This window comes from Paenibacillus sp. EZ-K15 (assembly GCF_002573715.1).
In the GTDB taxonomy this organism is placed as follows: domain Bacteria; phylum Bacillota; class Bacilli; order Paenibacillales; family Paenibacillaceae; genus Paenibacillus_AQ.
The window spans coordinates 223,320-338,662 of record NZ_PDHM01000016.1; the positions used below are offsets into that span (position 1 = coordinate 223,320).

The 115,343-nt window shown below is 47.9% G+C and carries 95 protein-coding genes (2 of these 95 cut by a window edge); 80 read left to right on the top strand and 15 right to left on the bottom strand.

The annotated features are described in order from the left end of the window. The 4 genes from CRG97_RS13695 to CRG97_RS13710 form a co-directional block, all read left to right on the top strand. Window positions 1-1,458, top strand: partial view of an alkaline phosphatase family protein gene (locus tag CRG97_RS13695; protein ID WP_481856191.1) — the 3' portion only. 129 nt of this gene lie to the left of the window's left edge; only the last 1,458 of its 1,587 coding nucleotides appear in the window; the start codon falls outside the window, past its left edge; the stop codon is at window positions 1,456-1,458. A gap of 164 nt (window positions 1,459-1,622) precedes the next feature. After that, on the top strand, window positions 1,623-1,712 hold the full coding sequence (locus tag CRG97_RS13700; RefSeq protein ID WP_237566442.1) for an antibiotic biosynthesis monooxygenase family protein: 90 nt from the start codon (window positions 1,623-1,625) through the stop codon (window positions 1,710-1,712). Between the two features lie 78 nt (window positions 1,713-1,790). Beyond that, entirely contained in the window at window positions 1,791-2,918 is a 1,128-nt protein-coding gene (gene hisC / locus CRG97_RS13705) for a histidinol-phosphate transaminase (protein WP_098743664.1), read from the top strand. Between the two features lie 234 nt (window positions 2,919-3,152). Continuing rightward, on the top strand, window positions 3,153-3,812 hold the full coding sequence (locus CRG97_RS13710; protein WP_098743667.1) for an FMN-dependent NADH-azoreductase: 660 nt from the start codon (window positions 3,153-3,155) through the stop codon (window positions 3,810-3,812). A gap of 101 nt (window positions 3,813-3,913) precedes the next feature. On the opposite strand, the gene pdxR is transcribed toward CRG97_RS13710, so the two are convergent. Beyond that, on the bottom strand, window positions 3,914-5,308 hold the full coding sequence (gene pdxR / locus CRG97_RS13715) for a MocR-like pyridoxine biosynthesis transcription factor PdxR (RefSeq protein WP_098743669.1): 1,395 nt from the start codon (window positions 5,306-5,308) through the stop codon (window positions 3,914-3,916). A 122-nt stretch (window positions 5,309-5,430) separates the two neighbouring features. Between pdxR and CRG97_RS13720 the strand changes: the two genes are divergently transcribed. After that, complete coding sequence (locus CRG97_RS13720; RefSeq protein ID WP_098743671.1) at window positions 5,431-6,414, top strand: DMT family transporter; 984 nt, start codon at window positions 5,431-5,433, stop codon at window positions 6,412-6,414. A gap of 64 nt (window positions 6,415-6,478) precedes the next feature. Here the strand turns inward: CRG97_RS13720 and CRG97_RS13725 are convergent, their stop codons facing one another. Then, window positions 6,479-6,991, bottom strand: coding sequence for a DUF3231 family protein (locus CRG97_RS13725; protein WP_098743674.1), 513 nt, complete (start codon window positions 6,989-6,991; stop codon window positions 6,479-6,481). Window positions 6,992-7,252: 261 nt separating this feature from the next. Here CRG97_RS13725 and CRG97_RS13730 point away from each other — a divergent pair, with 261 nt between their 5' ends. The 7 genes from CRG97_RS13730 to CRG97_RS13760 all read left to right on the top strand — a co-directional run bounded on the left by CRG97_RS13730 (window position 7,253) and on the right by CRG97_RS13760 (window position 12,376). Then, complete coding sequence (locus CRG97_RS13730; RefSeq protein WP_098743677.1) at window positions 7,253-7,846, top strand: DJ-1/PfpI family protein; 594 nt, start codon at window positions 7,253-7,255, stop codon at window positions 7,844-7,846. Window positions 7,847-8,015: 169 nt separating this feature from the next. Continuing rightward, entirely contained in the window at window positions 8,016-8,999 is a 984-nt protein-coding gene (locus tag CRG97_RS13735) for a phosphotransferase (protein WP_098743680.1), read from the top strand. A 15-nt stretch (window positions 9,000-9,014) separates the two neighbouring features. Continuing rightward, window positions 9,015-9,551, top strand: a complete 537-nt coding sequence (locus CRG97_RS13740; protein ID WP_098743682.1) for a GNAT family N-acetyltransferase — start codon at window positions 9,015-9,017, stop codon at window positions 9,549-9,551. Between the two features lie 192 nt (window positions 9,552-9,743). After that, window positions 9,744-10,304, top strand: coding sequence for an RNA polymerase sigma factor (locus tag CRG97_RS13745; RefSeq protein WP_237566386.1), 561 nt, complete (start codon window positions 9,744-9,746; stop codon window positions 10,302-10,304). After that, window positions 10,265-11,230 (top strand): hypothetical protein, encoded by a 966-nt coding sequence (locus CRG97_RS13750; protein WP_237566387.1) that lies wholly within the window; start codon window positions 10,265-10,267, stop codon window positions 11,228-11,230. The genes CRG97_RS13745 and CRG97_RS13750 overlap by 40 nt, the downstream gene beginning before the upstream one ends. Before the next feature lie 117 nt (window positions 11,231-11,347). Beyond that, window positions 11,348-12,139 (top strand): hypothetical protein, encoded by a 792-nt coding sequence (locus CRG97_RS13755; protein WP_098745085.1) that lies wholly within the window; start codon window positions 11,348-11,350, stop codon window positions 12,137-12,139. Between the two features lie 132 nt (window positions 12,140-12,271). Beyond that, window positions 12,272-12,376 carry a sporulation protein YjcZ gene (locus CRG97_RS13760; RefSeq protein ID WP_098743688.1) on the top strand — a complete coding sequence of 35 codons (105 nt, stop codon included), beginning with the start codon at window positions 12,272-12,274 and terminating at the stop codon, window positions 12,374-12,376. 52 nt (window positions 12,377-12,428) lie between these two features. Here CRG97_RS13760 and CRG97_RS13765 read toward each other — a convergent pair whose 3' ends face one another. After that, window positions 12,429-13,499 carry an anthranilate phosphoribosyltransferase gene (locus CRG97_RS13765; protein ID WP_098743691.1) on the bottom strand — a complete coding sequence of 357 codons (1,071 nt, stop codon included), beginning with the start codon at window positions 13,497-13,499 and terminating at the stop codon, window positions 12,429-12,431. Then, window positions 13,496-14,119, bottom strand: a complete 624-nt coding sequence (locus CRG97_RS13770) for an ANTAR domain-containing response regulator (RefSeq protein ID WP_098743693.1) — start codon at window positions 14,117-14,119, stop codon at window positions 13,496-13,498. The genes CRG97_RS13765 and CRG97_RS13770 overlap by 4 nt, the downstream gene beginning before the upstream one ends. Before the next feature lie 357 nt (window positions 14,120-14,476). On the opposite strand from CRG97_RS13770, the gene nirB reads away from it, so the two are divergent. From nirB to CRG97_RS13800, 6 genes are all read left to right on the top strand, one after another. Further along, on the top strand, window positions 14,477-16,909 hold the full coding sequence (nirB, locus tag CRG97_RS13775) for a nitrite reductase large subunit NirB (protein ID WP_098743695.1): 2,433 nt from the start codon (window positions 14,477-14,479) through the stop codon (window positions 16,907-16,909). 12 nt (window positions 16,910-16,921) lie between these two features. After that, on the top strand, window positions 16,922-17,242 hold the full coding sequence (nirD, locus tag CRG97_RS13780; RefSeq protein WP_098743698.1) for a nitrite reductase small subunit NirD: 321 nt from the start codon (window positions 16,922-16,924) through the stop codon (window positions 17,240-17,242). 24 nt (window positions 17,243-17,266) lie between these two features. Then, entirely contained in the window at window positions 17,267-18,055 is a 789-nt protein-coding gene (locus tag CRG97_RS13785; RefSeq protein ID WP_098743701.1) for a formate/nitrite transporter family protein, read from the top strand. An 8-nt stretch (window positions 18,056-18,063) separates the two neighbouring features. Next, entirely contained in the window at window positions 18,064-18,819 is a 756-nt protein-coding gene (gene cobA / locus CRG97_RS13790) for a uroporphyrinogen-III C-methyltransferase (RefSeq protein ID WP_237566388.1), read from the top strand. Between the two features lie 317 nt (window positions 18,820-19,136). Continuing rightward, entirely contained in the window at window positions 19,137-20,786 is a 1,650-nt protein-coding gene (locus CRG97_RS13795; RefSeq protein ID WP_098743706.1) for an FAD-binding dehydrogenase, read from the top strand. 146 nt (window positions 20,787-20,932) lie between these two features. Next, the gene (locus tag CRG97_RS13800; RefSeq protein ID WP_098743708.1) at window positions 20,933-22,264 is read left to right on the top strand and encodes an MFS transporter; all 1,332 of its coding nucleotides are present in this window, start codon (window positions 20,933-20,935) and stop codon (window positions 22,262-22,264) included. A 49-nt stretch (window positions 22,265-22,313) separates the two neighbouring features. Here CRG97_RS13800 and CRG97_RS13805 read toward each other — a convergent pair whose 3' ends face one another. Continuing rightward, entirely contained in the window at window positions 22,314-23,231 is a 918-nt protein-coding gene (locus CRG97_RS13805) for an aldo/keto reductase (RefSeq protein WP_098743711.1), read from the bottom strand. Between the two features lie 365 nt (window positions 23,232-23,596). Next, the gene (cypC, locus tag CRG97_RS13810) at window positions 23,597-24,853 is read right to left on the bottom strand and encodes a CYP152 family fatty-acid peroxygenase CypC (RefSeq protein ID WP_098743714.1); all 1,257 of its coding nucleotides are present in this window, start codon (window positions 24,851-24,853) and stop codon (window positions 23,597-23,599) included. A gap of 238 nt (window positions 24,854-25,091) precedes the next feature. Between cypC and CRG97_RS13815 the strand changes: the two genes are divergently transcribed. Beyond that, window positions 25,092-25,601, top strand: coding sequence for an AraC family transcriptional regulator (locus CRG97_RS13815; RefSeq protein ID WP_098743716.1), 510 nt, complete (start codon window positions 25,092-25,094; stop codon window positions 25,599-25,601). 462 nt (window positions 25,602-26,063) lie between these two features. Here CRG97_RS13815 and CRG97_RS13820 read toward each other — a convergent pair whose 3' ends face one another. Beyond that, window positions 26,064-26,783 carry a glycosyltransferase family 2 protein gene (locus CRG97_RS13820; RefSeq protein ID WP_098743719.1) on the bottom strand — a complete coding sequence of 240 codons (720 nt, stop codon included), beginning with the start codon at window positions 26,781-26,783 and terminating at the stop codon, window positions 26,064-26,066. Continuing rightward, entirely contained in the window at window positions 26,780-27,520 is a 741-nt protein-coding gene (locus CRG97_RS13825) for a glycosyltransferase family 2 protein (RefSeq protein WP_098743721.1), read from the bottom strand. The genes CRG97_RS13820 and CRG97_RS13825 overlap by 4 nt, the downstream gene beginning before the upstream one ends. Before the next feature lie 124 nt (window positions 27,521-27,644). On the opposite strand from CRG97_RS13825, the gene CRG97_RS13830 reads away from it, so the two are divergent. From CRG97_RS13830 to CRG97_RS13840, 3 genes are all read left to right on the top strand, one after another. Next, a complete protein-coding gene (locus CRG97_RS13830) occupies window positions 27,645-28,628 on the top strand; it encodes a phosphotransferase family protein (RefSeq protein WP_098743724.1) in 984 nt (327 codons plus the stop codon). A 191-nt stretch (window positions 28,629-28,819) separates the two neighbouring features. Further along, window positions 28,820-29,731 carry an NAD(P)/FAD-dependent oxidoreductase gene (locus CRG97_RS13835; RefSeq protein ID WP_098743727.1) on the top strand — a complete coding sequence of 304 codons (912 nt, stop codon included), beginning with the start codon at window positions 28,820-28,822 and terminating at the stop codon, window positions 29,729-29,731. Between the two features lie 238 nt (window positions 29,732-29,969). Further along, complete coding sequence (locus CRG97_RS13840) at window positions 29,970-31,706, top strand: ABC transporter ATP-binding protein (RefSeq protein ID WP_098745089.1); 1,737 nt, start codon at window positions 29,970-29,972, stop codon at window positions 31,704-31,706. Between the two features lie 113 nt (window positions 31,707-31,819). On the opposite strand, the gene CRG97_RS13845 is transcribed toward CRG97_RS13840, so the two are convergent. Together CRG97_RS13845 and CRG97_RS13850 are read right to left on the bottom strand one after the other, a co-directional pair. Continuing rightward, the gene (locus CRG97_RS13845; RefSeq protein WP_098743735.1) at window positions 31,820-32,644 is read right to left on the bottom strand and encodes a TerC family protein; all 825 of its coding nucleotides are present in this window, start codon (window positions 32,642-32,644) and stop codon (window positions 31,820-31,822) included. 276 nt (window positions 32,645-32,920) lie between these two features. Next, window positions 32,921-33,835 (bottom strand): DMT family transporter, encoded by a 915-nt coding sequence (locus CRG97_RS13850; RefSeq protein WP_098743737.1) that lies wholly within the window; start codon window positions 33,833-33,835, stop codon window positions 32,921-32,923. 127 nt (window positions 33,836-33,962) lie between these two features. On the opposite strand from CRG97_RS13850, the gene CRG97_RS13855 reads away from it, so the two are divergent. The 3 genes from CRG97_RS13855 (at window position 33,963) to CRG97_RS13865 (ending at window position 36,749) form a co-directional block, all read left to right on the top strand. Further along, window positions 33,963-34,832 carry a LysR family transcriptional regulator gene (locus CRG97_RS13855; protein WP_098743740.1) on the top strand — a complete coding sequence of 290 codons (870 nt, stop codon included), beginning with the start codon at window positions 33,963-33,965 and terminating at the stop codon, window positions 34,830-34,832. 158 nt (window positions 34,833-34,990) lie between these two features. Next, complete coding sequence (locus CRG97_RS13860; protein WP_098743743.1) at window positions 34,991-35,584, top strand: RNA polymerase sigma factor; 594 nt, start codon at window positions 34,991-34,993, stop codon at window positions 35,582-35,584. Beyond that, on the top strand, window positions 35,550-36,749 hold the full coding sequence (locus tag CRG97_RS13865) for a DUF4179 domain-containing protein (RefSeq protein ID WP_098743746.1): 1,200 nt from the start codon (window positions 35,550-35,552) through the stop codon (window positions 36,747-36,749). Before CRG97_RS13860 ends, CRG97_RS13865 begins: the two co-directional genes overlap by 35 nt. 56 nt (window positions 36,750-36,805) lie before the next feature. Here the strand turns inward: CRG97_RS13865 and CRG97_RS13870 are convergent, their stop codons facing one another. Beyond that, window positions 36,806-37,426 (bottom strand): flavin reductase family protein, encoded by a 621-nt coding sequence (locus CRG97_RS13870; RefSeq protein ID WP_098743749.1) that lies wholly within the window; start codon window positions 37,424-37,426, stop codon window positions 36,806-36,808. Window positions 37,427-37,526: 100 nt separating this feature from the next. Here CRG97_RS13870 and CRG97_RS13875 point away from each other — a divergent pair, with 100 nt between their 5' ends. After that, window positions 37,527-38,216 carry an ArsR/SmtB family transcription factor gene (locus tag CRG97_RS13875; protein ID WP_098743752.1) on the top strand — a complete coding sequence of 230 codons (690 nt, stop codon included), beginning with the start codon at window positions 37,527-37,529 and terminating at the stop codon, window positions 38,214-38,216. 141 nt (window positions 38,217-38,357) lie between these two features. Here the strand turns inward: CRG97_RS13875 and CRG97_RS13880 are convergent, their stop codons facing one another. Beyond that, a complete protein-coding gene (locus CRG97_RS13880) occupies window positions 38,358-38,897 on the bottom strand; it encodes an NADPH-dependent FMN reductase (protein WP_098743754.1) in 540 nt (179 codons plus the stop codon). A gap of 305 nt (window positions 38,898-39,202) precedes the next feature. On the opposite strand from CRG97_RS13880, the gene CRG97_RS13885 reads away from it, so the two are divergent. Continuing rightward, window positions 39,203-40,375, top strand: a complete 1,173-nt coding sequence (locus tag CRG97_RS13885) for a GNAT family N-acetyltransferase (RefSeq protein ID WP_098743757.1) — start codon at window positions 39,203-39,205, stop codon at window positions 40,373-40,375. 17 nt (window positions 40,376-40,392) lie between these two features. After that, window positions 40,393-41,172 carry a GNAT family N-acetyltransferase gene (locus tag CRG97_RS13890; protein ID WP_098743759.1) on the top strand — a complete coding sequence of 260 codons (780 nt, stop codon included), beginning with the start codon at window positions 40,393-40,395 and terminating at the stop codon, window positions 41,170-41,172. A 225-nt stretch (window positions 41,173-41,397) separates the two neighbouring features. Here CRG97_RS13890 and CRG97_RS13895 read toward each other — a convergent pair whose 3' ends face one another. Next, window positions 41,398-42,090 (bottom strand): DUF421 domain-containing protein, encoded by a 693-nt coding sequence (locus CRG97_RS13895; RefSeq protein WP_098743762.1) that lies wholly within the window; start codon window positions 42,088-42,090, stop codon window positions 41,398-41,400. Window positions 42,091-42,309: 219 nt separating this feature from the next. On the opposite strand from CRG97_RS13895, the gene CRG97_RS13900 reads away from it, so the two are divergent. The 22 genes from CRG97_RS13900 (at window position 42,310) to CRG97_RS14005 (ending at window position 76,089) form a co-directional block, all read left to right on the top strand. Further along, a complete protein-coding gene (locus CRG97_RS13900) occupies window positions 42,310-43,023 on the top strand; it encodes a glycosyltransferase family 2 protein (RefSeq protein WP_237566389.1) in 714 nt (237 codons plus the stop codon). A gap of 47 nt (window positions 43,024-43,070) precedes the next feature. Continuing rightward, on the top strand, window positions 43,071-44,036 hold the full coding sequence (locus tag CRG97_RS13905) for a sugar phosphate nucleotidyltransferase (RefSeq protein ID WP_098743767.1): 966 nt from the start codon (window positions 43,071-43,073) through the stop codon (window positions 44,034-44,036). Window positions 44,037-44,422: 386 nt separating this feature from the next. Further along, entirely contained in the window at window positions 44,423-44,569 is a 147-nt protein-coding gene (locus CRG97_RS33265; RefSeq protein WP_202618922.1) for a hypothetical protein, read from the top strand. A gap of 455 nt (window positions 44,570-45,024) precedes the next feature. Continuing rightward, window positions 45,025-46,941, top strand: a complete 1,917-nt coding sequence (gene thrS / locus CRG97_RS13915) for a threonine--tRNA ligase (protein ID WP_098743774.1) — start codon at window positions 45,025-45,027, stop codon at window positions 46,939-46,941. Between the two features lie 67 nt (window positions 46,942-47,008). After that, on the top strand, window positions 47,009-48,049 hold the full coding sequence (locus CRG97_RS13920) for a helix-turn-helix transcriptional regulator (RefSeq protein WP_237566390.1): 1,041 nt from the start codon (window positions 47,009-47,011) through the stop codon (window positions 48,047-48,049). Window positions 48,050-48,319: 270 nt separating this feature from the next. Continuing rightward, entirely contained in the window at window positions 48,320-49,780 is a 1,461-nt protein-coding gene (locus tag CRG97_RS13925; protein ID WP_098743777.1) for an MFS transporter, read from the top strand. Window positions 49,781-49,856: 76 nt separating this feature from the next. Continuing rightward, on the top strand, window positions 49,857-50,387 hold the full coding sequence (locus tag CRG97_RS13930) for a ClbS/DfsB family four-helix bundle protein (RefSeq protein WP_237566391.1): 531 nt from the start codon (window positions 49,857-49,859) through the stop codon (window positions 50,385-50,387). 218 nt (window positions 50,388-50,605) lie between these two features. After that, window positions 50,606-51,727, top strand: coding sequence for a glycoside hydrolase family 88 protein (locus CRG97_RS13935; RefSeq protein WP_098743780.1), 1,122 nt, complete (start codon window positions 50,606-50,608; stop codon window positions 51,725-51,727). Continuing rightward, window positions 51,717-53,885, top strand: coding sequence for an alginate lyase family protein (locus tag CRG97_RS13940; RefSeq protein WP_098743782.1), 2,169 nt, complete (start codon window positions 51,717-51,719; stop codon window positions 53,883-53,885). Before CRG97_RS13935 ends, CRG97_RS13940 begins: the two co-directional genes overlap by 11 nt. Before the next feature lie 68 nt (window positions 53,886-53,953). Further along, a complete protein-coding gene (locus CRG97_RS13945; protein ID WP_098743785.1) occupies window positions 53,954-55,678 on the top strand; it encodes a cache domain-containing sensor histidine kinase in 1,725 nt (574 codons plus the stop codon). Then, entirely contained in the window at window positions 55,675-57,264 is a 1,590-nt protein-coding gene (locus CRG97_RS13950; RefSeq protein ID WP_098743788.1) for a response regulator transcription factor, read from the top strand. The genes CRG97_RS13945 and CRG97_RS13950 overlap by 4 nt, the downstream gene beginning before the upstream one ends. Window positions 57,265-57,531: 267 nt before the next feature. Continuing rightward, on the top strand, window positions 57,532-58,452 hold the full coding sequence (locus tag CRG97_RS13955; RefSeq protein ID WP_076326113.1) for a carbohydrate ABC transporter permease: 921 nt from the start codon (window positions 57,532-57,534) through the stop codon (window positions 58,450-58,452). An 18-nt stretch (window positions 58,453-58,470) separates the two neighbouring features. Beyond that, a complete protein-coding gene (locus tag CRG97_RS13960) occupies window positions 58,471-59,307 on the top strand; it encodes a carbohydrate ABC transporter permease (RefSeq protein ID WP_481856200.1) in 837 nt (278 codons plus the stop codon). Window positions 59,308-59,457: 150 nt separating this feature from the next. Beyond that, complete coding sequence (locus CRG97_RS13965; RefSeq protein WP_098743793.1) at window positions 59,458-60,840, top strand: ABC transporter substrate-binding protein; 1,383 nt, start codon at window positions 59,458-59,460, stop codon at window positions 60,838-60,840. A 120-nt stretch (window positions 60,841-60,960) separates the two neighbouring features. Next, the gene (locus CRG97_RS13970) at window positions 60,961-63,312 is read left to right on the top strand and encodes a glycoside hydrolase family 95 protein (protein ID WP_098743796.1); all 2,352 of its coding nucleotides are present in this window, start codon (window positions 60,961-60,963) and stop codon (window positions 63,310-63,312) included. A 77-nt stretch (window positions 63,313-63,389) separates the two neighbouring features. After that, window positions 63,390-64,649: an alpha-L-fucosidase gene (locus CRG97_RS13975; RefSeq protein ID WP_098743799.1), complete on the top strand. Its 1,260-nt coding sequence runs from the start codon at window positions 63,390-63,392 to the stop codon at window positions 64,647-64,649. Between the two features lie 37 nt (window positions 64,650-64,686). After that, a complete protein-coding gene (locus tag CRG97_RS13980) occupies window positions 64,687-66,546 on the top strand; it encodes a glycoside hydrolase family 35 protein (protein ID WP_098743803.1) in 1,860 nt (619 codons plus the stop codon). A gap of 443 nt (window positions 66,547-66,989) precedes the next feature. After that, a complete protein-coding gene (locus CRG97_RS13985; protein WP_161952932.1) occupies window positions 66,990-71,969 on the top strand; it encodes a polysaccharide lyase family 8 super-sandwich domain-containing protein in 4,980 nt (1,659 codons plus the stop codon). Between the two features lie 191 nt (window positions 71,970-72,160). Continuing rightward, a complete protein-coding gene (locus tag CRG97_RS13990; protein WP_098743809.1) occupies window positions 72,161-73,822 on the top strand; it encodes a hypothetical protein in 1,662 nt (553 codons plus the stop codon). A gap of 26 nt (window positions 73,823-73,848) precedes the next feature. After that, window positions 73,849-74,520 (top strand): bifunctional 2-keto-4-hydroxyglutarate aldolase/2-keto-3-deoxy-6-phosphogluconate aldolase, encoded by a 672-nt coding sequence (locus CRG97_RS13995; RefSeq protein ID WP_098743812.1) that lies wholly within the window; start codon window positions 73,849-73,851, stop codon window positions 74,518-74,520. Window positions 74,521-74,807: 287 nt separating this feature from the next. Then, window positions 74,808-75,551 (top strand): RraA family protein, encoded by a 744-nt coding sequence (locus CRG97_RS14000; RefSeq protein WP_098743815.1) that lies wholly within the window; start codon window positions 74,808-74,810, stop codon window positions 75,549-75,551. 16 nt (window positions 75,552-75,567) lie between these two features. Further along, window positions 75,568-76,089 carry a NanQ anomerase/TabA/YiaL family protein gene (locus CRG97_RS14005; protein WP_098743818.1) on the top strand — a complete coding sequence of 174 codons (522 nt, stop codon included), beginning with the start codon at window positions 75,568-75,570 and terminating at the stop codon, window positions 76,087-76,089. 24 nt (window positions 76,090-76,113) lie between these two features. Here CRG97_RS14005 and CRG97_RS14010 read toward each other — a convergent pair whose 3' ends face one another. Further along, on the bottom strand, window positions 76,114-77,004 hold the full coding sequence (locus CRG97_RS14010) for an AraC family transcriptional regulator (RefSeq protein ID WP_161952933.1): 891 nt from the start codon (window positions 77,002-77,004) through the stop codon (window positions 76,114-76,116). A gap of 128 nt (window positions 77,005-77,132) precedes the next feature. On the opposite strand from CRG97_RS14010, the gene CRG97_RS14015 reads away from it, so the two are divergent. From CRG97_RS14015 to CRG97_RS14085, 15 genes are all read left to right on the top strand, one after another. Beyond that, window positions 77,133-78,095: a D-2-hydroxyacid dehydrogenase gene (locus CRG97_RS14015; protein WP_098743823.1), complete on the top strand. Its 963-nt coding sequence runs from the start codon at window positions 77,133-77,135 to the stop codon at window positions 78,093-78,095. A 52-nt stretch (window positions 78,096-78,147) separates the two neighbouring features. Continuing rightward, window positions 78,148-79,056, top strand: a complete 909-nt coding sequence (locus CRG97_RS14020) for a dihydrodipicolinate synthase family protein (RefSeq protein ID WP_098743825.1) — start codon at window positions 78,148-78,150, stop codon at window positions 79,054-79,056. A 151-nt stretch (window positions 79,057-79,207) separates the two neighbouring features. After that, window positions 79,208-81,436 (top strand): helix-turn-helix domain-containing protein, encoded by a 2,229-nt coding sequence (locus CRG97_RS14025; RefSeq protein WP_098743829.1) that lies wholly within the window; start codon window positions 79,208-79,210, stop codon window positions 81,434-81,436. Between the two features lie 239 nt (window positions 81,437-81,675). Then, on the top strand, window positions 81,676-82,623 hold the full coding sequence (locus tag CRG97_RS14030) for an ABC transporter permease (RefSeq protein WP_237566392.1): 948 nt from the start codon (window positions 81,676-81,678) through the stop codon (window positions 82,621-82,623). Window positions 82,624-82,645: 22 nt separating this feature from the next. Continuing rightward, the gene (locus CRG97_RS14035; RefSeq protein ID WP_098743835.1) at window positions 82,646-83,521 is read left to right on the top strand and encodes a carbohydrate ABC transporter permease; all 876 of its coding nucleotides are present in this window, start codon (window positions 82,646-82,648) and stop codon (window positions 83,519-83,521) included. Window positions 83,522-83,567: 46 nt separating this feature from the next. Then, entirely contained in the window at window positions 83,568-85,196 is a 1,629-nt protein-coding gene (locus CRG97_RS14040) for an extracellular solute-binding protein (protein ID WP_098743837.1), read from the top strand. A 32-nt stretch (window positions 85,197-85,228) separates the two neighbouring features. Beyond that, window positions 85,229-86,392, top strand: a complete 1,164-nt coding sequence (locus tag CRG97_RS14045) for a sialidase family protein (RefSeq protein WP_161952934.1) — start codon at window positions 85,229-85,231, stop codon at window positions 86,390-86,392. Continuing rightward, the gene (locus tag CRG97_RS14050) at window positions 86,389-87,195 is read left to right on the top strand and encodes a polysaccharide deacetylase family protein (RefSeq protein WP_098743842.1); all 807 of its coding nucleotides are present in this window, start codon (window positions 86,389-86,391) and stop codon (window positions 87,193-87,195) included. Before CRG97_RS14045 ends, CRG97_RS14050 begins: the two co-directional genes overlap by 4 nt. 42 nt (window positions 87,196-87,237) lie before the next feature. After that, the gene (locus CRG97_RS14055) at window positions 87,238-90,789 is read left to right on the top strand and encodes a CBM96 family carbohydrate-binding protein (protein ID WP_098743845.1); all 3,552 of its coding nucleotides are present in this window, start codon (window positions 87,238-87,240) and stop codon (window positions 90,787-90,789) included. Window positions 90,790-91,055: 266 nt separating this feature from the next. Next, complete coding sequence (locus tag CRG97_RS14060; RefSeq protein WP_202618941.1) at window positions 91,056-92,525, top strand: spore germination protein; 1,470 nt, start codon at window positions 91,056-91,058, stop codon at window positions 92,523-92,525. Window positions 92,526-92,582: 57 nt separating this feature from the next. Further along, window positions 92,583-93,794, top strand: a complete 1,212-nt coding sequence (locus tag CRG97_RS14065) for a Ger(x)C family spore germination protein (protein ID WP_098743851.1) — start codon at window positions 92,583-92,585, stop codon at window positions 93,792-93,794. Continuing rightward, window positions 93,791-94,012: a hypothetical protein gene (locus CRG97_RS14070; protein WP_098743854.1), complete on the top strand. Its 222-nt coding sequence runs from the start codon at window positions 93,791-93,793 to the stop codon at window positions 94,010-94,012. The genes CRG97_RS14065 and CRG97_RS14070 overlap by 4 nt, the downstream gene beginning before the upstream one ends. Before the next feature lie 21 nt (window positions 94,013-94,033). Further along, window positions 94,034-95,128, top strand: coding sequence for a GerAB/ArcD/ProY family transporter (locus CRG97_RS14075; RefSeq protein WP_098745098.1), 1,095 nt, complete (start codon window positions 94,034-94,036; stop codon window positions 95,126-95,128). Window positions 95,129-95,285: 157 nt separating this feature from the next. Beyond that, on the top strand, window positions 95,286-96,065 hold the full coding sequence (locus CRG97_RS14080; RefSeq protein WP_098743857.1) for a MerR family transcriptional regulator: 780 nt from the start codon (window positions 95,286-95,288) through the stop codon (window positions 96,063-96,065). After that, window positions 96,062-96,718 (top strand): GAP family protein, encoded by a 657-nt coding sequence (locus CRG97_RS14085; protein WP_098743860.1) that lies wholly within the window; start codon window positions 96,062-96,064, stop codon window positions 96,716-96,718. Before CRG97_RS14080 ends, CRG97_RS14085 begins: the two co-directional genes overlap by 4 nt. A 90-nt stretch (window positions 96,719-96,808) precedes the next feature. Here CRG97_RS14085 and CRG97_RS14090 read toward each other — a convergent pair whose 3' ends face one another. Beyond that, entirely contained in the window at window positions 96,809-97,507 is a 699-nt protein-coding gene (locus CRG97_RS14090; protein WP_098743863.1) for an aspartate/glutamate racemase family protein, read from the bottom strand. Between the two features lie 219 nt (window positions 97,508-97,726). Here CRG97_RS14090 and metE point away from each other — a divergent pair, with 219 nt between their 5' ends. The 15 genes from metE to CRG97_RS14165 all read left to right on the top strand — a co-directional run. Next, a complete protein-coding gene (metE, locus tag CRG97_RS14095) occupies window positions 97,727-100,015 on the top strand; it encodes a 5-methyltetrahydropteroyltriglutamate--homocysteine S-methyltransferase (protein WP_098743866.1) in 2,289 nt (762 codons plus the stop codon). A gap of 326 nt (window positions 100,016-100,341) precedes the next feature. After that, window positions 100,342-101,778 carry an N-acetylmuramoyl-L-alanine amidase gene (locus CRG97_RS14100; protein WP_098743868.1) on the top strand — a complete coding sequence of 479 codons (1,437 nt, stop codon included), beginning with the start codon at window positions 100,342-100,344 and terminating at the stop codon, window positions 101,776-101,778. A gap of 92 nt (window positions 101,779-101,870) precedes the next feature. Beyond that, window positions 101,871-102,569, top strand: coding sequence for a response regulator transcription factor (locus CRG97_RS14105; RefSeq protein ID WP_098743871.1), 699 nt, complete (start codon window positions 101,871-101,873; stop codon window positions 102,567-102,569). A 3-nt stretch (window positions 102,570-102,572) separates the two neighbouring features. Next, window positions 102,573-104,027, top strand: a complete 1,455-nt coding sequence (locus tag CRG97_RS14110; RefSeq protein ID WP_098743873.1) for a sensor histidine kinase — start codon at window positions 102,573-102,575, stop codon at window positions 104,025-104,027. Next, window positions 104,024-105,235, top strand: coding sequence for a hypothetical protein (locus tag CRG97_RS14115; protein ID WP_098743876.1), 1,212 nt, complete (start codon window positions 104,024-104,026; stop codon window positions 105,233-105,235). Before CRG97_RS14110 ends, CRG97_RS14115 begins: the two co-directional genes overlap by 4 nt. Window positions 105,236-105,559: 324 nt before the next feature. Further along, window positions 105,560-106,948, top strand: coding sequence for an ABC transporter substrate-binding protein (locus CRG97_RS14120; RefSeq protein ID WP_098743878.1), 1,389 nt, complete (start codon window positions 105,560-105,562; stop codon window positions 106,946-106,948). 21 nt (window positions 106,949-106,969) lie between these two features. Next, window positions 106,970-108,388: an ABC transporter substrate-binding protein gene (locus CRG97_RS14125; RefSeq protein WP_098743881.1), complete on the top strand. Its 1,419-nt coding sequence runs from the start codon at window positions 106,970-106,972 to the stop codon at window positions 108,386-108,388. Then, a complete protein-coding gene (locus CRG97_RS14130) occupies window positions 108,381-109,262 on the top strand; it encodes an ABC transporter permease subunit (protein WP_098743884.1) in 882 nt (293 codons plus the stop codon). The genes CRG97_RS14125 and CRG97_RS14130 overlap by 8 nt, the downstream gene beginning before the upstream one ends. A gap of 15 nt (window positions 109,263-109,277) precedes the next feature. After that, the gene (locus CRG97_RS14135) at window positions 109,278-110,156 is read left to right on the top strand and encodes a carbohydrate ABC transporter permease (protein ID WP_098743887.1); all 879 of its coding nucleotides are present in this window, start codon (window positions 109,278-109,280) and stop codon (window positions 110,154-110,156) included. A gap of 24 nt (window positions 110,157-110,180) precedes the next feature. Continuing rightward, window positions 110,181-111,323, top strand: coding sequence for an efflux RND transporter periplasmic adaptor subunit (locus CRG97_RS14140; protein WP_098743890.1), 1,143 nt, complete (start codon window positions 110,181-110,183; stop codon window positions 111,321-111,323). A 189-nt stretch (window positions 111,324-111,512) separates the two neighbouring features. After that, a complete protein-coding gene (locus CRG97_RS14145) occupies window positions 111,513-111,968 on the top strand; it encodes a hypothetical protein (RefSeq protein WP_098743893.1) in 456 nt (151 codons plus the stop codon). A 76-nt stretch (window positions 111,969-112,044) separates the two neighbouring features. After that, window positions 112,045-112,932 carry a YwqG family protein gene (locus CRG97_RS14150; protein WP_098743896.1) on the top strand — a complete coding sequence of 296 codons (888 nt, stop codon included), beginning with the start codon at window positions 112,045-112,047 and terminating at the stop codon, window positions 112,930-112,932. Between the two features lie 25 nt (window positions 112,933-112,957). Continuing rightward, entirely contained in the window at window positions 112,958-113,686 is a 729-nt protein-coding gene (locus CRG97_RS14155) for a class I SAM-dependent methyltransferase (protein ID WP_098743899.1), read from the top strand. A 238-nt stretch (window positions 113,687-113,924) separates the two neighbouring features. Further along, window positions 113,925-114,437, top strand: coding sequence for an RNA polymerase sigma factor (locus CRG97_RS14160; RefSeq protein ID WP_272914367.1), 513 nt, complete (start codon window positions 113,925-113,927; stop codon window positions 114,435-114,437). Next, window positions 114,404-115,343: the 5' portion of a hypothetical protein gene (locus CRG97_RS14165; RefSeq protein ID WP_098743905.1), read on the top strand. 41 nt of this gene lie beyond the right edge of the window; only the first 940 of its 981 coding nucleotides appear in the window; its start codon is at window positions 114,404-114,406; the stop codon falls past the right edge of the window. Before CRG97_RS14160 ends, CRG97_RS14165 begins: the two co-directional genes overlap by 34 nt.

Sequence of the window (115,343 nt, forward strand, 5' to 3'; positions counted from 1 at the left end):
TTAATGGCACAGGCGATTGATAAGGGTATTTCTCAAAAACAGCTGCCCACCTTTCAATATTTGATCGAACATGGACAATATTACAAGGATCTGGTCAGCTCTTTTCCTACGATGTCTGTCACGATTGACAGCACGATGTTAACGGGTAAATATCCGAATGGCCATGGCGTACCAGGGCTCCTATGGTATTCGTCCGACGATAAGAAGATGATCAACTACGGAACAGGGCCGATGGAAATCCTCAGGCAAGGTATCAATCCGGTCCTGACTGATGCTTTGATCCATTTGAACGGGAAACATTTAAATCCGAATTCACGTACGATCTACGAAGAATTAGCCCGTCTTGGCTTGAAATCAGGATCGATTAACGGCTTAATATATCGGGGACCGATCGAGCATACGCTGACGATCCCGGATTGGATTCAAGGTCCGACTTCCCTGCAGAAACATATAAAAGTCAAAGGTCCGGATTTTTTAGCTCTGGGAGCCTTGTCCAATCCCCTGGAAGGCTCTAAAGATACCAAGAATCTGCCTGACGATCTCACGGATCGGATGGGGCTGAACAATAAGTATGCAATCGAAGCCGTTAACTATCTGATTCAAGCCAACAAGCTGCCAGATTTTTTGTATGTTTATTTACCGGACTTGGACCAGAAGCTTCATAAAAAAGGTCCGTCAGAGCTCGAAGGCGTCAAAAAGGTGGATCAGCAGCTCCGGGCCGTATTAAATGCCTTCGGATCGCCGGAAAAGGCGTTCAACGAAGCGATTTTTGTCATCGCTGGGGACAGCGGAATGACACAGCTTCTTCCAGCAAAGCAACGTTCTGAGATTGATATGCCCGCTATGCTGAAAGGCATCTCTGTTCTAAAGCCGGGCGAAGAGGTGAAAGCGGAAACCGAGGTTGCCCTTGCAGTCAATGAAACGATGGCTTATGTATATAATTTCAAGCCCAGTCGTTCTCTGCGAAGCTTGGCGGATATCCTGAGCAAGGATGACCGCATCGATTTTGTTGCTTGGAAAGAAAACGGATGGATTCATGCCCTTCAAGGATCCACTTCGAAGGAACTCCGATATAAGGCGAATGGTAACCTGATCGATCGCTATAAACAAACGTGGACCGTGAAGCAGGATGCACAGGTGTTGGACCTTAAATTGAATGCCGATCATCGAACCTTGGAATACGGACAGTATCCCGACGTGCTGGAAAGGTTGTCCGGGTCGCTGAACTCTCATAAAGGAGAATTTTTGGTCGTGACGGCTAAACCGGGATACGAATTAGCAGATCGAAGCTCTCCGACGCATGCGGGGGGCGGGGGCCACGGCTCGATTCGCCATACGGAGTCCCTTGTCCCGCTGATCATTGTTGGAACTAACGAAAAGCCTGCAAATCTACGAATGGTTGATCTAAAGGCCTATTTACTTGATCTGTTGACGAATCACGCACAGAAGACAAAATAATTTGCAAAAGTGTGTTACCGTCATGTTCTATGACCACCATGCCAATGTTGTAAATTTGCTGGATATTAGGCACTTTTTTTCGATTTTTATGGAAAAGGGTGCCTTTTTCGTAGCGATTTATTTGAACTTTACCGTTATAATATGATGTAACTTCCTTCTCGATGATGTTTGAGAACGAAGCTGATTACGAAGCCTATAATGTGCATCCGCAGCATGTTGATTTCGTAGAGAACCGCTGGAAGAAGGAAGTGTGAACAGTTTTTGGAGATTTGATTACAGCGAAGGGTAGAAGATGAATACACATAAATACACGGCAACGGAGGGAGAACATATTGAATCAAGCAGGGGAAGATAAAGAGTTGCAAATAACACCGCGGCAGGCATTAGGACGGTTGAAGCCTTACACGGCAGGTAAGCCCATCTGGGAAGTGCAGCAGGAATACGGCTTGGATCGCGTCATCAAATTGGCTTCCAATGAAAATTCACTCGGTCCTTCGCCCAAAGCATTGCAAGCCATTCAGGAGCAGTTGCCTGATTTACACCGTTATCCCGACGAGCGTTCTTCAGGTCTTACGCAAGCGCTTGGCGAGCACTTGGGATTGGCAGCGAATCAATTCATTGTGACAAACGGCGGCGATGAGCTGATCATGCTGATTTCTCGTGCGTACCTTGAGCCTGGTGACGAGATCGTCGTTCCTGATCCGACATTCAGCGAATATGAGTTTGGCGCATTTCTAATGTCCGGTACAGTCATTAAGGTACCGCTGCGTGAGCAATATGCCTTCTGTGCGGAAGATATACTGGACGTGATGACGGAACGAACCAAAATCGTGTATCTGTGTACTCCCAATAATCCAACAGGCACCTACATTCCCGAGCTTGAAATGAAAAAGCTTCTGGACCGTCTTCCTACTCGCGTGCTGGTTGTGATCGATACGGCATATCGTCATTATGCTACAGCTCCTGACTACTCGGACGGGATCGATTTCATCAAGCTGGGATATCCGGTCATCACCCTGAACACCTTCTCCAAAATCTACGGACTTGCGGGTATTCGCGTCGGCTATGGCGCTGCTTCGGAAGGCATCATCCGCACCCTGCTTCAGGTTAAGGAGCCCTTTAATGTCAATGCGCTGGCACAAGCGGCGGCATCGGCCGCACTTGGAGATGAGGAGCACGTCCAGGCATCATGCCGGATGAATGAACAAGGCAGACAGCAAATCTATGAGGGACTGAGTCGGTTAGCGATTCCTTACTACGAGAGCATGAGCAATTTCATTCTGGCGGAGCTTGGAGAACATGCAGACATTATATACCACAAGCTGCTGGAGCAGGGGATTATCGTCAGGTCCGCCAAAGGCTGGGGACTCCCAGGGCATATCCGGATTTCGGTAGGAACAGCGGAAGAAAATCAAGGATTCCTTGATGCTTTAGGCGAAATCTTAGTGCATACAAAGTAACCTTATGGTAAGTATAAAGTAAAAAGTGATGCTGGCATCCTTCAAAAGCACGCAGCAAGAGCAGATATGCGAAAATACGATAAGGACCGCAGGTGCGGTCCTTTTTTTGATGGATTTTAACTATATCATTTCCATCGCGGCCTTCGATTTATGCATAAAATCATAAGTTGATGTCACAATTGGATCGCTTTGTTTGTCTACATTATGAAATAGACGAAAAAGGAGAGATATCAGATGGAGAACATGCTCATTATCAACGCACATCCGAAGGTGGAGTCAGCGACATCGGTCAGCTTGCGGTTGCTTCAGCATTTTTTGGAGGCGTACACGAAATGGAATCCAGCAGGAGCTATAGAACAAATCGATTTATACCGTGATTCTATACCTGCCATAGACCATATGGTGCTAGAGCTATGGAGCCAACAGGGAAGAGAGGAGCCGCTTAACGAAGAGGAGCAACAGATAACGGACCGCATGTCCGCCATTCTGCAGCAATTTAAGGCGGCACGAAAGTATGTCATCGTCATGCCGATGCACAATTTCAACATTCCTTCCAAGCTTAAAGATTATATCGACAATATCCTCATTGCACGCGAGACATTCCAATATACGGAGAATGGATCGGAAGGTTTGCTAACCGATGGCCGCAGTTTGCTGGTCATTCAGGCCAGTGATGCCATTTACACGAATCATGACTGGTATGCCGAGGTGGAATACTCGCATAAATACCTTAAGTCCATGTTTAATTTTATGGGGATAATGGATTATCAGATCATCCGCGCACAGGGAATTGCAATCCTGGATCGAGATCAAATCCTTGCACAGGCCTTTCAGGAAGCCGAAGAAGCTGCGAAACGGCTGGCGAGCATGAAGCCAACGATAAAGATTAAATAGGAATGGATGCATGGAGAACAGAACGGTGACTTAAGCATTAAAAGGCTGCCTGATGGCAGCCTTCACTGTTTGGATGGAAGCTTTAAGGAATCTTGAGGTTGTTATAAGTCCCCTTGATTCTTCAAATAAGCCTGCAGCAGGGAGATGCCACCGTGGATTTCAGCAGGCTCCAGATGACCGTAGCCGAACAATAACTTGTTTGCATGGATCCCTTTCTGAATACAATGGTAGTCCAGCGGTGTGATGCGTATCCGATCCTGCCGGGCTTTCTGCCTGAAAGCCTCGTCAAAGATCGCCCCGGGAAATTCAACAGCCAGATGCAGACCGGCTGTATCTCCCCAGGAACGCCAAGTATCTCCGAAAAACTCATGTAGCGAAGATAACAGGACCTGTCTCCGTTCGCCGTAGATCTTGCGCATTTTCCCGAGATGCCTGTCAAATTTCCGGGTGTGTAAAAACTCGGCTAAGGCAGCTTGCTCAAAAGGGGGATTCTGCACATCGGTATGGGTACGCAGATGCCCCCAACGCTGTTGAAGCTTACGGGGTACAATCGCGTACCCGATCCGAAGGGCCGGGAACAGAACTTTGCTGAAGGTGCCAACATAAATGACCCTATCGGGATCCATGGCATATAAAGGTGTGATCGAATCCCCGCTATATCGGTACTCGCTATCATAATCGTCCTCGATGATATAGCTGCCGTTTTTTCTCGCGTAGCGGATGAGCGCAGCACGACGATCCGCCGGCAGAATCCCTCCAAGCGGAAATTGGTGAGAGGGTGTCACGTACACGGGACATCCAGGCTTGTCGTTCAAGTGTTCGGTCTGAATCCCGTGCTCATCCACGGGGACATGATGAATTCGATACCCTTTGTTTATAAACGTCTGCAGCATCTCGATGTTGCAGGGATCTTCAAACCATATTTCATGATTTTCCTGATAGAGTAAGTCCGCAAGGATATTCAGTGCATGTGTCGCACCTGCCGTTATGAATATATCTTGAGCATCAACCTTGAGGCCTTTACTGCGATAAAGCCACAATGAAATTTCGTCACGAAGTGCGGGCAGGCCCTGAGGACCTGTATAACCTAGCAGAGTGGGACTCATATCGCTGAGCGTTTTCATTGAAATTTGCTGCCATACGTACCGCGGGAATAGCCGGAGTTCAGGCTGTCCTGTCCGGAAATCCACTGCAAAATCAGGAGGAGCTTTTTTCCGCGGCGGCGGATCTACCTCAGCCAGGTTATCCAGTACAATGCCTTTCGAAACCCGTGTCGGAGCCCCTTGTCGGCTAACGACGTAGCCTTCGACGTTCAACATGTCAAACGCTTCATTGACTGTGTTACGAGATACCTTGAGTTCTATCGCTAATTGACGGGATGAGGGCATGGCTTCTCCTGGCTGCAAGATTCCTTGAACAATCCTTTCCCTTATAGCTAAATAAATTTGCCGTTTAAGCGATACTTCGCTGCTTCGGTGCAGTGTGATTCCCCACATGAGGCTCGTCCTCCAACTGGTCTGCATAATTTCACGTTTAACTGGATCTGTAACCATACCAGTCTATTCCCTATGATTGTAGCATAGATACAGTCGCTATCGATCTGTGATATCTGGGGGATGTGATCTTATTGGAACGATGGAAAGGGATGCTTTATTTATACGGGGCGTTCACGCTTGCAGGGACTTCGGTCATCACGGCATGGTTTTTGAACGGGAAATTAGGGACGTTTACGATCACAGGGACCAGCTTGTTATTGGCTCTGCTATGTATGCTTCCTCTATGTAGGAAGGAGCTGGTGAGTACGGTTCGACAATTAACATTTCGGGAGTGGAGAGTTCTCTTCTTTCAGGCGTTACTCGGGATGTTTCTGTTTCGGATGTTACTGCTGCAGGGCCTTCTTCATACCAGCACGGCAGAAGCCGGAATTCTAACAGGCGCAACACCCGCCTTTACTGTCATGCTGGCATTTGGGCTCCTGAAAGAATCGGTGAACGGCATGAAGCTGGCAGGCATTCTTAGCACGGTGGCAGGCATTATGATCATACAAGGAATACTCACGCCGGGCCATGCATTCGAGGTACAACATCTGTACGGTAACCTGCTTGTGCTCTGCGCGGCATGTAGTGAATCCGGCTTTAACCTGCTGTCCCGCATCGGTTCGATGCAGCGCACGGCATCACAAAACAAAGCCATTCATCCTATGGTCCAGACGACGCTGGTCTCGGTGATCGCCTTGATGTTATGCCTGATACCCGCATGGTTCGAGAATCCGCTGGCTTCACTGGCAGCAATAGGTTTGCGGGAATGGCTTGCGCTTGTTTGGTATGGACCGATCGTAACGGCCTTGGCTTTCATCCTGTGGTATGCCGGTATCAAGCGCTGCCATGTATCAACAGCTGCCGCTTTTTCTGGTATGATGCCTTTCACGGCTTTGTTGTTATCGGTCATCGTATTAAAAGAATCCGCAGGATGGGAGCAATGGTGCGGCGGCATCCTGGTCATTCTAGGCATGTTCCTCATAGGCAGGCATCAGGCAGCAATACACCCGTTGCCCCAACAACACCCGCCGGAACATCGAATCATCGCTGGGGTCAAGGAATGAGTTAAAAACAAAAAAAGAAGCAGCGTCAAAGCTGGCTTCTTTTTGTTGTCCATTTTGCTATAAGCTATTTTTCTTCGGGTCTCTTGATTTGAAGCGGCGGCGGAATGAGCCAGCCTTTTTCCTTATTCATTTGAAGGATACGCAAACCTAGCGCCGTCTTGGTGAGATGATATTTAGCAAATAACGCACCAATATCCTCCCGGATGGATTGCCCCATAACTTGACTGCATGATACCAGTCCGAGTGATGTATCAGCAGCGATTTTGGCCGCAATTTCCGGATCCGTGAATCTTGCGCCCGCCGGAATATCCTCAAGTTTGACCGGGGGTCTTTCGGGAAGTACCGGTGCAGGGGCGATTCCGTTTTCGGTAAGCAATTCATCACATTCTTTAATCTCAAGTTTAGCTTGATCCAACAGATCATTGAGGATTTTTTTGAGGTCTTTATCGCCTGCGTGATTCAAATAAGCCTCGTAGCAGGACACCATGCCTTTTGCCAACGTGGATGCTGTCCATACGCTAAATATTTCCCCATAATGCATGGGCTCATTTTTAGGATTACCGCTTAAAATTCCCAATCTTATTCGCTCCTTTAATATTTATTCAAACAGAGTTATTATGCACAGGAGATGGTTGTTTAATTCTTTCGAAGTAAGCAGAATACATTCATTTAGGTATGCAGGTTGGTTATTGAACAAAAAGAGGCAAGTCATCGGGCTGCTTCTTTTTTTTGTTGTCTGTTGAATTTAGAGAGAAGTATAGTAAGATAGAACACAATCCGATAGATCGGGATATCTCTTAAGATCGCATAGTGTGACAAGGACGGGGGAGGATGGCTTATGAAGAAAGTGCTTTTGCTATTGGCGGATGGATTTGAAGCCGTGGAAGCGAGTGTATTTACCGATGTACTGGGGTGGAACAAACTGGAGGGAGACGGGACAACCCAGGTTGTGACTGCGGGACTGCATGACAGGTTGAAATGCACGTGGAACTTTACCGTCATTCCTGAGGTCACGCTGGACTCGGTTAAGGTAGAGGATTACGATGCTCTGGCGATTCCTGGCGGGTTCGAGGAAGCGGGCTTTTATAACGATGCATATGACTCCAGGTTCTCCAAAATCATTCAGGAATTTCATGCGCAGGGCAAGTGGATTGCTACGATTTGCGTTGCAGCCCTTACGCTTGGCAAAGCCGGCGTGCTGGAGGGACGACGAGCCACGACTTATGATCACCCAACCAGCATTAGAAAATCACAGCTGCGGGAATTCGGTGCCCATGTCGTGGAAGAACAGATCGTTGTTGATGGGAACTTGATCACTTCATGTAACCCGGCAACGGCTTTTGATGTGGCGTTCACTTTGCTGGAAAAGCTGACATCCTTGGAAAATACCCTGCATGTGAAAGAGCTTATGGGATTTACAAGCAAATCATGATCGAAGCCAAAATGGATTGAAGCAGTAAGCCTGGAGGAAGACAGCGCTTATTGCTTTTTTTTTGTGTTTACGACATACCGCGGTTTATATAAAAAATAGTTATAATCATACCGCCTCTATGTAAGAGATTGTCGAGGATGATACTCTTGAGTGCAAGGAGGGATTGGAAATGAGTTTATTTCCTGTCACATACTCGCTTCTGTCTAAACAAGCGGTAGGGTTACATATCCAACATCATTATGAGGTCGGTTCCGTTGTGAAAATGCAGTATTTTCTGAGGGGCATGAACGATACATACGAAGTAGAAACGGATGTTGATAAGTATATCTTCCGAATCTATAGGGCTGATCGTAGAAGCCTTTCTGACATCGAGTTTGAAATGGAATTGCTGCAATTTCTAAGTGCGAACGGGATCAGCGTGTCAGAGCCGATTCCTGGAAAAGACGGCGCATACCTTAGAGGGTTTGACGTCATGGAGGGAATTCGATACGGGGTCCTATTTCAATATGCTGAAGGGCACGAAAGGTCGATTCTCGCCGCAGCGGACAGTTACCGATTCGGTGAATCCATTGGCCATATGCATAAGGCGGCGGATCATTTTGAAAGTCGTCATGCAAGGGAACAGCTGGATATGGAGTTTCTTATAGATAGGCCTTTATCCATCATCAGACCCTATATGGAGCATCGGTTGACGGATTACAACTACCTAGGTGAACTGGCAACGCAACTAAAGAAACGAATCTCGGAATTCGAGGTTAAAGGTTTAGATTGGGGCGTATGCCACGGAGATCTTCATGGAAATACGAATGCCGCATTTGCAGAGGACGGAAAGCTGACCCATTATGATTTTGATCTATGCGGTTACGGCTGGAGAGCTTACGATATTGCCGAGTTTAGGCTGGCCAGAGAGATACATAGCGGGCATGATCCGGAGGAAGTGGAAGGATTATGGGAGGCCTTTCTGAGAGGATATGGTAGTGTCGGATCTCTCAGCGAAAATGATCTTGCTGCTGTTCCTTTTTTTGTTGCCATTCGGCAGCTTTGGCTCTTTGGACTATGTTTTCAAGATTCGGAGTTTGTAGGGATTGCCGACTTTGATGAAGGTTTTATAGATAGCAAAATGCAGTATTTCAAGAGTTTGGATTATGTCTAGGACGGAGGAGAACCTATGAAAGTTACCGTGGAGCTAAGCGATATTTCCACCAAATTTATCATTAATAATATATATCCGCTATATTTGCATGATTTATCGGGGATATGGGGGTGGAAACCGAATCGATATGGCGTCTATGAGGATGATGACACAAGAACCTTGAATGACCAGATCCAAGTTTTTGATATATGGTGGGAGAAGCCCTCGATTTTGTTTCCTTACCTGATTCAAGTGGATGGCATCCCGGCAGGATTTGCTCTGGTAGCAACTCCGCCATATACATATGGCAGTGAATTTTACATGAATGAGTTTTTTGTTATGAAACCCTTCCGAGGCAAACATGTTGCGGAGAATGCTGCATCACAAGTGTTCGACAAGCATGCCGGCAGATGGGAAGTCCAGACGAATGCCACGGATCGCAATAAGCGGGCGCAGGCATTCTGGAGAAAGACGATGAACAACTATATTTCGGACTCACGCGTGCAGGAATTTGTTGCTACGAGGGACGACAATGAGAAGTTGATCTTTCAGTTTGAATCATCGCGGGTGTAAAGTCTGTCGCACATATCGTTTTCTGAACAAAAGAAGTGATCGACAATACAGAAAAACAATTCATACTTGAGATATGAGTTGTTTTTTTATTTATGTTACAGGTGTCCCTTTTTTGGCAGAAGAGGTGTTATACAAACGTAAATAAGATTTACGCGGAGGTGCGTCTTCGAATTGGATTCGATAGAGGAGTGCGTGAGGCGCGTTAAGGCCGGTGAGGTGGATTGTTTTGAGCCTATCGTTGAAACGTACAAAAAACAGATCTACATTTATTGCTGCCGGATGCTCGGCTGCAAGCAGGACGCGCAGGATGCCGTCCAGGATATCTTCATCAAAGCGTTCACCAAGCTTCATACCTATGAAGCGAAGGCTTCGTTCTCATCATGGTTATACAAGATTGCCTATCATCATTGTCTCAATCTGCTTCGCAAGAGACAAGTTCGCATGCGAGTGAGCCGACTCATCGGATCGAGAGGGTATGCTGATAGCGTGGAACAGACACTGGAGCGCAGGTGGTTCAGCGAACCGCTGGAATATGCCATGACCAAGCTCTCGGTGGAAGAGCGGAATCTGCTCGTACTGCGGGTGTTCGAAGATAAACCGTTCTCGGAGATCGCGCAGATTCTGGATAAGAATCTCAGTGCAGTGAAGAAAAAGTATGCTCGGATGAAACTGAAAGTCATTAAGCTGATCCAGGAGAAGGAGGGGACGGAGTTATGCGAGATTCGGGACAGCCGGAGCAAGATCGAATTCTGAGAGGCATGGAATTGCACTCCGTGGAAGAAGAGGTGGACGTGACCCCCGCCATCATGCGGAAGGTGAGGCAAATCCACCAGAGTAAACAGGGGAGATATTACGGGAATCGTAAAAAAACCTTTATTGCAGCGACACTCACTGCGGTTTTGATTCTTTCGTCAATTAGCGTTTACGCAAGCCAATACTTGATTCAGATCAAGAACAAGGAAGGCGAAGTCATTCTGTCTACCATGAAGCCATGGAAATACTCCGAATCGGAATATAATGCCAAACGTGTAAAAGAGTCGGAAGAAGAGTTGAGAAAGAAGTTAAAGCCGGGAGAACAGGCGGTATATTATATCAAGGATCTACACATGACTTCACTCGTCAAAGAACAACCACTGAAATATTTTTATATGTTGACTAAGCATTCAAATTATCAGGAACTCGCAAAAGAAATCGAGGAGAAGGGTGCGCCATTGCTTCGAGAACCTGATTATGTACCGGAAGGGTATCAATTTGATTTTGGACAGATTCAAATTAGGAACACGCCCGTATGGAATACGCCGGAGTATAAAATTCTTGTGGATGAACTCAAGGCGCAGGCTGAGAAGTCGGATGAAGAACAGGGACTGTTCTATAAGATTGTTCCTTGGCTCGATATTGCCTCTACAGGAATGGAATATCGTAAAGGCGAAAATCGGATCAAGATTGTTGCTTTTGCACGAGAGAAGGGCTCAAAAGCCGGGGTGCCCACAAACCAAGCCGTAAAAATAAAGGTAAAAGGGAAAGAAATGATTTTGTCAGCAAGTCCATCAAGCCCCTCGCGCAACTTGACTTGGTTAAGCGACAGTGAAGAAGTACTGTATATTATTACGGATGATCCAAAGAATCCGCTGTCCAAGGATGAGTTTGCGAAGATTGCAGCCGGTCTTGTTTCGGAATAAAACGATTTCTACTTTTTTTGGATAAATGTCCCTTTTGTTGTCGGTAAGGTGTTATATGTGATGTATTTAAAAACTAACTTAAAAGGCCTTGACGCCGAAAGGAGCACGAATTTTACCATGATGAAAAACAAAATGAAAGTCGCATTATTTATTGCAGCAACGATGATGGTCGGATCCGCGAATGTTTACGCAGCAAGTAATGCAAGTACATCTGTTCCACAGACGACAGCAGCGGTTTCTTCTGCCATACCGGAGAATACATCCGTTTCGTTTGATGATCGTATCAACGAGTTGAGTGACAAACTTAAGGCAGGACAGATGGTTGCCTATTATGTTGCGGACCAGGAATATAACCGGACAGATCAAATCTATTTTACGTCTAAAGGCTTCGGTTATACTAAGTATACGGACTATGTGGCGAAGGCAAAGGCCATGAACGCTCCAACGCTAACCAAACCTGCTGACTTGCCGAAAAGTTATTCATTCCAGAACGCGATTTTATACTTAAAGAGTCCTGAAAGAACGTCGAGCTTGTACGAGGAGATTGATCAGGAATTAAAGGCAAAGGCCGCAAACGGCGAGAAGTTCGTATACTCCGACATCATGAAGGCGAATGAAGCATCCGCGGCGATCTTGAATTTTGATAAGGGAAAAGTAAAGCTTCAAGTCACAGCAAGTTATATTGTTCCTGAACTGCCAATAGACGGAACACCTGTGCCACAGGAGAAACCGAACGAGAAAAAGGAAACCATCGTAATTAACGGAGTGGAATGTGTCTACACCGCCGACTCCAAGGGAAGGGATCACCTGGATTGGGTGGATGAGGAGCAGCAGATTCGTTACAGCATTTGGGCGGAGAGCGCCAAATCGGATGTGCTGAACTATGCCAAGAAAATGATTGCGAAGTAAGGCTTCGCTTTAAGAATCCAGATTCATGTTGACCCAATTCCTGTCTGTTTTAATTTTTTCCTCTAGAGTCTACGCTCTTTGATATGACGAGCATAGGATGTTGTGTTCGGAAAAGTAAAGGAGGTTGGAACAATGGGTGAAGTAGCTGGATATGGTGGCGGAGGATACGGATCATCTGTTGGAGCAGTACTGGTTCTCTTTATTCTCTTGGTCATCATCGTTTCTGCTTTCGTTTAATAGGTAATCAAAAAGAAACCCGCACCGCTTGCCCGGTGCGGGTTTCTTCTGTTCAATGCAAAACATGTCTGACGGTTGGCAGGGTCCAACCATCATTCGGGATGGGTTCCAAAAGCAAGGTCAGCCACTTCCCATACAGCTCCCACGGTTTACCCGAGTCTAGCAGAGCTTTGCAAGTATAGATCCCTTCCTCGACGGATCTTACCTTATCCGCCAAGTGTAAGCGAACAGCTCCATTCAGCAGAACCTGATAGATACATGCGATGTCCCCCTTACCCTGTAGAACCTGCTCGGTAACGTTAGCTTGTTCGGAGGGGGTCCAGCTTATGTCCGGGACGGTCGTATCGAGTCCATACGTTTCTGGATCGATGACCTGGAGGTTGGCTTCACCGTTCTCAACTCGGTAAGTCCGCGTGGGCCGGTGAATGAACAGTTCATCCGAGCCTTCACAGCCCTGAATGATGATCGCCTTCCGATATCCGAGTTTCGTGATTAACCGGCTTAAACGGTCAAAGACCGTGTTATGGTACACACCGAAGGTAAGGAACGGGGAATGGGAGTAATTCACAAACTTTTCGGCCGTGTTGAGTACGGTCCGCATACCCAGCTCCTCCCGGATCGGGCGAAGATGCTTAAGCGGGGGACACCAGTCTTCAGCATGTACATATAATACGCCCGATTGACGGGCAGCTCGGATGGATGATTCCTTTGCCAGTAACGGTCCGGTTATTCCCTTGGCCGCGAGTATATCCGACAAAGTGATCCCCCATTTCGGGGGCAGTGATGCGGTCCCGTGCAGAGTGACAGGCAGATCAGCAGCAGCCAGCACAAACGAGGTGGCTAACGTAGAGAAAAAGGAGGACTTTCTGCCATCATAAGGTCCTGCGCAGTCTACACCCTCATGTACAAACGAACGGTCCGCATATTCACGGCCAACCTTCACGAATGCCTCCAATTCTTCCACACTTTCCATTTTGATGCGTTCCGCAATGAAAAAGGCACCGATCTGTGCAGGGGTTGCCTGCAATCCGAGAATCGATTCTGCAGCATGCAGCGCTTCCTCGTAAGTCAGGTCACGCGCGCCTCGTTTGCCGCGGCCGACTTCTTTTAATAAGTGGATCATGATTTTTTTGCACCTCCTGAACCGGTCTCCTGCAGCAATTGATACAACTTAACGATCGAGGTTGCGACGTCCACCATTCTTTTTCTTTCATTCATCGCCTGTTTGCGCAGGACATCGTATGCTTCGGATTCCGAAATATTTTTCATCTTGCATAGAATGCCTTTGGCCATATCAATCCATTTTCGCTCTTCAATACGGGCAAGGAGCTGCGTTCTTTCATTATGCCACTGCTCTCGTTCGTAAAAATGCTTGGAACTAAAATGCAGCGTCCAATGCAGCTCATGCTCTTTCATAGTTGGAAATAAAAGTCCATCAACTGTAACATCAACCTCACATGATTCGAGAGATTGCGAAGCGGCATGATCGCTGCACCACCACAGAACCGGAACGCGTTTTTGCTGTTCGAGGGCGCTGGACCACGATTTAATTGCGGCAACCGGGAGGTGGAGAATCGTTCCGTCTGCTTCCATGATTCCGGCCAGCGCTTGCTTCTCACTGCGGGCAAGGTGGACCTTGTAGCCATATGAACGAAGGATAAACTCCGGAAGAAGCGCCTTGGCATCTGTGTCACTTCGCTCTGATGCAGGGATCGGATGGTGAATAACCAGCAATGAACGCATGGATTGACGCTCCTTTCATAAATGATAACCTGTCAGAGTTTAAGCTGATAGCACAAAGTAGTTATTATGTTAAATTATATAACATAAATGACAGGGGAATGTCGATATTTAATTAAATTTCTTTATTCCGTGTCAAATATGTTGACAACTAACTTAAGTGTATTGTATATTTCCCTCAAGAAACTTTATAGTTCGCGGATACAACGGTGTATCCCATTAGCGGCAAAGAAGCCTGCTTTCGTTACTGGTAAGAGTGTGCCTACTCTACCGGAGCGAATGCAGGCTATTTTGGTTTTTAGGGCTTTCGATGAATGAACAAGTATATTCTTAGGTGTTTGATGGAGGGGAGCGCGAACCATGACTAAAAAGAAGTTAGTAATGATCGGCAATGGTATGGCAGGGGTACGGACAATCGAGCATTTGATTAAGCTTGCGCCGGATGCGTATGAGATTACGATATTCGGGCTGGAGCCTCATCCGAACTACAATCGGATCATGCTGTCATCTGTCCTTGCAGGTGGTACCGATATGAAGGAAATCATCATTAATGATTGGGATTGGTATAAGGAGAATCGGATCCAGTTATATGCAGGTCATACGGTGACCCGGATCGACACGCAGATTCGTAAAGTTTTCTCCGATCAAGGGGCTGTCGCTGACTATGATGTTTTGCTTTTAGCCACCGGCTCGAATCCATTTATGCTGCCTTTGCCTGGTACCGACAAGGAAGGTGTTATCGCATTCCGGGATATCCAGGATTGCGAAACGATGGTGAAGACGTCGCAGCAATTCAAGAAAGCGGTGGTTATTGGTGGAGGCCTGCTGGGTCTCGAGGCTGCTAGAGGGCTTCTGCATCTGGGCATGGATGTATCCGTGGTTCACCTTAACCCCTATCTGATGGAACGACAATTGGACGAAACGGCGGCTCGAATGCTGCAGCGTGAACTTGAAACCCAAGGAATGAAATTTCTGCTGAGTAAAAATTCGGAATCCATCTCAGGGCGGAAGCGGGTGAAGGCACTCCATTTTACGGACGGGAGCCGTGTCGATACCGATCTGATCGTAATGGCCGTCGGGATCAAGCCGAACGTTTCCTTGGCACAATCCTTCGGGATTGAAGTCAATCGCGGAATCGTTGTTAACGACTATATGGAGACGAATATCCCCGGCATCTATGCGGTGGGCGAATGCGCAGAGCATCGAGGAATCGCCTATGGTCTTGTGGCACCGCTATATGAACAGGGAGCAGTTCTTGCCAAGCATTTGGCAGGTGTGGAGACGAGCGGATATGCCGGTTCCGTAACGTCAACGAAACTAAAGGTATCCGGCGTGGACGTGTTCTCGGCAGGTCATTTTGCTGACCCGGAAGGAACAAGATCGATGCGATATCAGGATGAAGTTGAAGGAGTATACAAAAAAATCGTGATTCGCGAAGACCGGCTCATCGGAGCCGTGATGTTCGGAGATACGGGGGATGGGCCAAAGCTGTTCTCGCTCATGAAAAGCGGCGAATCCATCAAGGGCCGGGAGAAGGAGCTTCTGTTAGGCTTCACGGGTAATGCCGGTACAGTATCGACGGAACAGCGGCTGGCTCAGCTTGCGGATGATGAGATCATTTGCGGCTGTAACGGTGTATCGAAAGAAGCGATAAAAGATGCCATTCTTACGAAAAATTGCAGCACCGCTGCTTCCGTTAAAGCTTGTACAAAAGCATCGGGATCCTGCGGCGGCTGCAAACCCCTTGTTGAGGGACTCGTTCAGTTATACGCCGGAGAGGCAGCGGGGGAGCCCGTGAAAGAAGGGATTTGCGGGTGTACTTCGCTAGGGCGGGATGAAATTATCACAGAAATTACCCGTCTTGGACTTGGAACCGTCAAAGAAGTGATGAATGTGCTGGGTTGGGACAATCCGGAAGGGTGTTCTAAATGCAGGCCATCGTTGAACTACTATCTGGGCATGCTGTTTCCGGAATCCTACGTGGATGAGAAGGAATCCCGCTTCACGAACGAGCGATACCATGCCAACATTCAGAAGGATGGCACTTATTCGGTCGTTCCCAGAATATATGGCGGGGTGACGTCGCCTTCGGAGCTAAAGAAAATCGCAGAGATTGCGGAAAAATTCGATGTCCCGATGGTTAAGATTACAGGCGGGCAGCGGATCGACCTGCTTGGCGTCAAGAAGGAGGATCTGCCGAAGATGTGGGAGGAGCTGGATATGCCTTCCGGTTATGCTTACGGTAAAGCCCTCCGTACAGTTAAAACTTGCGTGGGGTCCACGTTTTGCCGATTCGGCACCCAGGATTCCATAGGCATGGGTGTGCGCTTGGAGAAAGAGTTTGAGCGGCTGAGCACCCCGGCCAAAGTGAAACTCGCGGTTTCCGGATGTCCTAGAAATTGCGCTGAAGCGACCATCAAGGATTTTGGAGTCGTAGCGATTGATGGCGGATGGGAACTGCACGTCGGCGGCAATGGAGGCGTTCATGTTCGGGCTACGGAGTTATTATGCATCGTGAAGACGGAAGATGAGGTGCTCGAATGGGCCGGGGCATTTATCCAATACTATCGGGAAAACGCACAGTGGAATGAGCGGACATCGGTTTGGATCGAGCGAGTAGGCTTGGACCATGTGAAAAAAGCATTAGAGAAGAAGGAGGACCGCGTCGTGCTTTTCTCGAGAATAAAGCTGGCTTTAAGCAAGCAGAAGGATCCGTGGAAGGAAATTACGTCGGACAGCGGGCTTCGTAAAAACTTCGTGCCTTTGCCTGATGCTGAACCTGTGACGAAATAGGGGGAATCCAAAATGACGAAACTTCATGTAGGATATGTGAACGAAATTGATCATAAGGGCTCAAGGACCATTGAGGTCGGTGGAACGGAAATCGCGCTGTTCCGTTTATCGGATGGGGATGTTCTGGCCGTGGAGAACAAGTGCCCGCATAAAGGAGGCAAGCTTTCGGATGGAATGGTGTGCGGGAAGCAGGTGCATTGTCCGCTGCATGATTGGAAGATCGACTTATGCAGCGGGCAGGTTCAAGAGCCGGATACGGGCAATGTAAACACCTATCCAGTTGAAGTTGATCCGGTAAGCGGCGCGATTTACCTGCAGGATCGTACGGCTTAACGCATAAGAGGGGGTGCACGCGATATGGATTATGTGAAACCGAATCAGGTAATGAATGACATGATCGAGGCCGGTGCTGCGAAAGCCCGGCTGAAGACTTCGCAGATGCTCATCCGCGGCATGTTGTCAGGCGCCATCTTGGCGTGTGCCACCACGCTAGCTTTTACCGCTTCAAACCAAACGAATACCCCGATAGTGGGCGCACTCCTATTTCCGGTTGGCTTTGTGATGATTGTACTGCTGGGCTTAGAGTTGGTAACTGGAAGCTTCGCACTCTTGCCATTAGCCGTCCTGCAAAAGAAGGCTTCAAGTGCCTCCATGCTTGCGAATTACGGATGGGTTATTCTCGGACATGTGATAGGCTGTCTGATTTATGGGGGACTCTATGCACTTACCGCGACCAGGATGGGGACGGATATGAGCCATCCGCTTGTTCAGATGATCATTAATACGAGTGAGACGAAGACTCTCGGCTATAAGGAGCTGGGCATGAGCGGCATGCTGCTGGTGGTGATCAAGGCTATGCTCTGCAATTGGATGGTAACGTTAGGCGTTGTCATGGCGTTTACGTCAAGCTCAACGCTAGGAAAAATCGCTGCGATGTGGCTGCCCATCCTGATCTTCTTCGGTCAAGGATTCGAGCATGCTGTGGTAAATATGTTTGTGATTCCGGTGGGCATGATGCTCGGGGCGATGTTGTACTTATCCCAATATGGATTCGGAAAGCGCAGCGAGGTTAAACCGATAGCGAAGACCCAGCATGGACTCAGGGTTATGGAGGAGACGGCGGTTCCGGTCGATAAAAGACGATGAGGCCGGGCATGGTGTATATTGTTGGCGCAGGTCCGGGAGATCCGGAGCTGATTACGCTGAAAGCCCTCCGGCGTATTCAGGAAGCGGACGTCATTATGTACGATCGACTGGTGAACGATGAGCTGTTGAGTTACGCGAAGAAGGATGCTTTGCTCGTATTCTGCGGTAAGGCACCCGGCAGCCATTCCATTCCGCAGGAGAAAATTAACGAGAACATGGTGACTTATGCCCTTACCGGTCATCATGTCGTAAGGCTCAAGGGAGGCGATCCGCTGATCTTCGGACGAGGTGGCGAAGAGGCGTGCGAATTGGCTGCGCGAGGCATTCCCTTCGAGATCGTGCCCGGCGTTACCTCGGCTTTGGGCGCAGCCTCCTCCACAGGGATACCTCTGACCCACCGTGGAGCCAGCACTTCGGTAGCTTTTGTCAGCGGAACGAGCTGCCATGGAAACGAACGAAGCGTGAGGTGGGACTTGCTGGCTCACAGTGTGGATACGCTTGTGGTGTACATGGGCGTCAGCAGAATGGACGACATCTGCAAGGAGATGCTCGCTCATGGCAAGCCGCTGTCAACTCCCGTTGCTATCGTTGAACAGGGGACACGGGCAGAGGAGCGAACCATAACGGGAACGCTCGGAACCATCCACAAGATTGCCCTTCTTATGAACGTGAAGAATCCGGCGCTTCTGATCATTGGTGAAGTTGTGCGAGTGAGGGATCAGCTCCTCAAACTGGCTGCGGAGGCGGAGGAACGAACAGGATAGAGCTTATGCAGGTGTGAGGACGATGGATGACGAAGCATGAGCATCGTTTAGTACATTGGAACGAAATACAGATACGCTGACAAAAAAAGTGAACCCTTATCCACTCGGGGTTCACTTTTATTTTGGTGTTAAACAAGTTTGTGGCACAGGGAAGGCATACACTATATGAATACGGCATGAGGTTCTGCGATTCCAATTCGCAGCAAGAGGGAAACGCTTCCAATTCGGAGAATATCATGTTTAAACAACCAGACGTGATATTGCCAGAGTGTTACAGGTCCTGCTTGTTTATATATCTGAAAAACGGGGGTGCACGTATGAAATATGACGTAATCGTGGTGGGAGCAGGGTTATCCGGTCTGGTGGCAACCGCGGAGATGGCCGAGGCCGGCAAGCGGGTGCTGCTGCTTGATCAGGAACCGGAAAGCTCGCTGGGCGGGCAGGCATGGTGGTCTTTTGGCGGATTATTCCTTGTTGATTCGCCCGAGCAGAGAAGACTGGGCATCAAGGATTCCCGTGAACTGGCATGGCAGGACTGGCTAGGAGCCGCTGGTTTCGATCGGGAAGCTGACGAGGATCGATGGGGACGAACATGGGCTGAAGCTTATGTTGACTTTGCGGCTGGCGAGAAGCGGGCATGGCTTCATTCGTTAGGGGTTCGATTCTTTCCCGTTGTAGGCTGGGCCGAACGCGGCGGATATCTCGCGGAGGGTCATGGCAATTCTGTGCCACGCTTTCATATTGTGTGGGGAACAGGTCCTGGAGTCGTACAACCATTCGAGTCCAGAGTCAGAGACGCCATACGTTCAGGAATGGTTGATTATCACCCTCGTCACCAAGTGGATGAACTTATTACGCGGGATGGTGCCGTGACAGGCGTAAGGGGTTCAGTCCTTGCTCCAAGCTCGGCTTGTCGTGGCGAAGCAAGCACACGGGAAGTGGTCGGCGACTATGAATTTTTTGCAGCGGCCGTCGTTGTCTCCAGCGGAGGAATCGGCGCCAACCATGAGCTGATCCGGCAGCATTGGCCGTCTCGGCTCGGTAAGCCTCCCCAAGCGATGCTCTCTGGCGTTCCCGCACATGTGGATGGACGGATGCTGGGAATTACGGAGCAAGCAGGCGGGCGGGTCGTCAATAGAGACCGGATGTGGCACTACACGGAAGGGATTAAGAATTGGAGCCCGGTCTGGTCAAAGCACGGCATCCGGATACTGCCGGGTCCTTCTTCTATTTGGCTTGATGCCAAGGGGCAAAGGCTCTCTGCCCCTAATTTCCCGGGCTTCGATACGCTGGGAACCCTGAAAGCCATTCAGGATACAGGCTTTGATTATTCCTGGTTCATTCTCACCAGAAAAGTGATAGAGAAGGAATTCGCCTTGTCCGGATCAGAGCAAAATCCGGATTTGACCGGAAAGAGCATCCGCAAAGTGTTAGGCAGAGCAGGTTCGGGTATCCCGGCGCCGGTGCAAGCATTCCTGGATCATGGGGAGGATTTTGTTGTTGCCGATTCCCTGCCCGAGCTAGTGGACGGCATGAATAAACTGACAGGCAGCGATCTGATCAAGCGGGTGGACATGGAGCGTCAGTTGGCTGCAAGAGACCGTGAGATGGATCATGCATTCACCAAGGATCTGCAGATTACGGCGCTTCGGGGTGCTAGGAATTACATCGGAGATCGGCTGGTACGCGTAGCCAAACCGCATAAATTTCTTGATCCGGCCCATGGTCCTTTGATCGCGGTACGCTTACATATTCTTAGCCGGAAAACGTTGGGCGGGCTGCAGACGGATCTATCTGGGCGGGTACTGAATGCAAACGGCGAGCCGGTTCCCGGACTCTACGCGGTTGGAGAAGCAGCGGGATTCGGAGGGGGAGGCGTTCATGGATACCGTGCATTGGAGGGAACGTTTCTGGGAGGCTGCCTGTTCACGGGGAGACAGGCAGGCCGGAGCATTGCGAAGCTCTGATGATAGGACGTTCACATTTTCGGTTAACGCACGGCAGATTACCGGTTAGTTGGCAAATCCTATATGACCAAGTGAAATGAAAATTTCTTCTTACTGTAAGATAGTCTATGGTACTCTGTTTGGTAGCACATGAAAGGAGAATGTCCATGTCCCATGAACAGGATATTACTGAAACCAACACAAGGCGGCTTTCTCATATTCAATCTTACATAGATTCGCCCGACTTGCAAAACAAGCTGTATAAGAAGACCCTCATCGTTGTGATCCTCTCGCAAATGTTCGGTGGGGCTGGTCTGGCCGCAGGCTTGACGGTCGGTGCGCTTTTGGCACAGGATATGCTCAAGACGGACAGCTATGCAGGAATCCCGGTTGCTCTTATCACGGTCGGTTCCGCACTGGGGGCCTGGTATATTGGCCGGCTTACCCAGCGATATGGAAGAGGGCCGGGTTTGGCTGCCGGATTCCTGGCGGGCGGAATTGCCGCGATCGGAGTCATATTGGCTGCCGTTTATCAAAATATTTATCTGCTGTTCGCTTCGTTGTTGATATACGGTGCAGGTACCGCAACGAATATGCAAGCTCGTTATGCAGGCACGGATTTGGCTAAACCTTCACAGCGGGCAGGAGCGGTCAGCATGGCGATGGTTTCCACCACCTTCGGTGCCGTTGCAGGTCCGAATATGGTGGGGGTTATGGGGAACGTTGCGGAATCCTTCGGGATTCCTGGATTGGCAGGACCGTTTATGTTGGCGGCCGTGGCTTTTATTCTGGCAGGCCTGATACTGCTATTATTCCTGCGCCCGGATCCCTATGCGATAGCCCAAGCGATTGAGGAAGCTAACATTAAAATTTCCGGCGATTCTTCTGCTGGAACGGTGAACGGATCAGAACGAAACAAACGGGGGATCATGGTTGGAGCCTGCGTGATGATATTGACTCAGGTGGTCATGGTCTCAATCATGACCATGACGCCCGTCCATATGAAACATCACGGCCATGATCTAAGTGCGGTCGGTTTGGTGATTGGCATTCATATCGGAGCGATGTACCTGCCTTCGTTAATCACAGGTTTCCTCGTGGACAAAATCGGCCGCATCAGCATGTCAATCGCTTCCGGAGTCGTGCTTCTGAGTTCCGGGATTCTAGCCGCTGTCGCTCCCGCCGAATCCATGGCGCTGATCATAACGGCGCTGGCTCTGCTGGGTCTGGGTTGGAACCTTGGCTTCATCAGCGGAACGGCACTCATCATAGATGCTACCCATCCTTCCGCCCGCGCCAGAACGCAGGGAACGGTGGACGTCTTGATTGCTTTAGCAGGAGCATCGGGCGGGGCATTATCCGGTATGGTGGTTGCTAATACCAGTTACGGTACGCTCTCCATTGCGGGAGGTTTGCTGTCACTGGTGATGATACCTGTTTGTCTAAGCTCGGTGAACAAGCGCAAACCTTCGTCATCCTCAAAAAACGCGGCATTATAATGAAACAGCCTCCTATCGTGGTCGATAGGAGGCTGTTTTGTAATGGCCATTAAGGAAGGATGTTGCCTGCCGCACGGTAAATGGCATACCATTCTTCGCGGGTGAGCGTTACATCGCCGGCTTTAATGCAGTCTTGCAAACGACTGATATTCATCGTCCCGATAATCGGCTGCATGTGTGCAGGGTGACGAAGAAGCCATGCGATGGCAATCGTGGTGTTGGTTACGCTGTATTTTTCCGCAATCTCATCGATCTTCTGATTAAGCTCAGGGAACTTGTCGCTTCCAAGGAATACGCCTTCAAAGAACCCGTATTGGAAAGGCGACCAAGGCTGAATCGTAATGTCGTGAAGTCGGCAGAAATCCAGTACGCTGCCGTCACGGTTAACTGCTGCATCATTTTCCATATTAACGTTGATTCCGCTTTGAATCATGGTGGTGTTCGTGATGCTAAGCTGCAGCTGGTTGGCTACGAGCGGCTGCTTCACTGCTTTTTTCAGAAGCTGGATTTGCATCGGATTCTGGTTGGATACGCCGAAATGACGCACTTTACCGGAGCTTTCGAGTTGATCGAATGCTTCAGCCACCTCTTCAGGCTCAACTAACGCATCCGGACGGTGAAGAAGGAGTACGTCGAGATACTCGGTTTTGAGTCTTTTCAGGATGCCATCGACGGAATTCAAGATATGCTCTTTGGAGAAATCGAACATGCCCGGACGAATCCCGCATTTGGATTGCAGAATGATCTTCTCGCGGACTTCTGCATTCATATGTATAGCATCTGCAAAAATTTCCTCGCAAGCTCCGCCGCCATAGATGTCGGCATGGTCGAAGAAGTTGGCTCCTTCCTCCAGTGCGGATAACACAAAACGCTCGGCTTCCGCTTTTTCCAGCGAATTTATACGCATGCAACCCACGGCTACAACAGGTACTTCTAGTGAACTGCTTCCAAGCTTCATCGTTTTCATGATTACGGTCCTCCAATTCAAAAATAGGTTGATTGTGCGACCACCTCGCTGTAGTTGCAGGGGGCAGCAGAGAACTTGTAAGCGAAACTACGTAGATGAATAGGTCCAATGCTGACAGTCTCTAGTTTATTGTGACATGTAGGTGGTGAGGTGTACAAGCTTAAATTTGACAAGAGTGCTGGGATGAAATAAATAGCAGCATGGGACTTGGCTTTATGAGGATGGCCGTAGCGGATTGAGCGAAGAGGATAAGGTCAGTTAAACAATACCATTTACGCCTTAAGAAAAAAAAGTCAGCGGTAGTTGGGATGCGTAAGTAAGTACGTATGATGTACCCCTGACTACCGCATAACCTTGGAGTTTTATTACAGCGCTTTGACATTCCGGATGACGATACGGCTGTGAGGAAGAGACGGCATATTATGAAAGCTGAAGCTTACGTCCTGTACAGGCACTTCATAACTCATCTTGTTCGCAAGAAAGTCGAGGCTCTCCTTCATGATCTCGAGCGTAATCCACTCCCCGGCACAGCGGTGTCCCGTATGATGGTCTCCGCCTCCTTGAGGGATGAAATTAAAGGGGCTCCCGTTCCAATCGTCGAAACGATCCGGCTTGAACAGCTCCGGCTGATCCCACAGACCTGGATGATGGTTCGTTCCGTATAAATCGAGGATTGTGAGCACGCCTTTATCGAATGCATATCCGTTCCAGGTAAAATCCTTCCGTGCACGCGCAGGCGCAAAGGGGAAGAAGGGGTAGAACCGCCGCACTTCCTGAATAAAATTCTTGAGCTGCTTCTCGTCGGACGTCATCAATTTCTCACGCTCTTCGGGCTGCTGAATGACAGCTAAGGCAGTAAAGCACACGTAAATGGCAACCGCTACGATGGGGCGAAGAATGTTTAGGATTTCTACCGCTGCGATTTCCTTGTCCAGGAGCTCGTCTCTGAGATCGCGGTGCCAGGACATCGTATGCAGGGTGCTGCCCTGTTGCGGATCTATTGCTCCACTGCGCACGTCATCTATGAGGTCCTGTATCCATTTTTCCGCTTTAGCACGGGCATATCTTCCCTTCTTATGCTTGATACCCAAGGCTGCTGTAGCCTCAATCATGTCAGCAAGCCAGCCCGTTTTCTCTTTCGCTTCCGCTTCGGGAAGCGGCACAGCCGCCCACTCACAGGCCGCTCGACATAGAATCTTCTGAGCTTCCTTATAAATCTCGACTTTATCCTCGGATTCCCATCGTCTTACAGCAAGCTCCCAATGTTTACGGGTGATTTCTCTCATGCTGCGAAGAGCTTCCCTGGACATCAAGGACATAAACATCGCTTTGCGATGATGATGCTCTTCGCCATCCAGTGTCTGTACACCGTCTTCACCGAACAGGGTTTTCAGCACGCGTTTCGGTGCAGCACCGCTTCGAACAAACTTCTCCTGGTCATAAAATAGCCTGGCCGCTTCTTCTCCGCGCATGCAGATGGCACGTTCGCCCAATAGACGCGTCTCGAAAAGATCAGATTGAAAGCCGATGGTTCTGTTGGTAATGAACAAGTAGCCTTCGCGCAGCACATTCAAGCTGTGATCCAGCCCCTCTTCCTTGGGAATCGGTTTGATATTTTCCATAACGGTCGCCTCCTGGATATTCAAGATTAGAAATGATTACGTGCTTCCAACACAATACATCTTAAATACCCGTTCTCATCCGATTTGAACAAACCAAGCTTCTACTCCCATGTCTAAAGACTGGCCATCTGTATTAGAAATATGCGGGCTTATGGTCCATCCTTTGCAGGATTCTCATGCTTGCGAGAGAAATCAATTAGAATGTACATAACAAAAAATGAGCAGGAGGTTGAGGATCGTGACAGCAGAAGTAACCAAGGTATATAAAGAACATATCCCGTCAGCGCGATTGATCGGCAAACGGTATTCCGATGAGCATCGGAATGCGGCCGGAAGCTTCGCGGACCGATGGGATGAATGGTCCGCCAATGGCTGGTTCGAAGAGATCGGGAAGCTTGGCGCACTGTCGGAATCTGAGGGTTCTTCTTACGGTATCATGCGAATGAGCGGGAATCAGTTTGAATATTGGATCGGGATGCTGTTCCCGGAGCACACGGAAGTGCCGGTAGGGTTTGATTATGCGGACCTGGCGGAAGGCGATGCGGGGATCTGTTGGTTGTACGGCAATAGGGATAATGGTGAGCTTTTCGGTATGGAACCCCATAACGCATGTATGGCTAAAATCGCCGAACAAGGCTGGATCTTGGACGACAATCCGTGGTTCTTCGAACGCTATCACGATATCCGATTCATGACGCCGGATGAACAGGGGAATGTCATATTGGACTACGGTGTTTACGTGAAATGAGACGTACGATTCGCGTTGTATGATTAATGGGGCCGTCCCATAAAGTAGATTTAGTTTCTTGACGTACGGTTCTCCTAAACAGAAACCAGATGGTGCCTAAGGGATATCTTCCTCCAAATCCATTGGCAGATAGAGTTGGTCCATGGTACATTGAATGTACAAAAGAAACCGTTCCTTTCGGAAATGGTTTGGGTAGCACCTCCATTTTACCAAAGAACGGTTTCTTTGCGTCTAAAAGTAAGCAATCTGCACGGCGTAGCGGAGAGGACGAATCGATTCCGGACAAGCAACAGCGATGGTAGGAACATTCGTACATGGAGCGTCTTCTAACAGCAAGAAGGGGGCCTCCCGTAAGATCTATGATCTTTTGGGACACCCCCCTTCTCTATTCTTCTGATTCAGTTATGCAAACTACATGCCAGAACTTGATCGCCAAACGATCGGATAATATGGATGCTGCGCTTAGCCTCTGCTCGCGAATGTCTTAGCGTTGTCTACTTTCAGCCTTTTAACGTGTTGAGTTAATAGATTCTTGTCACTTACGATCCAGGTGTGATTTTTGGAGTTCCGTCTTCGGTTCGCTATGAAATGGTAGGGACTGCCAGAGTATATTCTAAAGTTACGAGTTATACAATCAGCACAAAATTTGACGCACTCGCTGCGGTTTTGGTTCGGAAATGCTACCTGATTGAATACGTGCCGTTTAACCAGAAGGGTCGCCCCTTGAACAAGGGGAACCCATTGATTGGCCATGTTGGGGTAACGGTACAGAAGAACCTTTTGACCGGCAAGCTGCATCAAGTGCGCCCTTTTTCCTACAATATCAGCACGAGTCTTGATCATGAGCTGGACGCTTTCTTTCAGATAATCGGGAGCGTAATAATCATCGTCGTCAAACTTAGCAATGATGCTGTGCTTGGAGACCTTTACTCCAAAATTGAGGCAGCTGCCAAGCGATAATTCTTCAGGCTTTCTATATATTCTCACGTTACGATATGGCTTGGCTGCCATTTGATATTCCGATAGCTTCAGGCTGCTATGATTTATTATAACGATGAACTCTTTGTGCCTGTAATTCTGTCTGGCGTAATTTTCTAACAGATTGTGAAGGCATTCAGGTCTTTTGGTACAGGTGATGACCGAAACAGTTGGTTGTGATGGAGATAACGACGTTCTCGTCAAGTTCGATCGCCTCTGGATTTCCGCTGAACGAATGTTTTGTAGTCTTTTACGTTCGGAACTCTAGGGTGATTGTCGGTAAGTTCTTTATCACTGATGACCCATGTATGGCTGGATGAATTCTTTCTTCGTACTGCCGCGAAATGATACTTATCACCGGAATAGACCCTGTAACCCTTACTCTTACTTCTCATGCAAAATAGATCGTCTTCACCAACGTTTTGATTTGGGAATCGTACTTTGTTATGGACGTTCTTTTTAAACATGAGCGTAGCACCAGGCAGTTTGGTTGCGGAGCGATTTTCATCGTTAGGAAAACGTAGAAACAGAGTTTTGGAGCCTTGTAAAAACATATAATGTGCGCGTTTTCCTATAATATCGGCGTTCGATCTTCTTAATGACTTCAGGCTGTCCGACAAATAGTGGGGGGCGTAATAGTCGTCGTCATCGAATTTAGCGATAATGCTGTATCTCGTTTTGCTCACGGCGTAATTTAGGCACGCACCCAGCGTGACATGTTCGGGCATGCGGTAAAATTGTATGTTTCGATGCTTGTTGGCCAGTTGTTGGTAAGGAGAGCGGGCGATTGAACTATCGTTGATGACGATAATGAGCTCTTTCTTGGAGTGCGATTGTCTAGTGAAATTACGAAACAAGTTTTTAATATAATTAGGGCGATTGGTACAGGTAATAACCGATACGCCTTGCGGTGTTGAACTATTTTTAAAGCTAGCTGCCATTATATCACTCTCCTTATCTGTGAAGATGATTTCATATATCACATTAGAATATGTAAACTATAAATAGAGGTAACGGCATTACTGCATGTCAACTTTAAAAATTTTATAATAGGAGGGCATCGAGATGAAAGAAGGATGGGAACGCGCAGTGCCGCCGATGCAACTAGACATCACACAAATTCATGACATCATTTCACCCGTATTCCCCGGTAAAAAAGTAGCAACCGCTGAACGGATCGGTACCGGACTTAGCAATACCAACTACAAAATTCGTCTGGAAGGCAGTGCAGAGCCTTACGTGCTGCGCTTGTTCAGGAAAGGTCCGGAGATTGCCGAAAAAGAGCTGGCTATCATTCGAAGAGTACGCCAAACCGTTCCTGTTGCCGATTATATCTATGCGGATATGAGCTGCGGCGTATTCGATAAGCCATGGGCGATAATGGAGTGGAAGGAAGGCGGTCTTCTTCGTGACGTGATGCGCAACGGAAGCGAGCAGGATCTCGTTGCCGCTGCAGCCTCCGCCGGACGCACTCTCGCCAACATCCATAAACACACATTTACGGAATCCGGTTTCTTCAATGGGGACATGGAAGTCCAGGATCCGATGAGGATGGACGGGGAACGGTTTCTCGCATTTATTGAACAAAGCCTCTTTCAGGATCTATGCGGCCAATGGCTCGGGGAAGAGCTAGCTCAATCGGTATGGTCCTTCAGTCAAACGTACAGTCATTTATTGTCGGAGATAGAAGATACGCCTATGCTTGTTCACTCAGACTATAATGGCTTAAATATATTAATGCGGCATGGTCCTGAAGGTTGTGAGGTCTCGGCAGTGCTTGATTGGGAGGACGCTTTTTCATGGAACCGATACGTAGATATAGCCAATATGCTTCGATACGAACCCGATGGATCTGTATTTGAAAAGAACTTTGTTCGTGCATATCGTGAGGAAGGTGCGGTTCTGTATGATCATTGGAAAATCCTGTCCAAGCTTGAGGATCTTGTTGCATTGTGCGATATGTTAACCCATTCTAGCTTGGCTACGCCCAATCGAATGCATGATCTTCAGCGATTAATTGCGGGAACCGTTCAGGTTACGAAGGGCTGAGTTATTTTGATTCGTAAATCAAAATAAGAATTTGAATTGCATTATAGACTCAGTTTATCTATAATAGACATTGTAAGTCTGTAATAATGAATCTTGGTGGCAGTCTTCCTTAAGCACGAAGAAAAACAAGAAGGAATGTCTTCTTGTACTATTATTATAGACATTAAAGATCCGGAAAGGTGTTGGTATAAATGAGTGAACAAATGCATGATGTCCTTATTATTGGCGGAGGGCCGGCATGCTTGAATGCTGCGTTGGTATTGGGGAGAGCTAGAAAACATGTGGTGCTGATGGATGAAGGGAAGCCGCGAAATCGGGTTACCCGCGAAACCCATGGTTTTCTTACTCGAGATGGCATTAGCCCATCGGAATTTCGCAGGATCGCAAGGGAACAGATTAGCGTTTATCCTTCTGTAAGTTTTGTAGAGGATATTGCTGCTTCTGTCACAGGTGTCGATGGTGATTTCCAAATTACAACAGGACAGGGGACGGTATACCGTAGTAAAAAGCTGCTCTTTGCCGTCGGAAAGAAAGACAGCCCATTGGATATTAACGGATTGGCAGACGTATATGGGAAAAGCGCCTTCGTCTGCCCATATTGCGATGGATGGGAACTGCGGGATCAGCCGCTTGTCGTGATTGCCAAGGGTGCGGGTGCAGCGCACTTTGCCAAAGTCATTGCAGGTTGGAGTGATCGTTATACGATCTGTACCAATGGACCGGATGAACTGACGGATGAACAGCGCCAAGAATTGGAGGAGCATAACATCCCCATATTCAGCTCCCCAATTCATCGCATTGAGTCGAACGAAGGGATGGTACGTCAAGTCGTGTTGGAGGATGGAGAGATCATTCCTTGCACGGGCATCTTTTTTGCGCCGAACCTGGTCTCCGGCTCTGAATTGCCGGCCGCCATCGGCTGTGATATCAATGAAGCCGGAAGCGTGGTCATTGATGCCTTCGGCAAAACGAGCGTGCCAGGCGTCTACAGCGCCGGTGATGCAGCCACCGAAATGTATCAAGCCATTGCCGCCGCTTCGATGGGAGCCATGGCTGCGGCAGCCATCAATGGTGAGCTGCTTAACGAACGTTGGAATCGTTAAAACTTGAATAAACGAGAGGCAGGCTTGGTTAGTATCCATGTCTGCCTTTTTAATACCCTTAGGGGATTTTTTGATTATAAATGATTCTTACACTCCGGGGTGGTGCCGTTTGTGGGTATGATGGAGTTATCAAGTAAAAGGAAGGGTGTTTGGAATGAGAAAAACAATGGACTACATCATGAATCAAGTTTGGAGGGATATGAACATGTAACCCTCCGACATTATGGAGGAGATCGATTTGAATTCTCGAACCAAGAAATTTTTGTCCTATTATAAACCGTACCTGGGGTTATTATTTGCAGACTTGGCATGCGCTTTTGTGGTTTCGGCCATTACACTCATGCTTCCGCTGTGTATACGATATATCACCATCAACGTGTTGGAAGGGAATTCCCCGAATCCGCTGAACCAAATCTATGCGGTGGGTGCCGTCATGCTGGCCATGGTCCTCATCCATACCTTCTGCGATATGTTTATTTCTTATAAAGGACATATGATGGGGGCTTATATGGAGAGTGACATGAGACGGGAGCTGTTTGACCATTTTCAGAAGCTGTCTTTTGGGTTCTACGATGAGAACAAAACCGGGCAGCTCATGACCCGCACCACCAATGACATTCTATCGCTAACCGAATTGTATCACCATGGACCCGAAGATATCCTCATTTCCGTTCTGAAGTTCCTTGGCGCATTCATCATCTTAATGTATATTGACGTGAAGCTTACCCTGATCGTGTTTCTCTTTCTGCCGGTCATGGCCGTGTTTGCTTTTTATTTTAATAAGAAGATGAATGTGGCGCTGCGGGTAAGCAAGGACCGGATCGGAGATATCAATGCGCAGGTGGAGGATTCTCTATCGGGTATCCGCGTGGTGAAGTCGTTTACGAACGAACATGTGGAGAGGAAAAAATTCGCCTACGCTAACGGGCGGTTCGTTGACAGCAGAAGGGAAGGGTATAAGAGTGAAACCTACTTTCACGAAGGGTTGGTCGGGTTTACCCAACTCATTACCATCGCGGTCATTGTGTTTGGCGGAGCCGCCATCGTGGATGCCTCGCTGGAACTGGCCGATTTGCTGACCTTTTTCTTATGCATCGGCATTCTCATCGAACCGATCCAGCGACTGGTTAATTTCGCTAGGCTGTATCAGGAGGGGATCACGGGATTCGACCGGTTTATGGAGATTTTGGAGGTAGAGCCGGATATTGAGGATTCCGTTGATGCTGCTGCGATCACTCAGGTTCAGGGGAATATCACATTTCAGAACGTGAGCTTCAAATACAAAGATAACTATGAATATGTGCTGAAACATGTATCGCTGGACATCGAGCCCGGCGAGTATGTGGCATTGGTAGGTCCTTCCGGCGTCGGCAAGACGACATTGTGTTCGTTGATTCCGCGCTTTTATGAAGTGAGTGAAGGACGCATTATGCTGGATGGACGCGATATCCGGGATATTACGCAGCACTCGTTAAGAAGGAATATTGGGATTGTCCAGCAGGATGTATATTTGTTTGCGGGAACCGTCTTCGATAATATCCGGTATGGCAATATGGAGGCCAGCGAGGAGGAAATCATCGAAGCTGCGAAAAGAGCGAATGCCCATGATTTCATCATGGCACTGCCTGACGGTTATGATACGGATATTGGGCAGCGTGGCGTCAAGCTATCCGGAGGACAGAAGCAGCGGCTCAGCATTGCACGCGTGTTCCTGAAGAATCCGCCGATCCTCATTTTTGATGAAGCGACCAGTTCCCTGGATAATGAAAGCGAGAGAGCCGTCCAGGATTCGCTGGAGCGGTTAAGTAATAACCGCACAACGCTTGTCATCGCTCATCGCCTGACAACGGTACGGAATGCGCAGCGAATCGTCGTTTTATCCGAGGACGGAATTGAAGAACAGGGCACGCATGATGAATTAATTGCTCGTCAAGGCGCTTATGCCAATTTATATAATATGCAATTAACCATATAAGCAGGAAGAAAGGCGATTTGTGATCGGTTTATGCACCGGTCAGCAAATCGCCTTTTTCCTATTGTTGGATCGATTTATGGTTTTATGTTGTCCTGTTTCATCCGAAACAGGATTTACCCTTGAAGCGTTTTTCCAGGCTGCTGATCTTCCACTTCCTTGATTGCATTGTCCTCGTCTTGTACCTTCTCTTTCGATGAACTAAACCATCCGATAACGGCAATCAGTACAAGAACAATATAGAAGGATGCCTTCCAGATCGAGCTCTCCGGGAAGTGATGGTCGATAAGGGCAACATCGGGATGCGCAAGGGTGATGACTGCAAGTTTGACCCCTACCCAACCGACAATGAGGAATGCCGCCACTTCAAGTCCGGGGCGCTGCTGCAGCAGCTTCACGAAGTAGGATGCCGCGAAACGCATGATGATCAGACCAATGAATCCTCCCAGGAAGATGACGATAAATTGACCTCCGTCCAAGCCGCCGATGTTCGCCAGACCGCTTGGAGGCAGTGCCACAGCCAGCGCTACGGCTGCAAGTATCGAGTCTACGGCAAACGCGATGTCTGCAACTTCCACTTTGAAGACGGTCATCCAGAAACCGGATTGCTTCTTGGGTTTGTCCGGTTTCGGCTTAGCGTCTTCCGTCGGTTTCTTGCCTTTGATCACGTGTTTCAATGTGTGATTGATCGAAATGTAGAGAAGATAAAGTGCGCCAATGGCTTGTACCTGCCATACGTCCACCAGGAACGAGATTAAGAACAGCGATCCGATGCGGAAGACAAACGCTCCGAGCAACCCGTAAAATAAAGCCTTTTTACGCTGTTCCTCGGGTAAATGTTTTACCATAATGGCAAGGACCAGCGCATTATCTGCTGCAAGCAACCCTTCCAGTGCGATGAGCACCAACAGTACCCATCCATACTCCAATAAAAGCTCCATACTAGTTCCTCCTAGTTTTGTAGTATTGAAGGCACAAAAAGACCTCCACCGGCAGGTGAAGGCCCTTTATAATCCAAAAGAGACCTTCACCACAGAGTGTGTGGTAAAGGTCTCGCAAACAACGTATCGTTGCCAACAAAGCCGGGGAACTTTCCCGTAATGACGACTTTGTTGTGTCAGCTACTCCCCTTTAATCACGTTCCTGCATAACTGATATCGTCATCAGTTAAGCCGTGATATAAAGATATATATTTTTGGGGCATAAGTCAAGCTTTTTTACTTGAATTCAGCAGAATACGACTCCATCGGAACGGGTCTATTCTTAATGGTAGAGCGTCTCCTCACTTTTACATTAACGCTTGATAAAACCACGCTAAGGAACACAAGGACAGCACCCCAATATTGATTGGAATTCATGATCTCGTGAGCAAACCAGAATCCGACCAGTGCCGCGAAGACAGGTTCCAGGGAGAACACAAGTCCCGTCCGGGTAGCCGTGGTATATTTTTGGGCGATCGTCTGGAAGATGAACCCGACCGCGGTGCATACAACGCTAAGAACAAGGACGGCAATCCACGAGTGGGTCGTGCTCGGCCATACTGGAGTTTCAAAGAGTAGAGACGAGATGTACGCATACAATCCCGTGAACCCAAGCTGCAGGATGCTGAGGCTTAGCGTATCGACCTTCTGCGCGGCAGTGCTTACCATATTAATATGAAGCGCATAACATAATGCCGCCGCTATACAGAACAGATCACCGATCTTAAATGTAAAAGGAAGCTGGATGGTCAACAGCGCAATGCCGGTTAAGGCTAGCAAAATACTGACAATCACTTTGTTCTCTATTTTTTTCTTAAATAGAAACGTATGTAATAAAGGGACAAACACCACCGTTAAACTGACCAGAAATCCGGCATTGGATGTTGTCGTGGTCTTCAGACCGAAGGTAAGCGCGGTGAACATGATAAATAATATAAAGCCTAGGAGCATGGCATACCGAATCGTCTTTACGTTAACCTGGCGCAAGCGGGGGAAGAAAATCACTCCTGCGAGTATAAAGGCCAATCCGAAGCGTAGGGCTATCAAATTAAACTCTCCTAGCGAATCTAGTCCCACTTTCATAAAAAGATAGGACGAGCCCCAACAAATGGTGATGAACAAAATCATAAGATCGGCCTTCAGCGGTTTCAAGTTCTTTTTCCTCCTTCTAGTGATTGAACAAAATCAGTATACTCACGTACAATAGACAAGTAAAACGAATGTTTCTAATGATAAATATGAGTAAAATTCATGTATGAAATGATCAGGAGGATTTCCCATGAGTATAAATAAATTCAAAGTATTATTGAAGGTCGTCGAGCTCGGTAGCTTAACCAAAGCCGCCGAAGTTATGGGATTTACACAGTCCGGTGTCAGTCACATGATCAACAGCCTGGAAGACGAGTTTGGTTTCTCGTTGCTGATACGGAATCGTTCAGGAGCGAAGCTGACGACCAATGGCGAGGAGATTCTGAAGACGATACGTGAAATCCTGAAGTGGAACGAACATTTGGAGCAGCAGGTGGCTTCCATTCATGGTATCGAGCTGGGTACCATTCATATCGGTACCTTTACGAGTGTCGGTGTTCACTGGCTGCCGGGGATTATTCAGGATTTCCAGCGGGATTATCCCCATATCGACATTCGATTGGTTGAAGGAGATTACCGGGAAATTGAGGATTGGATCGCGGAGGGCAAGATTGATTGCGGCTTCCTGTCACTTCCAACGTCGGATATATTCGATGCGATTCTCCTGCACCAAGACCCGATGCTTGTATTGCTGCCAATGGAACATCCGCTCAGTTCGGAGGACTCTATTACATTGTCCCAGATTGAGAATGAACCGTTTATTATGCCCAGCCAAGGTTCCGATTATGATGTGAACCGGATGCTGGAGAAGGCCCGGATCAAGCCGGATATCAAATATACACTTGGTGACGATTATGCCATTATGGCCATGGTGGAGAAAGGCCTTGGCATTAGCATTCTTCCTGAACTTGTGCTGCGAGGGCAGCAGCGAAATATACGGTTGATCGAATTGAAGGAGAAGAGCTTCAGATCGCTCGGCATTGCCGTAAACTCCATGCGAGAAATATCTCCAGCTACGAAGCGATTCTTGAATTATGTTAAGAGTTATCCCAAGCTATAGCTGCTAAACGGACGCTAAATGAAGCTCATACCCAGCATCTAGACTCTATTACAAGGCAAGAGCTTCGTTCATGTTATTTCACTACATAAAACAATTCGTGTCACAAAATCGCTTGTTGGGATTGTTATATAGGTAAACAAAGAAGGAGGTGAGCTCGCTTGCAGCCAACCATCCCCGGGGAAGCGGAAGGAAAGAGAGAAGCCATTGAAGCGGTTGTAGAACAAGTCAAAGCAGGAGATAAACACGCATACCAAGCGATCATCCTCCAGTTTGAGCGGCAGATGTACACGTACTGCTACTATATTCTGAAAAATCATGCGGAGACCGAAGATGCGGTACAAGAGATTTTTATTCGTGCCTATGAACATCTTCATCAGTACAAGAGACAAGTGTCTTTCTCCGCCTGGTTGTATAAAATGGCCTATTATCATTTGATCAATATCAAAAAGAAGCAGAGCCGTTTTCTTAACCTGATCGAGCATTGCAAGGAACAGCAGCCGGTTATGCAAATATCTCAGCACGAGCCGGTTGTGTACGAGCTGTTAACCTACCTGACAGCAGAAGAACGACACATACTGCTGCTGAAGGCGGTTGAACAGTATACCTTTGAGGAAATCAGCGACATTATGGGAATCAAATCAGCAACGATACGAAAGAAGTATGAACGGTTACGACATAAACTGATGGACCGAATAAGCAAAAAAGGAGAGGTAGCACGTGGGACAATCGCCGAAACAAACGGAATTCGCTGAAATGAATGTGCTAGAAGATATGATTCGAGAATCGTCTTTACCGAAGAATAGCATGAGCTATCAAATTATGAACAGGATTGGAGAACGTGAAATGACAAGGACAAGATCATCATCCAAACAAAAACTGAATGTTTTAAAAAGAACAATACTCGTTGCATCCGCAGCAGCTGTGCTGGGAGGAAGCGTAATCGGGTCAGGATTTGTATCGCCGGTCATGGCAGCAACGCTGAAGCAAATCCCAGTGCTCGGCGTGTTATTCGAAGGAACCAGCGAAGATGCAGTTAAAGCCGCTATTGAGCAAGGGATTCTATCCGAACCTAACATGAGCGTAACTCACGACGGCGTGACGTTGAAGGTAGCTGACGTTCTATATGATGGAACCCGGTTGTCCTTTATACTGGAGCGCGAGGGAGTGGATTTGCCGGGTACAGCTTCTCCGTATATAAGCGAAGATGCTAAATTCATCGGTAATCCAGATAGCGAGTATATTAAGTCGAGGACAGTAGCTAAGGAAGATCAGGAAAAAGGCTATATCGAAACGCCGCGAATTCTGGTAGACGGACAAGAAGTGGCGATGGGTGAAGGCAGCTTCGGAGACTATCCTCAACAGGACAATGCCTATATCGTTGAGCTCACCAAGGGTCTGAAATTGCCTGATCAATTCGAGCTGACCATTCAGGCCAACGTAACTCAAGTGAATGAAACCTTTGAATTCAAGGTCCCTGTGAATGTCACTAATAAATCGGTTGTCGTGAAGCCGGACCAGGCTACGAAATCAGATGGACAATTCAGTTATACCGTCAAGCAATTGGATATTTCACCGGTATCGACCCGCCTGGTTCTGGACAGTAAAGGCGAGGTGCCGGCTTCTGCAGAGCAAACAGGCGATTATAGCGCCAGCATGGTATATTACGAACTTGTGGATGATCAAGGGAATGTGCTGAATCCTCGAAAGTTTGAATACTTTAACAGCAAGCCCGAGACTGAATATCATATCGATCAATTGTTCAGTCCTGTAAACGGAACTCCGAAATCCATAACGATTAAGCCGTTTACACTGACCGTAAACAACAAGGATTGGAGCGTTGTCGGTCAAGGGAAGGACAGCCACGGGGATAAAACATATCTGAAGGATCTGGAAATGACCATTCCGGTTCAACCATAACAACGAGTGTAAGTATAGGAGAGGCCCGCATAGCTGCGGGCCTCTCTTTCATATGGTTACGTTTCGGCCCGAAATGTTTTGCCTAACGGATTGCCAAGGCCATAATAATGCCGAAAATTATAGATTAGCGGACTCCATTTGGCCGGATCAATGTGATGTTCATTCAAGATGATATTGTTATGGGCGTGTACATGGATCGCCTGTGTTTCGACAATGGCAAACATGGAAGAATAGTCGGGAATCCGAATGTTTTTCACGGTAGCCTCGATTTGAATGGGACACTCCATGATGCGCGTAGGTTTTACAGTGACGGAATCCGCAGGAGTTAACCCACTTATCGAAAACTTATCTTTTTCATATGTAAAACCGTTCTTTATCTTCTCATCCGGAACTGGATATTTTCCTGTATGAGGGGCTAATAACTCAACATTCTCCCATAAGGAAGGGTCGGGAATGTTGATGACACATTCAGGATGCCTTTCCAAGTTCTCAATCGCTTTACCCCCGAGTCCGATTCCTAAAATAATGTATTCCCCGAGCGCCCATGAAGAGGATATGGGACTAATATTTACGGTATCATCTTCATTTAGCGTATTGAGTAAAATAACTGGAGTTCCATAGTAAAGAATTTTCGGTTTAATGATGTCCGTGCCGATCATGCCAGTATTTTCCTTCATAAAAAGATTCCTCCCAAATGATCTGTTCTATCCAAAATCATTGTAAAATAGAAAAGATTCGATGCTCATCGAAATGTGGATTACATGAGGAGGGATGAAGATGTATGCGAATCCAAACGCAGCCTTGGTAGCATCAATCGTTAGTGAGGCATCGAGAGCTGCCATATTAACCGTCCTATTGGATGGGCGATATCACCCGGCAAGCGAGCTGGCGTACATGGCAAAAATCAAACCGCAAACGGCAAGCTTCCATTTATCGAAAATGGTAGCCGCGAATCTGGTCACCGTCGAACAACAGGGAAGACATCGTTATTACGGAATACAGAATCAGGAGGTTGCCCAGGTCATGGAGACACTTCTATCGATAACGCCTTCTGTCGAAATAAGATCATTAAACCAAGCTTCGGAGACTGAAGCCATACGTCAGGCAAGGACTTGCTACGATCATCTTGCGGGGAATTTGGGAATCCAATTGACAAATTCGCTGCTCAGCGCCGGGGTCATATCCGAAGCGGAAGATCAATATACGGTTACAGAAAAAGGGGAAGACTTCTTCAAGGCATTTCAGATTGATCTGGGACGTGTTAAGCGCAAACGCCGATCTTTCGCGCATCGATGCTTGGATTGGAGTGAAAGACGCCATCACCTGGCCGGGGCATTGGGGCATGCCCTGCTAGAAAGGTTACTCGAGTTACAATGGATACAACGCGTTCCAAGAACAAGAGCCATACAAATTACGCCTGAAGGCAAGAAGGGATTAAAAGAAACATTCCATATTGATATGGAGTAGGAACGGGGCTTAGGTATAGGACTGATGGTGTTGATCGACGATGCAGATATACTTATGGATGCAGAAAAATGGATGCAGAAAAATAAAAAGGACTGTCCTCACTTCATCAGAAGATGAAGGGGACAGTCCTTGAATTAGAGATTAACGCAGTGTTTTCAATGCTCCGCTCCATGCAAGCACTTGGTCAAGCATGCCATTCAGGTTGACGAGATGAAGATCAGCCGGTTTGAACACGGAGCCACTCTCAAAATCAGTAAATAACGACAGGGCTGGGTGTACGCGAACATCCGCTACGGAGAGCTCGCCTAGGATTCCGCGCAAATGTTCGGCAGCGCGAGCGCCGCCAACAGAACCATAACTCACGATACCTGCAGCTTTATTGTTCCATGGCTCACGAGCAAAATCGAGTGCATTTTTCAAAGAGGCAGAAATACTGTGGTTGTATTCTTGTACGATGAATACAAAGCCGTCAAGACTATTCAGTTTATTGTTCCAAGCGGTAGCTTGCTCTGTAGCATCAGCTTCGCCCAAAAATGGGAGCTTGTAATCAGCGATATCTACGATCTCGTAGTTTGCATCTCCGCGTTCATCAGCAATACGTTTAACCCATTCACCTACTTGTGGGCTTAAACGGCCTTGACGGGTACTTCCTAAAATGATACCGATATTCAATTTGGACATTGTTGTTACCTCCCGATTATTTTAAATGTATTTTTACCGTGATGTGTTTGTTATTTTGCATGAGCTAATCATAATCTCAGGGAGTTAACTTTGTCAAGTAGCTTACAAAAAGTTTGTAAGATATATTGCGATTTTTTATGTATCCAAGTACGGTTGGATTTGTTCCTGAATCGGACGGTATTTTGTACCCTAGAGGCAGCAGCAATGTTATACTGATCATATGCCCTGGGACAAAATTTCTGTGCCAAGAAAAACGGTATTTCAGCAGCAAAAGTACATATAAAGATTGGTGAGGTGAATCAAGTATGGAACTTAGACAATTAAGAGCCGATGAGTTTGAGATCAGTACAAAATTATCCGAATATGCCTTTCAATATACGCTAACACCGGAGCAGCGAGAGTCCAGTCAAAAGCATTTTAAACCTGAACACTTCTGGGGGATTTTTGATGGAGAAGAGCTGCAAGCGAAACTGACCATCATCCCGCTGGAAGTTTATTTGCATGGAAACATATTCGATATGGGCGGTATTGCCGGCGTGGCAACATGGCCGGAGAACCGCAGACAGGGACATGTATCTACATTGCTCAAACATGCATTGCAAGAAATGAAGAGCAAAGGCCAGACCCTTTCCTTCCTGCATCCGTTTTCGATTCCGTTCTATCGTAAATTTGGTTGGGAACTTTACGCGGAATTTAAAAAGTACATCATTCCAGTATCTAAATTCCCACGTAAGGTGGAAGTGCCTGGCCGCATTGTAAGAGGCGTAACCGATATTCCTACACTAGACGGCATGTATCAAACCTATGCCAGCCGCTATAACGGTACGCTTGTGCGGGATGAAGCATGGTGGACAAGATCCGTGCTGCAGGGTGACAGTCATAGCGTTGTTTATTATTCAGCTGAAGGCAAACCAACGGGCTACGCGTTATATGAGCTCAAAGACAAAGATCTCGTGTGCGACGAATTTGTGTACCTGAATGAAGAAGCCCGAAGCGCACTCTGGACCTTTTTTGGAAACCATGATTCCAGAATTGAGCAGGTTACGATGACAATGGTGCCTGGAGATGATCAGCTGCCATTTATGCTGCCGGATCCACGCGTTACCCAGGAAGTGGTCCCATACTTCATGGCCCGCATCGTGGATTTGAAATCCTTTGTGGAGGAGTACGCTTTTGAAGCGCATCGGGAAGCCGTGATGACCATCGAGGTGGAAGATTCCGCTGCGCCTTGGAATGCAGGCCGATGGAGTTTGTCGGTTAATCAAGAGGGGAAAGCGGAGCTGTCGGAGCTTCCGTCCGATCATGGGGAGCAGGCTGATCTGTCGACCGATATTCAGACGTTGTCGGCGCTGTTTGCAGGATACAAAAGGCCGCAGGCGCTGCATGCCATTCACCGGCTATCCGGAAATCCCAAGGCTGTAGCACAATTGGAGTCTATGATTCCCGCCGGTCAAACCTACCTCATGGATTTCTTTTGAGAAAGGGAGAAGGCTTGTTGATTCGCAGACTTTTGACTGAAGAGCTGGGGAGTCTCTTGGATACGATCAACAGAGATCAGCATTTCTTATATTATTCCTACCTTACGTGCCGGAAGAATCGGACCGTTCATTATGGGCAGTTCTCAGAACATGGAGAGCTGCTGGGTGTTACGGCTTTTCTGAAAGGATTGCCTTTCTATGCCTTTTCGGTGTATCCTCTTCAGACATCATTTCGATTTCAGTCCGTGCTGCCCCAAATGAAACGAGATCTGGAATTACCCGATGGGGCAATGGGGAGCTTTATCGTGAATGAGGATGAATGGGAGGTTCTAAAGCTTGAGATTGATGTGATGAAACCTCCCGCAGGTATCCTACTCATGAAGCATCGGCATCTTGAAGATTTGCCGTTAGGGGATGACGAGGTGTTTCGTTTAGACACCTCATACTTTGATATGATCGAGTCGAAAATGGTGGAATTCAATACGATAGCTTTTGCAAAGGAGGAGCTTCAAAACCCCTTCTATGGGGTTGTTCAGGATCAGGAGCTCATCGCTGTCGGCGGATACCATATCTATAGCGATGATTATGTTGAGCTTGGGAATATTGGCACGGATGCTGCGTGGAGAAGACAGGGGTACGGCAAAAAGGTATGCGCGGAATTGACCCGTAAGGGGCGTGCATTCACTCCCCATGTGTATCTGAATGTGCTGGAGAAGAACGTAAACGCGATACGGTTATATCAGTCCCTGGGATATGTTACGGTGTGCCAACAGTACATCGTTGAATTCGCTTTGTAGTTAGAAGAAACAGCCTGAGATCAGGCTTTTTCGTATTATTAGGTCAACCAGAGATAGCTGGTTGACCTTATTTGTAGCTAGCTTCGAGGGAACGTTACAACCTCTATTCCGAAACGATGCACCGTGTGCTTGCGGGTTGCCTGCGGGGCGAAGCCGAGTCGGAAGATCAGTAGAAAACAACAGGGCGATCTCATGATAAATCAAAGTGGGAAAACTTATACAAGATCATTCTAGAACCTCCCCTTTTGGGAAAATATACAGCTCTCCGTTATCTCCATATTCCGCATAAGCAATATCCTCCAAGGAGTCAAAGCCTTGCTCCTGGGCCTTTTGTTTGATCTCTTTGTGATCAATGGGTTTGCCCAGCATCGATTCCTCGAGCAACTTTCCCTTGTCTATGACCGTTACCGTAAAGGTGTCCGCTTTGGCTTCCATACCCATATCCTGGGCTGTAGGCGGCTCGTATTCGGGTTTACGCATGACGGACAGCGATCCGTTCGTTTCCAGAATGGCGTATTTGACTTCAGTTAACGAGAAAATGCTTTGCCGTCTCAGCATGGATAACAGCTGTTTATATTCCATATCGTATTTGTTCAACAATTTTTGGTTGAGCTTTCCGTTATCGATCAGAAGGACCGCCCGGCCTTCCGTTAAATATCCGAACTTAACAAAGTGGGTGGTTGCCTTCTCGAAGAGGTAAGACATTGTCGTCCAGAGCGCAAGAGCGAATAACAAATGATATATGTTTACCTTATCATCGTAGAGGCTTGCCCCGACGATTTCACTCAGAATTAAGGAAGACAAGAAGTCAAGAGGTGTAAGCTGGCTGATGGTTTTTCTCCCCGTAACAAAAGTGATAATCCATAACCCAAAAAAGCTGATGACCAGTTTAACCCCTAAATCCATATACATGTCCATGGGTCAGCCTCCTTGAATGGCAATATAATATGCTAAGATATTAAACGTTTTGGCTTCAAGCAGAAACAAGGGAGATTTAACTGGTTACTACGAGATCGTGCTGTTTGAAACCTTTCAATAAGAGCAGCAGCGAAGCCTTCTGCTTCTATCATTTAGCCTACACTCTATGACTGTCTGATTCATATAATAAAGGACAACTGGACAGAGAGGGGTAGGATCTTGGGCAAAAAAGCAGCGGCGAATGGCGTTTCGATCATCGTTTGCACCAATCGGCCACAATTTTTTGAGCAAGCGATTGATAATTACCGGAGACAGAACTATAAGAATAAAGAGCTTATTATCATTCTGAATAAGGACTGCATGGATTTAAAGAAATATCGGAACAAAACCCGGGCTTACGAGAATGTCAAGGTGTATAAAGTACCTGAGAGAATATCGTTAGGAAAGTGTTTGAATTGTGGATTTAAAAAGGCCAAATACCCTTATCTTGCCAAGTTTGACGATGATGATTACTACTCACCGTTTTATTTGAAAGAGCAGATTAAACAGCTCAATCGTACGAAGAGTGATATTGTCGGAAAACATTCATGTTTGGTATATCTAACGGCCTCCAAGCAGCTGATCGTACGTTCTCCTCATGAGAAGAATAAATATGTGGAGTTTGTACAAGGAGGAACGATATTATTTAAGAGGCATGTGATGGATAAAGTCCGCTTCTCGGATCGCTCTATCGGTGAGGATGTGGCCTTCTTAAGACAGAGCAGGATAAAAGGCTACAGGGCTTATGCGACATCCCCGTATAATTATGTATACGTAAGAAGAAAAAATAAACAGAGTCACACCTGGAGAGCTAATGACGCCTTTTATCTGAGAGGAAGCAAGCCGGTAGGATTCACTGAAAATTACCGTCGAATCGCTGATCGGGATCTGTAAAGTTATGTGTCTATTGTGGGTGTGAATCTTGGAAGGAGAGGAGCGCTTTGAAAGGACTTATTCTATGTGCGGGCAAAGGATCGCGTTTGTATCCATTCACCCGCTCCTACCCTAAATCTTTGCTTCCCGTGGCCAACGCCCCGTTGCTGCATGCCTGCATAGATAAATTAGTGGAACAACAGATTACTGAGATTGGGATTGTCATCCATCCCTCGCAAGAAACACTTATTAGAGCCAGTTTAGAGTATGTGAAACGATGGAATGCGGATTTTACGTATATCTGTCAACATGAGCCAAAAGGGATTGCGAATGCGGTATTACTGGCACAGTCCTTTATCGGTCCTCACTCATTCATTATGCTGCTAGGGGATAACCTCATATCCATCTCGTTGTCTGAGCTGAGAGAGCGTGCAGAAGCCGAGGGAAACCATGCAACCCTACTGCTTGGAGAAGTCGATACACCCGAGGATTACGGGATTGCCGAGGTTAAGGATAACCGGATTATTAGGCTGGAGGAAAAGCCACAAGCACCGAAATCCAATCAGGCGGTGCTGGGGGCTTATGTTTTCACTCCTATCCTATTTGAAGCTGCCCGGAAGATTAAGGCATCGGCCAGAGGCGAATATGAGATTACCGATGCTATTCAGTGGTTAATAGAGAGAGGTTATCAGGTATCGTATGCCGTAGCGGACAAACCCAATATCGATGTCGGAACCGTACCGAGATGGCTGGAAGCTAACCGTGTAACCCTTCAAGCGAGACGGACAAGTGATATTCACCCTTCTGTAGTCCTTGAAAACTGTACAATTATCGAACCCGTATCAATTGCTGAGGGTACAATTCTGAAGGATTGCACGATAGGTCCTTACGTATCGATCGGCGCAAGCTCCTTCGTTGAAAACTGCCATCTGGAGAATTGTATCGTTATGGGTCAGGTACATTTAAAGCAACTTCTACAGCCTCTGGAAAATACGGTGATCGGGCATGGGGCTGTCTTATTAGGCGTGAGATGAACATGATAGTTTATAAGCAGCCGGCTGTCAGCAGATACAACATTGTTGATAGTCGGCTCTTTACTTAAATAGAGTAATGATAAATACGATAAATTTGAGGCTTCATTTATCCAGCTGATTGTCGATTTAGAAGAGATATATCCAGAACACCAGCGCCAAGATGAAGCGGTAAATCGCAAAGGGGGATCAGTTTCACTCGGTACCCTAATATTAAGTGTCTTGTTGATGAGACCGGAGCAAATTACGATACTCCCTCCGCGATCGCCTTAAACCTTACTTTTTTACGTTAACCACTTGAAAGTGACGCGACGTCATCTTGTAAGATGTATTTTATGATAGAAAATTACGATCTATGTCATAAATACATACAGAGGGAGATGGACGGAATGAATAAGGGAGATGTCATTATTTACGCTTGCGTCATCATCGGGGCGGGTATTGGTTTAGCGCTGGGCAGTGCGTTTCCAGGGGTTCTGGTCGGTTTAGGTGTTGGATATTTGATTAAAATGTCTATGAACAATGAAGAAAAGTGACCATGATAGAGATGCTGACATATGATATATTAGAGGAGTTTGGAAGTTATCTATCTTAACATGGATCTATCCGTCAGATGATGTTTGACAATTAGAAAAAACTGACTTATAGTACTTTACTATCAGCAACCATCAAAGACATGATTCTTGAAACGACCTGCCCAGAGAGGGAAGCGATTGGTGAAAGCTTCCTCCGTGATTGCTTCTTGAATTACCCCTTTGTAGCTGTGTTTTTGAACCCTGATCGGTCGTTCGACTATCGAGATATGGTACTAGAAAACACCGAATCATCCCCGTTACCGGATGTCTGAATGAGGATCGAAAAGAGCACGCTGGCCGTACGAGCGCTTGCAATTTTCAGATCGAATTAGGGTGGAACCACGAGCTGAACGCACTCGTCCCTTAGGGATCGAGTGCTTTTTTGCGTTCAATCAAAATTTGATGGAGTGATAACAATGTCAATTGTAGTAACGCTGCCGGACGGAAGCCAAAAGGAGTATCCCGCACAAACGACGATGAGCCACATCGCGGAATCCATTCATTCAGGTCTGAAGAAACAGGCTGTTGCAGCCAAAGTGAATGGGAAACTCGTGGATTTGGATTATGAGCTGCGTCAAGATGCGGAAGTAAGTATCATAACGCTGGATTCAGAGGATGGACTATACGTGTATCGGCACAGCGCGGCTCATCTGATGGCCCAGGCCGTTAAACGGATCTATGGCAGGAAGTCTGTCCATTTTGGGGTAGGACCGGTCATTGAGGATGGTTTTTATTACGATATGGATCTGGGGCATTCGATTACAACCGATGACTTGATTGCCATTGAGCGAGAAATGCAGAAGATCGTTCAGGAAGACCTGCCGATTATTCGCAGGGAGGTTGGTCGTCAGGAGGCAGAACGTATTTTCAAAGATGACCCATACAAGATGGAGCTGATCCGTGAATTGCCGGAGGACGAGGTCATTTCGGTGTATGAGCAGGGGGAGTTCGTTGATTTGTGCAGGGGGCCGCATCTTCCTTCTACGGGCAGAATCAAGGCATTCAAATTAATGAGTGTGGCGGGTGCTTATTGGCGGGGGAACTCGGACAATAAAATGCTGCAACGAATATACGGAACGGCGTTTCCGAAGAAGTCGCAGCTCGAGGAGCATCTATTGCTGCTGGAAGAGGCCAAGAAACGGGATCATCGGAAGCTGGGAAAAGAGCTGGGGCTCTTTATGTTCTCAGAGGAAGCGCCCGGCATGCCTTTCTTTTTGCCAAACGGGATGATCATCCGCAATGAGCTGGAGCAATTTGCAAGAGGGCTTCAATTCCATAGCGATTATGATGAAGTGCGCACGCCGCTGATGATGAACAAGCGGCTGTGGGAAATGTCCGGCCATTGGGATCACTACAAAGACAATATGTATTTCACGCAAGTGGACGAGACGGAGTATGCGCTGAAGCCGATGAATTGCCCAGGGCATATGTTAGTCTACAAAAACTCGCTGCATTCTTACAGAGAGCTGCCCATTCGTATTTCCGAATTTGGTCAGGTACACCGGCATGAGTTCTCAGGCGCTCTTAACGGCATGATGCGGGTGCGCACGTTTTGTCAGGATGATGCGCATATTTTTGTAAGACCAGATCAGATCCAGGAAGAAATCAAGCAGGTTATCGATTTTATCAGCCAGGTTTATCAAGTTTTTGGCTTTGATTATACAATCGAGTTATCGACAAGACCGGAAGATTCTATGGGCTCTGAAGAATTGTGGGAGCAGGCGGAGTCATCGCTCCAGCAGGTGCTGGATCAACTAGGGCTGCCGTACCGGATTAATGAAGGGGATGGCGCGTTTTATGGACCGAAAATCGATTTTCATATCTTGGATTCCTTAAAGCGAAGCTGGCAATGCGGCACCATCCAACTGGATTTCCAATTCCCTGAAAAATTCGATCTTTCCTATATCGGAGAAGATAACCAGAAGCATCGACCGGTTGTTATTCACCGGGCGGTATTTGGATCCATTGAGCGATTTATCGGGATTCTTACAGAGCATTACGGTGGGGCTTTCCCGATGTGGCTGGCTCCCGTACAGGTTATGATCATACCGGTGTCAGATCACTATATCGATTACTCGTTAAGGGTGAAGAAGCGTCTGGAGAATGCCGGCATACGGGTGAACGTCGATGTAAGAAATGAAAAGCTAGGTTATAAAATCCGTGAAGCGGGTCTGTTGAAAACGCCTTACACGCTGGTTCTTGGCGAGAAGGAAATGAACTCCGATCACGTATCGGTCCGTAAACGGGGCGAGGGCGAACTTGGTGAAAGCTCTATAGATCAAGTGATTGAACGGCTTCAGAAAGAGATAGCCTCAAGAGGATATGAATCCTAAGATCAAACCCTGTTTCTAATTTCTGTTGAATGACAATGGGTTGTCTTCAAGAGGTTTGGAGCGTACAATGCAGCTAACGCAAGATTACAGGGATAAGAAGGTGTCACCATTGACTTTAAATATCGTGAATGCCGAGGTTCATAGCCTTTTTGATCAGTTCACAGATCTCGTTCAGGGATCTTCCCAGTTTAGCGAATGGCAGGAGCATATCTCCGTACCACCGGCGGTGGGACAGGGAAGCATCAGGAGGACACGGATTCGTTCAGGCATGGAGATCGTAGTGACGGATATTACCTTCGCACAAGATATGAAGCTTCACATTCAGGAAGCATGCCAGCTGTTTGAGTTAAGCTACTGTTTGAACGGCGAAATTTATTGTGAGTGGAATGGAAGGGAAAGCTTCACGGGGAAGATGACAGGCAACGTTCTCTTTTTTGAGGATGAGCTGGTATATGAAGAGAAGAAGGCCGGCATTAGGCAGCATATGCTTGAGATTCGTTTGTCCCCGCAAGAGCTGCTTCATTATGCTGGAGACATCACCGAGAAACACAGGATGGAATCATGGCTGTATCGGCATAAAGGGAAAATCGACGAATATCCGAATACGCCCGCTATCCATAAATGTGTATCGGATATGGTGAACTGCAGTTATAACGGTGCGCTGAAACGGTTATACATGGAGAGCAAGGCGATGGAGCTCATCGCATTGTTTGCTGAAATTGAAGGATATGAGACCGTAGGCGGCAACCGTTTTTTAAGCCGTGACGATCTGTCGAAGCTGGAACAAGCCAGACAATTAGTCATCCATCATTTTGAACAGCCGCTATCGATTCAACAGTTAGCAAGAAGAGTTGGACTGAATGAATTCAAATTGAAAAAGGGGTTCCGCGAACGATTCGGTTTCACGATTTTCGAGCTTGTGCGCAGACAAAGAATGGAGAAGGCCATCTGGTATATGGAAACGAAAGGCTATAATGTCGGAGAAACGGCCGTATCTGTCGGCTACAGCAATGTCAGCAATTTCTCGACTACCTTCCGCAAGTATTATGGCTGTAATCCGGGAGAATATCTGAAAGCTATAGATCACAGCCGAACGTCAAGTTCTTAGAATAAATACGAAGAAGAAAAAGGGACTCTAAACATGCATCTCATGTTTGGAGTTCTTTTTTTGTAGATTCCGACTCCTTCTACAGGGAAAGAAAATACCTTTGCAGGTAGATCAAAACCCTATCTTCATTGATAATGATTATCAATTGGTTGAATTGATACGCCAAGTCTATGAAATCGACTGTGATATTTATACGAATCCGGTCAATGGGAGGGTGGCGATTGCTTTTAATCCGGACGCCGCTCATGAATATGGAAGAAGGGAGAGCCCATGAATGAAATCACTATAACAGACATGACAGCACAAAAGGCAGTCCAGCAGGCTGATCCACGCCGCTGGGTCGCTCTTATTCTGATACTGCTTCCGACTCTTCTGATCTCTCTGAACAATTATATGATGCAGGTTGCACTTCCCAATATGCAAGACAGCCTGCATGCCAGTTTTGCCGACGCACAGCTTATTTTTTCAGGGTATTCATTAGGTCTGGCTGTGGCATTGATCTTGGGCGCAAGGCTGGGTGACCTGTATGGCAGAAAACGAATGCTGCTCATTGGGGTTTTAGGTTTTACGGTAATGAGTGTTTTCGGGGGATTCGTTTCAAGTCCAATTCTATTTATTATCGTTCGCGTCATCCAGGGGTTATCGGCGGCGATGATTCAACCACAGGTCCTATCCATAATCCAGCGAACCTTTCCTCCGAGCGAAAAAGGGTTGGTTTTTGCAATCTATGGAGCGGTCATCGGGACAGGATTCACGCTTGGTTTAATCCTGGGCGGAGTTTTGGTGGATTGGAACTGGTTTGGGCTTGGCTGGCGATTGGTATTTTGGTTTAATGTGCCTTTTGGCCTCCTTGTGATTACAGGCCTGCCGATCGTCCCTGAGTCCCGCGGACCTGGAAAGCAAAGCATTGATTGGATTGGGACATTGCTGCTCATGTTCGGGTTATTCTTGCTGATTTATCCACTCACGGTGGGGCAAAAACAGGGATGGCCATCATGGACATGGGGATGCGTACTATTATCGATTCTGATTCTCCTTGCCTTTATTGTTTTGCAGAAACGGAAGGGAAAGGAGCAGGATACACCGCCGCTGATGGATCTTTCCATTTTTCGAATACGTTCTTTTCGTCGGGGAGTCTTCACGGAGATGATGATTTACCTCAGCATGTTCTCATTTTTCTTCATATTGAATTACTTTCTGCAAACAGGATTGCATTTTAATCTGAAGACAACAAGCTTGGTGTTTCTGCCCCTGGGTTTGGGATTGTTTGTTACCTCGTTGCTGTCATCCCGGATGGTCAATCGATGGGGGAACACTGTATTAAGGTCAGGCGCGCTAATTATGGGCATTAGCATACTCCTGCTTGTAGTATCACTGAATACGGATCCCATTCATTTGTTTCATATCCATAATATTCTTATCCTATCGTTGTATGGAATAGGTCTGGGTATGGCGACAACGCCGCTTGCGAATATGATTCTTAGCAGTGTACCAGCGGCATCAGCAGGAACAGGCTCGGGTTTGTTCACCACCATGATGTATTTGGCTAACGTATTGGGCGTTGCATTTATAAGCATTTTGTTCACTCACTCGCTTGGGCTGTCCCTCTCAGATGCAAGCCTGGCGGATTATGTAAGAGCCTTCTCGATCACTGCTGGAGCTAGTGGATTATTAGCTTTCATGGCTTCTATTTGCTTAGGTTTAAAGCGCTACCGGGTAGAGAGAACCTAGATGATTTTCATCACCGTACATGGCCTCAGGGCATGGTATAATTTGGATGCCCCTGTTAAGTGGGTGGAACATGTAGATGATGAAGGAGAGGGTACCGTTGCAAACGTACCAGAGCAAAGAAGCTTTAATCACTGAAATTCAAAAAACGTACAAGCTTTTTGACCAAGAATTTGATGATGTTCCAGAGGATAAAAGGAATCTTCGTATAGGCGAAGTGGACAGAACACCCCAAGAGATGATCGCCTATCAGCTCGGATGGCTAACGCTGGTGATGAGCTGGGAGAAGGATGAACTTGCGGGTAAAGAAGTTACGACGCCAACCCCTGACTATAAATGGAATCAATTGGGGGCGTTGTATCAGCAATTCTATCATACGTATGATGCATATTCTTTGGAAGAATTACGTTCGTTGATGAAGCAGAGGATAGAAGAATGGTGTGAATGGATCAACCAACTGAGTGAGGAAGAGTTATTTCATTCGGGTGTTCGCAAGTGGACGGTAACCAGTGCCAACTGGCCGATGTGGAAATGGCTGCATATCAATTCCGTCGCACCGTTCAAAAGCTTCAGAACCAAAATCAGAAAGTGGAAGAAGTACGACGGCTAGACCTATCGGTCTGTAGAACGGAACGATTCGAGGTTAACTCGGATCGTTTTTTTTGGTTGGATTCGAGCGAAAAGGAACAGGCTTGTTCCATTTTTACCGCCCTAGGGACCTGAAAGTCAAAATATTGCACATCAAGGCAAAAATCGGCTCTACAAGAACGGGGTGACTCTCCTTATCATGAATCGTAATCATGATCGATTTGAAGGGAGTAAGAGGTTATGTGGAGCAGTGCGATTAAAGACGCCGTAGAGAAAATCCGGAAGAACATGGATACTTTCGGGACAAGATTTCCCCACGTCAGTAGGGACGGAGCTTATTTGCTGAATGACAATGACGACTGGACGAACGGCTTCTGGAGCGGCCTTCTCTGGCTATGTTATGAATACACAGGTGACGAGGCCTTCAGATTGGGGGCTGTGCGAACCGTTGAAGATTTCCGCCAACGCTTTGCGGATAAGAGGGTGCTGGATCATCACGATATCGGATTTCTGTATTCCTTGTCCTCCAAAGCGGAGTGGATCGTTGATAAGAACGAGAGTGCCCGCCAGTTGACGCTTCAGGCTGCGGACTTGCTGCTGAAACGCTGGCGTCCGGGCGGAGGATATATTCAAGCCTGGGGTCCTGAAGGGGATGAACAGGAGGGTGGCCGCATCATTATCGATTGTTTGATGAATCTGCCGCTCCTGTTCTGGGCTGAACAGCAAACCGGAAAGTCCCAATATCGAGAAATTGCAATCATGCAGGCGGAGAAGACAAGGCGTTATCTGGTGCGGGGAGATGACAGTTCATACCACACTTTCTTCTTTGATCCGCATACCGGGGAGCCGATCGGAGGTGCCACGCATCAAGGCTATACGAACGGGTCGACATGGACGCGGGGACAAGCCTGGGGAGTATACGGCTTTGCACTGGCTTACCATTATACAGGAGATCATGTATACCTCGATACTTCTAAACGAATGGCAAGGTATTTCCTTGCGCACTTACCGGAGGATCATGTCGCCCTTTGGGACTTTAATGCTCCCGTAACCGCCGACACTTATCGCGACAGCTCGGCCTCCGCCATTGTGGCAGCAGGCTTGCTGGAACTGATTGGACATCTGGAGGAGGAGGATCCCGATAGAGCCGACTTTGAGCAAGGCCTGAAGGATTCCATGACCTCGCTGGTACGAAATTATTCCACGATCGGCCAAGAGGCGGAGGGACTGCTGCAGCATGGCTCTTATCATGTGCGCGGCGGATTGTCACCGGATGACTTCATGATCTGGGGAGATTATTACTACCTGGAGGCTTTGATTCGGATGGAGACAGGGAGCAAGGGGTACTGGTATGAACGCTGATGCCACGGAAGCTTCAGTGAATGCCGTATTGGCGGTCTTGAACCTGGAGGATCCCGCTATGCGTCCGATGCAGGATGCAGACGATCAAGGTCATATGCACGATATACCGTGCAAGCTGCATAAACACTTCTCTTGTCGGAAGACACCCGGATGGTGGATGAGCAGTGAGGAAAAGCAAATTATCACCGAGTATGTAAAGCGACACTGTGCGGATGAATTGGAAACCGTGATGAAGACAGCGGATGAGGTGGTGCGGCAAACCTTTCTGTTCCGCTTTCCATGGGATATGGAACGGAGCGTGATTCCCGTTACATTTGACGGTGATATTGACTGGCGCCATATTCCCGATCAAGACGTGGAGTGGGCTTATATGCTGAATCGCCACCGCTATTGGGTAGCACTGGGACAAGCGTATGCGATGACAGGCGATGAGAAGTATGCGGCGGTGTTTTGCCAGCAGCTTGAAGACTGGATCAATCGCAATCCTGTCCCTGGAGAACCAACGACGGATACGTTGACATGGCGCCCGATCGAAGCAGGCCTGCGCAGCGTGAACTGGATCAAGGCACTTCGATACATGATCGGCAGTCCATCCCTGACTCCATCGCTGCTTAGTAAAGCGCTGATTTCGCTTCACGAGCACGGGGAGTATCTGGCCGCTTCCTTCAACAGTTGGAAGCATATCAGCAACTGGGGTGTCCTGGAGACTTGCGGTTTATACCATATTGCACTGTTCTTCCCCGAATTCCGTAAGTCGGCAGGATGGCGGGAATTGGGGGAAGAGAGGCTGAAGGAGACAGCTAGACTTCAGATCATGGCGGATGGCATTCACTGGGAGCAGTCGCCAACGTACCATCATGAGGTGCTGGCTTGTTATCTTGACTGCGTTCACCTCGCCAATCTTAACGGGTTGGAGCTTGACGGTGCATTCCGTCGTACGGTCCGCGAGATGGCCAGAGCCTCTCTGTACTGGGCGAAGCCGAATCACAGGCAGCCGATGCTGGGAGACAGCGACGACAGTGATATCCGTTCCATTCTGACCTATGCCGCGTGGCTATTTGGCGATTCCGTTTTGCGCTTTGGCGGAAATGCTCGGCCGGATCATGATAATGCCTGGCTGTTCGGCATAGAGGGAATTCGGGATTACAAAGCAATGGTTCCCGCGGAGCCGCTATACCTGAGCAGAGCATTTACCCATTCCGGTCATTATACAATGCGAACGGACTGGGACGAAGAAGCGCTGTACCTTTATTTTCACTGCGGTCCACTAGGGGGAGGTCACGGACACGCCGATATGCTGCACATAGATCTCCATGCCTACGGCCGTGACCTGCTCACTGATCTTGGGAGGTACAACTATAGCGATCATACACCGCTAAGAACAGCATTAAAGGAGAGCTCGGCCCATAACACAACGGTCGTTGACGGAATCGGGTTTACCGGGGTCAAGGACACCTGGTCTTTCGATCGGATTGCCGGGCCTCTGGGCTGCAGATGGATCAGCAAGCCGGAGTTTGACTATGTTGATGGGGCGCATGACGGCTATCTCTATGGGAATGAGCCGATGTATCCGCGCAGAAGGATCATCTTTATCAAGCCATATTATTGGCTGCTGATCGACAGCTTGGTGTGCCTTGAGCAGCATACCTTTACTCAGCATTTTCATTTTCCGCATCCGCCAGGAGAAGCCTTGATGGAAGCGGAATCATTGATTTGTCGTACAAACACCCCTGGGGAAGCGAATCTATCCATTATCCCCGTAACCACAGACGGTTTGCTTGGGGAAGTGGGCGAGGGCGTCATATCCCGTGAATATAACCTGTTGGAACCTAATGCGAATGCGGCCTACTCCCGGACAGGGAAAGGTTTGATCAGCATCATGCAGGTGCTCTATCCTCATCGTCCAGGCGAAACAGCCGTTCCGCGAGTCCGTAAGGTACCTGTATATCGTCATACGGGTGAGCAGGTTCATGACGGGCAAGCTGAGGCATGCGGGGTTCAGCTCCCGGGTATGGAAGAGGAGTCTATTCTCGTTGTTAGTCACCGTGCGCCGTCCGGTCATTATGATTCTTATGTGGTCGAGGGCATGCAGATCTTCGGAGAGGTTGTGCTGATGACCCTCCAAGGCAGAAATAAGCAAGTAACCGTGATCATTTAATGAATGCTTCCAGCACAGAGGACTGATAGAATAAAGAGGACAATAGCATAAGAGAGGCGCAGAGAAAAATGTTCAAATTCACCTACTACAAACGCATCCAGCTGTCGTTTCTTTTGCTGATCTTTATACCGCTGATTGCGGTTTCTATCATTTCGTTTGTTCTGATCCGGGATACGATGGTAGAGAAGCTGCAGCTCAGCAACGAGAATTTCCTGAACGTCATGACGGATGAGCTGAGCAAGACGATTGACGATGTAACGTTTGCTTCCCATTTTATCGTGAACGATACAAATGTTCGCAATATCCTGAAGTCATTTGCAGACACGAAACGGCTGGCAACTTATCAGGATTATGTGCATTTTAGACAAATTCAGGATGTGTTTTCCCTGATCAACTCCAAGCCGCTGAATAATAACGTTCGCATGTACTTGGTCAACCGTCAGCATTTCGTCATCTCTTCCGGCACAGAGGATTTGACCGCAATTAACGGCAGTGTCGACAAGCTGATGCAGCGCGTTGATCTCAATAAACCGGAAACCCTGCAATGGCTTGGGATGGCCGGCGGCGACTCGGAAGGGAAGGGGAAGAGTTACTATATCGCCCGGGTGATCTATGACAGCCGCGAGAAGAGGCAAGTGTCCGTATTGCTCAGCGCCATTTCCGATACGTACTTCAACAGGCTGCTTGGTACGGTCGACTTTGGTAAGGTAGCTCTCCTGGATACAAACGGGGAATTCATCGCAGGCAATTCGGGGCTGATCCCGCATCATACGGAGACCAAGGGGAGTGTCCGAACGGACAGAACCATTTTGAAATCGAACTGGAAGCTGGCCTATGAGGCTTCGGAGAAAGAGTGGTCGGGGCAAATCTCCCGGACATTTTATACCGGTCTAGCCGGGGTCATTCTGCTGTTTCTCGTTTTCTCCGGGATGTCCATCCTGATCGCCAAAAGGCTGCACAGTCCGATTCTCAAGCTGCAGCGGGTTGTACGCCAGTTCGGAATGGGAAACCTCGATGTCAGACTGGAGGTCAAGGGCAAGGATGATATCGCCGAATTGGGGCAGACGCTGAATACGATGCTGGATCAATTACAGCGGCTGATTCACGATATCGAACAGGAGCAGGAACAGAAGCGGGTGATGGAGCTCGAAGCCTTGTTTATGCAGATTCGCCCTCATTTTTTGATTAACACGCTGAATTCGATCAAGTGCAGTCTGATCTTGACGAAAGATACACTTCATAGTGGAATTATTGATTCCTTGATGAGTTTGCTTCGAGCTTATCTCAAGGTCAATGAGCCGGCCACTTTACGCGAGGAATGCAAGCTGCTGGGCCATTATGTCGACATTATGAAGATCCGCAATGAAATCCCGCTTCATTTAGAGGTCGATCTGGATCCGGAAACCGAGGGGCTCATTTTGCCGAAACTTATTTTACAGCCTGTCGTTGAGAATGCCATCGTCCACGGGCTTGTCGATCATCAGACTCCACGCATTGAGATCCGTTCCCGAAGCAATCCGGACGGAGTCCGAATTGAGATTACAGACAATGGCTTCGGGGCCGATGAAGACATGCTCCAATGTCTGAACCGTAGGCTGGGAAAACCAAGCGGCGAGCAGGATGGAGCTTATGAGAGAGTGGGTCTAATGAACATCGTCCAAAGACTCCGATTGACCTTCGGACCGGAAGCGAGTTTGACACTCGCCAACCTTCCGCAGGGTGGAATGTCAGTTTCACTGTATTTGCCCCAAAGTCATCATCATGGTTTTTTACCGGAGGGAGAGGAAGAATGATGTATAGAGTAATGCTCATAGACGATGATGTTCCTATGCTCAAGGTACTGCAACAGATGATTGACTGGGAGGCAAACAATCTGCAAATTGCTGGCAGTACGTATTCCAGTGCGAAAGCGCTGCATATGTTTGAGGAATTACGTCCGGATATTGTCATTACGGATATCGGACTGCCACAGAAAAACGGCATTGAGTTGGCGGACCATTTTATTCGCGTGAAGCCGGAGGTTCGGATTATCTTCCTGACCTGTCATGAGGATTTTCATTATGCCCAGCAAGCCGTAAAGCTGCAAGCGGATGATTATTTGATCAAGGATCAGCTTACAGCTGAGCAGTTGGAGCAGAGTCTTGGCAAATCCATGCACTTGTTAAAGACGCGGGCCGGTCTGATTAATCGCGAGGCGGCGAGTTACAACAGCCAGCTCTTTCGGCAGGATTTGCTGCAAAGGGTAATCAATGGCTCACCGTCCGATGCTACTTTGGCTTATGCGGCACAGATCGGCATCTCTTGGACGTATCCGTGGTTTATGCTGGGACTGGTCAGCATTCAACTGTCCAGCTTTGACAAGCGTTTCAGACAAACAGAATTTCCACTGATTTTATACGCTGTCTACAATATCGCGACGGAATTGTCCGAATCGTATGAAGGAATTACGCCGTTCATGGAGCAGGGGAACATTGTGATTCTGCATAACTTCAGGGTAAATCTCGCACAGAATGCCAGCTTGAATCTTCATAATTATTTGCAGCGGCTGTGTTACCAGTGCGTTCACTTTCTGAAAATTCAACCAAACGTTATCGCGGTCACAGACAAAATGGAATTAAGCTCGATTGGTTCTATCTATCAGGAAATTCTCCATGGCAAGTGCGAGTTTTACGCAAATACCGACTATACGATATCCGAAATTTCGCAAATAAGGTCGCGGTGGTTTCAAGCTGCGCCACAGGGGTTTCTTGACAGCTACGTTTCAGAGCTCGAACGGATGCTCATCAAGCAGGATCTCGACGGAATACGCGCTGCGCTTCAGAAGATCGCCGGGACCGCAAAAGAGCTGTCGATTGATCCGAACGACTTTGCCAGGGACCTTTCCTCCATGCTTCGCGGTATCGAGCTGATGTTCTCCAGTCTGAAATTCGATGAGGATCTGTTTGCCTATCTTGCTTTAGCTCGCACCTTGGAGGATATGATGGAACTGGTGGAGAGAAAGCTGATCCAGATTATTGGAACCCGGCAAACGGGAGTAGGAAGCTCCCCGAATGAGCCGAAGCTGCAGGTGATCCAGCAATATATCGATCAGCATCTTGACGATAACATCACGTCGATCGATATGGCACGCTATCTGTTCTTGAATCCGAGCTATTTTTCGCGATATTTCAAACGGATGACGGGGTTGACCTTCACGGATTACGTGCATCAGTACAAAATGAAGATGGCTACCAAAATGCTCAGAATGTCTGGACAAAATCTGGAGTCTCTTGCTATGGGATTAGGTTATTCGGATCGGACGTATTTTTCAAAAGTGTTTAAAAAATACGTGGGGACCACGCCGAGCGAATATAAAGCGAAGTACACCGCGCGAAAATAAGTGGACCGCTACAGTTCAATTCACATTTACAGCAGCAAGCCGCCTGGCAAGGGCGGCTTTTTAAGATTTAAGAACGTATAAGTTTTCAGCGAAGCGTTAGCAATAATGTATTCGCATTTATATGTTTTGGGGTCCCCGCAAAGCAGCATATTTCTAATGCTGAACATAGGTCAAAATCTTGCACATGGCTGGTCATAATCCCTCCTTCTTGCCGATAGCGGATGTATTACTATAATGACAACTTACAAATTGTTGAGGTGATGCTACATGGAGGCTGTACAACAACCTGTGCCCAAGAGCCGACGGAAGTTTTGGACCCCCAAGCGGAAAGAGGCTTTGATCGGGTGGCTCTTTCTGGCCCCGGAAATCGTCGGAATGCTGCTATTAAACGTATTTGCCCTTGGATTTTCTTTGTATTTGAGCTTATCCGATTGGGATATGCTGTCGGGTGTCCAGGGTATCGAATTTACCGGACTGGATAATTTCATAAAGATGTTCCATGATCCAACCATTATGCAAGCGATAAAGAACAACTTGATCTATATGGTTCTTACGGTGCCGATCCCGATTGCGATCGCCTTGGTGCTTTCGGTATTGATTCACAACAGCGTGTTCTTCAAGAGTTATTTTAAAGTCGCGTTCTTTATTCCTTATATCTCTTCGATCATCGCAGTTGCTGCGGTGTGGAGCGCATTATTCCACCCATCGCTGGGTCCGATCAACCAGTTTCTGATGGACATCGGGATCAGCAGTCCGCCGAAATGGCTGGTCGATCCGAAAACGTCGCTCTTGGCGATTTCGATTATCAGTTCCTGGGCGGGCCTGGGTTACACGATCATAATCTACATGGCTGGGCTCACGAACATTTCGAATGAAATTTACGAAGCGGCGGATATTGACGGTGCCAGTTCGATCAAAAAGTTTTTTGCGATCACGGTTCCGATGCTCCGCCCGACGACCTTCTTCCTGTTGATTACGATGTTGATCGGCTCGTTTAAAGTGTTTGACATCATTGCCTTTTTAACGGAAGGCGGCCCGAACAATTCTTCTACCGTGCTTGTATTCCGCATCTATGAGGAAGGCTTTAAATACTACAATATGGGATACGCTTCGGCCATTTCCTGGTTGCTGTTCGCGATTATCGGTCTGATTACCGCGCTCACCTGGAAAATGAGAAATGAAGAATAAGGAGGGAGAGGAATGTACATGCAGCTGCTTCGAAAAAACGTGTCCAAAGTGGTAATCACCCTTATCATGGGGGCATTGTCCATCGTGTTTCTCGTTCCGCTTATCTGGATGATTTCCGCGGCTTTTAAATATGAGAAGGATGTTATGCGATTCCCGATTCAATGGATACCGGAAAAGGTGAATCTGGCGTACAATTTCAAGATGGTCTGGATGGGAAGAGTTCCCTTCTATGATTTCTACTTTAATTCTTTTAAAATAGCGATTATTACGACTTTAATCACACTGATTATCTCATCCATGGCAGCCTATGCGCTGACGAAGATTCGCTTCAAAGGACGGAACCTCGTCTTTATGGCCTTGCTCTCGTTCATGATCATTCCGGATCAGGCGACGCTGATCCCGCGATTTTTGCTGATTCGCTGGTTTGGCCTCTACAATACGCATGCAGCCATCATCTTCATGAGCATGTTCTCGATCTACTTCACATTCCTGCTGCGTCAGTTTATGATCGGGATCAGTGATGAATACTTGGAAGCGGCCAGAATTGACGGAGCGGGTCATATGCGGACATTTGCTTCCATTATGGTTCCGCTGTGCAAGCCTGTGCTTGCTACGGTAGCGATTATTAAATTCATTTGGACCTGGAACGATTACCAGAATCCGCTCATCTTCTTGCTGGACAAGGACTTATACACGATTCCACTGGGGATGACGCTGTTCCGTGATGACTATACCAACAACTATGCCATTATGATGATGGCGTCCGTATCGGCGATCATTCCGCTGGTCATTGTGTTCATCGCATTGCAAAAGCAGGTTATAAACGGCATTGCTTTAGGCGGGGTAAAAGGTTGATACGAAGTCTAATGTCAAAAATCAGAAGTTCGGAAAGTCAAAAATGTAATCCTAGAACCTCAAAATTGTGCACTTGATCCGCCATGCTGGTGCCTATAATGAACATGAAAACAGCACCACAACTAATTTATCTGTGCAGGGGGAAGTAAGATGAAGAAAAAAAGTAAACACAGATTATCCGTCATTCTTAGCACGATCCTGGCGAGCACCCTGGTCTTAAGCGGCTGCGGGAATTCCGGGTCTGAAAGCGGTGCCAGCAAGGACGGTGGAAGCGGTCAGACGGACAAGCAGGTTACCGTCAAGTATTACAACTGGGATAACGAAGCTCAACAGGCGGGTACGGACGCCATGCTCCAGGAATTTATGGATCAGAATCCGAATATCAAGGTCGAACATGTGGTTCTGGTTCCAGGTGATTCCGTAGAAATGTTGAAAAAGCTTGATTTCCTGATCTCATCCGGTGAAGCGATCGATGTTATTCAATTCCCAAGCTTGGGCGGAGTTCTCGAACGCGCCTCACGTGGAGCACTTGCTCCCCTGAACGAGTTCTATGAGCAGGAAAGTCTCGTTCCGGAAGACGAATACTTTGTCAATGCCAAGTTAGAAGACAAGTATTATGGCATGCAGTACACCAAGAGCATGAACTATGTGATGCTCAATAAGGATGCCCTGGATGAAGCGGGACTTGAAGTTCCGAAATTCGGCTGGACTTGGGATGATTACCGCGACTATTCCAAGAAGCTGACCAAGGGCGAAGGCGTAGACAAGCGTTACGGGTCTTACTTCCATACATGGGAGCTTTATATGAACGCTCCGGCACAAACCATGATGAAAGATCCGTTCGTATATGAGGACGGGACTACCATTCTGGCCGATCCGACTTACAAGTATTTCTTCCAGCTCCGTAAAGATATGGAGGAGACGGACAAGTCGGCCAAACCTTACAGTGACGTACTTGCCGCGAAGCTGAACTACCGTACTGAATTTTTTAATGAAGAAGCTGCTATGATTCTTACAGGCAACTTCACGATAGCGGACCCAGGCAATACCGAGCAATATCCGCATGATTTCAAAACAGCTTTCGCTCCTGTACCTGTGCCTCCTGCGGGAATGGAACCTAAAGAGTATGAAGGAAAATACTTCACCAGTGGCAGTATGCTTGCGTTGGGTGCCAATTCCACCAACAAGGAAGCATCCTTCAAGCTTATGAGATTTATGACAACAGCCGATTCGGACAACAGACTTGAGTTCTCTGGCTACAAGAAAGCGAATAACGAAGAATTGTTGACAAAGCTGGTTGCCGGTAAAGAGGATAAGTACGATATGGATTCGCTGAAATATACGCTGTTTAGCGATGAAATCCAGTATCTTGATGCAGCCAAAGTCATGATGACGGATACTTCGGAATTGACCAAGATCATTGATGACGGCTTTGCGAAATTCATGCTCAGCAACGAGCCGATTGATGAGGTTCAACAATGGATGGTCGATGAGGCTACAAAAATCATTAACGAAAAAGGCGTTGTTAAGTAATCGGGCCGGATGGAAACCGAAAGGTTGATGCTTAGCTATTGATTGGAAGGGCTGTCCTCAGTAATCATACATCTGAGGCAGCCCTTATTCTATTGAGATACTCAAAATAGGAGCAGAGCGATGATCAACGAAACTAGAAAGCTTGTAGAACAACGGCCTGCAAAGGTCTGGACGGAGGCATTTCCCGTCGGCAACGGGAGACTCGGAGCCATGGTATTTGGCGGTGTGTCCACCGAGCGGATTGGTTTGAATGAAGATTCGGTATGGTATGGCGGACCGAAGCAGCATGACAATCCAGAGGCGATACAAAAGCTGGATGATATCAGATCTCTTCTTCGCTGTGGGGAGCTGCGAGAGGGGGAGCAGTTGGCACTTACACATTTTACGAATGCTCCGCAATACTTTGGACCTTACCAGCCGCTCGGAGATCTGCTGCTTCAGTTCAAGTCCGACACATCCGAAGTTAATCAATACAGGCGGGAGCTGAATCTGAGGACGGGCGTTGCTTCCGTATGCTGGGAAGAGAACGGCATTTTCTATGACCGGGAAGTCTTTGCAAGTGCTGTTCATCAAGTCCTTGTCGTTCGTATTTCCGCATCGGAACCTGCAGCTATTCATTTATCAGCCCGGTTAAGCAGGCGCCCCTTCGATGGAAACATAAAGCGGGAAAATGAACGTACATTGGCGATGGAGGGCATATGTGGGCCGGATGGTGTTAAATACGCGGCAGTACTTCATGCCTATACGATTGGCGGCAAGTGTCAAACGGTTGGCAATTACCTCGATATCCAGTCTGCTGATGCCGTTACCTTGCTGTTCGCCGCTCAAACATCGTTTCGCTGTGATGATCCGTACCGGGAGGCGCTGCAACAAGCGGGATCCGCTGCATTGCTTCCATATGACACATTGCTGGATGAGCATATAGCTGATCATTGCGCTTTATTGGAGCGAGTAAGTCTGGAAATCGAAGCGGCTGATTCGTTGATAACTCCGGTATCGGAGGAGGGTACTTCAGAGGCAGAAGCTGCAATTGTGGATATGCCTACTTCGGAGAGATTACAGCTTTATCGGCAAGGGGTGAATGATCCTGGGCTTGAGGCGTTGTTCTATCAATATGGACGTTATTTACTGATGGCAAGCTCGAGACCGGGAAGTTTACCTGCCAATTTGCAGGGAATCTGGAACGAAAACTTCACCCCCCCTTGGGAGAGTGATTATCATCTGAACATTAATTTGCAGATGAACTATTGGATTGCCGAGACAGGCAATTTGCCGGAATGTCACGAGCCATTGTTCGATTTTATCGATCGGTTGGTCATAAACGGGCGGAAGACCGCGGCATCTCTGTATGGGGCGAGAGGGTTTACGGCGCACACATCATCGAATCTGTGGGCAGAGAGCGGCTTGTTTGGAGCATGGACACCTGCCATTTTCTGGCCGATGGGCGGGGCGTGGCTGGCCCTGCATTTATGGGAGCATTATCGCTATAATCTGTCAGAGTCATTCCTGCGTGAACGGGCTTATCCAGTACTGAAGGAGGCTTCCTTGTTCTATCTTGATTTTCTTGTTTTTGATGAGAACGGCTGTCTGGTTACTTCGCCTTCGCTCTCACCGGAGAACAGCTATATTAACGAGAAAGGACAGATTGGTTCCTTATGCTCCGGCCCTTCGATGGACTCACAAATTATATATGCATTATTTACCGCTTGTATTGAAGCAGCGGAGATTCTAGGGATGGATGAGGAATGGAGTAGACAATGGAGCGGTACACGGGCAATGCTTCCTCAGCCCCAAATCGGCCGATATGGACAGGTCATGGAATGGGCTGTCGATTATGAAGAGTTTGAGCCGGGTCATCGCCATATCTCACATTTATTCGCTCTGCATCCGGGAGAACAGATTATCCCTCATCGAATGCCCGAGCTAGGAGAAGCTGCCAGGGCAACGTTGGAACGGCGCCTGAAGTATGGCGGAGGACATACCGGTTGGAGTCAAGCGTGGATCACGAATTTCTGGTCTCGACTTGGCGAGGGAGAGAAAGCGCATGACAGTCTTCGCGAGCTGCTGGTCAAGGCAGTACATCCGAATTTGTTCGGTGACCATCCCCCTTTTCAAATTGATGCCAATTTCGGCGGAGCGGCCGCGATCCAGGAGATGTTGCTGCAGTCCCATGGCGGCGAAATTCGCTTGCTTCCCGCTCTGCCGTCCTCATGGGCAAGTGGTTCGGTGAAGGGACTCCGTGCTAGAGGCGGTTATATAGTGAATATCAGCTGGAAAGAAGGCAGGCTTGAAGCGGCTGAGATTTATTCTGAGAATTTCCGGAATTGTGTTTTATTTAGCGGGCATCAGCTTGTAATCCTTGATTCCACGCATGTTCCTGTACCGATAACATGCCTAAGCTCAGGCTCGGGTTATCAATATACGTTTGCGGCAGAGGGGGAAGAGACCTATCAGATTGTATTAAAAAGATAATGAACCGTGTGATTCACTGAATTGTTGGAATCAAGTTTCATATTGAAGCATGACTCATATGAGGGAGTGAAAAAGAGATGAATGATGATTTGAAGAAGCAATCGGATTATCTTGCTGTTTTGCCGACTCCAGAGCAGCTAGCCTGGCAGGACAGGGAGCTCGGGATGTTCTGCCATTTCGGAATTAATACGTTCTGTGACCAGGAATGGGGGGAAGGCAGGGATGATCCATCTTTGTTTAATCCGGACCGCCTGGATGCCAAGCAGTGGGTTCGGTCCGCGAAGCAAGCCGGATTCCGTTATTTCATATTGACGGCCAAGCATCATGACGGCTTTTGCCTGTGGCCGACGGCGACAACGGATTACTCCGTAGCCTCGAGTCCGTGGAAGGAAGGCCGGGGCGATGTCGTAAAAGAATGCGCGGATGCTTGCCGGGAAGAGGGCATCGGATTCGGTATTTATGTATCCCCTTGGGACAGGCACGAGCCGTGTTATGCCGACCCGCAAAAGTATGATGACTTTTATTGCAAACAATTGGAGGAGCTATTAACCGGCTATGGTCCGCTTGTGGAAATCTGGTTTGACGGCGCTGGGTCGGAAGGCCGCGAATATGATTGGCCTCGAATCATGGATCTCGTGAAAAAGCATCAGCCCAGCGCGATGGTGTTTAATATGGGTGCGCCCACGATCCGTTGGGTCGGCAATGAGGATGGCGTGGCTCCGTATCCTTGCTGGAACACAGCCGATTCTTCACGGGGCAGCATGTTCAGCGAAGAATCGCTGAGGTGGCTACCGGAGACGCCGGGCTGGGTGCCCGCGGAATGTGATGTCCCTATCCGAAAAGACCGCTGGTTCTGGCATCCAGACGAAGAACACTTGCTGTTGTCTGTTGATCAACTAATGGAAATCTATTATCGATCGGTCGGACATGGGGCAACCTTGCTGCTCAATGTCGCTCCAGACCATCGGGGGCTGCTTCCAGAAGCCGATGTAAAGCGGCTTCTGGCATTTGGCAGAGAGATCGAGCGTCGGTTTGGTCATGCCCTGGCTGAAACCTCGGGATCGGGCGAGGTCGTTGAAATGACCCTTTCCCGAGTATGCGTGATCGATCATGCCGTTGTCATGGAGGAGATCGTTTACGGAGAACGTGTAAGTCAATATGTGCTGGAAGCGTTCATCGATGGAGAGTGGCTTGAGCTTACACGCGGCAGCGCGATCGGTCACAAGAAAATCGATGCGTTCTCGCCAGTATCTACGGACAAGGTGCGTTTACGTATACTGAAATCGGCCGCAAGTCCGAAAATCAAAAAAATGGCGGTTTATCGCTGCGGGCAATAAACGTTGGATTTTATCAAGAAGTGTGGAGGGATCTGTAATGGGAATGCTCACTTGGAAGAACGGGCAATACTTGTTGAACGGGCAGCCGTACCGGATCATATCGGGAGCGATTCACTATTTCCGTGTGGTTCCTGGATATTGGGAGGACAGGCTATTAAAATTAAAGGCCTGCGGCTTCAATACCGTTGAAACTTATATTGCCTGGAATGTACACGAACCCAAAGAAGGGGAATTTAACTTTAGCGGTATGGCCGACGTCGTATCGTTTATCGAATTAGCCGGAAAATTGGGCCTGCACGTTATTGTCAGACCCAGCCCGTTCATCTGTGCGGAATGGGAATTTGGAGGATTGCCGGGATGGCTGCTTGGTTATGGGGAAGTCCGGCTTCGTTGCAGTGATCCGCTCTATTTAAGCAAGGTGGATCATTATTACGATGAGTTGATCCCAAGACTGGTTCCGCTGCTGTCCACACATGGAGGGCCGATTCTGGCCGTTCAGGTCGAAAATGAATACGGCAGTTACGGCAATGATCACGCTTATCTGGAGTATTTGCGCGCAGGACTGGTACGGCGTGGAGTGGATGTACTTCTCTTTACTTCAGATGGGCCAACCGATGAAATGCTGCTAGGCGGGTCACTTGACGATGTGCATGCGACTGTGAATTTCGGTTCCCGGGTAGAAGAATCCTTCCGCAAATACCGGGAATATCGTACGGAAGAGCCGCTGATGGTGATGGAATTCTGGAACGGCTGGTTTGATCACTGGATGGAGGACCATCATGTGCGGGATGCGGCGGATGTCGCCGGCGTACTGGATGAAATGCTTGAGAAGGGCTCCTCGATAAATATGTATATGTTCCATGGTGGAACCAACTTCGGCTTTTACAGTGGAGCGAATCACATCCAGACATATGAGCCAACGACGACAAGCTACGATTATGATGCCCCTTTGACGGAGTGGGGGGATCAGACGGAGAAATATGAGGCGGTGCGGTTGGTGCTCGGCAAGCATGGTTTTAAGCAGGGTTGTGTCTTCCCGGATCCCATTCCAAAGGTAGCCTACGGAAAGGTTGCGTTGTCTGAAATGGCAGGCCTGTTTGCGGATGCCAATTTAGAGCATCTCTCAGAACCGATACAAAGCGTATGCATCCAGCCGATGGAAAAATTCGGACAGTCCTATGGCTTTATATTGTACAGCACATTTATTCAGGGACCGCGGCAAGGACAGCAGCTGCATATTCAGGAGGTCCGGGATCGTGCCCAGGTATTTCTGGATGGTCGGCCGCTTGGCGTTATCGAACGATGGAATTCAGAGCCGCTCCATATTACCGTACCCGCAAACGGAGCGAGGCTGGATATTCTCGTCGAGAACATGGGCCGGATCAATTATGGGCCGCTTATCCACGATCCTAAGGGAATCACGGAAGGCGTGAGAATCGATAACCAGTTCCTGTATGACTGGACGATCCGGACGCTGCCGTTGGAGCCGGAAATGCTGTCCTCACTCTCTTATGAACAGGTTACGGTTAAAGGGCAGGCGGAGCAAGAAGAGCTGTCCACGCCGGAATCGGAAAACGCAGACCTGCCCGGATTTTACCGCGGACATTTTCAGGTGGAGGACATCGGGGATACGTTTCTTCGCTTTGATGGCTGGACTAAAGGTGTCGCCTGGATCAATGGCTTCAATCTCGGCCGGTACTGGAAGGCGGGGCCGCAGAGGGCGTTATATATTCCCGGCCCTTTATTGCGTAAAGGGGAAAACGAACTGGTTGTATTTGAACTGCATGGCCGTCCCGCACCTTGCGAAGTCGAACTGTCAGATCAGCCGGACCTTGGACAGACCGCGGCAGTAGACGAAGCTGTGCTCAATTTCGTACAGGATGGAGAAGATGAATAGTCCATAAAGACACGGATATATACAGTTCATCAAGTTCCATGGTGTTGTGAATGTACAAAAGAAACCGTTCCTTTCGTAATTGGGTAACACCTCCATTTTACCAAAGAACGGTTTCTTAGCGTCTAAAAGCAGGGGCAACAGCGATGGTAGGAATGATTCGTACATGGAACGTCTTCTAACAGCAAGAAGGGGGCCACCCGCAAGATCTAAGATCTTGTGGGACACCCCCTTTAACGTATGTGCCCGAAACAGGAGTCCAGGACAATGTCAGAAATGTATACGCTTTCGGTCAAAATTATCCACATCCCTATTTTTTCAACTAAGTAAGATTACAAGTAACACGAAGCCTGATGCGGGTATTGAGCCGTAGGAGTCTTAGAAAGCTGAGGTGTACGCGTACCAGGTTTGTGGCTTGTACTTTAACCATATGGCGGGGTGAATTAATGCGAAAAACCAGTCTGGTGTTAGCGCTTATGCTTGGGATAGATCTCTTGTCCGCAAGCATCGGGAGTTTCACAGCCGGGGTAGCGTCGGCTGCATCTACCAATCTTATGCTTAATGGAAGCTTCGAAGAAACGACTTCCACGGTAAACGGGGCCTGGAAAGGGATCGCGGATCCGATTCCGGTTCATTGGGATTTATGGATTCCAACCGGCAGCGGCAAAGAGCCGAACAAAACGGCAACGGTCAAAATCGATACGGAACACTCGCATGAAGGGAAACAGTCACTGTTGTTTGATGCTTTTAATACGAGTCGGGTATCCGTCAAGCAGGTGGTCACATCCCTGACGGCCGGCAAATCCTACAAGCTTAAGCTATGGCTAAAGACGGATAACGTATCTGGCCAGGGCGTTTACTTCCGGACACAATACTATAATACGGCGAAGGTGGGGGACGGACCCGCTTCCGAGAAATGGACAGGAACGCGGGATTGGACAATGCAGCAGGTGGTTCTGACGATTCCCGAAACAACAACCAAATTGACCATTGAGCCATTTCTGGAGACAGGGAAAGGGAAGGTCTGGTTTGACGACCTGGTGCTGGAGGAATATTCAGGTTACACCGGAATCACGCTGGATCAAACGGCCTTTTCACTGGCAGTTGGCGGCAAGGTTAGGTTGACTCCGACCATGACGCCTTCTACGGCATCGGACAAAAGTGTAATATGGACTTCAAGCAACCCCGATGTGGCGATCGTAAATGATCTTGGGGAGATTACCAGCGTAGGTATCGGTACCACAACAATCAGAATTTCAACACCGGATGGTCTGACGTTTGCAGAATGTTTGGTAAATGTGGAATCAGCTTCAGACATGGAGGCCTACGAAAGCTTACGTGAAAAATGGCATACACGTCTGACTGGCGGCGCATTTGACGAAAGTGATCCTGATATTGTCTCGGCTGTAACCGCCCAAGCGAATAAGGCTTCTGGATTCTGGAAGTCGCTGGACAAGTCACCCGGGCGCACATGGTTGTGGAGTGATCTGACCAGCACGACCGATTCCAGCCAAATCACGACCGCTTATAACCGATTGAAAACGATGGCATTAGCATATTCCGTTCCTGGCTCCGATTTGTTCGAAAACAAGGAGCTTGCGAACGATATTGTCAGCGCACTCGACTGGATGTATGCAAATCGCTACAACGGCAGTAAAAAAGCCTACAATAACTGGTGGGACTGGGAGATTGGTGCTCCGCAAGTACTTAATGATGTGATGGTGTTGATGTACGACCACCTGTCTCGGGAACAAATCACCCGTTTCATTTCGGCAATCGATACATTCTGTCCGAATCCGAAGGTAGGATCCGTGCTTGGCGTCAGTGGGGTCAAAATGACCGGTGCCAATTTATTGGATAAAGCGTTTGTGGTTACACTTCGTGGAATTATCGAAAAAAACAGTGCCAAAATTATGCTGGGTAGAGATTCGATCGGTTCCGAATATGTTTATGCGACAAAAGGGGACGGCGTATATCGCGACGGCTCCCTTGTGCAGCACTCGAATATCGCTTATACCGGAGGTTATGGATCGGTATGGTTGAAAGGCACGGCGGACATGTCCTATCTGCTGACCGATTCGCCATGGCCGATCACGGATCGTAACGTATTGAATGTGTATGACTGGGTATCGCAGACCTATGAGCCGATCATTTATAACGGGCAGTTCATGGATATGGTCAACGGAAGGGGGATCTCCCGCACTGGCAGCGGCAGCGCCCGCAGTACGATCATTACTTTGCTGCGCATGGCGGAATCTGCACCGGCTGATGTGGCCATATCCATCAAACAAATGGCAAAGGAATGGATATCCAAAGATACGACCTACAGTAATTATTACGAAGGATTGTCCCTTGGCGATATCATGGTCATCAAAAAGCTGATGAACGAGGATGCGATTACACCGAGGGGCCACCTGGTAAAAAATCAAATGTTCGCAGGCATGGACCGGGTCGTTCATTTGCGGGATGGTTTCGGGTTTGGGCTGAGCCTGTTTTCGGATCGCATCTCGGCCTTTGAGAAGGGAAATAACGAGAACCTGAAGGGCTGGTATACAGGCATAGGCATGACTTATTTGTATGACCGGGATTTCGGGCAGTATCGCAATGACTTCTGGCCGACCGTCGATTCCTTCCGTTTGCCGGGGACCACAACGGACGGATCCGGACAAGGGCGGGTTCCCGGAGAATGGACCTCATACATGAATACTCAATCTTGGGTCGGGGGCGTATCGCTGGATGGCGAATACGGAGCCGCCGGCATGGATTTCTCGCTGGCTAAAGTGACGGGCAGCGATTTGAAGGGCAAAAAATCCTGGTTCATGTTTGATGATGAGATTGTCGCGCTTGGCTCCGGTATTACCAGTAATGGAAGCGGGCCTCAAACGGTTGAAACCCTAATCGAGAACCGCATGTTGAATGATGCCGGGGACAATAGACTCATTATGGACGGCGTTGACCAGCCGTTAGCGACCGGATCCCCATATAAGACGAGCGGTGTGCATTGGGCACATCTCGACAGTAATACGGATGGCGCCGGAACGGGGTATTATTTCCCGGATGCAGCGGAATTGTCGGTACTCCGTGAGAACAGAACCGCCAGTTGGAAGGAGATCAACAGCTCGCAAGCGGATACTCCGATTATACGGAATTATTTAAGTCTAGCCTTCGATCACGGAGAAACACCAGCTAATGCCTCCTATTCATACGTTCTGCTGCCTGAGCAGGGTGGGGAGGCAACCAAGCAGTACAGCGAGAATCCGGATATCGACGTGTTGGCAAGCACGATAGACATCCACGCGGTGAAGGAGAAGACGCTTGGCCTCACAGCGGCTAATTTTTGGAATCCGGGTACCGTGGACGATCTGCGTTCGGAGCAGCCGGCTTCGGTGATCATGAAGGAAACGGACGACGGCTTGAGTCTCACGGTCTCCGATCCGACACAGCAGCAGTCCGAAATAACGCTGTATTTATATTGCGCGGGGCTGGTATTGGCAAGTGCCGATCCTACTGTAAGCCTTGAACAAACGACTCCATTCATTAAACTGCGCTTGAACACAAACGGATCATTAGGTGCGGCGCATACCGTTGTTTTTAAGAAAGAGGTGCCTGTCTCTTCCTTGCATTCGACGCTTCAAACCGAAACGAGTGTCGATCTGGAATGGACGGTCCCGGATGGCGTGTCGGGAATAGAAGGTTATGAAATTACCAAGGACGGTATTTCGGTGAGTGACGCTACTTACCGCACAGTGACATCCGACACCTACACTGCGACCGTAGACGGCCTGCTGCCCGGCACCATTTATCACTTTGCGGTATCGGGCCTTGATGGAGGCGGCCAGCGGGTAGGAGACAGCCGGGAGATTACGGTCGCGACTCGTGATGACACCCCGCCAAGCGCGCCTGTGCTGAGCTATACATCGGTGACAAATACTTCAATTGCCTTAAAGTGGTCCGAGTCTTCCGACAATGTAGGAGTATCCGGCTACAGCCTTTACAGAGATGGGCAGTGGGTGACGAGTGTGTCTGCGTCGGTGTATAGCCAAACGCTGGACGGGTTGATTCCTGCAACCGAATACGTGTTTAGTGTGAAGGCATCCGATGCCGCAGGCAATCTGTCGGAGAGCAACAAGCTGCGAGTAACGACGGATCCATCCTCTACGGAGGGTGGAACGGATAATGGCTCCGGTAACGGGGATGGATCAGAGGGTGGTTCGCACGACAACCCGTCCGGCAATGAAGGGACGCAAGGTAATTCGGACGTTTCAACGGAAACAAGCGATCATGAAGCGACCCACGGGGTCAAAATCGTGAATGAGAAGATGCTTCGGGCGCCAGTGGACGGCGTAGTCTCGATCTCACTCACTGAGGAGGAAACCAAGATCAGCCTGCCCCAACAAGCCGGAGCGCTTCTTGGAAAAAGCAAGCTGGAAATCAAGAAGAAGGGCGTAACTCTTACAATCGATTCGGCGCTGCTTTCGGCAATCGAAGCCGATTCGGTCGGCCATACGGCGGTACTGCTGACATTCGAACCGGTTGGGGAACAGGAAGCGTCCGTTTTAGTCGGTGGTTCCCGTGGATCGAATCTTCATCTCCGATCCGGCGGGATGATGAAATTCGGCGTATTTCTTGTCGGAGCAGATGTGGAAAAGGAATATAATCAACCTTTTGCGGTGCCTGTCCGGATCCGTTTTGACGCCTCGGCTTATGCCGGATTGGATCCTGAACTGTTGGGGATTTATGTATATGATCAAGATGTCCAAACCTGGGAGTATGTCAGCGGGTTAACCGGGAACCACAAAGAATCAATCGAAGCTTACATAAATAGTCCTGGGTTATACACTGTGCTGGAATACAACAAAGGGTTTAACGACCTGCCTGCTTCGCACTGGGCGCAGCGCGCTGTTAAAGTATTGACCGCACGGCATATTGTAAATGGTCGGACGGAAACGGAGTTTGCTCCTGATTCGGCGGTAACACGCGCCGAATTTATCTCATTGATCGTACGGACCTGGGGTTTTGCGGCAAGTGACAAAAACGCATTTGATGACGTCAAACCACAGGCCTGGTATGCGGACGCGGTTGCCGCTGCCTATCAAGCCGGGCTTGTAAAAGGTAAAGCGGATGGTATATTCGACCCCAATGGGCCGATCAGCCGGGAGGATATGGCTGTCATGGCTGCAAGACTTTCAACGATTATCAAGGGCAGTATGGAAGGACAGGTTAAAGAAATCAAGTTCATAGACGCGGATGAAGTTTCCGCTTATGCACGGGAAGACCTGAAGCTTGTCGTAAACCTTGGTTTAATGGAGGGAAGGGGAGAAGCTTTCCATCCCCAGGGACAGACTACCCGTGCAGAGGCGGCACAGGTAATGCTGAATATGATCGATTTCCTGGGTATGGCAAACCCATTAATAGAGGGCCGTTAGGCCCTCTTCTGGGGTAAAGGTCAAGCCATGCAAGGTAAGTGAAGGCACTGATTATTAAATATAGCTTCCCTTTTTGTTCATTTAGGTTTTTAATGTTTATATAGGTTCGAATTTTGTTTCTTTTGGTTCATTTTTTTATTCTGCATTATGGTGGGAAGCGGCTTTACCATCGGATTAGGAAAGGAGAACACATGAGCGATTATAAAGAGAGAATGAAACGGATTGTTCAGAACGTTGCGGAACAAGCATGGAGGCAGCCCCTACTATCCAGCGGGCTGTGGTTTCACAGGGATGTTCGTGATAACTTCTATTACGCTTCTTATCTGTTTGCAGCTTCGGTAGACTTCGAGAATGATCCGCAGTTCAACCGGCAGGAAGGTAAACAATTGGCAGAGGAGGTTCTGGGTCGTGTGCTGCGGCTGCAGAACCGGGATGCGAAGAATCCCATGCACGGGCACTGGCCGCTGAACCTGGGGACGAAGCCGGAAGAGGCGAGTCCGCATGCGCTGCCGGTGGAATTGATGGGAAGCTTGATGGTTTTTTTCCATCGTAAGTTTGAAAATGAGATGAGCAAGGGCTTGGCGGCGGAGTTTGAGGCTGCGCTGGAACACATCTACCACGGAGGTTTTTTTCGCAAGCCGCTTACCGTGTGCAATCATCATGAGGCTAAATATACGGCAGCCAAGTTAATATTCGGCCAGCGCTTCCGCGATAAGGAACTTCTGGAGGACGGAAAACAAAGTCTTCGGGATACCCTGAGTCTGCTCCGCCGGGAAGGTATGGCTGAGTACGGGTGCCTGCCGTGGTTCTGGCATTGGACACAGGCGTTCACCTGCGCATTGGAAATGGTGGAGGAACCGGAATTGAAGCAGGAGCTGTATGAACTGCTGGATGAGCTGTGGAGCCTGCGCACGTCCTATTATTTGAAAGGGGCGTGGGTAGGAGCCCACTCCAGGGGATGGCCGCATGATGCGCCGAGGGATGCCAATGTGCTTCATGATTATGTCCAGTTCGGTGATTTTAGCCTTCCGGAGGAGATGCCGCGCACGGAGTATGCCGGTTTTCTGTTCCACGAAGCCCCAGAAGCTAAACGGCGCCTTGCCCTAAACCGAAGCGAACCGTCGGAAGTGCGTAAGGTTGTGATGAAGTCGGTTGACGGCGAGATGCGGAAGCTGCACTCCTATGCTTATGTGACGGAACATTTTGCGGCGGGCGGATTGTGGGAGCGGGTTCGTGAGTTCGACAATGAGCAGCTACGCTGGATGTTCAGCCTCCCAGTTCGCGACGGCAGCAAGGCAAATCAGCTGTATTTTTTTCACCCGGGAGAGGGATATGATCCTTCTGGTGGCGATCCCCGCCACCAAAGTGAGTGGATGGAGGTGCTGTATCACAAAAATGTGGTGCTGGCACTGTATCCGCTACCGGAACCAGCGGGTGCCGGCGGTACGGAAATTGTCGGCGTTCTACCGGAAGGGGAATGGTTGTATGAGTCAGAAGCTTTGTACGGTAAAGTAGATGAGGTCTATTTTGCCGTACATTTGAGCCCCGGGACTGCTTATGACATTAGGGACCAGTCCGGATATCATCAGGTCATTTGCCATGGCGCCGGAATAGCTCTCACCGTAGAAGCGGTGTCCGTCCCGGAAGCGGAGAACAGGGGGATCGGACAGCTGGCGACGTTCGCACGGCGAATGTCCGAGCACAGGCCGGAATTCAAGATAGACGGCGAGCTTGAGGTTTCATATACAGGATGGACGACGGAAGATCGACTCATTCTGAAGCATATGACTTCAGGGAACTTGGCGAGAACGATAAACGGAGCGGAGTGTACGTTTGAATCGTACTCCGTGTAGTTACCGAATAGAAAAGAGGAGTTAAGATGAAGAAACTGCAGCTGATTCAAAAAATCACGGAGGAAGGCGTGGTCGCGGTCCTGCGCGGCGAAACGCCGGAGCAGGTTGTGGAGATGGCCGAACAGGCGATTGCCGGTGGCATCAAAGTGATCGAGGTGACGATGACCGTGCCGTTTGCGCTCCGGGCTATTGAAACGTTGTCGCGCAAATATTCATGGAACGCCGAAGATCCATCCTCCTATGCCATCATTGGGGTAGGTACAGTGCTTGATCCGGAAACCGCGCGTGCGGCGATATTGAGCGGTGCCCAGTTTGTTGTTGGGCCGTGCCTGAGCAGAGACACCGTGATGCTGTGCAATCGTTATCGGATTCCGGTCATGCCGGGGGTTATGACAATCAAGGAAATCCAGGAAGCACTAGAATTAGGGGCGGACATTATTAAGCTGTTCCCTGGCAACCTGTATGATCCGTCGATGATCAAGGCGATCAAGGGCCCGCTGCCGCAGGCGAATATCATGCCGACCGGTGGCGTCTCGCTTGATAATCTTGGCGAATGGATTAAGGCGGGGGCAATAGCCGTCGGTATTGGCTCGGATCTGACAAACGAAGCCTTGAAGCGTCAGGACTACAGCTTGATTGCCCAAAAAGCGGCCGAATACAAGCGAGCCTATCTGCAAGCTAAAGGGCTGACGCATTAACAATACTTTAAAATGGTAGGAAATTTTGATCAGATAACGCCTGTTGGGACTCCCTGAGTCTTCAAGAGGCGTTATTTGTTTTTTTGTTTTTTGATCGTTCATTTTGAATATCGAATGAATTTCAGACTGTGTTAGAACAAAGTCCGATAATTGGTATTATCCCCTTCAATAGCAGAAATGTAAGTAGAACCGAAATTCTGAGAGGTTCCAACGAAAAAGTGCCAGTTCTTTCCTTTATGTACCGCTTATAATAGGATTCAATTCGATCAAGAGAGGGAGAAATTAAGATGACATTATCCTATGCGGATCTGCTGAAGCTCAAACGTTGGAATACGCCCACGATCTACAATGGCTGGGAGGTGATCACGCAGCATGATATTACGCAAGGCTTCAATCTTGATGAAAGCCGCGATTTCATGCCGCACATGGGGCCGATGGTCGGTTATGCGGTGACGGTGCAATTTGAACCGAGCAATCCGGATCACCCCAAGCATCATCCGAATGCGTGGAGCGAATATCGCAAGTATGTGGCTAGCGTGCCCGGGCCAAAGATTGTTGTGGTGCAGGATCTGGATAAACCTCGTGTGATCGGCGCATTCTGGGGCGAGGTGAACAGCAACATTCATCGCTCATTGGGATGTATAGGCACCATCACGGACGGAGCGATCCGAGACATCGATGAAATGAACAACGCTGGCTTCAAAGCCATCGCTCGGAGAACATGCGTCGGTCATGCATACAGTACTCCCGTTCGCTGGGGGATCGAGGTCGAGGTATTTGGCTGCAAAGTTCAGCCGGGCCAGCTTATTCATGCTGACAAGCATGGTTTTCTGGTCATCCCGAAGGAAGACGAAGCTCGATTATTGGAGGCTTCCGTGTATATGGACGGCAATGAATGCAGCACGGTGATACCGGCGGCACGCAGTGCAGCAGGAATGACGGTGGAGGAGCTGCTGGCGGGGATCGATGCGTCAGGTAGACAATTTGGCTTGAATGTGAAGAACAGGTTCGGCACTTCGGGAGAATGGTAAGAAGAGGGAGGGATTCATGATGATTCTTGGCGATTTGAGCAAATGGGAGAAAGAGAAATGGGCATATGCCCCAATTCTGCACAAAGCAGTGGATTACTTGCGCACGACAGATTTGGAGAATGCTGATATCGGGACGTATAGCCTTCTTGGGGATGACATGTTCGCTATGATTCAACAAGCCAACACCGTGGTTCCGCAGGAACGTAAATCGGAGCATCACGCCAAGTATATCGACGTTCAAATGGTTGTGACAGGAGAAGAGATTCATATCGTTGCCAGACAATCCGAGCTGAACGTTCCGGTCGAGGATCAATTATTGTCCGACAGGGATTATGCCTTGTACGAAAGGGTTGAGAATGAATTCGAATTGCCGTTAAAACCAGGCATGTTCGTCATTTATTTCCCTGATGACCTTCACCGACCAGTTTGCAGCCAGACTGGCGGTAATGTGACGAAACGCGTGGTCATAAAAATCAATAAGGATCTCCTGCAAACAAACGGTGAGAACCTGAACCTGAATCTGAATCATCTGCTGTAGGTACTTCAATCCTCTGATGGCATTTTATTTCTTGTGTCTCCCTGTACGATGAGATATCCGGTATTCTTTGGGAGATGCTCCCTTGGTTTTCTGGAAAATCCGCGCAAAACTGGAGTAGGAGCCGAAACCAGACTCCTCGGCAATGTCTGCGATCTGCATCTCCGTAGCATGCAACAACGAACATGCATGGCGGACACGAAGCTCGTGAAGCAGGTCAATGAAGTGAATGCCATATTGGCGGGTAAATAATTCGCTTAGGGATGAGGGGTGAATGCCAAATCGCTCGGATAAATCCGTGAGATGAAGAGGCTCCAAGTAATGCTCGTGAATATAACGAATTATAGGCCAAATCGAGCGAGACTTCGATATCGAAATCTGGGACGACGTACAGGTCGATATATTCGTTACGGCCTGCAGGCTGCTTCGTGCAAACTGGGTTAACACCCGCTGTAGGTTTGCTTTTAACATTACCGTTGCAAATGGCATCGGCTTCTCGTATTCATTCCAGAGCGAAGTGAAGATTTGCCGCATTTCATCAAACAGACAACCTTCAAAATAAACGAAAGTATTCCTTTCGTCGGCGGCATTGCCTAACAGGATATCATGCAATCCGGCATCCAATTCTCCAAGCTCCAAGATGACATCCAAAGGAAAATTGCAAATATATAAATCGAGAGGATCGTTCGGATCAGAGACGATTTCATGCACTTGGTATGGAAGCAGCAGTACTATGATGCCGGGCAGCATATCATGAGTGGCGCCATTAATGGTTTCTGTACCTTGACCGTTAAGCACCAAGGTCAGTTCTACGAAATCGTGACGATGAGAAGGTGTCTTCAACTGCAGCTTTCGTTTCATAAAGAAAGGGAAGCTGGCGTTCATATTAGGATATTCGAATAGATACTTCGGATACATGCTCCTACCCCCTATTCCAGATACTGTTATTATATCAAAAGCATGAAAGTAGGATAGGAGAAACATGAATGAGAGACACGGATTGATCTTCAAAGAGAATTTTGGATAGCGATTGGAGGAAATTGAATATGAAAATCGTTGTGCTGGATGGATATCGACTAAACCCCGGCGATTTGAGCTGGGATGAATTGATCAAACTTGGAGAAGTCAAGATATTTGATCGTACCCCTGATGATAAGATTCTCGAGCGTGCTCAAGGAGCTCAGGCGCTGTTGACCAACAAAACGCCACTGTCTGCGACTACGCTGCAGCAGCTGCCGGATTTACGCTATATCGGCGTTCTTGCTACAGGCTATGATGTGATTGACGTAACAGCAGCTGCTCCCCAACAAGTGGTGGTTACGAATGTACCAAGCTATGGAACCGATTCTGTTGCTCAATTTGTTTTTGCACTACTGTTTGAGCTTTGCCATCAGGTCGGACAACATGCAAGTTCTGTACAACAGGGGGCATGGACGGCAAATCCAGATTGGTGTTATTGGGAAACTCCGTTAATTGAACTAGCTGGTAAAACGATGGGGATCATCGGAGCAGGGAGGATAGGCATGCAAACGGCTCGAGTTGCTCATGCGTTAGGGATGAAAGTGATCGCTATAAATGGAAAAGGGGAAACGGATCGTGATGTCCCTTTTGACGGCTTCCGATGGACTTCCAGGGATGAACTATTCCGGAATTCAGACGTGGTCAGCCTGCATTGTCCACTAACGGCAGAGACAGAATTCATTATAAACAAAAAACATTTAGGTTTGATGAAATCTAATGCATTTCTCATTAATGTTGCTCGCGGGAAACTGGTGAACGAGATCGATCTTGCTCAAGCGTTGAATGAGCGAAGAATTGCTGGAGCTGCGCTTGATGTCCTTTCCACGGAGCCTCCTGCTTCAGACAATCCGTTGCTTCATGCACCCCATTGTATCATTACCCCGCATATCGCTTGGGCAACGAGGGAAGCCCGCGGCAGACTGCTTCAGACAGCTGTGGATAATGTGCGATCCTTCCTGGACGGAAAGCCTCAGAACGTTGTCCATTGAGAGATTTTCAAAATAATAAGCCGATCATCGAAAGGATATAGGTGAACCAGAAATGTTGACATTAGATCAATTCAAAGGAATTATTCCGGCATTAATTACGCCTTATGATCAGGAGGGAAGGATCAGCGAGTCAGCTACCCGCAAGCTTGTTCGTCATTTGCTGGATAAACAGGTGGACGGCTTTTATTTAAGCGGAAGCACGGGCGAAGGGTTTCTTCAGACTACCCGCGAACGCCAGTCGTTTCTCGAAATCGTGGTAGACGAGGTTCAAGGAGCTGTACCCGTTATTGCACATGTTGGGGCGATGGACACGGCTACCTGCATCGAGCTTACGAAGCATGCTGCACGATCGGGTGCAGATGCCGTATCGTCGGTTGCGCCGTTTTATTACAAGCATGGTCAAGAGCAAGTGCGTGGGCATTATCTCGATATTGCTACAGCTGCCGACATTCCGCTCATTTTATACCACTTTCCTGCTATGACGGGGGTACAATCGACCGTTCGGTTTTATGAAGAGCTCTCCAAGGTAGAGAACATTATTGGGGTCAAATTTACATCCAAAGATACGTTCGAGCTTCAGCAATTGATCGAAGCGTGCGGTCCGAACTTTCGCGTGTTTAACGGCCCGGACGAGTGTTTGCTGGCGGGGTTGGCGATGGGCTGCTGCGGTGCCATTGGGAGTACATACAATATCATGCCGGAATTATTCTCCGATTTGTACCGTAGGTTCCAAATGGGGGACTTGATAGCAGCCCGCGCACTGCAAGTCCAAGCGAACAGCGTCATCGCGGAGCTGATGAAGTACGATTTTATCGCTTTTGAAAGGGAAATCCTGCATTTGCAAGGAATTGAAGTAGGAGCGCCGAGAAAACCAATTCAACAATTGTCTATGGGGGAGCGGAACCAAATCCGCCTATTTGCACAACAATTCGATTTCTTGAAGGTAACTACCAATACCTGACGAGAGATGATATAAAATAAATATTTCTTATCAAGCACACCTTCGGTGTGCTATTTTTACCATATAGTCAGGACAAGATGTTCTCAAAATGATCTTAATAAAAAACGATGTGCTGCGTAAATTTTGATTACATAAGGAAAGGTGCGTCGGGATGCGAAAACAATGGTATTACCGGTTGCTTTTGTCTTATCTTCCGATCTTCGTCGTCGCTTCCTCCATCGTTGTTCTCATTTCCATTATGACGGTACGATTAACGATCGGAAATGAAGCTAACCGGGTAAATGAGGTAGCAACGAAGCAAATGCTCCAAAGCGTTGATGACGCGCTGCGTTCCATCGATCAATTAATCGTAAAAGAAATTCTCAACAGTGTGACCTTCGATAAATTTTTCGATCCAGCAAAGGAAACGAACAAATATTTGGATTCGATTGAAATGAGTGAACGAATTCGAAATATCATTCACGCGACGCCTTTGATCGACTCGCTATACTTGTACCGTTTCAGAGATCAAATCGTGTTGACGAGAGATGAAAGAATATCGATCGATCAATTCCCGGATCGAGACTTTCTGATGGAGGTCATCCATCAACATTCCAAGTCGAAATGGTCCAATTTGCGGAAAGTTTCGGAAATCAATGCTTATTCTAGCGAAAGCGTGACCCGCAACGTATTGACGCTTACCAGCAAAGTTCCGACCATTTCCGGGGGACAAGGGCTTATCGTCGTGAATGTCCGTCCTTATGCGATTGAATCGATGATCGAGCAAATGGCTAATGCCCAATACAGTCATCTAGACTTTGTAGATAAAGAGAACGTTCCGATTGCTTCCATTGGAGAGCGTGAAGATGCGGCCTGGGCAAAAAATGTCCATTCCTTTTCGGTATCTTCGGAATATACGGGATGGAGCATGCACAGTTCGGTGAACAACTCTATGGTGTATGGCTTCAGTTCGACTATTTTTTATGTTTGTTACGGGTTGTGGTTGCTTGTCATTGCATTCGGCGCTTATTGGATGTATGCGATTACCCGCATAAATTACAAACCGATCGAAGCGCTGACAGATCGCTTGGAGCGCTTCAAATCGCAAAAAAGTATACAGCTGCTTGGAGGCGAGAAACGCAACGATTTTGACTTTATTGAAGAGGCCATCGATCAATTGATCGATCAATTCAATGGTCAGCAGATGCTGCGGAACGAAAATGTAAAATACCGGCATACAAAGCTGCTTCTGGATCTGCTTGAAGGTAATCTCGTCAATCGAGACGATGAGTTAATCGCCACCATGTTTGAACAACACGATCAAGCTCGTGTTGCCTTGGCTGAAATCGATCGTTATTCCAACTTTATGGCGCGATATAATAAGCGGGATCAATTTTTATTGAAATATGCGATTTTACGCGTATTCCAAGAGGTAGCGGAGAAGCATCACTCTCGGGTATGGACAGAATGGATACAAGGAAACCATATGGTTGTTTTGTTTCAATCAGGCAATCCGACTTCTAAAGTCGAAGCGATTTCGCAAGAAGTTTGCGAATGGATTCAAGGGAACCTGGATATGACGATTACCATCGGTATCGGATCGTTAGCACAGGAGATCCATGAAATTGCTGACTCCTATAAGGCGGCGATGCATTCTGTCAAAATGAAGTTTAAGTTTGGCAGCAATCGAATCATCTTCTCGGATCAAATTCAGCAGCTGAAGGAAGAGGAACTGATCGTACAGCCGCAATCCCTTCGGAGTATCGCCCAAACCTTCCGGCAAGGCGATTCCGGATGGGCTGTAAAAATTCAAGAGTTCGTACGACAGACGTCGGAAGCCAGCATGTCCAAAGATAGCGTTCTTAACCTGTTGAAGCTTATTTTGTTCTCCATGGATCGTGAAATGAGCGAAACGGCAACAGATCTCAAGGAGATTTGGAAGAGAGGACTGAACTCCCTAAATGAAGGGTTGGAACCGCTGGAGACGGAGGCCGAGCTGTACCCGTATTTCTATGCACAATTACACGCCACCTTTGATGAAATGAACAAACGTAAGGAAGAGGACTCTCAAACGGCACTGATCTATAAAATTAAAGCCTACTTGGAAGAGCATTATGCAGATTCCAATCTTTCCATGACAGGGATTGGGGAGCTGTTTCAAATCAACTCCAGCTTTATGAGCCGTATTTTCAAAGAAGAGATCGGCATGAATATGATGGATTACCTTGTGCTGACGAGAGTCGAAAGGGCAAAGCAGCTGCTCAGAGACACCCGGGATACGGTTCAAAGCATCGCGGGTCAGGTGGGGTACCTTCATACGATATCATTTATTCGCGTTTTCAAAAAGTCGACGGGACTTACACCTGGAGAATACAGAAAAATATCGACGGAATCTCCATGAAGACGGTTCCTTACATGCGTTATACGGATCTATCTACACAATAAAAAAAGGTATATTAGGCTTCACTCAACTTTCGAAGAGGGCTTCGAAAGGCTTGAGGGAAGCTTTTTTTGCGCCTGATCTATGAAGAAAAAAGGTGTATATTGTGCCAGAACGCGGTTCTCCGTTATATTGGGGACACTTCAACAAACGATCCTGCATATATGGGCAATCAAAATGGAAAAGAAGGGGCTAACAAAATGAAAATAGCAGCCGTGGCAGAGAAAAAACACATCCCTACACACACGGAACGAAGGAAAATATGGAGATCGAATATTCCCCTCTGGATCTTGTTTCTACCTGTATTGATCTACTTCATCGTATTCAAATATATACCGATTGGGGGGATCATTATTGCGTTCAAGGATTACAATCTCCGTGAAGGCATATGGAACAGCCCGTGGGCCGGGTTTACCTATTTCGAAATGCTGTGGAGCAGTCCTGACTTCATGAGAGTGTTCCGTAATACGTTATTAATCAGCATACTTGGCTTTGTGATCGGTTTTCCTTTTCCCATCCTCCTCGCCATCTTGTTAAATGAGATTCGTAGAAGGTGGTACAAAAAGGTCGTACAAACGCTGGTGTATTTGCCGCATTTTTTATCTATGGTTATCGTCACGGGAGTCATTGTTACGATATTTTCCTCAAGCGGAGCGATGAATACATTTCTGCATGCGATGATGGGCACGGAGGAACCGTTTCCTTTCTTATATAAAATCCCGAGCTGGCTAGCCATCTATTTCGGCTCAGGCATTTGGCAGGAAGCCGGATTCTCCGCCATCATTTACTTAGCTGCCTTATCTTCGCTCAATCCTTCTTTGTATGAAGCAGCCGCTATAGACGGGGCACCGAAATGGAGACAAGTGTGGCACATTACGCTGCCGGGAATTCGCTCCACGATCATCGTGATGTTCATTTTGCAAATGGGGAAGCTGATCGATGTCGGGTTCGATAAAGTGTATATGTTGTCCAATCCGGCCGTTTCCGAGGTAGGCGATGTCATTTCGACGTTTGTGTACCGCGTGGGGCTTCAGGGTGGCCAATTCAGTTTTACGGCGGCAGTCGGACTTTTCGAGTCGGTTATCGGTTTAGTTCTTGTACTGACTGCGAATACGATAGCCCGCAAATTTGACCAAGGGTTGTTCTGATTTTAAGAGGGGGTACACAGGAATGAGGCCTACACCAAGCGAAAAAATATTTTACAGTATCAATGCATTGTTTTTGGGACTATGGGCGTTAACCGCATTAGTTCCTCTGCTTCATATTGTGTCGCTGTCGTTCAGCAGCAATCACGCGATTTTGGCCGGTAAAGTGTTTATATGGCCTGTGGAGTTCAGCTTTGACTCTTACAAAGCTTTGCTGAAAGGAACGCGTGTGCCTGACGCATTTGTGAACAGCCTGATCATTACTGGAGTCGGTGTGGCACTAAATATGCTCTTTACGATATTAGCGGCGTACCCGCTATCGAAGAAGTATTTTTTCGGGCGGCGATTCATGACGATGTTGATCATCTTCACGATGCTTTTCTCCGGGGGGATTATACCTGGCTATTTATTAGTGAAGTCGCTCGGGATGATCGATTCTTATTGGGCGATCTGGCTTCCCGGTCTTGTCAGCGCTTACAATATGCTGATTATGAAAACGTTCTTTGAGAACCTTCCCGAAGAATTGCTAGATTCGGCCCGGATGGATGGATGCGGTGAATGGAGATTAGCGGTTCAAATCGTGCTGCCGTTATCCGCTCCCGTTCTAGCGACCCTGGCTTTGTTTTACGGGGTGAGTCACTGGAACTCGTTTATGAATGTGCTCATCTATATAAATGATTCAAGCAAGTATAACCTTTCCGTTCTCATCCAGCAGATGGTCGCACAATCGAGTCTGATGAACGAACTTCAAAATTTACAGGAAGAAGACAGGCAAATGCTGACGCCGGAATCGATTCGCTCAGCCGGAATGACCGTGATGTTAATCCCGATGCTCGTCGTGTATCCGCTACTTCAAAAGCACTTTGTGAAGGGGGTGTTGATCGGCGCAGTAAAAGGATGAGATTAGCGTGATGAGTTGATAAGAAAAGCAAACAGGAGGTCAATGTATGAACACGAAAAGGAAGGTCGTATGGAAAATTGCCATCGTCGGTATGCTTGCGATCATCGCAGTAGGGTGCTCCAAAGGGGATCCGAACGGAAGCGAAAGCACCAAGGGAGATACATCGAAGCCACAGATTACAATCTCTGCGTACGATGCAGGCAATACACCTCCGGAAGAAGGAACGATTGAGAAGAACAGATGGGTGACCTGGATGTCCGAGAACAGCCCTGCCCAGATTAAAGTTATCGCTATTCCAAGAACAGAGTCTGTTCAAAAATTCAATACATTGTTTGCCTCGGACTCCGCTCCTGACCTGATTCAGGAATTTAGCGGCGCGTTCCGCAACCAATTATATGATCAGAAATTAATTCTGCCTGTCGATGAATATGTCGAGAAATATAGTACGACTTACAAAAAGCTGCTCGAGGAATATCCTACATTGAAAAAAGCAGCTACGATGCCCGATGGGAAAATGTACGGGTTCGGACGGATTAACGGTTTGCGACCGCACAATGTGTTGATGGTGAGAGCGGATTGGCTCAAAAAGCTGAATCTTTCCGTACCTCAAACGCCGGAAGAGCTCATCCTTGTTTTAAAAGCATTTCGCGATCAGGATCCGGATGGCAACAGTAAGAATGATACTATTGCGCTTGATATGGGTGCCCGTTCCATCCAGGTCCTCGACAGCATGTTCGGCAACGTAGGCTGGACGATTTCCGATGACAAGATGGTCTGGGATTGGGAAAGAGCCAGAGCGGCTGCTGCGTTCAAGAAGCAATTATACGATGAAGGGTTAATCGACAAAGATTATCTAACGAAAAAAGGATCCGGCTACATGGGACTATATGCGCAGGAAATTATCGCCGGAAAAATCGGAATGTGGGGTACGAGCGTCCATCAATCCGATATCGAAACATTTAAAGCGCTGAAAAAGGCCGATCCAAATGCAGAGTTGCAAGTCATTCCGCTTCCCGCGACCGTATTCGGACAGTTCAGCCCCATTTTGTCCAATCCGGTTCAAATCACTGGGATGATCAATGCAGGTGCCAAACATCCGGAAGCGGTTATGGAATATGTTGATTTTATGGCAGCCAAGGAAACGGGTCAGACCTTGAAATATGGGATCAAGGGTGAAGATTGGAAGGAAGGCCCGAATGGGTGTCAACAGTTCATCAATAAAGAAAAAACCGATCCAAAGATCAAATATACGGCTGCTTATACGATGCTCTTTTCGCCAATTGTAGAAGGTTCTTGCGGACAGTTTCAAGCAGCGTTGAATCCGAACGACCCGATAGAGAAGCAATATATGGACCTAATGAAGCAGGCGTACGAGATCTATTTAGACGAGAAGCATCCGATGCCTGACTTTACGCACCCAGAACATGTGCCGGCCATGCCAGGGCAATTACAGACGTCATTTAACAATGCGACTAAAAATATCGGGGATATCTGGACCAAAGCCGTCATATCTGGAAATTCTTATACGATGGATCAAGCATTTCAGGATGCAAAAAGCACTTGGGACAAAAACGATGGGAAAAATATAGAAGAATGGTATGCAAAGTGGTATCAGGACAACAAAACAAAAGCCTTTTTTACCAAAGACTTTTATGAGTTCAAGCTAAAATTCTAATGGGTAACTAACGTGAAAGCAGGATGGATAGGTTGTCTACTACTGTCCTGCTGTCCATTGAACAGGAGGAAGACATGGAGACGATGAGAAATGTTGCGATCCGATACTGTACGGTGGCTGAAGCCGGACCTGACAACCCGCGTAATGATACGGCCAGCGTCGTTGAGCTGAAGGACGGCAGGTTGCTTTTGGCTTGGCATAAATACGAGGATAGCTTCGAGGGAGGAAGCGATTTTGGTCTTTGCCGCATTCATGCCAAAATTTCGCGAGACGATGGGATCACATGGGGCGAGGAAAGGATGCTCGTGGACGTGGAGCCTGGTGATCATAATGTGCAGGCACCCGGTTTGACCCGATTGCCTTCCGGTGAACTGATGCTTCATTGTGTTCGCGGTCATCGTGGAGGTAGCAGCGCGACCATGTGCTTATTCCGCTCCTTCGATGAGGGGAAAACCTGGAGCGAGGCTGGCACCGTATGGAGCCGATCCAACGGACAATGGATTCAGGGAGGCGCCAATCAGATGAATGTCTTGTCGAGCGGTCGATTGCTGCTTCCGTTTCACTTCGGGACGGGTCATCAGGGGAGCCAGCATAATACCGTCGCTTGTTATCTAAGCGATGATGAGGGCTACAGCTGGCGGAGGTCAAGCGGGACGGTCAATTTACCGATGCGCGGCGCCATGGAGGCATCGGTCGCAGAGCTTGGTTCCGGACAGTTGATCATGTCACTTCGAACGCAGTTAGGATCAGTGTTCTTGTCCTTCTCCGACGATGGCGGCGAAACATGGACATTACCTCAAACCTCGGGACTCAAAGCCCCGGAGTCATGCACTTGCCTAAGACTTATTCCTGGCTCTAACGATTTGGTTTTATTTTATAACGACAGCTGCTACGACCCTACAAGACACCATTATGGACTGCGTACCCCGTTAACCGCCGCCATATCGCGCGATAGTGGGATCACATGGAAAAAGGTAGGTGACATTGAGACCGGGCCATTCGAATATATGAATTTGAATTGTTCGTTTACCTCTTCGGGCAAAGCCATGCTCACGTACACGAAAGTGGAAGATCCGCAAATCACTCAACAGGACATGTCACTGCCTTTTCAAAGGACGGGAATGGATCTGATGCTGGCTAATATCGAGCGGGGATGGTTTGATGACCATTGCCTTACAAAGGAGGGATTACGTTGAGGATACGATACGACCGTTTTCCTGGCGGAAGAATGAAAGCGGTGACATTAAGCTACGATGATGGTAGAGTGGATGACCGTATACTTGTGGCAAAAATGAACGACTACGGTTTGAAAGGCGCCTTTCATCTCAACTCGGGCTTTTTTGGGAAGCCCGGTTATATTAACGCAGAAGAGGTCTCGACGCTGTATGCTGGGCAAGAAGTATCTGCCCATACGTCAGCTCATCCTCATCTGGATCTAATTCCTCCGGAACGATTGGTTATGGAGATCATGGAAGATCGAAATGCACTAGAAGCGCTTACTGGCTATCCTGTTCGCGGCATGAGCTATCCGTATGGTTCCTGGAATGCACAAGTTGTGTCGGCATTGCCGGGCCTTGGCATTGAATATGCTCGAACGACGAACAGCACGAATACTTTCGATATGCCGTCCGATTTCCTGCAATGGCATCCTACTTGCCATCACAAACAAATGCTGGAGTACGGAGAAAGGTTTCTCTCCGATCAATCGAGGCACGCCCGAATGAAGTTATTCTATGTATGGGGACATAGCTATGAGTTTGATAGAGATCGGAATTGGAACATGCTCGAACAGTTCGGCGAGTTAGTAGGGGGGCAGAGCGACATATGGTATGCCACGAATTCTGAAATTGTCGCTTACATGAGGGCATTACGGCAGCTCCGCTGTTCGGTGTCCGGCCATATCTTACATAACCCGTCTGCTATTTCGGTGTGGATCGAAGTTGAAGAAATGGCGGTCGAAATAAGAGCAGGGGAGATTAAGAACTTAGAACTTAATTAGATGCTGATAGGCTTACAAAATTTAATAGAGGAGTGATTGTATTTGACAGCTTTTACATGGAAAAAATCCGTCATTCTATCTTTATGTGTTATTGTCAGTTTATTTGTGTCTAGCGGAGGTTCTTCGATTTACGCGATTGAAACGAGTCAATCCGCCATCCAGATCCCTATACAGGCCGATACGTATGTGAATGCGGGATCTTCTGCAAATACAAATTACGGTGCGGCTCCAACGCTTCAGGTGAGAACGTGGTCTGGCGATCCGAATTATACCCGGGAATCCTACATGAAATTTGATCTAAGTTCTTATTCGGGGGAGGTAGGATCGGTAACGCTAAACGTGTATGCAGCTGTAAATAATGCGAACGGTAGTCCGTTGGCTTTTCAATTGTACGGGGTAGAGGACGATTCGTGGACGGAGAACAGGGTAACATGGAATGAAAAGCCGGTCATGGACCATTATTTGGCCAATGTGAATGTAGGTTTGACATGGAAATGGATTCAGGTGGACGTGACCTCCTTTGTGAAGGCACAGCTTGCCTCCGATCAGGTAGCCAGCTTCGGGTTGGCCCAAGCTGCCAAAAGCGGAGCGTTAATCCATATCAACAGTAAAGAAAACGCAGAAAATCAGCCTTACTTGTCCCTATCACATAGACGCGTTGAACCATCGGCGCCGAGGTGGCCTTCTGACGCCAGCGTTGCGATTGAACAATTAAATGAGAATGGTTTGGATTTGAAATGGTCGGAAACGCAGTCACCAGGAAATACGGACAATTATCAAATATTTCAAAATGGAAAGTCCATAGCAACCGTAACGAGTGCTACGTACCATATTCCGATCCAGGATTTAGATATCGGCAGTACTTACACCTTCAAGATCGAGGCTGGAAACAGCCAAAATCAGTGGAGTTATGATGGGCCCTATGTAACCGTGAACGTTCCGAAAACCGAGCTAAAGCAAGTGAAAATCGGAAATGTGTTCAATGAAATTGAACCGATCCAGTTCAAAGTAGCGACACTGCTGCCTAGCGTTACGTGGTCTGTCTATGATATGCAGGGCGTCAAGATGTCAGAAGGGACAGAATTCAATGACCGAGGCAATGCCATCATCAAAGTCCCATATACGAAACGCGGCTACTTTAAGCTCCAGGCAACGGTGGAATCGTCTGGTCAACAATCAACGGTTCCATTGGAAACGTCGTTTGCCGTTCTGTCGCCTTATGATTTTACGGCTGTAGCGGATTCACCTTTCGGGATGGCGACCCATCTGCATCGGGGACAAACGAACACGATCCCGATCATTCAACAGGCAGGCGTCAAATCGGTCCGGGATGGCATCGAGTGGCATGCGATTGAGAAAACAAAGGGAGTGTACACGTTCAACCCCGTGCCGGATAACTATATGGCGAAGCTCAAAGAGCAAGGCATCGATATGCTGTTTGTCTCTGGCTATAACAACCCTCTTTACGACAACAATGGTACGCCATACACCGACCAAGGTCGTGAAGGTTTCGCCAACTATGCCGAAGCATACGTAGATTACTACAAAGATCAGTTGATCGCGATGGAGGCATACAATGAATTTCACGGCTCGTTCGGTAAAAGAGGCAACAGTCCTGCCAACTCCCGGCCTGATTATTATTTTAAATTATTGAAAAAAACGTATGAGACGATCAAAGCCAGCCACCCCGATTTCCCGGTCTATGGCATTGTTGCCTCCGAGGATGCCGTAAGCTGGATCGAGGAAGTGTTCAAGCTGGGCGGGCTGCAGTACATGGACGCGGTGACCCTACATCCTTACCGTTACCCGAATGAGCCGGAAGGCTTGACTGAATCCCTCGATCAAATCAAGGCATTAATTCGCCAATATAATAACGGTCAAGATAAACCGATTTGGATCACGGAATTCGGTTATCCAACCCATAAGGCCGCGAATGGCGTCGATGAAATAATACAAGCAAATTATTTGGTTCGCTACTATGTGTCGGCGATTTCAAGCGGAGTCGAAAAAATTTACTGGTATGATATGGTGAATGACGGGCTTCGTAACGACTACAATGAAGATAATTTCGGTCTGCTCCGTAATGCGGCTGACCCGCACGGCGCATTCACTCCGAAACCGGCTTATGCCGCATACGCCGCGATGACAAGAGAGCTTACCGGTTGGCAATTTCGCGAGGAAGAGTCGCTGGAACCCGGCATCAAATGCTACCTATTTATGGATGGTGGGCAAAACAACAAGCGGGTGGTATGGTCGCTCGAACCAACGTCGGCTGTGATCAAGACGAATCAACCTGTTGAAATAACGGATATGATGGGAAATACGCGGACGTTTAAGCCGACGAACGGTAATATTTACGTCACTTTGACGGGAGAGCCGATCTACATCAAGGGAAATATCCAAGCGATAAATAAGGATGCGACGTTTACCGTTACTGGTGGAGGTGCACTATCAGGCGAGCCTGTGACATTTCAGGTTGAAATGAACAATACAACAGCTGAAGCACTTGACTTTACATTGGAGGTAGAGGACCAGTCCTATGCGCTGAATGCTGCCGCTGGTCAGACCAAGCTGCAGTCGGTGGTTGTGAACGGGATGGATGAACCTGGGACACGGATCGTCAAAGGAGTTCTGAAGGCTGGCGGGCAAGCCATCGGGATGCTGCAGTATGCCGCTGCTGTAGATTCTTCCGAAACGGTTCAAATTCGTCCGGTAATGAACGGTACCGAGCCGCTAAGTCAATCAATCAAAGTCCAAATCCGAAATCACTCGAAGATCAACGCCTTGCCTGTTCATCGCATAGATTGGCAGTTTGGCACGTTATCGGGCCATCAAGATGTGAATCAAGTGCTGCAACCTGATTCAACAGAGATATTCGATATCGCGCTGCAAAGTGTTGAACTAGGGAAAAGTTTCTTGACCAACATCGATGTAGCTTACGGAAATAACAAAACCTATGTCTATAAAGGGAATATTGATTTCAATCCGGTTTATCGCGGAACACTTAACGTAGACGGAAATCCAGATCCGCTTATCGTGGCAAAGTCGCCGACCATTGATTTATCCAAAGGTAATGTGAAGATGAGCGGCTACCAAGGGGCCGATGATTTGAGCGGTTCCGTATGGTTGAACTACGACAACGATTATTTTTATGTGACAGCAAAAATCAAAGATAACATTCACGCTTATCCGGCAACCGATGTGAACATGTGGAACAACGATAGCATCCAGCTTGCGATTTCGAACGGCTTGCCCGGTGAGGATCCGAAATATTATGAGTATGGAATTTCGCAAACCTCGGCAGGAGCACAAATTTATCGCTGGATTACGCCGGCAGGGGGTGCAAAGGGATTGGTCACAAACGGAGAGGTTCAGGTGACCAGGGACGAAGGACAGAAGCTAACGATGTACGAGTTGGCATTACCTTGGTCGGAATTAGTTCCGATCATGACGGAGAGCGGCGTATTCAACTTTTCGCTATTGGTGAATGATAACGACGGAAATCAGCGAAGAGGTTTTATCGAATGGGGCGGCGGAATCGGGGATGGCAAAGCACCAAGTAAATTCCGATCGATGCAATGGATACAGAAATGAATTACTCTTCCCCAACAGTGTGGTAACGCAAATCAACTCCGTCCCAGATGGGACGGAGTTGATTTGTAACAACACACGCGACTAGAGACTGGGGGTTCAGGAAAGCCATGAAAGAACGGTAACACTCATTACGGGTGTTTGTTGATAATCTCAAAAAGTATATTATATCCAACTGCGGGAACAGTAGAGGAAAAGATAAATGGGGGTAATTGAATTCCTTGTAAGGCAAAGTTGACCAAGAGGGCAAACGAGGAGTCGTTTACATGATGAAGAACGTATCGCGCGAAGAAGCTTCACCAGAACAATTGCCGGTTTCCATTACCCATTTTATAGAAAATATGCAGAGTCGATTCGGGAAGAGCGGAGATATCATCTACCGAGAGTTGACTTTGGGCGCTATACCTACGGTGATGGTCTATATTGAAGGGATGGGAGATCCCCGATTGCTAATCGAAGCGATTCATGCAGATTTACCTCTATTTATTGAATTTCCAAACCAGTCACCGGAAGTGCGCATGAAAATGCTCAAAGAACTCACGATCACGATGGGAAAAGTGGGAGAAGCCAGCACTTTTCAAGAAGTTGAAGGGAAATTGTTGTCCGGGAATACGATCATCTTTATGGATGGGACATCAACCTCACTGTACGTTGGTACTGAAGCACTGAAGCAGCGCGGAGTTGAGGAAGCCAGCTCACAATCCGTAGTAAGAGGGCCGAGGGAAGGCTTTACCGAATCCCTTCGCGAGAATATGGCTCTAGTCCGCCGAAGAATTCAAAGTCCTAGGCTGCGTATTGAAGAAAGAACTGTAGGCGAGCACACCAATACGCTAGTGGCCGTGATGTACGTGGATGGATTATATGATATCGAAGTACTTGATGAGCTGCGCAGAAGATTGGATGAAATCAAGCTGGACAGCGTCCTTGAGAGCAATTATATCGAGGAAATGATTCAGGATCATCGGTACAGCCCTTTTCCGACGGTATATAATTCAGAGCGGCCTGACGTCATTGCATCAGCTTTACTGGAAGGAAGAATTGCTATTTTTGTGGAAGGAACGCCCTTTGTTCTGGTGGTTCCGGCGTTGTTCGTTCAGCTGTTTCAATCGAGCGAGGACTATTATCAGCGATGGGATTTTGCCAGCCTTGTTCGGCTTCTTCGATATCTATGCTTTGGAATAGCGCTCCTTACCCCCTCACTATATATTGCGATCACCACATTTCATCAGGAAATGCTGCCGACCAACTTGCTGACAAGCTTAATCGGCCAGCGGGAAGGGGTGCCCTTCCCCGCATTTATCGAAGCGCTGATCATGGAGATCACGTTCGAGATCCTGCGCGAGGCCGGCATTCGATTACCTAAATCGATCGGCCAATCCGTCTCCATCGTTGGTACTTTGGTCATCGGACAGGCCGCTGTCGAAGCGGGTCTCGTATCGGCCGCGATGGTTATCGTTGTGTCCATAACGGCGATTGCCAATTTTGCCCTACCCTCTTTCAATATTGGAATATCGGTGCGGATTTTGCGATTTGGGCTAATGGGAATAGCAGCGTCGTTTGGATTGTACGGGATGATTATTGGCATGATTATAATTGGCCTTCACCTGTGCAGCCTGCAGTCCATGGGGGTTCCTTATATGTCTTCTTTTGCTCCTATACGATGGCGAAGTCAAAAGGATGCTTTGCTGCGAATGTCGCGTCACAGCATGAAGAAATATGTAACCAAATCCAAACCATGAGCCTTCTGTAAGTCATGACAGGGGTTCTTTATTTTAAGCAGAGGGGACAGATTATGTATGTTCAAAAGAAAAATACGGTCAGTCCTGCTTATATTAAGTCTGGTGGTTTTCATATCTGGATGCTGGAGCAGAAAAGAACTGAATGAGCTTGCCGTCGTCATGGCACTTGGAATTGATACGCATGAGAATGGGTACGCCATTTCTGCTCAAGTGCTCAATTCCGCTGAGGCGGGCTCCAAAAAAGGCGGATCGACGGGGAGCCTTCCGGTCGTAACCTACAAGTCAGTCGGCAAAACCATCCCCGACGCCCTTCAGCGCACGTTAAGCATGGCACCTCGGATGCCGTATCTGTCTCACGTCCGCGTGTTGGTATTTGGAGAAGACATGGCCCGGTCAGGGGTCAGCGATGTGCTTGATTATATCTCCCGGAATCATCAGCTTCGATCGGATTTCTTCATGCTCGTTGCCAAGAACGGAAAGGCCTCAGAGATCCTGGAGGTCGTTACGCCATTCGAGTACGTTCCGGCGAATTCGCTCTATTCCTCGATTCTAATATCGGAAAAAAAATGGGCAGCAACGGGGAAAGTCACGATACAGCAGTTTGTGACGGAACTCAAACGCAACGGCTCAGACCCTGTATTATCCGGGGTCCAATTAAGCGGCAGTTTAGCCGAAGGACAGTCTATGGAGAATGTCAAGAAAATCAATCCTTCAACGCTTCTTCAACATACGGGACTCGGCGTGTTTAAAGGGGACCGGCTAGTAGGATGGCTGGGGGAACCGCCCAGCAAGACCGTCAATTATGTCCTCAATAAAGTCGACACTACAGCGGGATATATTTCATGTCCGGATAGCGGCATTGTCGGGTTCGCGGTGAATCGGGCAGACACAACGCTTGATGTTGCGCTCAGTGCGGAGGGGATTCCCGAATTTTCAGCCGAATTGGAGATCGAGGCCGACGTGAATGCCGTTCAATGTCAGATTGATATCAGTCAACCAGCCGTCATAGACGAATTAGAGAAGGATATCGAGGATAAATATAATGCAAATATTCGGAAGCACATCGGGCTGGTACAGCAGCGTTATGGATCCGATGTTTTTGGATTCGGCGAGGTGCTGCACCGAAAATATCCGGACGTTTGGAAAAAATACCGGGATCATTGGGGAAAAAGCTTTAAAACGATGAGCATTCGCGTGGATGCCGATGTAGCGATCCGGCGCATCGGATCCATTATACAACCCTTAAACCAGAAGGTGGATGAATCGTGAATTGGCATTGGTTATTCATATCGTTTCTGGTCATCGTGCTTGTTACGGAAACCCGCCATCTCCTGCAACTGCGCTCTCTCCGAGACATGATCGTATTCTATGCGGTGTGGGGAGTAACCATGCTCGCTTTGATAGGGGATATGATGGAGGTGCCTTATCTAAGGCCGCTGGATTGGATCAGTGCCTTGATGCAACCGCTGAACAGGTTGATCCCATAATGAAGAAGGGTATGGTTGTACGTGATCAAATACAAGGATATCGCCGCACGACAATTCTTTATACTGGCCTTCGGCTTGACCATCGGAACCTCAATCCTGGTCACCCCCTCCGGGTTAGCACATACTGCAAGGGAAGATGCGTGGATGGCCTCCCTCTTCAGTATCTTCATTAATCTCCTTATGGTTGTGCTGTACATAGCCATCGCGCGTATCTATCCAGGTCAAACGATCTTCGAGATCCATGAGAAGGTTTTGGGGAAGCTGCTGGGAAAGATTCTTTCGCTGCTCTACCTTTTTTATTTTTTGATTCTTACAGGCACATTGCTTGGCAATTTGGGTTTTTTCCTGAGCAGCGAAATGATGCCGGAGACGCCGATCGAAGCCATTCAAATCTTGTTCTTGATCGCGGCCGTCATGTGCGCCAGGATGGGCATCATAATCTTGGCCCGGGTCGGTGAATTGATGTTTCCGTGGATCATATTTCTGTTTATGGTCCTTGTCCTCTCACTCATTCCCCAGATCGATTGGAACCATATCAAGCCTATGCTTGAGGAAGGCTGGAAGCCTGTTGCCAAGGCCGGATTCCATGCCTCCATGTTTCAGGAACTGATTGTGCTGATGGTATTTCTGCCTCTGGTCAAGGGGGAGAAAAAAGGGGAGAGGGCACTGATGGGGGGAGCTGTCGCAGGCGGGTTCGTGCTGAGCATCATCGTCCTGCTCAGTGTGCTGATTCTGGGAATTGAACAGACGGAGAATAGCACGTTTCCGGCATTTGCACTCGCGAAGACGATTAACCTAGGGAACTTCTTTCAACGTGTTGAAGGTATATTGATTACGCTTTGGATCCTTACTTTTTTTATCAAGATCTCTCTATTGTATCTTTCCATTCTTCAAGGAATGAAGACCGTGTTCCGACTGAAGGAACAAAATCCGTTAATCTATCCGTTGTCCGTGCTGTTTATCATCGTGGCCTGGAATACATACATCAACACCGTCTATGTTGCTGATATCATTCAGAATGTGTGGTCGAGTTACGCCCTTCTCCACTTGTTGGTGATTCCCATGGGTCTTTATCTGATCGGGTTAACCAGAACGAAAATCCTCAAATGGAAGTGAATTTCAGTATGTGTTTGAAAAAGCCCGATAGCTCGGGCTTTTTTTGTCGCCTGCTGCATCGAATCACATTTGTACTAATTTTTCGTGAGAAAGCTTGAAAGTGACGTGACGTCATCTTATATACTGGAGATATCAGAGAGAATTAAGAAAGCAGGTGATGAAGTCGATTCCCATTCAAGAATTGTCTAAACAGACGGGTATTACGGTAAGAACGCTGCGCTATTATGACCAGATTGGCCTTCTGATTCCTGCCGCCAAAACACCGGGCAAACATCGTATATACAGTGATGATGAATTAAAGAAGCTGCAGCAAATACAGTTTCTCAAAAGGCTGGGCTTCAGTTTGCAAGAAATATCGGATATGATTTCAAACCCGGAATGGAACTGGTCCACCAGTTTGATGAATCAGTTGGACTTTGTTTTGAACGAACAAAAAAAGCTGGACCAGATGGAATCGGCGCTGCGGGCTGTGCTTCATAGCATTGCGGTGGAAGGTGAGACAAGCTGGGATGTCATTCAGAAATTAATTCACCTCTCCGGAAGAGACCCATCGTTAAAGCATTCCTTCCGACAACACATGTTTGAGAAGCGGGAAGTGGAGTTGTTAAATCTGCTCCCTAATATGAACAGCACGGATCCCGACTCTCTCGAGTGGATTGCTCTGTTGGGACAGCTCAAAAGGCGGATGCAGGACGGACCCGACTCACCGGATGTACAACGAATTGTACGGCGGATGGATGAGAAACGACTGGAGGTATTTGAAGATGAAGATCCCTTCGTAGATAAGCTGTGGGAAATCCGTAAATCTCCGGCGCAGTCCGAGCAGATGGGGTTATATCCCATCGAGGATGAACTTCTTCAATTCATGGAACAGGCGTTTGAGATTTATGTGTTACACAAAGACAAAGAACAAATTGAAGAGGGGGAGACATCTTGACGCTGGAATTGCTGCTCTCCATTGGAGCCTTATCACTCTTGGACACGCTAAGTCCAGCCACGCTTGGCGTAACGGTGTATCTGCTCTTGACCGAACGGGACCGGTTAATCCCGCGTTTATTCATTTATTTATTCACAGTGGCGGGTTTCTACTTCCTGGTAGGAGCTGCGCTTATGCTGGGCTTGGATGCTGTTCTGCAATCCGTAACCGGCATCTTTCAGAATCGAGCGGTCAGTTGGGTCATGGCCGTGGTAGGCGGAATCCTGTTTGTCGCCAGCTTCTTTATCCCTACGAAAAAAACGTCCGAGCCGCGCCGTCCAAGATCCAAAAGCTTCGGGGCTATGATCGGACTTGGGTTCACGACTGCTCTGCTGGAGGTAGCAACAGCCCTTCCGTATTTTGCGGCAATCGGGCTGATGATAAAGGCGCAGTTGACTACGGTTCAATGGATGCCCATCCTGGCTGCGTACAATATCGTGATGGTACTGCCTCCACTCCTATTGCTCGGCTTACATCTCGTGTTTGGCCGCATGATGCAGCGTCCGCTGGAGAAGCTGCGCCTGAGAATCGCCAAGAGCTCCGGATCGATTCTGTCATGGGTGTTGTGCATTGCCGGGCTGATCCTGGTGCTGAACAGCATTGACAACTTGTAAAGATATCCGATTTTGAATTGAAAACTCGCTAGGTGTGAGGGGGCCCCGAGAATCGTTGCAACCTCTCCCGAAATCGGGAGAGTCAACTCATTAAGAGTCAGCTTGGAGCGATTTATGAACAGCTTCAATGGCATGTATGAAGGTTGTATCAAACAGAGGAACTTTAGAATCCTCGGGTTTTATTAATAATCCGATCTCCGTACAGCCTAGAATAATTCCTTCAGCTCCATCTTGAACCAACCGTTCAATGACTTCTTTATAATAAGCTTTTGAATCCGATTGAATGTTACCAAGACATAATTCCTCATATATCACTTTATTTACGATCTCTCGATCTTGTTTATTGGGGATGAGCACTTTGATATGATTAGATTCTAATCTTTGCTTGTAAAAATGCTGCTCCATGGTATATTTGGTTCCAAGCAAACCTACTGTACGAATCCCATGTTCACGGATTTGATTAGCCGTGGCATCGGCAATGTGCAGCACAGGGATGCTTATTTTTTCTTCTATACCCTCTAGTACCATGTGCATCGTATTGGAACAGATCAATACAAAATCGGCACCGCCTTTTTCTAAAGAAAGTGCAGCCTCACCCAATGTTTCACCGGCTTTTTTCCAATTCCCCTCGGATTGATAGCGTTCAATCTCTGCAAAGTTCACGCTGTACATAAGGCATTTGGCTGAGTGGAGGCCACCCCATTGGCTTCTCACCTGCTCATTTATGATTCTGTAGTATTCAATGGAGGATTCCCAGCTCATTCCTCCGATAAGTCCAATCGTCTTCATAGATAAGCTCCTTTACAATCCTAAGTAATCTCATTATAGAGTATTATGAAAAAAACGTGTTAATCTCGCGTTTTTTTGTATTGGCGTATAACAAGATTACATATACACCTTTCTTGCTATAGCCATAGGCTATAACTAGATATAGCTTATATGAGTTACACTATACCGATTAATCCATGGTATCTTTCTTGTAACAATTTGTATAGGAGTGTTACATAGATGGCAAAAAGCAGTGTACTGGGATATCCGCGTATTGGCGCTGATCGGGAATGGAAAAAAGCCCTGGAAGCATTCTGGGCAGGCAAGCTTGATGAATCGGAGTTTCACCGGCAGCTGCAGGAGATTCGGTTGAATCATTTACGGAAGCAGCAGGAGAGCGGGATCGATCTTATTGCGGTTAATGATTTTAGTTATTACGATCATGTTCTGGATACGGCAACGATGTTCGGTATCGTACCGAAGCGCTTCTCTTATGAGGGCGGTGTTGTGCCATTGTCTGTATATTATGGTATTGCACGCGGAACGAAGGATGCTACAGCAAGTGAAATGACCAAGTGGTTTAACACCAATTATCATTATATCGTGCCTGAATTGGATGGGGCTACACCAGTTCTTACGGAGAACAGACCGCTGGCAGCCTATCGGGAGGCTAAGGAGAAGCTCGGCATCGAAGGCAAGCCGGTTATTGTCGGTCCGCTAACCTTCTTGAAATTGTCCAAAGGGTACCAGCCGTCAGAGACGGATGCCTGGCTGGAAAAATTGCTGCCGCTCTACGTACAGATTCTCCAGGAGCTTACCCAAGAGGGTGTTCAATGGGTACAGGTCGATGAGCCGATCCTCGTCACGAAATTAAGCGAAGCCGATCTTAAGCGGTTAACCAGCATTTATGAAACGTTTGCGGCTTCGGCACCCGGCCTAAACATCATGCTGCAAACCTATTTCGAATCGGTGGAAAACTACCAGGATATCATCCAGCTTCCGGTTAGCGGCATCGGTCTTGACCTGGTCCACGGATACCAAGGCAATGTGCAAGCCATTAAACAATCAGGGTTTCCTGCGAATAAAGTGTTGGGCGCCGGCATGATTGACGGACGCGGCATTTGGAAGGCATCGCTTCGCGAGAAGCTGTCGCAATTGGAAGAGCTGACGAAATACGTGGCCGCTGAACGGTTGATCGTCCAATCTTCGTGCAGCTTGCTGCATGTTCCGGTGACGGTGAGCAGCGAAACGAAACTGCAGCCTGAACTAAAAGGGGCGCTCGCCTTTGCAGATGAGAAGCTGAATGAGCTGGTTCTTTTGACGAAAGCAATCTCCACAGGCACAGCCCGGATTGCCAAGGAACTGGAAGAATGCGATGCTGCCCTTCAGGCGCTTAAACAATCCGAAGAGCGCAATCGACATGACATTCAGCAGGCAGTTGCCGAGATTAGTGTGCAGAATCCAGTTCGCAGTCTGCCTTTCGCGGAGCGTCATGTCGCTCAACAGAATAAGTGGCAGCTGCCGATTTTTCCGACCACGACGATCGGCAGCTTCCCTCAGTCAGCCGAGGTGCGCAAGGCACGCCAGGCGTGGCGCAAGGGAGAATGGAATCATGAGCAGTATGAGCGCTTCATTCAGGAGCAAATCGATATTTGGATCAAGCTGCAGGAAGAGATCGGCCTGGATGTGCTTGTGCATGGAGAGTTCGAAAGAACGGATATGGTTGAATTTTTCGGTGAGAAGCTTGGTGGCTTTGCCTTCACTCAATATGGATGGGTTCAGTCCTACGGCTCACGCTGCGTGAAACCGCCTGTAATATTCGGGGATGTCGCATTCGAGAAACCGATGACGGTGGAGGAAACGAAATATGCACAGTCGAAGACTAACCGCCCAGTGAAAGGGATGCTAACTGGCCCGATCACAATCATGAACTGGTCGTTCGTCCGCGAAGACATCTCTCGGGAACAGATTGCCTATCAATTGGCTTATGCCCTAAGACAAGAAGTAGAGGCGCTGGAGCAGGCAGGCATCGGGATGATTCAGGTGGATGAGCCTGCGGTGCGCGAAGGGCTGCCGCTCAAGGAGGAAGATCAAGCGGAGTATCTCGCTTGGGCTGTTAAAGCCTTCCGTATGACCACATGCACGGTACAGCCGACCACGCAAATTCATACGCATATGTGTTATTGCGAGTTCCATGACATGATCGATTCGATTGAGGCGATGGATGCCGATGTCATCTCGATTGAAACTTCGCGCAGTCATGGCGAGCTGATTCACAGCTTCGAAGTCAATACCTACAGATTAGGGATTGGCCTTGGCGTGTACGATATCCACAGTCCGCGGGTACCTCGAGTGGAAGAGATGACAAGCATGATCGAGCGTGCACTGCGGGTCCTGGATCCGAAGCTGTTCTGGATCAACCCGGACTGCGGTCTCAAAACACGCGGTAAGGAAGAAACAGTAGCATCCCTCCGTAACATGGTTCAAGCCACGGAGATTGCCCGTTCGTCCTATTCGCTGAACGTGTAACCGTGAATTTGACTATTGTCAGGGTGGGTAGAGATAAGAATAGTTAGGTTAGGAGCAGGCTGCGACGGCAGCCTGCTCCTTTTTTGTTACCCATGCCAGATATAATGGTGCGTACAGATGTAGAACGGAACTATATGAAAGATTTGGCTATAAGGAGGATCGTAAGGATGCGATTGACGTCTATATGTCTATGAAAGCCTCCTGTCATTTACATAGAGTAGAGTTGGACACAAGTTGTTGACATCTTGGTAAAATCGTTATCACATCCGGCGATTATATTCTTCTTATGGAATCGTATCTAGCACGATTCCTAAGAAGGAGGAACCATGATCTATCACAAAAAACGCAAGAAGTTTACCAGAGTCTTCTTTATTCTATTCATTGCAATCCTATTTATTGTCGGCTTCAAATTGGCATGGCACGTCGGTTCATCAACGGTGGAGTTGGTGCCGGCATCATCTGCTAGACTTGCAGAGACCTATAGGACGCTTCCTGCTGTGCCTAATCCAAATAAAACGTATCGGATCGTAATCGATCCCGGTCATGGGGGAAAAGATCCGGGAGCTACCGGAGTAAGCGGTGCATATGAGAAAGCGTTCAATCTATCTCTTGCCGGGCGGGTTGTTGACCTCCTGGAGGAGGACCCTTTGTTTGAACCTCTCTTGACACGTTCGGATGATCAATTCGTTGAATTGGATGAACGGGCAGCCAAGTCGAATGATTGGAATGCGGATGTGATGATTTCCATTCATGGCAATACCTATACGGACCCCATGACATCGGGTACGGAAACCTTGTACCGACACGAGGACAGCATCCCCTTGGCCCAAACCCTTCAGGAGCATTTGGTGAAGGGAATTGGCCTTCGTGATCGCGGGATCAAGGAAGAACAGTTAAAAGTGCTATCTACGCCCACGATGCCGGCAGTGCTTATCGAAGTTGGATATCTCACCAATGCTGAGGATGAGCGTTTCCTGCTGAGCAATGAAGGTCAAGATCTTGCCGCACAAGCTATTGTTGATGGGCTCAAGGACTATTTTGCGGAATCGCAGGAACTCTCGCTTGGACACCAAGCAAACGGTGAATCAGTTGAAAGATCACCCGGCACTCCGCAAAGCGGGAATCAGTCTATGGAGAAAAAGGTGTATTTTAATGGATCAGCCCAGGACGGTAAACAGGTCGCACTTACATTCGATGATGGACCGGATGCCATTGTTACGCCCAAAATCCTTGATATCCTGAAGGAAAACGATATTAAAGCCACCTTTTTCATTCTGGGAAACCGGGCTGAAGCCCATCCTGAGACTGTGCGGAGGATTAAAGAGGAAGGTCATGCCATAGGAAATCATTCCTGGTCACATCCCAACTTTACAGAATTATCGATGGAGGAAGCGCTGAATCAGGTGAAGAATACGCAGGATGAACTGAACGACATTATCGGCTATCGTCCATCCTTGTTTCGGCCGCCTTATGGCGCTTTGGATGAGGACAAAGAGGAGGCCATACAAAATATGGATTTAGCAATCGTGAACTGGTCCGTGGACACGATGGATTGGTCAGGTCTGCCCGCACAGGAGATCATGGGAATCATCCACAAGCAGTTGAAGCCTGGAGGCATCATTCTTCAGCATACCGCAAACGGCAAGAACCATCTTGCCAACACGCTGGAGGCACTCCAACTGTTAATACCGGATTTGAAAGATCAAGGCTACTCATTCGTCACGGTCCCGGAACTGCTGCATTTGCCTGAATCGCAGTCTTAGTAAGCCTGTAACGGATCAGACTTATCATTTGTCAACGGTATATGCTAAAATCGATTCATCAAATAGGCCTATGGAATAAGAATGGAGACTTCATGAAAAAAACAAAAATTCTCATAATCGAAGATGAGGGGCCGATTGCCGACTTGCTTGCCTATGGTCTCAACATGGAGGGTTTCGAAACCCGTATTGCGGCCAGCGGAGCTGCGGGCTTAAGGGAGCTTGAGTCATTTCATCCCGATCTGCTCCTTCTGGATTGGATGCTGCCCGATCAGAGCGGACTCGATATATGCAAAAAAGTAACCGCGAACTATAACCTTCCCATATTCATGATAACCGCTAAATCCGACATCACGGATAAAGTGCTCGGGCTTGAATTTGGTGCCGATGACTATATCACGAAGCCGTTTGATTTACGGGAGGTTGTTGCCCGAATCCGTACGATTCTCCGGCGGCTGGACCAAGCGAATCACGGGGATAGGGAAGTGGCTCAGGAGGCCGTGATCCGTGTTAAAGGCATCGAGATCGTAACGGAGGAGCGACTGGTCAAGAAAGACGGAAGGCTGGTTGATCTAACACCGAAGGAATTTGACCTGCTCATGACCTTGTACGGTCACCGGGGGAAGATTTACACGCGTTCGGAACTGCTGGATTTGGTTTGGGGATATGATTTTATTGGGGATACACGGACCGTGGATACGCATATTCAAAGGCTTCGCAAAAAGCTGGATGCCAGCGATTTGATCACAACTGTATTCGGCATCGGTTATAAATTCGAGAAGCAGGCGGAATAAGATATGATCCGGACCATCAGAGCCAAGTTTATTGTTGGTTTTTTTCTGATCTTCTGCCTCTCGTTCCTCGTACTCAATCAGACCGTGAAGGAGATCATTCGGACAAGCAGTCAGAAGATCGTAACATCGGATCTGGTCGGACTCAAAAACAACAGCAATGTATATGTAAGGCAAGCATTTCTTATCAACCATTTCACGAACAATAAGCTTTATTTCGGACAGATGGCCGAAGAAATGGTGAATGATTTGAAGCATGCTACATCAAGCCATGTTAGTGCGTACACCGTAGACGGCAAGTTATTATTCTCATCGGATAAGCAACAGTTCTCCGGGCCATCCGACGAGGATCTTCGGCAAGCAATCGAGGGTAAAACAGCTTATACCATCACTTATGGTCGGAACAGCGGCACCGTTCTATACTCATACCCGGTTATCATCGACGGAGTCAAGGTCGGTATCTTAAGGTTTACCAAAGATTTTACCCTGCTCTATGAACAAAGCGGGCGCATCATGGACATTATTTTCTACATCGCGCTCGCCATATTCGGGGCGGCCTTTCTGTTCTCCTATATGCTATCCAGACATATCACCGTTCCATTAGTAAAGCTCACCCGTGCATCCACGGAAGTGAAGAACGGGAATCTCGATGTTCGAATTCCGTTCCGACGCAGAGATGAGATTGGCGAACTGGCCCTGAACTTCAATGACATGATTGACCGGATCGGAAGCCAGATTTCCACGATCGAGCGCGATCGGGATCGTCTGAAGGACCTTAACGAGCAGGAGAAACGTTTTTTTGACAATGTAACCCATGAACTTAAAACGCCGCTGACGTCCATTCTTGGTTATGCCGAGATTATTCGGGAGAAAGGGGATGACGACCGGGAGTTCTTCGATAAGGGCATGAATCACATTGTTGAAGAGAGCCGGCGGCTGCATAACATGGTGCTAAGGCTGCTGGAAGTATCCCGCAGAGCTTCGGACGACTGTGAATTCGAAAAGGTGGATGCGGGTCAAATTTTGCACGACGTTAGCGATTCCATGTCCTTCCGTGCCAAGCGTTATAAGAAGCGCATCGTCTGCCAGACGGATGAACATTTGTATGTAATCGGACAACCGGACAGGCTGCGCCAGCTGTTCATTAACCTGCTGGACAATGCGATCAAATACAGCTCTCCCCAATCGGAGATTTCTGCTAAGGCCGAACTGGACTCCGGACTCGTTCGCTTTATTTTCGACAATCCGGGTGAACCAATCCCACCTGGCCAGCTTGAGCACCTGTTTCAGCCATTCTATTCGGCGGGCCATAAGTTCATGGAAGAAGGCAGTGTCGGTCTGGGTCTCAGTATCGCCAAATCGATCGTCGACGACCATGGAGGCACCATCCGCCTAGTCAGCCGGGACGGGCAGATCATGGTTTACGTGGAATTACCTTACTTCAGGGAGGAGAGATCATGATGATACGGAAACGATTTGCCGTATTGTCCGTGTTGCTTGCAATCATCATCCTCTTGTCCGGATGTGGGGGGGGCACACGATCCGAGACGATTGTCATTCCGAGCACGGAAGATGAGCATGTTGCCGATTCAGGCAGCGCCCCATTCCAAGTAAAAACGATATATCGTCTTCCGATTTCGGACACGAAGGACGATCAATTGCTTGGTTGGGAGGATTCAGGATCCGTTCTCGGTCTTTTTCAGGCCCCCGACTCAAAGATGCGCTTGTCGCAATATCTGCAGCGGCTCTCACCGCCGTATGAAAAATTCGAGACGCTGCAAGGCGTGGACGTTGATCATTGGAATCTCGAACTGTCGCCAAACGGCAAATATATCGCCGGTATTAAGAAGACAAAGGACGGCAATGTACTGAAGTTGATATCGCTTTCTGATGGACGGGAAACCATCATGGCCACCATAAAGCCCCGTCATGATCTGCTCTTGACAGAGCTCACTTGGTCGGATAACAGCAGATACATTTCTTATCTCGTCACAGACGTCGCTACAGATGTAGCTTCAGGCCCCGTCAGTGGACAAACCGATGTGGGTGTCGCCACAAACCCCGTTGTCAAAATGGCCGTGTATGACACAACCGCCCGGCAAGTCAAGGTCTATCCGCTGAAGGGCCTCCGAAACACAGGCAGCGTCTTCGAGGTGAAAATGTCGGACGATGGACAAAGCGCACTGATTGTGGTGCAAAATGAACGGACCATTAGTATCAGCATGGGGACGATAAACGGAAGCAGCTTTCATATCGAATACGAGCATCAGGCGGGCGGTGATCAGATGGCATGGCTTAATAAAGATCAGTTTGTTTTCCTTGGAACGGAAGGCGAGATCTATGAGTACGATCGACGAAACATGGCTCTCTCTGTCCTGCTGGAGAGGGTTCTTAGCTTTCAATTATCGCAAGACAGGAAGTATATTGCTTATTCCCAGAAAGACGACAACGATACAATCTCAATTTTTGCAGGAAAGCTTCAAGGAAACAACGTCCTGTACAAAAAATCGGTCTATCAGGGCGTCTTCCCGTCGGTAATGTATTGGAGTCCGCATAATGACAGTCTTCTGGTAAATGGGCGAAAAATATATTCCACTTCAAGACAACAAACGAATCCGGAGCCAAGTATCGTCTCGTATAATCAACCGTTTATTATAAAGTTTCAATAGCTAACCTAACCCTTCAAAGTGGATAGTAACCTTATTTGCGGCAGACTGAACGAAATATCGTTCAGTCTGCCGTCTTTTTTAAGATATTAGCATTTATATGTTTGTGGGGTTATTTCAGAGACAATTTGTTTACAAGTAGGTGAAGTTTCGGAGACATCTTTACTTTATATTTGGAAAAGTCAGCGAAGATAGTTTCAATTCTTTTTACAAGGATCGTCTTCACGGATGACAAGGGCGCTTCCCGGAGGGTGGAAGGCTATTCCATGAACGAATGGCTGGCCACGCTGCTTAAGGAAGTTAACGGTAAAGAAAGGTGGTTCATTGATGAAGAAAATAGGCTGGATATGGATTTGTCTAATCCTCTGTCTCTCCGCCTGCAGTGGAGCTCAGGGAAACAAAGGCGAAATGGCAATGAAAGGAGCGACAGCGGCGCAAGACGGAAATACGAAAGAAAGTGTGGATTCAAAAGGACATGTGAAGCTCGTGTTCTCGACTTTTTATCTGAGCAATTACATGCAGACGGCTGTGAAGAAGTATGAGAAGCTGCATCCCAACATCGAGATTGAGCTGCAGGCTACACCCACTGAGGGTAAGGATCTCGACGAGGTATATGCAAATATTGAAAAATTCGTTACCTCCTCCAACACAGCCATCTTGGCCGGCAAAGGTCCCGACCTGATTGAGCTTGATATGCTCCCGGCAGATAAATATGTAAGCCGTCATCTGCTTGTCAATCTAAGCGACATGATGGAGATGGATTCATCGCTTCAGACGAAAGATTATTTCACCAACATCTTGGACAACTCGAAGATTGGCGGGGGACTTTACGGGATGCCGCTTTATTTCTCCCTTGTCGGTTTGATCGGCGATGAGGATGCCCTCGTAAAGAGCGGAGTCAAGATCAATGATAGCAGTTGGACATGGAGCGATTTTGCGGATATTGCTAAGCAATTGACGCAGAAAGGCGAGTACAAGAATGTGCTCATTAGCGAACCGCATTATATGCTGAGCGAGATGGTCGCTGAAAACTACTCCCAGCTCGTCACAGAAGGAAACGGGAAAGCTAATTTCGATTCGGCGCGCTTTGCCGGGTTAATGCAGCAGATCAAAACGATGTTCGATGATGGCTTGCTTTACGACATGGTTACAGATGGCGGTGGCAGAGGCAGCGAAACTGCCAGGAATGCGAAAGCTTATTTCAACGAAGAAACCATCAGTTCCCTCCGAGGGTATCTGTTGAACAATTTCGCCGAGCATACCAAGCTGTATGCCAAACCGCATCCGCAAGATGTGGGGGCTGGAGGTTATTTTAAAAACTTCGGAATGATCGGGATTAACGCAAGTTCGCCTCATAAGAAAGAAGCCTGGGACTTTATCAAATTTCTCATAGAGGATGAGGCACAGTCTTATACCGATGTGTATGATCAAAGCCCTGGTTTTCCAATTAACAGAATTGCCTACGAAAAACAGCTGAAGCAGCTAAAAGACGAAGGAACGATTCATGAGGCTGATCTTCCCGCGGTCAAGGTTGACAATGCATCGCTGGACCAACTGAACGCCTATATTACGGGAGCCGTTCATTCCACCGAGAAACAGTCCAAGATTGATGAGATCATTTCCAATGAATCAAAGTCTTTCTTTAGCGGACAGAAATCAGCGGACAGTGTCTCGAAACTGGTTCGGAACAAGATCAATCTACATCTCAATGAATGAAACGATGAGGAGAATCGTCATATGAAAAAAATCGGATTAGGATTATTGGTTAGCTGTTTTATAGCCTTCTCTTTAACCGCTTGCGGCAGTGGAAGCCCAACAGGGGCAGCATCATCAGCGGGAACCAGCGGCGGCAATGAAGCGTCCGCAGAAACAAACGACGGTAGTTCAATGAAGGGCATGACTCAGAAGGATGAATCGGCCTCCGGCGGCAAAAAGACCATCGTCTTTTCGATGTTTTTTCCGGATGAACAGTTTCAGGAAGCAAAGAAGAAGTACGAGCAGCTGCATCCGAACATCGAGATCAAGCTGCAGACGGGCTACACCGACGACTCGCACGTGGAGGCGGATGAGGAGAAGTTCGTCAAGAATACGAATACGGCGATGCTGGCAGGCAAAGGCCCCGATCTGCTCCAATCGGCTGAATATGTGAATATTCTGCCGACAGATAACTACGTTAAACATCATCTGCTGGTTGATCTCGGTGAATGGATGGACAAGGATTCCACCTTCCGAAAGGAAGATTATTTCGGCAATATCCTGGATAGCTCTCGAATCGGCAAGGGACTTTACAGCATGCCGCTCGCATTCTTTCTGGAAGGCTTTGCCGGAGATGCGGATGCAATCGCCAAAACCGGGATTCAGGTTAACGACAAAACCTGGTCCTGGAACGATTTTATAAATACCGCAAATCAGCTGGCGGTGGCTTCCAAGGCATATCCTTCAGCGCTGGTATTTGGCGAGCCGGAAGTTCTGCTGGCAGAAATTGCAATGGATAATTATTCCCTATTCGTGGATACAGCCAGCCATAAGGCCAATTTCGAGTCGGCCTCCTTTACCGGTCTGATGAACCAGGTGAAGTCCATGTACGACAATCAACTCGTGACCACGGATCCTCGGAGCAAGGCTTATTTCAGGACCATCCATATCAACTCTCCTTGGGACTATCTCGTATCTCTAAGGGAATACGGCGAGAATATGAAGTATTACATGAAGCCTCATGCCCAGGAAACGACAGCCGGCGGTTATTTTCGGCCTTACAAGAGCATTTCCATGAATGCGAACTCCAAAGTGAAGGAGGAAGCGTGGGATTTCATAAAATTCATGATGTCCGGAGAAATCGAAACGCCTCCCACGAAGGCAGGATTTCCGATCCACAAGAAATCATTTGCCAATCAGATCAAGCAATTGAAGGAAGAAGGAACGGTTAAAGCCTATGAGGAAGGCCCGCTGCAAGGAATGCCGATCAAAGTCGATCAGGCCAAGCTGGACCAACTGGAGAGCTTGGTGGGTAGAGCCACTCATCAGGTCGAGTACAAGTCCGCCAAAGTGAATGACATCATCGTAAATGAGTCCAAAGCCTTCTTTGCCGGACAGAAATCCGCAGATGATGTCGCCAAGCTCATCCAGAATAAAGTAACGACCTATCTGAATGAATAGAAGAAGTTTAAGGAGATGGATGCGCAAAGACGGGATAAAAGCTCTGTGGTTCCTGGCACCCAGCTTGATCGGATTTGCCGTGTTTTACATCATCCCGTTCGTGATGGGCGTCTATGAATCGTTTACGGACGGCTCACTCGGCGGCAGGTTTGTCGGCTTCGATAACTACCGGCAGGTGCTCGGCAGCGGCTCCTTCCGCAAAGCAGCCGCGAACACGCTCTTGTTTACGGGGGTTAGTGTTCCGCTGCTCATCCTGCTGTCCCTGCTTCTGGCCGTCCTGCTGAATCAGTCCATATACATGCGGGGCTGGCTCCGGACGTCATTTATTCTGCCACTGGTCGTGCCGGTGGCATCCACTGTCATGTTCTGGCAAATCCTGTTTGATTGGAATGGGACGTTCAACGCTTGGCTGCATCATTTCCATAAGGATCGGATCGACTGGATGCAATCGGATGGGTCCATGGCCGTTATCGTCATCATGTATATTTGGAAGAACATTGGCTACAACGTCATTTTATTTCTGGCGGGTCTGCAGTCCATACCGAAAGATTATTACGAGACAGCGCAAATTGAAGGAGCGGGACGGATCAGGCAGTGGTTTCACATTACGCTCGTTTATTTGACGCCGACGATGTTCTTCGTCATTCTTATGTCGATCATCAACTCGTTTAAGGTCTTTCGGGAGACGTACCTGTTGGCAGGTGAATATCCATATGATCGCATCTATATGATGCAGCACTATATGAATAACATGTTCTTCTCCCTGGATATTCAGAAGCTGACGACGGCTGCCACACTTATGGTCGCATGCATTGTGTTTCTGGTAACCGGACTACTGAGTATAGAACGACGTTTTCGCGATAATTTGGGTTGACCCGGGAGGAACAGCATGAACAAAATACAGTGGATTCCAAGGTTGATGTTGACACTGCTGCTCGGCGCAGCGGCGATCCTGATGCTTGTGCCGATACTGCTTACATTGACGAACTCCCTTATGACGGAGCAAGAGATCGGGCGAAATTACGGACTGATCGGTCAAATGATTGACGTGTCCCAGGGAGGAAAAGATCGATTTGTCAATTTGAAGATCGTTCCCGATTGGGTTTCCTTCGGCCAGTATGCCGAGGTGCTGATCTTATCCACCAAGTTTCTGATGATGTTCTGGAATTCGGTCAGCATGGTTGTACTGATCGTTGCCGGACAAACCGTTGTCGGCTCGCTTGCAGCCTACGCTTTTGCCCAGCTCAGGTTTCCTGGAAGAGATAAGCTGTTCATGATCTATTTGATGACGATGCTCATGCCGTTCCAGGTGACCTTGGTTCCTAATTATATGGTTATAGACAAGCTGGGGCTCATGAACCATACCGCCGCCATTATTTTGCCCGGCATCTTTGGAGCCTTTGGCGTCTTTATGATGCGGCAATTTATGGCGCATATACCGGGAGCCTATTCCGAGGCTGCCATGATGGACGGAGCGGGACAATGGGTGATCTTTCGGCGGATCATTCTACCGCTGGTCAGGCCCGGGCTGGCAGCGCTGATGGTTTTACTATTCGTCGATTATTGGAACATGATCGAGCAGCCGCTCATATTTTTGCAAGATTCCTATAAACAGCCGCTGTCTCTATTTCTTGCACAGATCAACAAAGACGCACTGGGAATCGGATTTGCCGCATCGGCATTGTATATGGCACCCATGATTCTTCTATTCCTGTATGCCGAGTCTTATTTTATTGAAGGCGTTCAATTGTCGGGCATAAAAGGTTAGTTTTAGTACTAGGAGTGATGGATATTGGAAGAGGTAATTTCCCGGTCAAGAAAACGCAAGGTTAGCATAATAGCCGGACTGTTTACAGGTCTTCTGCTTGTACTGACTTTTGCAGGTAACACCCTACAAGCCTTGACGCTGCCTAAGGTAGTGATTACATCGGTAAACAAAGGCTCGCTGGTTCATTCCTATGTTGGCCGATCGACGATAAATCCAGAGGAGGAGAGGGAACTTATCCATCCTTCGGGCTGGAAAGTCGACAAGGTGCTCGTTAAAAAAGGAGAGATGGTGCATAAGGGACAAGTTCTTATACGATATGACGGCAGTGAGGTTAAGCAGCAGATGGCTGTTGAGCAGTCTGCGCTGAAGAAGCTGAATCTATCAATGGAGCTTCTCGAATATAATGTCATTCAAGCGATGCAGGAAGAAGACGAGGCTCTTCTTATAAGTGCATCCAGCGCGTTCGAAACGGCAAAGCTTGATATTGCTGCACAACAGCAGCAGATCGAGAACCTGAAACATACGCTTTCAGTTAATCAGCAGATGGTAGCCCCTTTTGACGGTATCGTTATGGAGATTGGTGCGATGGAGGGATTAGGTTCTACCGGGAAACCGGATATCACGATGAGCCATTTGGCAAAAGGGTATGGGTTAGAAATGTACGTACCGTCAGGTATCGCTGCCATGCTGAGCGTAGGGGATATTCTGGATAACATCACGCTTGAAGGCAAGGAAGAACCGTCGATTACGGGTGAGATTGATAGGATAGAAGAGGAGATGAACTCGCTCAGTCCTGATGTTGACGACGACGCTGAGAAATCAAGCAGTTCCATGACACGTTTGTTCGTTAAATTAAAAGGCAGTGGGCTATCCGGGGGCGAACAAGTGAGGATCAGCATAGTGAAAACTAAGAGCAGCGAAGGGATTCTCATTCCGAATAAAGCCGTTCACAAGGACAGCGAGGGCGCTTATGTCTACACCGTAAAAGAATCGCAAGGCCCTCTCGGTAATGCATATTATGCTGTTCGCACGTCAATTCAAATTACCGATTCCAACAGCCATACCACCTCCGTTGGCGGTGGTCTGTTCGATCAACAGGAAATCATCGTGGACAGCAGCGATCTTATTATGGATGGAGCGCGTGTTAACGTATATAACCAGAACTAACACCGGGATGTCGCCAGCCAGAAAAATAGGATTGACAGTACAAACCAAAAGATGTTAAATTATCCGGCAACCAAAGCATGGTTTATGGGGTTTATATAGTGATAGGTGCTAAGCTTATAATGGAGGGAGATATGAAACATACGCTTATGAGAAAAACCGAATTCCTTAGGTTTTCAAGACGGAATCGCGATGAGTGACAGGTCATGGCGAGTCTTTTTTGTTGTGGTTGCATTGATCGTACTGACTGGAGTCGTCTATTCATTGATTCAATCCAGCACTTCCTTTAAAGAGCTGATGAGCGATCAGGTTTATGATACAGAGAAGATTAGTTACATAAGAATTGAGAAAATGGGTAGTCCATACGATGATGAAAATAGTGTGGAAATTACCGACCCGGCAACCATTGATCGCATCATAAACAGCTTCTCCAATGCGAAACTATGGAGAACCGAAAATTATGCCAGAGGTATGATGTATAGTATATGGGTTAACGTCGAGTACACTCCCTTTGCCATATATTTTACGGAACCGAATATTATCCAGATGTCTCTGAATAGAAGATTGCATAAAAAATATTCCTGGAGCTACAGGATGGTTAATGGCTATGACAAGTCGGTCATTGAAGATCTCTTTAAGGAAGAGTAGAGGAAGATCACGATTCCCGGACATTATCGTAATTCTCATAACATTCTAATTTATTGAAAAGAAGAGGAACTAGACTATGAAGCTAAGTGAACACAACTTGATCAAGATGCAAAATATCATCCAAGAGCACGAATTTGAACATGCAGCAGACTATTTGATCGAACATACTCGGCAAGGCATGCGTTTATCCAAACAGGGAGAGGAGGACTATGCCGGCTCGTGCAATTCACGGATTGGCGGAGATCCCGATCTTCCTGAAGGAATGGAATGGCCGCTGGCTTCGGATGGAACACCGATGACGTTTTTGGCACAGCTGCAGTTGAGGGATTTGGCAGCTCACGATGTCACGGCTTCACTTCCGCATAGCGGAGTGCTGTATTTCTTCGTTGGCGTTGATGAACCTGCTTATAACATTGAACACCGGGTGCTGTATCTGGCCGAGGATCAGACAGCGGCCGCCAGTCGATGCCGGGCGCCTGAGGGGACCGCGTTAGATGAAGAATTCGCAGGCTATCGTATTGAAGCAAGAGCCACACTTGAGCCCCCGAATTACGCTTATGTGGATGATGAGCTTATCGAGGATGATGAGCATGATTTTGAATCTTACGAGGATCTGTGTCATCAATTAACGGGGCAAGAATCTGACGATATCGCAACGATCTTTAGCTACCCTTCTACCCAGCATGGAGATTGTGAGCACGAGGCTGCTTTAATGCTGTTAACGGGATCAGAGTACAATTACTCCATGGAGGCGGCTGTGCAGCAGATTGCCGATCATTTCGGCGGCAACGCGGAACAGGCTCAGCAGGAGATTCGGGATACACTGCTGCTGCTGGCCATCGATTCGGACGACGAGATAGGATTTTGCTGGTGGGATGCGGGTGAACTGCAATTTTTCATCCGAAAAGAGGACTTGCTGGCCAGAAATTTCGAACGCACATATTGTTCGCTGTACTCAAGCTGAGAGCAGGAAATGGGGGAGATGGACCATGAAGGAGAAGGTCATTGAGGCATACGATAAGCTGGCTGGAGACTACGAAAGACATGTGGATTCGCAGAGCGGACATAATGCTTATTACGAAAGGCCAGCCATGCTCAAAGTGTTACCGGCGGATATGGAGCAAATGACCGTCCTAGATGCTGGTTGTGCCGCAGGGTGGTATACGGAGCAATTTATTATACGAGGGGCTAGGGTTACAGCGGTTGATCTGAGCCCAGCGATGGTAGAAGCCTGTAAGAGACGAGTCGGCAATGAAGCGGCTGTATTTGCATGCGATATAACCGAAGACCTGCCCTTTGAAGATGAGGCGTTTGATCTTATCGTAAGTTCATTGACGCTTCACTACATCGAGGATTGGACGCCGACCTTTCGCGAATTTCAGCGAGTGCTGAAACCTGGTGGAAGTTTGATTTTCTCCGTTCATCATCCTTTTATGGATGTTAAACATGTTGACCGACCAGACTACTTTGCCCGTGAGTTATTGACGGAGGTTTGGAACAAACAGGAGTCTGGACCCGTAGAGGTTACTTTCTATAGAAGACCGATTCAAGAGATCATCAACGTAACTTCATCTCGGTTTAGAATCGAACAGATCGTTGAGCCGCAGCCCAGTTTAGCGCATAAGGACAATCCGGAAGCAGCGGAATGGGTGGCCAAATGGTTTGATCGCCTAATGACGAACCCTCATTTTCTGATTGTGAAAGCTAATAAATCGTAACTTAGAATTCATACATTTTCATAGGGGAACCGCGTCCATCGCGGTTCTTTTTGTGGTCATATGGCCTCCGCCATATATTAAATGGGCTGATTATTCCGAATAATGTCCGCTTTTCGTTTGCTGCATGGTTATATAGGTATCCAAGTTTCAGGAGAGGAGGGGAAGGATCATCAACGCTGAAACGATTGAAGAATATGTTCAACAGACTCAGGATGGGCATGCAGAGGCATTTATTCCTATCGTAAGTGAGTACCAGCGCCAAATCTATATTTACTGCTGCCGACTACTGGGTAGCGAACAGGAAGCAGAGGACGCAGTGCAGGAAATCTTCTTGAAGGCATACAAATCGATCACAAAGTATAAGCCTTCGGTCAGCTTTAACGCATGGTTATATAAGATCGCTTACCATCATTGTCTGAATGTAATTCACCGGCGGCAATTATCGCAGAAGCTGGGAAGATTGTGGAAAGGACAGATTTTCGCCGAAAGCGCAGAGCAGGAGTACTTAAGAGGGACATTCAGCGAACCGCTAAGGAGAGCACTGGTGGATCTTACGGTAGAGGACAGAAGCTTATTAATTCTGTATGCATTTCACGACAAGTCGTATGCAGAAATAAGTGAAATAACAGGAAAGACATCGGAAGCCGTCCGAAAAAAGATAACCCGAATCAGAATAAAACTGAAGGATGCCATGAATAAATGGAAGGAGGAAGAACAATGGGAAACATCGTTGATCCAATCGAAGAGTTGAGGCAGCATTCTGTACCGGACAGTCATTTTCGTGATGTGGAGTTTGTATCAAGAGTCAGACAACATATTGAGGACGAGCAGCATAAAAGACGTTCAGGATTCCGATCTTTCAAGCGAAAAACCGTAATGTCTATCATGATTTCCTCTGTATTACTAGTCTCGTTCACTGCATATGCAGCAACCGGGCATATTCAAATTTTTAATAGCAAAGGAGAAATTGTTCTAAAAACAGCCGATCCGTCGACATCAGGGCTGCCAGCCAAACTGAGCAATCTACTGGAGGAATACAGAACGAGGGTAAAATCCATGCTGAAGCCCGGAGAGCTGGCCGCATATTACATCAAGGATGATTACATTAATAAGGACAACGGATACGACACGGCGAATCCTATAAAATTTGAATATCAACCGATAGCCTATCGTTCATATGAAGATTTTCAAAAGGAACTTGTTCGTACCTCGGCACCCATCCTAGAGGTGCCTGGTAATCTTCCCAAGGGTGTGAAATTCGCGTATGGTCAAGTTTTTCCTTTTGGACCGGCACCTTCAGGAGAAAAGGATCGTGTAAAATACGTAGAATTAGAACAAAGATTGATGAATGAGGCCAATTCATCCAAGAGTGGAGATAAGTTGTTTGTAGAGAAGCTGAATTGGTCGAAGGCCTTCAACTCCTTTGTATACTTATCCGACGGCAAGAGCAGCACGGCTGTAACGATCACGGCGGGGTATGGTCAAGGCGCAAGCTTAACGAAGTCTCTGGATGCCTCTTCGGAGAAAATACAGCTGAAACATGTTGAAGCTATTTATCTCCAGGATGAGGCAGTTGGAGATAGGATCAGTTGGTATGATAGTAAACAAAACATAATTTATACCATTATGGTAAATGTAAAAGGTCTAATGACTAAGA

Excerpts from the sequence above, each read along its gene's own strand:
- CRG97_RS13980 (WP_098743803.1), top strand. The coding sequence starts at position 64,687 with ATGGGAATGCTCACTTGGAAGAACGGGCAATACTTGTTGAACGGGCAG.
- CRG97_RS13835 (WP_098743727.1), top strand. The coding sequence starts at position 28,820 with ATGAGTGAACAAATGCATGATGTCCTTATTATTGGCGGAGGGCCGGCA.
- CRG97_RS13955 (WP_076326113.1), top strand. The coding sequence starts at position 57,532 with ATGGAGGCTGTACAACAACCTGTGCCCAAGAGCCGACGGAAGTTTTGG.
- CRG97_RS14120 (WP_098743878.1), top strand. The coding sequence starts at position 105,560 with ATGAAGAAAATAGGCTGGATATGGATTTGTCTAATCCTCTGTCTCTCC.
- CRG97_RS14015 (WP_098743823.1), top strand. The coding sequence starts at position 77,133 with ATGAAAATCGTTGTGCTGGATGGATATCGACTAAACCCCGGCGATTTG.
- pdxR (WP_098743669.1), bottom strand. The coding sequence starts at position 5,308 with ATGTGGGGAATCACACTGCACCGAAGCAGCGAAGTATCGCTTAAACGG.
- CRG97_RS14000 (WP_098743815.1), top strand. The coding sequence starts at position 74,808 with ATGACATTATCCTATGCGGATCTGCTGAAGCTCAAACGTTGGAATACG.
- CRG97_RS14060 (WP_202618941.1), top strand. The coding sequence starts at position 91,056 with ATGAAGAACGTATCGCGCGAAGAAGCTTCACCAGAACAATTGCCGGTT.
- CRG97_RS14130 (WP_098743884.1), top strand. The coding sequence starts at position 108,381 with ATGAATAGAAGAAGTTTAAGGAGATGGATGCGCAAAGACGGGATAAAA.
- metE (WP_098743866.1), top strand. The coding sequence starts at position 97,727 with ATGGCAAAAAGCAGTGTACTGGGATATCCGCGTATTGGCGCTGATCGG.
- CRG97_RS14125 (WP_098743881.1), top strand. The coding sequence starts at position 106,970 with ATGAAAAAAATCGGATTAGGATTATTGGTTAGCTGTTTTATAGCCTTC.
- CRG97_RS14105 (WP_098743871.1), top strand. The coding sequence starts at position 101,871 with ATGAAAAAAACAAAAATTCTCATAATCGAAGATGAGGGGCCGATTGCC.
- CRG97_RS13965 (WP_098743793.1), top strand. The coding sequence starts at position 59,458 with ATGAAGAAAAAAAGTAAACACAGATTATCCGTCATTCTTAGCACGATC.
- CRG97_RS13920 (WP_237566390.1), top strand. The coding sequence starts at position 47,009 with ATGCAGCTAACGCAAGATTACAGGGATAAGAAGGTGTCACCATTGACT.
- CRG97_RS14010 (WP_161952933.1), bottom strand. The coding sequence starts at position 77,004 with ATGTATCCGAAGTATCTATTCGAATATCCTAATATGAACGCCAGCTTC.
- CRG97_RS14040 (WP_098743837.1), top strand. The coding sequence starts at position 83,568 with ATGAACACGAAAAGGAAGGTCGTATGGAAAATTGCCATCGTCGGTATG.
- CRG97_RS14035 (WP_098743835.1), top strand. The coding sequence starts at position 82,646 with ATGAGGCCTACACCAAGCGAAAAAATATTTTACAGTATCAATGCATTG.
- CRG97_RS14080 (WP_098743857.1), top strand. The coding sequence starts at position 95,286 with ATGAAGTCGATTCCCATTCAAGAATTGTCTAAACAGACGGGTATTACG.
- CRG97_RS13755 (WP_098745085.1), top strand. The coding sequence starts at position 11,348 with ATGATGAAAAACAAAATGAAAGTCGCATTATTTATTGCAGCAACGATG.
- CRG97_RS14155 (WP_098743899.1), top strand. The coding sequence starts at position 112,958 with ATGAAGGAGAAGGTCATTGAGGCATACGATAAGCTGGCTGGAGACTAC.
- thrS (WP_098743774.1), top strand. The coding sequence starts at position 45,025 with ATGTCAATTGTAGTAACGCTGCCGGACGGAAGCCAAAAGGAGTATCCC.
- CRG97_RS13760 (WP_098743688.1), top strand. The coding sequence starts at position 12,272 with ATGGGTGAAGTAGCTGGATATGGTGGCGGAGGATACGGATCATCTGTT.
- CRG97_RS13855 (WP_098743740.1), top strand. The coding sequence starts at position 33,963 with ATGAGTATAAATAAATTCAAAGTATTATTGAAGGTCGTCGAGCTCGGT.
- CRG97_RS14115 (WP_098743876.1), top strand. The coding sequence starts at position 104,024 with ATGATGATACGGAAACGATTTGCCGTATTGTCCGTGTTGCTTGCAATC.
- CRG97_RS14005 (WP_098743818.1), top strand. The coding sequence starts at position 75,568 with ATGATGATTCTTGGCGATTTGAGCAAATGGGAGAAAGAGAAATGGGCA.
- CRG97_RS13985 (WP_161952932.1), top strand. The coding sequence starts at position 66,990 with ATGCGAAAAACCAGTCTGGTGTTAGCGCTTATGCTTGGGATAGATCTC.
- nirD (WP_098743698.1), top strand. The coding sequence starts at position 16,922 with ATGACGAAACTTCATGTAGGATATGTGAACGAAATTGATCATAAGGGC.
- CRG97_RS13940 (WP_098743782.1), top strand. The coding sequence starts at position 51,717 with ATGAACGCTGATGCCACGGAAGCTTCAGTGAATGCCGTATTGGCGGTC.
- CRG97_RS14030 (WP_237566392.1), top strand. The coding sequence starts at position 81,676 with ATGAAAATAGCAGCCGTGGCAGAGAAAAAACACATCCCTACACACACG.
- CRG97_RS13765 (WP_098743691.1), bottom strand. The coding sequence starts at position 13,499 with ATGATCCACTTATTAAAAGAAGTCGGCCGCGGCAAACGAGGCGCGCGT.
- CRG97_RS14135 (WP_098743887.1), top strand. The coding sequence starts at position 109,278 with ATGAACAAAATACAGTGGATTCCAAGGTTGATGTTGACACTGCTGCTC.
- CRG97_RS13700 (WP_237566442.1), top strand. The coding sequence starts at position 1,623 with ATGTTTGAGAACGAAGCTGATTACGAAGCCTATAATGTGCATCCGCAG.
- CRG97_RS13785 (WP_098743701.1), top strand. The coding sequence starts at position 17,267 with ATGGATTATGTGAAACCGAATCAGGTAATGAATGACATGATCGAGGCC.
- cypC (WP_098743714.1), bottom strand. The coding sequence starts at position 24,853 with ATGGAAAATATCAAACCGATTCCCAAGGAAGAGGGGCTGGATCACAGC.
- CRG97_RS14145 (WP_098743893.1), top strand. The coding sequence starts at position 111,513 with ATGAGTGACAGGTCATGGCGAGTCTTTTTTGTTGTGGTTGCATTGATC.
- CRG97_RS13945 (WP_098743785.1), top strand. The coding sequence starts at position 53,954 with ATGTTCAAATTCACCTACTACAAACGCATCCAGCTGTCGTTTCTTTTG.
- CRG97_RS13950 (WP_098743788.1), top strand. The coding sequence starts at position 55,675 with ATGATGTATAGAGTAATGCTCATAGACGATGATGTTCCTATGCTCAAG.
- CRG97_RS13770 (WP_098743693.1), bottom strand. The coding sequence starts at position 14,119 with ATGCGTTCATTGCTGGTTATTCACCATCCGATCCCTGCATCAGAGCGA.
- CRG97_RS13875 (WP_098743752.1), top strand. The coding sequence starts at position 37,527 with ATGTATGCGAATCCAAACGCAGCCTTGGTAGCATCAATCGTTAGTGAG.
- CRG97_RS14100 (WP_098743868.1), top strand. The coding sequence starts at position 100,342 with ATGATCTATCACAAAAAACGCAAGAAGTTTACCAGAGTCTTCTTTATT.
- CRG97_RS13960 (WP_481856200.1), top strand. The coding sequence starts at position 58,471 with ATGCAGCTGCTTCGAAAAAACGTGTCCAAAGTGGTAATCACCCTTATC.
- CRG97_RS13825 (WP_098743721.1), bottom strand. The coding sequence starts at position 27,520 with ATGGCAGCTAGCTTTAAAAATAGTTCAACACCGCAAGGCGTATCGGTT.
- CRG97_RS14090 (WP_098743863.1), bottom strand. The coding sequence starts at position 97,507 with ATGAAGACGATTGGACTTATCGGAGGAATGAGCTGGGAATCCTCCATT.
- CRG97_RS13930 (WP_237566391.1), top strand. The coding sequence starts at position 49,857 with ATGATGAAGGAGAGGGTACCGTTGCAAACGTACCAGAGCAAAGAAGCT.
- CRG97_RS14025 (WP_098743829.1), top strand. The coding sequence starts at position 79,208 with ATGCGAAAACAATGGTATTACCGGTTGCTTTTGTCTTATCTTCCGATC.
- CRG97_RS13895 (WP_098743762.1), bottom strand. The coding sequence starts at position 42,090 with ATGGACATGTATATGGATTTAGGGGTTAAACTGGTCATCAGCTTTTTT.
- CRG97_RS13735 (WP_098743680.1), top strand. The coding sequence starts at position 8,016 with ATGAGTTTATTTCCTGTCACATACTCGCTTCTGTCTAAACAAGCGGTA.
- CRG97_RS13880 (WP_098743754.1), bottom strand. The coding sequence starts at position 38,897 with ATGTCCAAATTGAATATCGGTATCATTTTAGGAAGTACCCGTCAAGGC.
- CRG97_RS13885 (WP_098743757.1), top strand. The coding sequence starts at position 39,203 with ATGGAACTTAGACAATTAAGAGCCGATGAGTTTGAGATCAGTACAAAA.
- CRG97_RS14020 (WP_098743825.1), top strand. The coding sequence starts at position 78,148 with ATGTTGACATTAGATCAATTCAAAGGAATTATTCCGGCATTAATTACG.
- CRG97_RS13935 (WP_098743780.1), top strand. The coding sequence starts at position 50,606 with ATGTGGAGCAGTGCGATTAAAGACGCCGTAGAGAAAATCCGGAAGAAC.
- nirB (WP_098743695.1), top strand. The coding sequence starts at position 14,477 with ATGACTAAAAAGAAGTTAGTAATGATCGGCAATGGTATGGCAGGGGTA.
- cobA (WP_237566388.1), top strand. The coding sequence starts at position 18,064 with ATGGTGTATATTGTTGGCGCAGGTCCGGGAGATCCGGAGCTGATTACG.
- CRG97_RS13730 (WP_098743677.1), top strand. The coding sequence starts at position 7,253 with ATGAAGAAAGTGCTTTTGCTATTGGCGGATGGATTTGAAGCCGTGGAA.
- CRG97_RS13845 (WP_098743735.1), bottom strand. The coding sequence starts at position 32,644 with ATGGAGCTTTTATTGGAGTATGGATGGGTACTGTTGGTGCTCATCGCA.
- CRG97_RS13805 (WP_098743711.1), bottom strand. The coding sequence starts at position 23,231 with ATGAAAACGATGAAGCTTGGAAGCAGTTCACTAGAAGTACCTGTTGTA.
- CRG97_RS13970 (WP_098743796.1), top strand. The coding sequence starts at position 60,961 with ATGATCAACGAAACTAGAAAGCTTGTAGAACAACGGCCTGCAAAGGTC.
- CRG97_RS13750 (WP_237566387.1), top strand. The coding sequence starts at position 10,265 with ATGCGAGATTCGGGACAGCCGGAGCAAGATCGAATTCTGAGAGGCATG.
- CRG97_RS14110 (WP_098743873.1), top strand. The coding sequence starts at position 102,573 with ATGATCCGGACCATCAGAGCCAAGTTTATTGTTGGTTTTTTTCTGATC.
- CRG97_RS13830 (WP_098743724.1), top strand. The coding sequence starts at position 27,645 with ATGAAAGAAGGATGGGAACGCGCAGTGCCGCCGATGCAACTAGACATC.
- CRG97_RS13710 (WP_098743667.1), top strand. The coding sequence starts at position 3,153 with ATGGAGAACATGCTCATTATCAACGCACATCCGAAGGTGGAGTCAGCG.
- CRG97_RS13740 (WP_098743682.1), top strand. The coding sequence starts at position 9,015 with ATGAAAGTTACCGTGGAGCTAAGCGATATTTCCACCAAATTTATCATT.
- CRG97_RS13870 (WP_098743749.1), bottom strand. The coding sequence starts at position 37,426 with ATGAAGGAAAATACTGGCATGATCGGCACGGACATCATTAAACCGAAA.
- CRG97_RS13975 (WP_098743799.1), top strand. The coding sequence starts at position 63,390 with ATGAATGATGATTTGAAGAAGCAATCGGATTATCTTGCTGTTTTGCCG.
- CRG97_RS13795 (WP_098743706.1), top strand. The coding sequence starts at position 19,137 with ATGAAATATGACGTAATCGTGGTGGGAGCAGGGTTATCCGGTCTGGTG.
- CRG97_RS13995 (WP_098743812.1), top strand. The coding sequence starts at position 73,849 with ATGAAGAAACTGCAGCTGATTCAAAAAATCACGGAGGAAGGCGTGGTC.
- CRG97_RS13925 (WP_098743777.1), top strand. The coding sequence starts at position 48,320 with ATGAATGAAATCACTATAACAGACATGACAGCACAAAAGGCAGTCCAG.
- CRG97_RS13800 (WP_098743708.1), top strand. The coding sequence starts at position 20,933 with ATGTCCCATGAACAGGATATTACTGAAACCAACACAAGGCGGCTTTCT.
- CRG97_RS33265 (WP_202618922.1), top strand. The coding sequence starts at position 44,423 with ATGAATAAGGGAGATGTCATTATTTACGCTTGCGTCATCATCGGGGCG.
- CRG97_RS14065 (WP_098743851.1), top strand. The coding sequence starts at position 92,583 with ATGTTCAAAAGAAAAATACGGTCAGTCCTGCTTATATTAAGTCTGGTG.
- CRG97_RS14150 (WP_098743896.1), top strand. The coding sequence starts at position 112,045 with ATGAAGCTAAGTGAACACAACTTGATCAAGATGCAAAATATCATCCAA.
- CRG97_RS13990 (WP_098743809.1), top strand. The coding sequence starts at position 72,161 with ATGAGCGATTATAAAGAGAGAATGAAACGGATTGTTCAGAACGTTGCG.